The organism is Streptomyces sp. NPDC059009 (assembly GCF_042740175.1).
Taxonomy (GTDB): Bacteria; Actinomycetota; Actinomycetes; order Streptomycetales; family Streptomycetaceae; genus Streptomyces.
This window is the reverse complement of the sequence record NZ_JBHYJB010000012.1, coordinates 1-113,554: the sequence shown is the minus strand read 5'-3', so window position 1 is coordinate 113,554 and position 113,554 is coordinate 1. Positions and strand designations below refer to the sequence as shown.

94 protein-coding genes, 2 tRNA genes and 1 pseudogene (1 of these 97 cut by a window edge) are annotated in these 113,554 nt (G+C 72.6%); 53 read left to right on the top strand and 44 right to left on the bottom strand.

Annotated elements, in window-relative coordinates; translation table 11 throughout:
* The 4 genes from ACFWYM_RS14760 to ACFWYM_RS14745 all read right to left on the bottom strand — a co-directional run.
* Positions 1-1,221 carry the 5' portion of a molybdopterin cofactor-binding domain-containing protein gene (locus ACFWYM_RS14760; protein ID WP_384835495.1) on the bottom strand. 1,068 nt of this gene lie to the left of the window's left edge, so the window shows 1,221 of its 2,289 coding nt (coding positions 1-1,221); it begins with the start codon at positions 1,219-1,221; its stop codon lies beyond the left edge, outside the window.
* Positions 1,222-1,294: 73 nt separating this feature from the next.
* Positions 1,295-2,518, bottom strand: coding sequence for an oxygenase MpaB family protein (locus ACFWYM_RS14755; RefSeq protein ID WP_384835492.1), 1,224 nt, complete (start codon positions 2,516-2,518; stop codon positions 1,295-1,297).
* A gap of 39 nt (positions 2,519-2,557) precedes the next feature.
* Positions 2,558-3,784 carry an oxygenase MpaB family protein gene (locus ACFWYM_RS14750; protein ID WP_384835489.1) on the bottom strand — a complete coding sequence of 409 codons (1,227 nt, stop codon included), beginning with the start codon at positions 3,782-3,784 and terminating at the stop codon, positions 2,558-2,560.
* 138 nt (positions 3,785-3,922) lie between these two features.
* Positions 3,923-4,048, bottom strand: a complete 126-nt coding sequence (locus tag ACFWYM_RS14745) for a hypothetical protein (protein WP_384835485.1) — start codon at positions 4,046-4,048, stop codon at positions 3,923-3,925.
* Positions 4,049-4,092: 44 nt separating this feature from the next.
* Between ACFWYM_RS14745 and ACFWYM_RS14740 the strand changes: the two genes are divergently transcribed.
* Complete coding sequence (locus ACFWYM_RS14740) at positions 4,093-5,538, top strand: glyceraldehyde-3-phosphate dehydrogenase (RefSeq protein ID WP_384835482.1); 1,446 nt, start codon at positions 4,093-4,095, stop codon at positions 5,536-5,538.
* A 67-nt stretch (positions 5,539-5,605) separates the two neighbouring features.
* Here the strand turns inward: ACFWYM_RS14740 and ACFWYM_RS14735 are convergent, their stop codons facing one another.
* A complete protein-coding gene (locus tag ACFWYM_RS14735) occupies positions 5,606-7,270 on the bottom strand; it encodes a GMC oxidoreductase (RefSeq protein WP_384835479.1) in 1,665 nt (554 codons plus the stop codon).
* Between the two features lie 297 nt (positions 7,271-7,567).
* On the opposite strand from ACFWYM_RS14735, the gene ACFWYM_RS14730 reads away from it, so the two are divergent.
* Entirely contained in the window at positions 7,568-9,790 is a 2,223-nt protein-coding gene (locus ACFWYM_RS14730) for an NADP-dependent isocitrate dehydrogenase (RefSeq protein WP_384835476.1), read from the top strand.
* Between the two features lie 84 nt (positions 9,791-9,874).
* Here ACFWYM_RS14730 and ACFWYM_RS14725 read toward each other — a convergent pair whose 3' ends face one another.
* From ACFWYM_RS14725 to ACFWYM_RS14710, 4 genes and pseudogenes are all read right to left on the bottom strand, one after another.
* Entirely contained in the window at positions 9,875-10,831 is a 957-nt protein-coding gene (locus ACFWYM_RS14725) for a diacylglycerol/lipid kinase family protein (RefSeq protein WP_384835473.1), read from the bottom strand.
* Between the two features lie 377 nt (positions 10,832-11,208).
* Entirely contained in the window at positions 11,209-12,888 is a 1,680-nt protein-coding gene (locus ACFWYM_RS14720; protein ID WP_384835470.1) for an aldehyde dehydrogenase family protein, read from the bottom strand.
* A gap of 92 nt (positions 12,889-12,980) precedes the next feature.
* Positions 12,981-13,463: an AfsR/SARP family transcriptional regulator gene (locus tag ACFWYM_RS14715; RefSeq protein ID WP_384835720.1), complete on the bottom strand. Its 483-nt coding sequence runs from the start codon at positions 13,461-13,463 to the stop codon at positions 12,981-12,983.
* 6 nt (positions 13,464-13,469) lie between these two features.
* Positions 13,470-13,712: pseudogene (locus ACFWYM_RS14710) on the bottom strand (winged helix-turn-helix domain-containing protein); the annotation flags it as partial.
* 206 nt (positions 13,713-13,918) lie between these two features.
* Between ACFWYM_RS14710 and ACFWYM_RS14705 the strand changes: the two are divergent.
* Positions 13,919-13,992: transfer RNA gene (locus tag ACFWYM_RS14705), tRNA-Pro, on the top strand.
* A gap of 58 nt (positions 13,993-14,050) precedes the next feature.
* On the opposite strand, the gene ACFWYM_RS14700 is transcribed toward ACFWYM_RS14705, so the two are convergent.
* From ACFWYM_RS14700 to ACFWYM_RS14690, 3 genes are all read right to left on the bottom strand, one after another.
* Positions 14,051-15,994 (bottom strand): protein kinase, encoded by a 1,944-nt coding sequence (locus ACFWYM_RS14700; RefSeq protein WP_384835467.1) that lies wholly within the window; start codon positions 15,992-15,994, stop codon positions 14,051-14,053.
* Between the two features lie 184 nt (positions 15,995-16,178).
* Positions 16,179-18,413, bottom strand: coding sequence for an OmpL47-type beta-barrel domain-containing protein (locus ACFWYM_RS14695; protein ID WP_384835717.1), 2,235 nt, complete (start codon positions 18,411-18,413; stop codon positions 16,179-16,181).
* Positions 18,413-20,938, bottom strand: coding sequence for a ThuA domain-containing protein (locus ACFWYM_RS14690; protein ID WP_384835464.1), 2,526 nt, complete (start codon positions 20,936-20,938; stop codon positions 18,413-18,415). The genes ACFWYM_RS14695 and ACFWYM_RS14690 overlap by 1 nt, the downstream gene beginning before the upstream one ends.
* A 229-nt stretch (positions 20,939-21,167) precedes the next feature.
* On the opposite strand from ACFWYM_RS14690, the gene ACFWYM_RS14685 reads away from it, so the two are divergent.
* From ACFWYM_RS14685 to ACFWYM_RS14670, 4 genes are all read left to right on the top strand, one after another.
* Positions 21,168-22,214, top strand: coding sequence for a multicopper oxidase domain-containing protein (locus ACFWYM_RS14685; protein ID WP_384835462.1), 1,047 nt, complete (start codon positions 21,168-21,170; stop codon positions 22,212-22,214).
* Positions 22,215-22,291: 77 nt separating this feature from the next.
* A complete protein-coding gene (locus ACFWYM_RS14680) occupies positions 22,292-23,284 on the top strand; it encodes an ArsR/SmtB family transcription factor (protein ID WP_384835458.1) in 993 nt (330 codons plus the stop codon).
* A gap of 201 nt (positions 23,285-23,485) precedes the next feature.
* A complete protein-coding gene (locus tag ACFWYM_RS14675) occupies positions 23,486-24,139 on the top strand; it encodes a peptidoglycan-binding domain-containing protein (protein WP_384835455.1) in 654 nt (217 codons plus the stop codon).
* Positions 24,140-24,185: 46 nt separating this feature from the next.
* Positions 24,186-24,905, top strand: coding sequence for a C39 family peptidase (locus tag ACFWYM_RS14670; RefSeq protein WP_384835452.1), 720 nt, complete (start codon positions 24,186-24,188; stop codon positions 24,903-24,905).
* A gap of 13 nt (positions 24,906-24,918) precedes the next feature.
* Here ACFWYM_RS14670 and ACFWYM_RS14665 read toward each other — a convergent pair whose 3' ends face one another.
* Genes ACFWYM_RS14665 through ACFWYM_RS14640 form a run of 6 tightly spaced genes read right to left on the bottom strand, consistent with a single transcriptional unit; the run spans position 24,919 to position 30,220 of the window.
* The gene (locus tag ACFWYM_RS14665; protein WP_384835449.1) at positions 24,919-26,319 is read right to left on the bottom strand and encodes a thiolase family protein; all 1,401 of its coding nucleotides are present in this window, start codon (positions 26,317-26,319) and stop codon (positions 24,919-24,921) included.
* Positions 26,273-27,847, bottom strand: a complete 1,575-nt coding sequence (locus ACFWYM_RS14660; RefSeq protein ID WP_384835446.1) for an AMP-binding protein — start codon at positions 27,845-27,847, stop codon at positions 26,273-26,275. The genes ACFWYM_RS14665 and ACFWYM_RS14660 overlap by 47 nt, the downstream gene beginning before the upstream one ends.
* Positions 27,848-27,853: 6 nt before the next feature.
* Positions 27,854-28,435 (bottom strand): biotin transporter BioY, encoded by a 582-nt coding sequence (locus ACFWYM_RS14655; protein ID WP_384835443.1) that lies wholly within the window; start codon positions 28,433-28,435, stop codon positions 27,854-27,856.
* The gene (locus tag ACFWYM_RS14650; protein WP_384835440.1) at positions 28,432-29,094 is read right to left on the bottom strand and encodes an energy-coupling factor transporter transmembrane component T family protein; all 663 of its coding nucleotides are present in this window, start codon (positions 29,092-29,094) and stop codon (positions 28,432-28,434) included. Before ACFWYM_RS14650 ends, ACFWYM_RS14655 begins: the two co-directional genes overlap by 4 nt.
* Positions 29,091-29,774 (bottom strand): energy-coupling factor ABC transporter ATP-binding protein, encoded by a 684-nt coding sequence (locus ACFWYM_RS14645; protein WP_384835437.1) that lies wholly within the window; start codon positions 29,772-29,774, stop codon positions 29,091-29,093. Before ACFWYM_RS14645 ends, ACFWYM_RS14650 begins: the two co-directional genes overlap by 4 nt.
* Positions 29,771-30,220, bottom strand: a complete 450-nt coding sequence (locus ACFWYM_RS14640; RefSeq protein ID WP_384835434.1) for an acyl-CoA thioesterase — start codon at positions 30,218-30,220, stop codon at positions 29,771-29,773. Before ACFWYM_RS14640 ends, ACFWYM_RS14645 begins: the two co-directional genes overlap by 4 nt.
* A gap of 127 nt (positions 30,221-30,347) precedes the next feature.
* Between ACFWYM_RS14640 and ACFWYM_RS14635 the strand changes: the two genes are divergently transcribed.
* From ACFWYM_RS14635 to ACFWYM_RS14605, 7 genes are all read left to right on the top strand, one after another.
* On the top strand, positions 30,348-31,349 hold the full coding sequence (locus ACFWYM_RS14635) for a zinc-dependent alcohol dehydrogenase family protein (protein ID WP_384835431.1): 1,002 nt from the start codon (positions 30,348-30,350) through the stop codon (positions 31,347-31,349).
* Positions 31,350-31,605: 256 nt separating this feature from the next.
* On the top strand, positions 31,606-32,898 hold the full coding sequence (locus tag ACFWYM_RS14630; RefSeq protein WP_384835428.1) for an adenosylmethionine--8-amino-7-oxononanoate transaminase: 1,293 nt from the start codon (positions 31,606-31,608) through the stop codon (positions 32,896-32,898).
* Between the two features lie 122 nt (positions 32,899-33,020).
* The gene (gene bioD, locus ACFWYM_RS14625; RefSeq protein WP_384835425.1) at positions 33,021-33,740 is read left to right on the top strand and encodes a dethiobiotin synthase; all 720 of its coding nucleotides are present in this window, start codon (positions 33,021-33,023) and stop codon (positions 33,738-33,740) included.
* 233 nt (positions 33,741-33,973) lie between these two features.
* Positions 33,974-35,035, top strand: a complete 1,062-nt coding sequence (gene bioB, locus ACFWYM_RS14620) for a biotin synthase BioB (RefSeq protein WP_384835422.1) — start codon at positions 33,974-33,976, stop codon at positions 35,033-35,035.
* A 36-nt stretch (positions 35,036-35,071) separates the two neighbouring features.
* Positions 35,072-36,391 (top strand): cytochrome P450, encoded by a 1,320-nt coding sequence (locus ACFWYM_RS14615; RefSeq protein ID WP_384835419.1) that lies wholly within the window; start codon positions 35,072-35,074, stop codon positions 36,389-36,391.
* Positions 36,392-36,453: 62 nt separating this feature from the next.
* Positions 36,454-37,110, top strand: coding sequence for a 4'-phosphopantetheinyl transferase family protein (locus ACFWYM_RS14610; protein ID WP_384835416.1), 657 nt, complete (start codon positions 36,454-36,456; stop codon positions 37,108-37,110).
* Positions 37,107-37,415, top strand: coding sequence for a hypothetical protein (locus tag ACFWYM_RS14605; protein WP_384835413.1), 309 nt, complete (start codon positions 37,107-37,109; stop codon positions 37,413-37,415). The genes ACFWYM_RS14610 and ACFWYM_RS14605 overlap by 4 nt, the downstream gene beginning before the upstream one ends.
* 305 nt (positions 37,416-37,720) lie before the next feature.
* Here the strand turns inward: ACFWYM_RS14605 and ACFWYM_RS14600 are convergent, their stop codons facing one another.
* From ACFWYM_RS14600 to acpP, 3 genes are read right to left on the bottom strand one after another with little or no spacing between them, the layout of a single operon-like run.
* On the bottom strand, positions 37,721-38,938 hold the full coding sequence (locus ACFWYM_RS14600) for an 8-amino-7-oxononanoate synthase (protein WP_384835410.1): 1,218 nt from the start codon (positions 38,936-38,938) through the stop codon (positions 37,721-37,723).
* Complete coding sequence (locus ACFWYM_RS14595; protein ID WP_384835407.1) at positions 38,935-40,113, bottom strand: beta-ketoacyl-[acyl-carrier-protein] synthase family protein; 1,179 nt, start codon at positions 40,111-40,113, stop codon at positions 38,935-38,937. Before ACFWYM_RS14595 ends, ACFWYM_RS14600 begins: the two co-directional genes overlap by 4 nt.
* A complete protein-coding gene (gene acpP / locus ACFWYM_RS14590) occupies positions 40,110-40,346 on the bottom strand; it encodes an acyl carrier protein (RefSeq protein ID WP_384835404.1) in 237 nt (78 codons plus the stop codon). The genes ACFWYM_RS14595 and acpP overlap by 4 nt, the downstream gene beginning before the upstream one ends.
* Before the next feature lie 174 nt (positions 40,347-40,520).
* Here acpP and ACFWYM_RS14585 point away from each other — a divergent pair, with 174 nt between their 5' ends.
* Both ACFWYM_RS14585 and ACFWYM_RS14580 read left to right on the top strand, forming a co-directional pair.
* Positions 40,521-41,423 (top strand): RNA polymerase sigma-70 factor, encoded by a 903-nt coding sequence (locus ACFWYM_RS14585; RefSeq protein WP_384835401.1) that lies wholly within the window; start codon positions 40,521-40,523, stop codon positions 41,421-41,423.
* A 99-nt stretch (positions 41,424-41,522) separates the two neighbouring features.
* On the top strand, positions 41,523-42,122 hold the full coding sequence (locus tag ACFWYM_RS14580) for a TetR/AcrR family transcriptional regulator (RefSeq protein ID WP_384835714.1): 600 nt from the start codon (positions 41,523-41,525) through the stop codon (positions 42,120-42,122).
* Here the strand turns inward: ACFWYM_RS14580 and ACFWYM_RS14575 are convergent.
* Positions 42,075-43,229 (bottom strand): mechanosensitive ion channel family protein, encoded by a 1,155-nt coding sequence (locus ACFWYM_RS14575; protein ID WP_384835398.1) that lies wholly within the window; start codon positions 43,227-43,229, stop codon positions 42,075-42,077. The genes ACFWYM_RS14580 and ACFWYM_RS14575 overlap by 48 nt on opposite strands.
* Before the next feature lie 165 nt (positions 43,230-43,394).
* Here ACFWYM_RS14575 and ACFWYM_RS14570 point away from each other — a divergent pair, with 165 nt between their 5' ends.
* Both ACFWYM_RS14570 and ACFWYM_RS14565 read left to right on the top strand, forming a co-directional pair.
* The gene (locus ACFWYM_RS14570) at positions 43,395-45,656 is read left to right on the top strand and encodes an AAA family ATPase (RefSeq protein ID WP_384835395.1); all 2,262 of its coding nucleotides are present in this window, start codon (positions 43,395-43,397) and stop codon (positions 45,654-45,656) included.
* Positions 45,657-45,666: 10 nt separating this feature from the next.
* Positions 45,667-46,224: a S1 RNA-binding domain-containing protein gene (locus ACFWYM_RS14565; protein ID WP_384835392.1), complete on the top strand. Its 558-nt coding sequence runs from the start codon at positions 45,667-45,669 to the stop codon at positions 46,222-46,224.
* On the opposite strand, the gene ACFWYM_RS14560 is transcribed toward ACFWYM_RS14565, so the two are convergent.
* Together ACFWYM_RS14560 and ACFWYM_RS14555 are read right to left on the bottom strand one after the other, a co-directional pair.
* Entirely contained in the window at positions 46,172-46,729 is a 558-nt protein-coding gene (locus ACFWYM_RS14560; RefSeq protein ID WP_384835389.1) for a hypothetical protein, read from the bottom strand. The two genes, ACFWYM_RS14565 and ACFWYM_RS14560, sit on opposite strands and share 53 nt — an antisense overlap.
* Positions 46,730-46,806: 77 nt before the next feature.
* Entirely contained in the window at positions 46,807-48,555 is a 1,749-nt protein-coding gene (locus ACFWYM_RS14555) for a translation initiation factor 2 (protein ID WP_384835387.1), read from the bottom strand.
* A gap of 426 nt (positions 48,556-48,981) precedes the next feature.
* On the opposite strand from ACFWYM_RS14555, the gene ACFWYM_RS14550 reads away from it, so the two are divergent.
* The 3 genes from ACFWYM_RS14550 to ACFWYM_RS14540 all read left to right on the top strand — a co-directional run bounded on the left by ACFWYM_RS14550 (position 48,982) and on the right by ACFWYM_RS14540 (position 51,785).
* A complete protein-coding gene (locus tag ACFWYM_RS14550; RefSeq protein WP_384835384.1) occupies positions 48,982-50,322 on the top strand; it encodes a radical SAM protein in 1,341 nt (446 codons plus the stop codon).
* A gap of 75 nt (positions 50,323-50,397) precedes the next feature.
* The gene (locus ACFWYM_RS14545; protein ID WP_384835381.1) at positions 50,398-51,138 is read left to right on the top strand and encodes an SDR family NAD(P)-dependent oxidoreductase; all 741 of its coding nucleotides are present in this window, start codon (positions 50,398-50,400) and stop codon (positions 51,136-51,138) included.
* A gap of 86 nt (positions 51,139-51,224) precedes the next feature.
* Positions 51,225-51,785: a GNAT family N-acetyltransferase gene (locus ACFWYM_RS14540; protein ID WP_384835711.1), complete on the top strand. Its 561-nt coding sequence runs from the start codon at positions 51,225-51,227 to the stop codon at positions 51,783-51,785.
* A 47-nt stretch (positions 51,786-51,832) separates the two neighbouring features.
* Here ACFWYM_RS14540 and ACFWYM_RS14535 read toward each other — a convergent pair whose 3' ends face one another.
* From ACFWYM_RS14535 to ACFWYM_RS14520, 4 genes are all read right to left on the bottom strand, one after another.
* Positions 51,833-53,356: an amino acid permease gene (locus ACFWYM_RS14535; RefSeq protein ID WP_384835378.1), complete on the bottom strand. Its 1,524-nt coding sequence runs from the start codon at positions 53,354-53,356 to the stop codon at positions 51,833-51,835.
* 91 nt (positions 53,357-53,447) lie between these two features.
* The gene (locus ACFWYM_RS14530; RefSeq protein WP_384835376.1) at positions 53,448-54,440 is read right to left on the bottom strand and encodes a hypothetical protein; all 993 of its coding nucleotides are present in this window, start codon (positions 54,438-54,440) and stop codon (positions 53,448-53,450) included.
* Between the two features lie 250 nt (positions 54,441-54,690).
* Entirely contained in the window at positions 54,691-56,103 is a 1,413-nt protein-coding gene (locus ACFWYM_RS14525) for a SufS family cysteine desulfurase (RefSeq protein ID WP_384835373.1), read from the bottom strand.
* Positions 56,090-57,490, bottom strand: a complete 1,401-nt coding sequence (locus tag ACFWYM_RS14520) for a family 2B encapsulin nanocompartment shell protein (RefSeq protein WP_384835370.1) — start codon at positions 57,488-57,490, stop codon at positions 56,090-56,092. Before ACFWYM_RS14520 ends, ACFWYM_RS14525 begins: the two co-directional genes overlap by 14 nt.
* 313 nt (positions 57,491-57,803) lie before the next feature.
* Here ACFWYM_RS14520 and ACFWYM_RS14515 point away from each other — a divergent pair, with 313 nt between their 5' ends.
* The 5 genes from ACFWYM_RS14515 to ACFWYM_RS14495 all read left to right on the top strand — a co-directional run bounded on the left by ACFWYM_RS14515 (position 57,804) and on the right by ACFWYM_RS14495 (position 64,028).
* On the top strand, positions 57,804-59,267 hold the full coding sequence (locus ACFWYM_RS14515; RefSeq protein ID WP_384835367.1) for an FGGY family carbohydrate kinase: 1,464 nt from the start codon (positions 57,804-57,806) through the stop codon (positions 59,265-59,267).
* Positions 59,264-60,793, top strand: coding sequence for an FAD-dependent oxidoreductase (locus tag ACFWYM_RS14510; RefSeq protein ID WP_384835364.1), 1,530 nt, complete (start codon positions 59,264-59,266; stop codon positions 60,791-60,793). The genes ACFWYM_RS14515 and ACFWYM_RS14510 overlap by 4 nt, the downstream gene beginning before the upstream one ends.
* Positions 60,790-61,752 carry an NAD(P)/FAD-dependent oxidoreductase gene (locus ACFWYM_RS14505; protein WP_384835361.1) on the top strand — a complete coding sequence of 321 codons (963 nt, stop codon included), beginning with the start codon at positions 60,790-60,792 and terminating at the stop codon, positions 61,750-61,752. Before ACFWYM_RS14510 ends, ACFWYM_RS14505 begins: the two co-directional genes overlap by 4 nt.
* 152 nt (positions 61,753-61,904) lie before the next feature.
* A complete protein-coding gene (locus ACFWYM_RS14500; RefSeq protein WP_384835358.1) occupies positions 61,905-63,107 on the top strand; it encodes a thiolase family protein in 1,203 nt (400 codons plus the stop codon).
* Positions 63,108-63,224: 117 nt separating this feature from the next.
* On the top strand, positions 63,225-64,028 hold the full coding sequence (locus ACFWYM_RS14495) for a sulfite exporter TauE/SafE family protein (RefSeq protein WP_384835356.1): 804 nt from the start codon (positions 63,225-63,227) through the stop codon (positions 64,026-64,028).
* Here the strand turns inward: ACFWYM_RS14495 and ACFWYM_RS14490 are convergent.
* Both ACFWYM_RS14490 and ACFWYM_RS14485 read right to left on the bottom strand, forming a co-directional pair.
* Positions 64,025-66,115 (bottom strand): MDR family MFS transporter, encoded by a 2,091-nt coding sequence (locus ACFWYM_RS14490; RefSeq protein WP_384835353.1) that lies wholly within the window; start codon positions 66,113-66,115, stop codon positions 64,025-64,027. The two genes, ACFWYM_RS14495 and ACFWYM_RS14490, sit on opposite strands and share 4 nt — an antisense overlap.
* 105 nt (positions 66,116-66,220) lie before the next feature.
* The gene (locus tag ACFWYM_RS14485) at positions 66,221-66,742 is read right to left on the bottom strand and encodes a DUF309 domain-containing protein (RefSeq protein ID WP_384835350.1); all 522 of its coding nucleotides are present in this window, start codon (positions 66,740-66,742) and stop codon (positions 66,221-66,223) included.
* Between the two features lie 115 nt (positions 66,743-66,857).
* Here ACFWYM_RS14485 and ACFWYM_RS14480 point away from each other — a divergent pair.
* Positions 66,858-66,931: transfer RNA gene (locus tag ACFWYM_RS14480), tRNA-Pro, on the top strand.
* A gap of 101 nt (positions 66,932-67,032) precedes the next feature.
* On the opposite strand, the gene ACFWYM_RS14475 is transcribed toward ACFWYM_RS14480, so the two are convergent.
* Positions 67,033-67,467: a DUF2000 family protein gene (locus ACFWYM_RS14475; protein ID WP_384835348.1), complete on the bottom strand. Its 435-nt coding sequence runs from the start codon at positions 67,465-67,467 to the stop codon at positions 67,033-67,035.
* A gap of 49 nt (positions 67,468-67,516) precedes the next feature.
* On the opposite strand from ACFWYM_RS14475, the gene ACFWYM_RS14470 reads away from it, so the two are divergent.
* Positions 67,517-68,302, top strand: coding sequence for an AraC family transcriptional regulator (locus tag ACFWYM_RS14470; protein WP_384835345.1), 786 nt, complete (start codon positions 67,517-67,519; stop codon positions 68,300-68,302).
* Positions 68,303-68,445: 143 nt separating this feature from the next.
* Positions 68,446-69,576 (top strand): LuxR C-terminal-related transcriptional regulator, encoded by a 1,131-nt coding sequence (locus ACFWYM_RS14465; RefSeq protein WP_384835342.1) that lies wholly within the window; start codon positions 68,446-68,448, stop codon positions 69,574-69,576.
* A 20-nt stretch (positions 69,577-69,596) separates the two neighbouring features.
* Here ACFWYM_RS14465 and ACFWYM_RS14460 read toward each other — a convergent pair whose 3' ends face one another.
* Positions 69,597-69,866 carry a hypothetical protein gene (locus tag ACFWYM_RS14460; protein WP_384835339.1) on the bottom strand — a complete coding sequence of 90 codons (270 nt, stop codon included), beginning with the start codon at positions 69,864-69,866 and terminating at the stop codon, positions 69,597-69,599.
* Between the two features lie 224 nt (positions 69,867-70,090).
* Between ACFWYM_RS14460 and ACFWYM_RS14455 the strand changes: the two genes are divergently transcribed.
* The 4 genes from ACFWYM_RS14455 to ACFWYM_RS14440 all read left to right on the top strand — a co-directional run bounded on the left by ACFWYM_RS14455 (position 70,091) and on the right by ACFWYM_RS14440 (position 74,542).
* On the top strand, positions 70,091-70,951 hold the full coding sequence (locus tag ACFWYM_RS14455) for a MerR family transcriptional regulator (RefSeq protein WP_384835336.1): 861 nt from the start codon (positions 70,091-70,093) through the stop codon (positions 70,949-70,951).
* Positions 70,948-71,934: a hypothetical protein gene (locus tag ACFWYM_RS14450; protein ID WP_384835333.1), complete on the top strand. Its 987-nt coding sequence runs from the start codon at positions 70,948-70,950 to the stop codon at positions 71,932-71,934. Before ACFWYM_RS14455 ends, ACFWYM_RS14450 begins: the two co-directional genes overlap by 4 nt.
* Before the next feature lie 485 nt (positions 71,935-72,419).
* Entirely contained in the window at positions 72,420-73,496 is a 1,077-nt protein-coding gene (locus tag ACFWYM_RS14445; RefSeq protein WP_384835330.1) for a S1 family peptidase, read from the top strand.
* A gap of 170 nt (positions 73,497-73,666) precedes the next feature.
* Positions 73,667-74,542 (top strand): GNAT family N-acetyltransferase, encoded by an 876-nt coding sequence (locus ACFWYM_RS14440; RefSeq protein ID WP_384835708.1) that lies wholly within the window; start codon positions 73,667-73,669, stop codon positions 74,540-74,542.
* 48 nt (positions 74,543-74,590) lie between these two features.
* On the opposite strand, the gene bglX is transcribed toward ACFWYM_RS14440, so the two are convergent.
* Positions 74,591-76,903, bottom strand: a complete 2,313-nt coding sequence (gene bglX / locus ACFWYM_RS14435) for a beta-glucosidase BglX (protein WP_384835327.1) — start codon at positions 76,901-76,903, stop codon at positions 74,591-74,593.
* Positions 76,904-77,099: 196 nt separating this feature from the next.
* Between bglX and ACFWYM_RS14430 the strand changes: the two genes are divergently transcribed.
* Together ACFWYM_RS14430 and ACFWYM_RS14425 are read left to right on the top strand one after the other, a co-directional pair.
* Positions 77,100-79,001 (top strand): ABC transporter ATP-binding protein, encoded by a 1,902-nt coding sequence (locus ACFWYM_RS14430; RefSeq protein ID WP_384835705.1) that lies wholly within the window; start codon positions 77,100-77,102, stop codon positions 78,999-79,001.
* A 171-nt stretch (positions 79,002-79,172) separates the two neighbouring features.
* On the top strand, positions 79,173-79,688 hold the full coding sequence (locus ACFWYM_RS14425; RefSeq protein WP_384835324.1) for a lytic polysaccharide monooxygenase auxiliary activity family 9 protein: 516 nt from the start codon (positions 79,173-79,175) through the stop codon (positions 79,686-79,688).
* Positions 79,689-79,815: 127 nt separating this feature from the next.
* On the opposite strand, the gene ACFWYM_RS14420 is transcribed toward ACFWYM_RS14425, so the two are convergent.
* Positions 79,816-80,208 carry an STAS domain-containing protein gene (locus tag ACFWYM_RS14420; RefSeq protein ID WP_384835321.1) on the bottom strand — a complete coding sequence of 131 codons (393 nt, stop codon included), beginning with the start codon at positions 80,206-80,208 and terminating at the stop codon, positions 79,816-79,818.
* A gap of 231 nt (positions 80,209-80,439) precedes the next feature.
* On the opposite strand from ACFWYM_RS14420, the gene ACFWYM_RS14415 reads away from it, so the two are divergent.
* Entirely contained in the window at positions 80,440-81,036 is a 597-nt protein-coding gene (locus tag ACFWYM_RS14415; RefSeq protein WP_384835319.1) for a hypothetical protein, read from the top strand.
* Positions 81,033-81,698, top strand: coding sequence for an RDD family protein (locus ACFWYM_RS14410; protein WP_384835316.1), 666 nt, complete (start codon positions 81,033-81,035; stop codon positions 81,696-81,698). The genes ACFWYM_RS14415 and ACFWYM_RS14410 overlap by 4 nt, the downstream gene beginning before the upstream one ends.
* Here ACFWYM_RS14410 and ACFWYM_RS14405 read toward each other — a convergent pair.
* Positions 81,683-83,152 (bottom strand): MFS transporter, encoded by a 1,470-nt coding sequence (locus ACFWYM_RS14405; RefSeq protein ID WP_384835313.1) that lies wholly within the window; start codon positions 83,150-83,152, stop codon positions 81,683-81,685. The genes ACFWYM_RS14410 and ACFWYM_RS14405 overlap by 16 nt on opposite strands.
* 181 nt (positions 83,153-83,333) lie before the next feature.
* Here ACFWYM_RS14405 and ACFWYM_RS14400 point away from each other — a divergent pair, with 181 nt between their 5' ends.
* From ACFWYM_RS14400 to ACFWYM_RS14385, 4 genes are read left to right on the top strand one after another with little or no spacing between them, the layout of a single operon-like run.
* Positions 83,334-83,762, top strand: coding sequence for a hypothetical protein (locus tag ACFWYM_RS14400; protein ID WP_384835310.1), 429 nt, complete (start codon positions 83,334-83,336; stop codon positions 83,760-83,762).
* Positions 83,763-83,774: 12 nt separating this feature from the next.
* Positions 83,775-84,815, top strand: coding sequence for a PPK2 family polyphosphate kinase (locus ACFWYM_RS14395; RefSeq protein WP_384835307.1), 1,041 nt, complete (start codon positions 83,775-83,777; stop codon positions 84,813-84,815).
* Complete coding sequence (locus tag ACFWYM_RS14390) at positions 84,812-87,547, top strand: cation-translocating P-type ATPase (protein ID WP_384835304.1); 2,736 nt, start codon at positions 84,812-84,814, stop codon at positions 87,545-87,547. The genes ACFWYM_RS14395 and ACFWYM_RS14390 overlap by 4 nt, the downstream gene beginning before the upstream one ends.
* 7 nt (positions 87,548-87,554) lie before the next feature.
* On the top strand, positions 87,555-89,273 hold the full coding sequence (locus ACFWYM_RS14385) for a SulP family inorganic anion transporter (RefSeq protein ID WP_384835301.1): 1,719 nt from the start codon (positions 87,555-87,557) through the stop codon (positions 89,271-89,273).
* 39 nt (positions 89,274-89,312) lie between these two features.
* On the opposite strand, the gene ACFWYM_RS14380 is transcribed toward ACFWYM_RS14385, so the two are convergent.
* The 3 genes from ACFWYM_RS14380 to ACFWYM_RS14370 are packed head-to-tail and all read right to left on the bottom strand — an operon-like array spanning position 89,313 to position 95,025.
* Positions 89,313-90,803: an alpha-amylase gene (locus tag ACFWYM_RS14380; protein ID WP_384835299.1), complete on the bottom strand. Its 1,491-nt coding sequence runs from the start codon at positions 90,801-90,803 to the stop codon at positions 89,313-89,315.
* Complete coding sequence (locus ACFWYM_RS14375) at positions 90,800-93,526, bottom strand: glucosidase (protein WP_384835296.1); 2,727 nt, start codon at positions 93,524-93,526, stop codon at positions 90,800-90,802. Before ACFWYM_RS14375 ends, ACFWYM_RS14380 begins: the two co-directional genes overlap by 4 nt.
* Before the next feature lie 53 nt (positions 93,527-93,579).
* On the bottom strand, positions 93,580-95,025 hold the full coding sequence (locus ACFWYM_RS14370) for a hypothetical protein (protein ID WP_384835293.1): 1,446 nt from the start codon (positions 95,023-95,025) through the stop codon (positions 93,580-93,582).
* A gap of 125 nt (positions 95,026-95,150) precedes the next feature.
* Between ACFWYM_RS14370 and ACFWYM_RS14365 the strand changes: the two genes are divergently transcribed.
* From ACFWYM_RS14365 to ACFWYM_RS14355, 3 genes are all read left to right on the top strand, one after another.
* Entirely contained in the window at positions 95,151-95,717 is a 567-nt protein-coding gene (locus ACFWYM_RS14365) for a DUF1269 domain-containing protein (protein ID WP_384835290.1), read from the top strand.
* Entirely contained in the window at positions 95,717-96,202 is a 486-nt protein-coding gene (locus tag ACFWYM_RS14360; protein ID WP_384835287.1) for a DUF1269 domain-containing protein, read from the top strand. Before ACFWYM_RS14365 ends, ACFWYM_RS14360 begins: the two co-directional genes overlap by 1 nt.
* A gap of 183 nt (positions 96,203-96,385) precedes the next feature.
* Positions 96,386-98,707 (top strand): LuxR C-terminal-related transcriptional regulator, encoded by a 2,322-nt coding sequence (locus ACFWYM_RS14355; RefSeq protein ID WP_384835284.1) that lies wholly within the window; start codon positions 96,386-96,388, stop codon positions 98,705-98,707.
* 52 nt (positions 98,708-98,759) lie between these two features.
* Here the strand turns inward: ACFWYM_RS14355 and ACFWYM_RS14350 are convergent, their stop codons facing one another.
* A complete protein-coding gene (locus tag ACFWYM_RS14350) occupies positions 98,760-99,227 on the bottom strand; it encodes a LuxR C-terminal-related transcriptional regulator (RefSeq protein ID WP_384835282.1) in 468 nt (155 codons plus the stop codon).
* A gap of 203 nt (positions 99,228-99,430) precedes the next feature.
* Here ACFWYM_RS14350 and ACFWYM_RS14345 point away from each other — a divergent pair, with 203 nt between their 5' ends.
* Positions 99,431-99,892, top strand: a complete 462-nt coding sequence (locus tag ACFWYM_RS14345) for a hypothetical protein (protein WP_384835280.1) — start codon at positions 99,431-99,433, stop codon at positions 99,890-99,892.
* Between the two features lie 16 nt (positions 99,893-99,908).
* Here the strand turns inward: ACFWYM_RS14345 and ACFWYM_RS14340 are convergent, their stop codons facing one another.
* Positions 99,909-101,210, bottom strand: coding sequence for a diacylglycerol/lipid kinase family protein (locus ACFWYM_RS14340; RefSeq protein WP_384835278.1), 1,302 nt, complete (start codon positions 101,208-101,210; stop codon positions 99,909-99,911).
* 146 nt (positions 101,211-101,356) lie between these two features.
* On the opposite strand from ACFWYM_RS14340, the gene ACFWYM_RS14335 reads away from it, so the two are divergent.
* Positions 101,357-102,823, top strand: a complete 1,467-nt coding sequence (locus ACFWYM_RS14335; protein ID WP_384835275.1) for a DUF2252 domain-containing protein — start codon at positions 101,357-101,359, stop codon at positions 102,821-102,823.
* 8 nt (positions 102,824-102,831) lie between these two features.
* Here ACFWYM_RS14335 and ACFWYM_RS14330 read toward each other — a convergent pair whose 3' ends face one another.
* Positions 102,832-103,704 carry a YhjD/YihY/BrkB family envelope integrity protein gene (locus ACFWYM_RS14330; RefSeq protein WP_384835272.1) on the bottom strand — a complete coding sequence of 291 codons (873 nt, stop codon included), beginning with the start codon at positions 103,702-103,704 and terminating at the stop codon, positions 102,832-102,834.
* 154 nt (positions 103,705-103,858) lie between these two features.
* Between ACFWYM_RS14330 and panD the strand changes: the two genes are divergently transcribed.
* The 4 genes from panD (at position 103,859) to ACFWYM_RS14310 (ending at position 106,125) form a co-directional block, all read left to right on the top strand.
* Positions 103,859-104,284, top strand: a complete 426-nt coding sequence (gene panD / locus ACFWYM_RS14325; RefSeq protein ID WP_384835269.1) for an aspartate 1-decarboxylase — start codon at positions 103,859-103,861, stop codon at positions 104,282-104,284.
* A gap of 49 nt (positions 104,285-104,333) precedes the next feature.
* Complete coding sequence (locus ACFWYM_RS14320; RefSeq protein ID WP_384835266.1) at positions 104,334-104,744, top strand: GNAT family N-acetyltransferase; 411 nt, start codon at positions 104,334-104,336, stop codon at positions 104,742-104,744.
* Positions 104,745-104,866: 122 nt separating this feature from the next.
* Positions 104,867-105,580 carry an aspartate/glutamate racemase family protein gene (locus ACFWYM_RS14315; protein ID WP_384835263.1) on the top strand — a complete coding sequence of 238 codons (714 nt, stop codon included), beginning with the start codon at positions 104,867-104,869 and terminating at the stop codon, positions 105,578-105,580.
* A gap of 353 nt (positions 105,581-105,933) precedes the next feature.
* Complete coding sequence (locus tag ACFWYM_RS14310) at positions 105,934-106,125, top strand: hypothetical protein (protein ID WP_384835260.1); 192 nt, start codon at positions 105,934-105,936, stop codon at positions 106,123-106,125.
* Positions 106,126-106,137: 12 nt separating this feature from the next.
* On the opposite strand, the gene gndA is transcribed toward ACFWYM_RS14310, so the two are convergent.
* The gene (gndA, locus tag ACFWYM_RS14305) at positions 106,138-107,586 is read right to left on the bottom strand and encodes an NADP-dependent phosphogluconate dehydrogenase (protein WP_384835257.1); all 1,449 of its coding nucleotides are present in this window, start codon (positions 107,584-107,586) and stop codon (positions 106,138-106,140) included.
* A gap of 190 nt (positions 107,587-107,776) precedes the next feature.
* Here gndA and ACFWYM_RS14300 point away from each other — a divergent pair, with 190 nt between their 5' ends.
* Together ACFWYM_RS14300 and ACFWYM_RS14295 are read left to right on the top strand one after the other, a co-directional pair.
* A complete protein-coding gene (locus ACFWYM_RS14300) occupies positions 107,777-108,751 on the top strand; it encodes an acetylxylan esterase (RefSeq protein WP_384835254.1) in 975 nt (324 codons plus the stop codon).
* Positions 108,752-108,901: 150 nt separating this feature from the next.
* Positions 108,902-110,275, top strand: coding sequence for a transglycosylase family protein (locus ACFWYM_RS14295; RefSeq protein ID WP_384835251.1), 1,374 nt, complete (start codon positions 108,902-108,904; stop codon positions 110,273-110,275).
* Between the two features lie 69 nt (positions 110,276-110,344).
* Here the strand turns inward: ACFWYM_RS14295 and ACFWYM_RS14290 are convergent, their stop codons facing one another.
* Positions 110,345-110,653 carry a DUF1905 domain-containing protein gene (locus ACFWYM_RS14290; RefSeq protein ID WP_384835248.1) on the bottom strand — a complete coding sequence of 103 codons (309 nt, stop codon included), beginning with the start codon at positions 110,651-110,653 and terminating at the stop codon, positions 110,345-110,347.
* A 58-nt stretch (positions 110,654-110,711) separates the two neighbouring features.
* On the bottom strand, positions 110,712-111,758 hold the full coding sequence (locus ACFWYM_RS14285; protein ID WP_384835245.1) for a DMT family transporter: 1,047 nt from the start codon (positions 111,756-111,758) through the stop codon (positions 110,712-110,714).
* Positions 111,759-111,972: 214 nt separating this feature from the next.
* Here ACFWYM_RS14285 and ACFWYM_RS14280 point away from each other — a divergent pair, with 214 nt between their 5' ends.
* Complete coding sequence (locus ACFWYM_RS14280; RefSeq protein ID WP_384835242.1) at positions 111,973-112,752, top strand: IucA/IucC family C-terminal-domain containing protein; 780 nt, start codon at positions 111,973-111,975, stop codon at positions 112,750-112,752.
* The last annotated feature ends 802 nt before the right edge of the window (positions 112,753-113,554 follow it).

Here is a 113,554-nt window from a genome sequence, read left to right as displayed (position 1 = left end):
GGCGTCGAAGAAGAGCCTGCGGCCGAAGGAGCCGCCGCCCTCGGTGACGTGCACGGTGACCTTGTGCGGGGGCAGGCCGAGCTTCGCGGCGATGGCGTTCTTGGCGACGATCGGCGCCTTCAGGGACGACCAGATCTCGGCGCGGTCCGGACGTACGTCGGCGATCGCGGAGTTGGGCTCCAGGGCGCTGTTGCTGCGGAAGTGGAAGGTGAACGTGGCGTCCACGGTCGGCGTCAGGGGCTTCGGCCCGAGCGGCAGTTCGGCGGCGCGCAGCTCTTCCAGCACGGTCTCGTCGGACTTGCCCGCCGCGGTGCCGGGCTTCCACTCCACCCGCAGGGCGCGCACCGCGTCGATGCACTGCCCGAAGGTCGCCGCGCGCACCGCCACTCCGGTGGAGACGGTCGCGACGTCGGTGACGCCGGGCATGGCACGGACCTCGTCGAGGTTGGCGACGGAGCGGACCGTGCCGTTGAGGGTCGGCGGGCGGCACACCATCGTCGGCCGGGCGTCCGGGACGTCGAGGTCCATCGCGAACTTCTTGGCGCCGGTGACGGCGGCGAGCGCGTCGACGCGGGAGTGCGGCCGCCCGATGACGGTGAACTCCTCGCGCTCCTTCAGCTCGACGGACTCCCGGCTGGTGTGTGCGGCGGCGGCCTTGGCGGAGAGTTCGCCGATGCCGACGCTCCGGCCCGCCCGGTCGCTGACGAGGCCGCGCGTCAGGGTGAGTTCGGAGACCGGGGCGCCGAGCCGGGCGGCCCCGGCGGCGAGGAGGCGCTTGCGGGCGAGGGCGGCGGCGACCCGGACCGGGAGGTACGTCGCGTGTGTCGTGTTGGACGCGCCGGTGAGCTGGTTGAACAGCAGCTCCGGGCGGGCATCGGCGAGCGTGACCCGCACCCGGTCCACGGGCACGTCCAGTTCCTCGGCGATGAGCATGGCCGTCGACGTGGTGATGCCCTGCCCGACCTCGGCCCGGGGCAGCGCGAACGACACGGTGCCGTCGGCGCCCACCTCGACCGTGATCAGGTTCGCGGTGGGCAGCGCGGCCAAGGTCATCACGTCGTTGAGGTCGAGCAGATCCGTCACCTCGGGGGTCGGCAGCCCCGCCTCGGCACCCGACGGCGCGGCGTCGGCGTCCGGCGCCCCGGTGAGTTCGGCGGCGGTCACCAGGGTCGGCGCCGCGAGGATGTAGCCGAGGAAGCGGCGCCGCCCCATGTCCTGCATGTCGAACTCGCCTTTCGTCGCGGGTGCTTGATGTTACCGCCCGGTTCTCCCGGGCTCTTCCCGACCTCCCGGGTCAGGAGGGGCGGTTCATGTCGGGGATCTCGATGGCGATGGGCTTGGCCTCGCCGAGGAAGAGCAGCACGAACTTACGGATCGCCTCCTCCACCGTCCAGGCGGCCTCCGGCACCAGGGGCAGCGGGATCAGGCCCTCGCGGAAGGCCACGAGCAGCGGCCACGTCCTGCTGATCAGGGGCTCCCAGAACGGCTCCTCGCTCAGCCCGATCCAGTCGCCGACCTTGTCCCCGAGCGTGTACCGGGAGAAGGCGCTGACCAGCGGCCGCGTCAGCCCGCCGTCGAGCTCGGCCACGATGTCCAGGAGCACCTCGGTGAGCTCCTTGCCCTCGGGCGTGGGGCCCATGGCGGGGTCGAGGAGCTGCTTGGACTGGGCTTCGGCGGCCTCCCAACTGCCCGCGATGTACTCGTCCTTGACCCCCAGCATGTGTGCCGTCACCTGCCACACGTGCAGATAGGCGGCGGAGTCGGCGGGGGAGACCCGGACCCGCCACTCGAGCAGCTTGCGCATCACGAAGGTGGGGAGGCTGTGCCAGGTCACCAGGATGTCGGCCTGGCTGATGGGGATCTTCTGGCCGCCGTTGTGCTCGTTCCAGCCGGGCGACTTGGGCAGCAGATGCCGTACGGCCGCGTGCACGAGGCGGGTCTTCACCGCCGTCACGACCATCGAGCCCTCGGGCCGGTAGGCGTCCAGGTCCCCGACGTCGTAGCCGAGCTTCGCCGTCTTGGCGATGCGGTCCTTCATGTCCGCGCCGCCCTTGGAGTAGTAGACGGCGCGTGCCTCCCTCGGGATGGCGGTGCTCATCAGGCCGCTGCCGAGGCCGTAGAGGGTGCCGGTGTAGATGCCCTTGGTCTTGCTGAACTTCGCCCCGGTGTCGAGCTTCTCCCGGTCGGCCCAGGAGGGGAGGCGGCGGGCGTGCTCGATGAACTCCCGTAAGTCCCGGGGGAGTCCGTCGGGCAGCGGCTGGTCGTTGCGCGTCCAGGCCCGCAGCAGCTCATTGACCTTGGACACTTCGCCCCGGTCGAGGACGGCCGCGAGGACCGGGTCGGCCTCCTCGTCCCACACCCACTGCGGGTCGGTGCCCGCTCCCCGGCCCGCCACCGAGCCGCTGGGCGACCACGACCACAAGGACTTCGCGTGCGCGGGCGCCGCCATGCTCAGCGCGCCGAGCGCCCCCATCGTGCCGCCCGCGAGCAGCACCTTGCGTCTGCTGAGTGGGTCCATCGTGGTGAACTCCCTTCTCCGGTACGGATGGTGGGACTCTCAGGGCCGGTTGGTCTCGGGGATCTCGATGTGCGTGCCCCGTCCCTTCGTCAGGTAGAACAAGATGTACTGGCGGGCCGCCTCGTCGAGCGTCCAGGCGAGCGGCGGCACCAGGGGCAGCGGCAGCAGCTTCTCGCGGAAGGCGACCAGCTTCGGCCAGACCGTCTCGATCGTCTTCTCCCAGAAGGGCTCGCGCGGGATGCCGTCCCAGTCGGCGACCCGGTCGCCGACCAGATAGCGGGCGAGCGCGTCGACGAGCGGGCGGTCGACGCTGCCGGGGCTGGTCTGCTCGGCGAGCTGGCCCAGCAGGATGTCGGTGAGCTCGACCCCTTCGCGGGTGGGCCCGAGGACCGGGTCGAGGAGCTGGTGGGACTGGGCCTCGGCGGCCTCCCAGGTGGCGGGGACGTACTCGTCCCGGATGCCGAGCAGGTGGGCGGTGACCTGCCACAGGTGCAGATAGGCGGCGGAGTCGGCGGCGTCGACCGGGACCTTCCACTCCAGCAGCCTGCGCATCGCGAAGGTCGGCAGGGTGTGCCAGGTGACGAGCATGTCGGCCTGGCTGATGGGGATCTTCTGCCCGCCGTTGTGCTCGTTCCAGCCCGGGGACCTGGGCAGCAGATGGCGTACGGCGGCGTGCACGAGCCGCGTCTTCACCGCCTCGACCACGATGCTCCCGCCGGGCCGGTAGGCGTCCAACGCCCCTACGGCGAAGCCGAGTTTGCTGGTCTTGGCGACGCGGTCCTCCATGTCGGCGCCGCCCTTGGAGTAGTAGACGGCCCGCGCCTCCTTGGGGATGGCGGTGCTGAGCATCCCGCCGCCCACCCCGTTGAGCAGATTGAGGTAGAAGCCCCGCGTCTTGTTGAACTCGGCCGCGGTCTCCAGCTTGCTCCGGTCGGCCCAGGAGGGCAGCCGGCGCGCCCGCTCCATGAACTCCCGTAAGTCGCGCGGCAGTCCGTCGGGCAGCGGCTGGTCGTTGCGGTTCCACGTGCGCAGCAGCTGATTGACCTGCGGTACGTCGCCCCGGTCGAGCACCGAGGCGAGCAGCTGGTCCGCCTCCTCGTCCCACACCCACTGGGGGTCGGCCCCCTTCCCGGATCCGGCCACCGACCGGGTGGGCGACCACGTCCACAGGGGCCGTGCCTGGGCGGGCGCCGCCACGGTCAGCGCACCGAGCGCTCCCATGGCGCCGCCCGCGAGCAGTACCTTGCGCCTGCTGACTGGGTCCATCGCGGTGAACTCCCTGTCTGACACTGTGAAACAGATTGAGTATCTGTGTTTCACCAGGGGAGCACAGGCGTTCCATGAACGCCAGGGGCCGCACAAGGGAACCAGGGCCCGCACCGGGCCAGGACCGCCGTCAGCACTTCACTCGCACTCGGGCACCGCGACGGCCGCGGCCTTGGCTTTGTCCTCGGCGACCTTGAGTGAACGAGTGTGCTCGCTCAGTGACTGCTCCCGCTTCAAGGGAGCCCGGTGCTTGATCGAAAACAAGCCGGGTTAGCATATGAGCGCCGCCTAGCTCGAAAGATAAACCTGTGACTGTCAATGATGACTCGTTCACCAACTGGAAGAACCGCGAGGAGATCGCGGAGTCGATGATCCCGGTCATCGGGAAGCTGCACAGGGAGCGGGACGTCACGGTCCTCCTGTACAGCCGCTCCTTGGTGAACAAGTCGGTGGTCAGCATTCTGAAGACCCACCGATTCGCCCGGCAGATCGCCGGTGAGGAACTCTCGGTCACCGAGACGATGCCCTTCCTGCGGGCCCTCGCCGAGCTCGACCTCGGGCCGTCCCAGATCGACATCGGCATGCTCGCCGCCACGTACAAGACGGACGGGCGCGGGCTCTCCGTGGCCGAGTTCACCGCCGAGGCCGTCGCCGGGGCCACCGGCGCCAACAAGATCGAGTGCCGCGAACCGCGCGACGTCGTCCTGTACGGCTTCGGCCGCATCGGCCGCCTCGTCGCCCGCCTCCTCATCGAGAAGGCCGGGTCCGGCAACGGGCTGCGGCTGCGCGCCGTCGTCGTGCGCGGGGGCGGTGAGCAGGACCTCGTGAAGCGGGCCTCGCTGCTGCGCCGCGACTCCATCCACGGCCAGTTCCAGGGCACGATCACCGTCGACGAGGCGAACAGCACCATCGTCGCCAACGGCAACGAGATCAAGGTGATCTACGCGAACGACCCCTCGGAGGTCGACTACACCGCGTACGGCATCAAGGACGCCATCCTCATCGACAACACCGGCAAGTGGCGCGACCGCGAGGGACTGTCCAAGCACCTGCGCCCCGGTGTCGAGAAGGTCGTCCTGACCGCCCCGGGCAAGGGTGACGTCCCGAACGTCGTGCACGGCGTCAACCACGACATGATCAAGCCGGACGAGCAGATCCTGTCCTGCGCGTCCTGCACCACCAACGCGATCGTCCCGCCGCTGAAGGCGATGGCCGACGAGTACGGGGTGCTGCGCGGTCACGTGGAGACGGTCCACTCGTTCACGAACGACCAGAACCTGCTGGACAACTACCACAAGGCCGACCGGCGCGGCCGCAGCGCGCCGCTCAACATGGTCATCACCGAGACCGGCGCCGCCTCGGCCGTCGCGAAGGCGCTGCCGGACCTGAAGGCGCCGATCACCGGCTCCTCGATCCGGGTCCCGGTGCCGGACGTCTCGATCGCGATCCTGAGCCTCAGGCTCGGCCGCGAGACCACCCGCGAGGAGGTCCTCGACCACCTGCGGGACGTGTCGCTGACCTCGCCGCTGAAGCGCCAGATCGACTTCACCACCGCCCCGGACGCGGTGTCGAACGACTTCATCGGCTCGCGCCACGCCTCGATCGTGGACGCCGGTGCGACGAAGGTCGACGGCGACAACGCGATCCTCTACCTCTGGTACGACAACGAGTTCGGCTACTCGTGCCAGGTGATCCGGGTCGTGCAGCACGTCTCCGGCGTGGAGTACCCGACGTACCCGGCCGCCGCGCTCTGACGGACGTGTCCGGGGGAGGGGCCATCGACCCGATGGCCCCTCCTTCGTGCGTGGGGGAGCGGAGAGGTCATCGGCGGAGGTCGGTGGCGATGATCTGCTCGATGTTGCGTTCGGCGAGCGCCGTGATGGTCACGAAGGGATTGACGCTCGTGTTGCCGGGGATCAGCGCCCCGTCGATCACATACAAGCCCGAATAGCCATGCAAGCGGCCGTAGTTGTCCGTCGCCTTGTTCAGGACCGCGCCGCCGAGCGGGTGGTACGTCAGGTGGTCACCCCAGATCTTGTCCGTGCCGAAGAGGTCCGTGCGGTAGATCGTGCCCTCCTTCGCGTTGATCTTGTCGAAGATCGACTTGGCCATGGTGATGGAGTCCTGCTTCCAGTCCTTCTGCCAGCTGAGGTCGACGCGGTTCGCCCCGGCGTTCCAGTTGAACTCCGCGCGGTGCGGGTTCCTGGTGATGGACAGGTAGAACGACGCGTACGTCTCGATGCCGGTCGGCAGCGGGGCCACCTCGGAGAAGGCGCCGCCCGCGGCCCAGTTGTCGATGCCGCCGCAGGGGATGGACGCCTGCACCTTTCCGGTCGGGTCCCACAGGTGGTTGGCGCGGCCGCACATGACGTTGCCGTTGTCGCCCCAGCCCTTGCCGATCTCGCTGTTGAGGGCCGGGAGCGCGCCGGTGGCCTTGAGTCTGGTGAGGAGCTTGCTGGTGCCGACGCTGCCGGCCGCGAAGAAGACCCGGGTCGCGGTGACGGTCTTGGTGGCCACGGTGTCCCCGCCGGTGCTGAGCTGGTTGAGGGTGACCGTGTAGCCGCCGCCGGACGCGGGGGAGACCGAAGTGACCTGGTGGAGCGGGGAGATGGTGACCCTGCCGGTGTTCTTGATCTGGCTGAGGTAGGTCTTCTGGAGCGACTTCTTGCCGTAGTTGTTGCCGTAGAGGATCTCCCCGGCCACGGCCGACTTGGGGACGGTGCCCGCCGCCTCCTGTTTCATGTAGTCCCAGTCGTATACGTCGGGCACGAACACGAAGGGGAAGTTGGAGCGCTGGGCGTGCTTGCGGCCGACGCGGGCGAACTGGTAGCAGTCCACCGTGTCGAACCAGGCGGGGTCGATGAGGCCGACGCCGAGCCCCGCGTTGGCGCGCGGGTAGTACGTGGAGTACATCTCGTCGGCGTTGACCGACGGGAGGACGGCGGCGAAGTTCTCCCGCTTCGGCGTGACCGCCATCCCGCCGTTGACCAGGGAGCCGCCGCCGACGCCCCGCCCTTGGTAGACGATGATCCCGGCGAACTCCTCGGCGTCCAGGATGCCCGTGTACTTGGGGATGTTCTTGTCGATCGGGAAGCCGAGGAAGTTGCTCAGCGGCTGCTTGGTCCTGGTGCGCAGCCAGTACGAGCGGTTGTCCGGACTCGTGGTGTTGCAGAAGATCTTGCCGTCCGGACCGGGGGTGTCCCAGGCCATCCCCATCTCGGCCATGTGCACGTCGACGCCCGCCTGGGCGAGCCGCAGTGCCGCGACGCAGCCGCCGTATCCGGTGCCGATGACCAGGGCGGGCACCTGCGCGCCGTCGCTGATGACGGCGGCCGCCCCCGAGGGGGCGAGGCGGGCCGTGGCCGCACGGGCCGGGGTGCCGTGACCCGCGAGGGCCACGGCACCCAGAATAGAACTCGTTCCAGCGAGGAATCTTCGACGTGACACCCCGTCAGGATTCGCGTTATGCGTGGTGGTTCCACTCATGTGATGTTCCTCACTCTCGTAGGAGTGGGAACGGGTTCTACTGCCGTGCGCGTGGAAAGTCACTAGAAACCTATAGGTAACTTTCTGTCCGATCTTGAGACGAAGATCTGTAACGCGTGCAAGATCCAGGTACACGTACATGATCCAGGTACGGGTGCAAGATCCGCTTCAGGGGAAGATCCCGCCCCTGGGCCGCGGGGCCGATCGGCCGGGAACCCCCGGGGCCCTGTCCGGCAGGGCCCCCTCACGAGATATCTTGATGTCGAGCAATGTTGCAGACGTGGAGCGGAGCACCCGGTGACTGACTCGACCATCATCTACACCCACACTGACGAGGCCCCGGCCCTCGCGACGCATTCCTTCTTGCCTGTGATCCAGGCGTACGCGTCGCAGGCCGGTGTCAACGTCGAGACGCGTGACATCTCGCTGGCCGGGCGCATCATCGCGAGCTTCCCCGAGCGCCTCGAGGAGGGCCAGCGCATCGCCGACGCCCTCGCCGAGCTGGGCGAGCTGGCCAAGACGCCCGAGGCGAACATCATCAAGCTGCCGAACATCTCGGCCTCCATCCCGCAGCTGAAGGCCGCCATCGCCGAGCTGCAGGGCCAGGGATACGCGCTTCCCGACTACCCGGACGACCCGCAGACCGACGAGGACAAGGACGTCCGCGCCCGCTACGACAAGGTCAAGGGCAGCGCCGTCAACCCGGTCCTGCGCGAGGGCAACTCCGACCGCCGCGCCCCGGCCTCGGTGAAGAACTACGCCAAGACCCACCCGCACCGCATGGGCGCCTGGACCGCCGAGTCCAAGACGAACGTCGCGACCATGGGTGAGAACGACTTCCGCTCCACCGAGAAGTCCGTGACCATCGCCGAGGACGGCGCCCTGCGCATCGAGCTGGTGGCCGCCGACGGCACCACCACCGTGCTGCGCGAGTCGGTACCGGTGCTCGCGGGCGAGGTCGTCGACGCCTCCGTGATGCACGTCGCCGCGCTGCGCGAGTTCCTGACCGCGCAGATCGCCAAGGCCAAGGCCGAGGGCGTGCTGTTCTCCGTGCACCTCAAGGCCACGATGATGAAGGTCTCCGACCCGATCGTCTTCGGCCACGTGGTGCGCGCCTTCTTCCCGAAGACCTTCGCGAAGTACGGCGAGGCGCTCGTCGCCGCCGGTCTCTCCCCGAACGACGGCCTCGGCGCCATCCTCAAGGGTCTGGACGGCGTGCCGCACCTGGGCGACGAGATCAAGGCGTCCTTCGAGGCCGAGATCGCCGAGGGCCCCGAGCTCGCGATGGTCGATTCGGACAAGGGCATCACCAACCTGCACGTCCCGAGCGACGTCATCGTCGACGCCTCCATGCCCGCGATGATCCGCACCTCCGGCCACATGTGGGGCCCGGACGGCGGCGAGGCCGACACCCTCGCGGTCCTGCCGGACTCCAGCTACGCCGGCGTGTACCAGGTCGTCGTCGACGACTGCCGCGCCAACGGCGCCTTCGACCCGTCGACGATGGGCTCCGTGCCCAACGTCGGCCTGATGGCGCAGAAGGCCGAGGAGTACGGCTCGCACGACAAGACCTTCGAGGTCGCGGCCGCGGGCACCGTCCGCCTCGTGGACACGAAGGGCGACGTCGTCCTGGAGCAGGAGGTCGGCGAGGGCGACATCTTCCGCGCCTGCCAGACCAAGGACGCCCCGGTCCGCGACTGGGTCAAGCTCGCCGTCACGCGCGCCCGCGCCACCGGCGACCCGGCCGTGTTCTGGCTGGACGAGACCCGCGCGCACGACGCCCAGCTGATCAAGAAGGTCAACGCCTACCTGCCGGAGCACGACACCGAGGGTCTCGACCTCAGGATCCTCTCCCCGGTCGAGGCCACCAAGCTGTCCCTGGAGCGCATCCGCCGCGGCGAGAACACCATCTCCGTCACCGGCAACGTGCTGCGCGACTACCTGACCGACCTCTTCCCGATCCTGGAGCTGGGCACCAGCGCCAAGATGCTGTCGGTCGTCCCGCTGATGGCGGGCGGCGGCCTCTTCGAGACGGGCGCCGGCGGCTCCGCCCCGAAGCACGTCCAGCAGCTCGTCAAGGAGAACTACCTGCGCTGGGACAGCCTGGGCGAGTTCTTCGCGCTCGCGGCCAGCTTCGAGCACCTCGCCCAGTCGCGCGGCAACGCCCGCGCCCAGGTGCTCGCCGACACCCTCGACCGCGCCACGGCGACCTTCCTCAACGAGGACAAGTCGCCGACCCGTCGCGTCGGCGGCATCGACAACCGCGGCAGCCACTTCTACCTGGCCCTGTACTGGGCCCAGGAGCTGGCCAAGCAGACCGACGACGCGCAGCTCGCGGAGGCGTTCGCGGCCCTGGCCAAGACGCTGACCGAGCAGGAGCAGACGATCGTCGGCGAGCTGAACGGCGTGCAGGGCAAGCCGGCCGACATCGGCGGCTACTACCAGCCCGACGTGCCGAAGGCCAAGGCCGTCATGCGCCCCTCGACGACCCTGAACCAGGCGCTCGAGACGCTGAGCTGACGCCTTCCCCGTAAGGCAGCGCAAGGGCCGTCCCCGTGGAGGGGGCGGCCCTTGCGGCGTTTCCGTCGAGTTCCGTACGGGGTGTCAGCGGGCCTGGTCGTCCGGTGGCGCGAGGACCGGCAGGGCCCGCGGGACGACCTCCAGGGTGTAGCTGGAGGAGTCGCAGGTGGCCAGGTCGCCGTCGTACTCGAACAGGAGCGGGCGGCCGTCGGTGCGCTCCACCGTGACGCGGCGGCCCCGCGCGTGCACGACGCCCTCGTGGCCCAACTGGTCGCCGCCCCGCATCAGTTCCAGCAGGCGCGGCACGGGGAGCGCGGTTCCGGCCACACAGACGTCGAGCAGCCCGTCGTCGACCTCGGACAGCGGCAGCGGCCGGAACAGGCCCATGCGGTGGCGGCCGCCGCCCACGTGCACGGAGACCGTGGGCCCGCGGTGCACCTCGACGCCGTCGACGAGGACCCGCCCCGGATACGGTTCGAAGCCGTCGAGCGCCTCGGCCACCGCCGACTCGTAGCGGACGCTCCCCGGCTCCGGCCCGCCCCCGCGCAGCGCGCCGAGCGTCCGCGCGGCCAGGCCCGAGGAGGCGCCCAGGAGCGCGAGGCCCCCGGTCTCCGCGACCCCGGCCAGGTCGAGGCGGCGCACCCGGGGCTTGTCGAGGGCGAGTTCGAGTGCGGCGCGCCAGGGCAGGTCCGACCAGATCTCCCGGTACATGGAGTTGGCGGTGCCGCCGGGCAGGACGAGCAGCAGGGGGCGCGGCGGCCGGTCGTCGGGCGGGCCCGACATCCGCCCGCCGTCGACGAGTCCGCGCATCAGCTCGCGCGCGGTGCCGTCGCCGCCGAGCGCGACGAGGGCGTCGGGGCCGCCCGGCGCGGCCGCCACCCGGGCGAAGGTGCGGGCGTGGCCCGGATCCCCGGTCATCAGCGGAGTGACCGCCGCGCCGGACTTGGCGATCAGCCGCAGCACGTCCTCCAGCATGTCCTGCCGGTATCCGCCCGCGGCCGGATTGGCCACCACCAGAACGGAGTTGAACGATGGGCTCATGAAGAAGGCACTCCGTCTTGGTCGGAGACGAGGTTGTGGGGGTGCGACGAGCAAGGGGTCATGTTGCTCGTGTGCACAGTGTGCGCATGGTGTGCGCGCGAGTGGCGTTAAGGATGCGTATGGAAGTGCGGATTGAGGCGTGAGTCGGTGGCGGGACTCCCGTCCTCGCCAGCCTGCCGAACCCGCCTGAGATTTCCCGGAGACGGCGCTGAGACGCCGGCACCTGAGCACCTGTCGACAAGGGACTCGGGGCCATCGCGGAGAGTCGCCGCGCGCCCGGGGGCGCGGTGGGAGGAGGACTCTCCCGCGATGGCCGGTCCTTGGTTGGGCCCCCGCACGCGCCGAGCCCCCGGCGTCGGCGGGTGCGGGGAGTTCTGTCAGCCCGCCGCCGCGCTGTCCGCGCTGTCCGCGCCGCCCGGGCCGTCCGCGACGTCCGTGCCGAAGACGGCCTCGCGCGGGCGGATGCCGCCCGCCGCGACGCTCACGCCCTGCACATGAGTGGTGCGCAGCATCGGGTAGTTGGCCTCGCCGAAGACCCCGCCGGTCAGGCCCGTACCGCCGTGCGAGGGCAGCCCCGGCAGGAAGCCGATGTGCGAGTCGTTGACCTTCAGGAGGCCGCCCGCGGTGACCCGGTCCACGAAGTGGTCGACGACGGTCCGGTCCGCCGCCCACAGCGAGTTGCGCAGGCCGTGGCCGTTGCTGTTCACGAACTGGACGAAGCGGCTCAACAGCACGTCGTCGGCGGCCGGTTCGGCGACGATGACGGGCAGCAGCGGCAGGAACGTGTCCTCGCGCACCGCCGCGATGCGCCGCGCCCCGGCGAGCCCGCGCACCAGGACCACCGTGGGTTCGAGGAAGGGCCCGGCCGCGTCCCGGGCGCCGTCCACGCGCATCGCGTGGCCCCCGCAGACGAGCTCGGCGCCCCGCCCGAGGGCGTCCTCCAGGCAGCCGAAGAACCGCTGCCCGCGCGCCACCGGCGTGAGCAGCACCCCCTCGTCGCCCGCCCGCCCCGGCCGCACGAGCCGTGCCTGGCGCACGAGTTCGGTCAGCAGCCGGTCCGCGGCCGCCGGGTGCACGAGGACCTGGGCGGGCACCATGCACAGCTGGCCCGAGCCGAAGAACCCCTCGGCGAGGGCCTCGGCGGCGAGCGCGCAGTCCGCGTCCTTCCACACCGTCACCGTGTCGTTGCCCGCGAGTTCGAGCACCGGCTTCTTGCCCGCGGCCACGCACCGCTGCTGGAAGCGCAGCCCGGCCTCGCTGGCGCCGCAGTACATGACGTCGTCGACCAGCGGGCTGCGCAGCCACGCGGACAGGACGGGACCGGGGTCGCCGCAGACCGCCCCGAGGGTGCCGGGGGGAGCCCCCACTTCCTCCAGCACCGGCGCCACCAGCTCCTGCAGCGCGTACATCACTCCCAACGGGCCGCTCCGCGGGGCACGTACGACGAGGGCGTTGCCCGCGCAGAGCGCGTGCACGCCGAGCAGGGCGCCGGACATCGGGGCGTTCTGCGGCGGGTTCAGGCACACCACCCCGTCCGGCCTGCGACGCACGGAGATCTCCCGCGTGCCGTGCCGGAACTCGTGGTGCATCTGCGTGTGGTGGAAGGCGACGGACTCCGGGCCCCAGGCGGCCAGCATGCCCGAGAGCTGCCAGCGCGCCAGGGCCCGGGGATGGCCCTCCCGCACGAGGACCTCCTCGATCTCCCCGGCCCGCTCGACGACCCGCTCGCACAGCAGCGCGCACACCGCGTCGAGCCGGACCTCCAGCGGCGTCGACGCCCACGCGGGCGCGGCCTCGGCGGCGGCCTCAAGTGCCTGCTGCAGCACCTCGGTCGAGGCCCGCGCCACCCGGCCCACGATCGACGCGGGCAGCGGCTCCCTGGGGATCTGCCCCTTGTCCAGCTTCCGCTTGAGGGTGAGCGGGGTGTACGCGTCGTCGAGCAGCGCGGCGGCGTCGACGACGTACACCCACTGCTCGCCCGGCACGCTCCCGCCCCGCACGTACGAGCCGTACGTCCGAGCCCCCGGTCCCAGCTCCACGTCACGCACGTCGTGCATGTCGCTCTCCTCCAACCCCGTATGCCGACACGCTGGCACCCGGGCCTGAGATCACGCTGAGACCGCCCTGAGACGGACCCCATCGCGCCCTGTCACACGGTCAGCGGCTCGCGCCGCAGCACCCGGTGGAACTGCGCGCGCAGCGCGTCGCCCGGCTCGATGCCGAGCTGTTCCGAGAGACGGCGGCGCGTGCGGTGGTAGACCTCCAGGGCCTCGGCCTGGCGGCCCGAGTGGTACAGGGCGGTGATGAGCTGCTCGCAGAACCGCTCGCGCAGCGGGTGGTGGGCGTGCAGCGGATACAGCTCGGCGACGATCTCGCGGTGCAGACCGAGCCGGATCGCGGCGTCGAAGAAGTACTCGTACGCCGTCAGCCGTGTCTCGGTCAGCCGGGTGTACGCGGTGCGGCTGATGAGCCCCTGGCCGGTGTCGAGCAGCGCGGTCCCGCGCCACAGCGCAAGGGCGCGGGTGAGAAGCCGGAGCGCGTGTGCGGGAGCCGTCTTGTGGAGAGCGGCCGCCTGCCGGGTCAGATTGCAGAACTGTGAGGCGTCAATATCGTCTTCGGGAAGCGAGAGCATATATCCACGATGTGACGTCTGAATGAGATCCCGGAGATTGTCTTTTCCGATGCGCGTGTCAATGATGCGGCGCAGCCGGGCCACATGACCGTGCAGTGAGTTCTCCGCGTCGCGGGGCAGTCGTTCGCCCCACAACTCGTCGATGAGGTCGCTCCGAGAGACGGGACGACCAGGTGAGAGGGCGAGTGCGGCCACCGTGGCACGCAGTTTCTCGCCGGGAATCTTGAGAGTGACGGAGCCTTCCGTCATTTCTAACGGACCGAGCAGTCGAACCTTCACGTTATCCCCCGTACGTATCCCCCGTGGGGTGTGCGTCGAATGCAGACTAATTCCTCGATTCGGGGCCCGGCAATGGATGCGCGGCAGCGGTGAGTTGGCACCCGCGGCGCCCTGTGGGGTAGTGTCTGCTCCGGTGATCGCGGGAACGCGGGGCGAAGCCCCGGGGGATCGCACATCGGGACGTGGCGCAGCTTGGTAGCGCACTTGACTGGGGGTCAAGGGGTCGCAGGTTCAAATCCTGTCGTCCCGACAGAAATGTCGGAGAGCAGCACAGGTCAGAGGTCGTCCGTCAGGACGGCCTCTTTCTGTCAGCCGTCACGGACCCACCGGTAGGGAATCGCCTGGCGGACCAGGGCCTGGCCGTCCCCGGCCGGCGGCAGGAGCACCACCTCCACATCGGCCGCTGTGATCGTGTCCCCGTCCTGGCCGCCGCGCGGCAGATCCAGGCACAAGTGGTAGTCGCGCGAGGCGTTGTCCGGGAGGTCGATGGGGAACTCGTCGGCGCCGGGCGCGACCGGATGGCCGCGGTCGGTCAGGTCCTCCACCTGCGGGTCGACCTGCTTGAGGAAGCGGAGCCGGGTGCCGTCCGGCCGCGTGATCCGCATCGCGAGGTCACGGGCGACGGACCGGCGGGTCTGGTCGATGACCGGGGCCAACTCGGCGGCGAGAGCCGGGGCCTCGGCGGGCGAGCCGAGGGTGGGGACGATGTTCACCGTGCCGCTCAGCGCGCTCGCGATGGAAGTGAGCTGCCGCACCGCCCAGTTGCCGCCGATGCCGCGGGCGTGGCAGGAGAAGCGACCGGAGCAGGAGGCCAGGGTGGCCGCCAGCTCCTCCGGGCTCTCGGCCGTGGCCTCCATGTCCACCAGGAGGATCGCGGTGCGCACGGCGTCGGCGTGCCCCGCCAGGAGCCGGTCGGCCAGCCTGAGCCAGCGCCCGAAGGCGGCCGCACGGACCGGGGCGAGGCCGCCGGTCAGGGCGGCGCGTGCCTCGGCCTTGGTCACCGCGTCGGCCCGGACCAGGCGCATCGTGTCGGGGTAGAGCATCCGCGCGTACTCCGAGCCCGCGACGATGCCGAAGCTGACACCCTCGTCCAGTGCATCGACGGTCTCGGCCAGGGACTGCCGGATCGCGTCAAGATCGGCCTGGGGCAGGTCCGTTGAGAAGCCGGCCAGAAAGACCAGTGCACGCGGGGCGGTGGCCGCCAGGTCGTCGGGCGACAAGGCCGTTCCCTCGACCGTGATGATCGCGTTCGCCTCGGTCGCGCCGGGGACCAGATGATCGTTGTAGTACACGTCGAGGCCCAGGGCGGGAGTGGGGGCAGGAGGCTCGGCGTCGGGAGCCGAGGGTCCGGGTGCCGGCCGCGGAGCGTAGGCGACACGGGGATCCGGCCGCGGGGGAGCGGCTGCCGCGGAGGCGTCCTCCCGCCCCAGGGCTCTCAGCCGGTCCGCCACGACACCCGCGAACGCGGGGCGCTCCGCCGGGTCCTTGGCCAGCAACTGCCCGGCCAGCCGGTCGAGTTCGTCGGGCACTCGGGGCCGCAGTGCGGCAAGCCGCGGGGGCGGCGTGGCGATGTGGTCCATCAGTACGGCGTAGAAGTCCCTGTCGTCCGCGAACGGCGGGCCCCCGGTCAGTAGGGCGAACAGCACACAGCCGAGCGCGTACAGGTCGGCCCGCCCGTCGACGCGCCGGCCCCGGCACTGCTCGGGAGCCATGTATCCGGGTGTGCCCATGACGACGCCTTCACGCGTCAGTCCGGAGTCGGCGCGGACGAACCCGGCGATCCCGAAGTCGCAGACCTTCAGACGGCCGCCCGGCAGCAGCATGAGATTGGCCGGTTTGATGTCGCGGTGCACGATGTCCGCGCCATGCGCGTACGACAGTGCCGCGGCGGCCTGCGCGGTCAGGTCGACGGCCTGGGCCAGCGGCAGCCCGGACGGCTTCTCCGCGAGCAGGTCGCCCAGGTTGCGGCCGTCGAGCAGTTCCATGACCAGGTGCAGCTGGCCGTCCTGCGCGCCGCTGTCGAAGACCGCGGCGATGCCCGGGTGTTGCAGTCGTGCGGTGATCCGGGCCTCGCGGTGGAACCGGTCCAGGAGCTGCCCGTTGCCGGTCGCCAGGTGAGCGGGCAGGAACTTGATGGCGACCCGGCGGTCGAGACGCGGGTCGTACGCCCGCCACACCTCCCCCATGCCGCCCCGCCCCAGCAGCACCTCCAAGCGGTACCGGCCGCCGACGTGCATCCCTGCCTGGTTCAACGCCCCCGCCCCCTGCCTTCCACCCGGCCCGCATCATCCCATTGCGGCGGCTCCGTCGGCGCGAGGGGGCGAGGGGGCGAGGTCACAGCCGAGAGGCCGTACGAGGAGAGATCCCCTCGTACGGCCTCTCGGTCGTCTCAGGCGGCTGACCGTGCCGCCGTGTCGGCCCGCACCGCCGTGACGGCTACAGCTCCTTGATCCGGATGTCCCGGTACGAGACGACGTCCGTCACGCTGTGCACCTGGAGCCCGAGATAGCCCGAGGCGAAGCGCCGGCCGTCCGTGCCCGGGTCGTCCGAGCGGGGCGGGTTGAAGTCCTGGCCGCCCGTGTTGTCGAACTCGTTGAGCAGGACGCCGTTGCGGTAGACCGAGTAGTGCTGGTCCACCACGCGGATCTCGTAGTCGTTCCACGTGCCCTTCGGGGTGACGCCCGCACCGGCGAGGCCCACCCGGTCGAAGCCGTAGACCGAGCCGGTCTTGTACATGTCGCCGTCGGGGCGGTCGAGCACCTGCACCTCGTGCCCGTACTTGATGGCGACCCACTCCGGGCGCGGCTCCTCGGGGTGGTCGTGGACCTGCGGGAAGCGCACGAAGACACCGGAGTTGGCGTTCCCGTTGCCCGGCGCGTCGTCCCGCCACTGGAGCTTGAGGGAGAAGTCGCCGTACTTGCGCTTCGGGAACCAGAGCATGCCCATGCCCTCGACATTGGTGGCGCTGGTGATGGTGCCGTCGGCGTTCAGGCCGAACGTGCCGCCGCCCACCTGCTCCCACTGCTCGAAGGACTCCTTGGTGCCGTCGAAGAGCTTGCGGTAGCCCTCGGTCTGGCCCGGCTTGCCGATGCCCGACTGCTTCGCCGCCTTGTTGATCTTGTTGTACTCGCGCTGGTCGATGACGCCTTCCTTGAGGAGCCGGTCGGTGACGGTCTTCACGTGCTTGAGGAAGAGCGCCTGGGACGTCCACTCCTTCTCGTCCTCGATGAGCTCGTTGATGCGGCAGCGGTTGTTGGTGACCCGGTTCGGGATGCCCGTGTCGACCGTGCCGACCAGGACCGTCAACCGCTCGTCGTACTCGGGGCAGTTGGGGCCCGGCACGCCGCCGCCCTCGGCCACCGTGAAGGCCGCGCTCTTGGCCTCCGCCGTGTTGCCCGCCTTGTCCGAGGCGCGGTAGGCCACCGTGTGCCGGCCCACCCGGTCGACGACGACCGGCGCCTCGTACGCGAGGTAGGGGCCGCCGTCCAGCGAGTACTCGACCTTGGCGACGCCCGACTCCGCGTCGGTCGCGGTGACCGTCACCTTCGCCTTGCCGATGTAGGCGCCGTCCGAGTTCTTGTCGCCCTCGACCTTCGCCGAGGTCTCCGGCGGTGTCCTGTCCTCGACCGGCGGCGCGACCACCGTGAACTCGACGGACTTCTCCGCAGCTTGGTTGCCCGCCTTGTCGGTCGCCCGGTAGCGGACCTTGTGCGTGCCGGCCTCGTGGACCATCACCGGCGCCGTGTACGGCTGCCAGGCGCCCTCCCCGACCGCGTACTCGATCGTGTTGACGCCGGAGCCCGTGTCGGAGGCGGAGACGGTGACCGTCGCCATCCCCACGTACTGGCCCTGGTCGTTCTTCTCACCGGTCACGGTCGCCGAGGTCTCCGGCGGTGTCTTGTCGTCCGTGGGCGGCGCGACCACCGTGAAGTCGACGGACTTCTCCGCCGCGACGTTGCCCGCCTTGTCGGACGCCCGGTAGCGGATCTTGTGGGTGCCGACCTGGTCGACGACCACCGGAGCGGTGTACGGCTGCCACGCGCCGTCCGCGCCCACCGCGTACTCGACCTTGTCGACGCCCGAGCCGCCCGCGTTGTCGGTCGCCGTCACCGAGACGATCGCCGAACCGACGTACTGGCCCTGGGAGTTGGTGGTGCCGTCGACCTTCGCCGCCGTCTCCGGTGCCGTGGTGTCCGAGCCGCCGCCGTCGGTCACGACGAGGATGCCCTGCATCGACTCATGGCCGGGGATCGTGCAGTGGTAGCGGTAGCGGCCGGGGGTGAGCGTGACCGTGGCCGTGTGCTTGCCGCCCTGGTCGTCATTGGGGTTCGCCAGGATGTTCAGCTGCACGTCGTTGTTGTACTCGGGGTCGGACGTGTCGAACGTCAGCGTGTGCGGCATGCCCGTCGTGTTGCCGGTCGCCGTGCTGTTCTCGAAGACGATCGTCGTCTGGCCCGCGACCGCCGTCGTGGGCGCCGAGGCGTACTTGGTGATGTCGTCCCCGGCCGTCCACGTCAGGGTCTGCTGCGCCTCGGCGAGCCCCGAGTTGTCCGGCCGCCCGTAGGCCGCCGTCGAGGACAGGCCGAGGACCATCAGAACCGCCGCGAGCAGCGCCGTCCACAGTCTGCGTCGGGAGCGTCTCGATCGTCTGGATGCCGTAGCGGACCGCATCATCCCGCCTTCCTGGCCAGCTGACCGGCGGCCGGAGTCGCCGCGCCGCCCTGGTAAGTGACGCGCCACAGCGCCGACTTCGAGTCCGAGGTGAAGAAGCCGCGCCCGTAGTCCAGGACGTACAGCGAGCCGTCCGGGGCGAACTTCCAGTCCATGAGGTTCTTGATGTTGTCGTTGCCGATCGGCACGATCTTGCGCAGCGACTCCGCGTGCACCGGGAGCCCGCCACTGCCGACCGTCTTCGGGTCGGTGAGGACCGCGTGCCGAGGCTGGTCGCCGTCGTAGAAGTCACCGACGAACCACTTGCCGTCCCAGTACGAAGGCCACTTGTCCGTGCTGGAGTTGGCCGCGTCGTAGCGGTAGACCGGGCCGTTCATGGTGGCCTGGCCGCCTCCCTTGAGCCACGGCAGAAGCAGCTTCTGCTCCTCCGTCTTGTAGCTCGGCACGCCGTTCGCGTCGCGCGGATAGTCGACGCCGCCGCCCTGGGGTGAGTACCAGATGTTGTTGGCCTCGGCCGGCGGGATGCTCACCAGGCCGTCGTTGTTGGGCGACTCGTTCTTGAGGTGGTCGCAGTCGTACCAGCCGAGCGGCTTCGTCGGGTCCGGCAGATTGCGGTCGCGGTAGGGCTGCTTGTTGCCCATGCAGTACGGCCAGCCGCGGTTGGAGGCGTGCGTGATCGCCGCGAACGTGTCGTACTTGGCCGGGCCCCAGGTCGTCGACGGCTCACCGGCGTCCGGGCCGACCCACCCCGCGTACAGGGTGTCGGTCTTCTTGTCGATCGAGATGCGCGCCGGGTTGCGGACGCCCATCACATAGATCTCGCCGCGCGTCTTGCCGCCGCCCTCGTCCGGCTCCTTGCCGGTGAAGAGGTTCCCCTCGGGCAGCGTGTACGTGCCGTCGGGCTCCGGGTGGATGCGCAGGATCTTGCCGTTGAGGTTGTTGGTGTTGCCCGCCGTGCGGCGTGCGTCCGCGAACGAGACGCCCTTGAAGTTCGGCTGCGGGTTGTTGCCCGAGTAACCGTCGCTGAACCGCGAGGAGTTGTTGTCACCCGTCGCGATGTAGAGGTTGCCCTGGGAGTCCCAGGCCATCCCGCCGCCCGCGTGACAGCAGCTGTGGATCTGCACCGGCCACTTGAGGAGCACCTTCTCGCTGTCCAGGGCCAGCTTGTTCGTGGTCAGGCCGAGGGTGAAGCGGGAGACGCGGCGCTCGGCCATGTGCGTCTCGCGGTTGATCTGCGAGTGCGGCGTGTAGTGCAGATACACCCAGCCGTTCTGCTCGAACTTCGGGTCCAGCTCGATGCCGAGGAGTCCCTCCTCGACCTTGATGAGCTCGTCGCCGCCGCCCTTGTTCCCGAAGACGGAGAGCGCCCCGGCCAGGGTCACCTTCTTGGTCTTCGGATCGTAGACGTGGATCTCGCCCCTGCCCTTGCCGATGTCGGGGTTGTTCCAGTCGGTGACGACCGGCTGCGAGGCGTCCGCGCCGCCGCGACCGATGTACAGGACCCGGCCGTCGGGGGCCGTGACCAGGCCGTGCGGCTCGCCGATCTGGTCGTTCTGCCCCGGCTGGTTGGGCTGGGTGAGGCGCTCCGCCTTGTAGTTGGAGGTGATCGTCGCCTTGCAGTCGGCGCGTGAGAGGCGGGTCGTCCACAGCAGGGCGCCGCGCAGGTGGGAGCGGAAGTCCACCTCGTCGTACGAGGAGGTGGTGCCGCCCATGCCGGTGTAGAAGGAGCGGCCGCCGTCGTAGTCGCGGCACCACGACACCGGGTGGTCCCAGCCGTTCTTGCTCGCGCCCGGCTGGTACGTGGACTCGCGCACCCGGGCGACGGTGTGCACCTCGCCGGAGGGGTTCGCCGTCCAGTTCGGCCACTGGTCGGGGCGCTTCCACTGGAGGGGGAGGTCCTTGGTCGCGGGGTGCTCGCGGTCGCCGACCTCGACGGTGGCGCGCTGCACGTTCGTGGGGCTGGAGTCGGCGGGGCGGGCGCCGATCAGGCCGGTGAACCAGTTCGAGTACGGCTCGGCGCGGGCCGCGTCGTGGATCCCGAGGAAGCCGCCGCCCGCCTCCATGTACGCCTCCAGGCCCGCCTCCTGCTCGGGGTCGAGGACGTCGCCGCCGCCGGTCACGAACGTGACGGCGTTGAACTTGCCGAGCTTCGTCTCGTTCGTGAAGACCGAGGCGTCGTCGGTCGCCTCGACCGTGAAGCGCTGGGCGGCCGGGCCGGACTGGCCGATCTTCTCGATGGCCTCGATGGCGGCGTTCACGACGGGCGACTCGTCGCCGTCCGCCGCAGAGCCGTAGAAGATCAGCACCTTGACGTCGGCGCCGCCCGGCGGCTTCGGCAGCGACATCGTTGTCAACGGCGGCTCGGGGTAGGGGCGCGCCGAGGCCGCCTGGGCGCTGAGCGCGCCGGTGACCAGGGCCCCGGCCAGCAGCCCGGCCGCCCAGGTGCGCCGCGTGCTGCGTCGTCTCTGTCTCGATCTGCTCAACCCTCGTGGAATTAAGGGCCCTTGATGCGGTGTCAGCCGCATGGGTTCACCCACCCCTCGTCGGTCACGGCAACAGCGCCGATGAAGCTAGACGCCTTTTACGCGAACGCCAATAGGAATGACCGGGATTCGACGAACTTTGTCCAGCACGTGGATAAACGAAGATCCTCCCGCTACCGTGTGGCCGCCCCGGGGTCGTCTCGTTGCGCCCCGTCCGCCTCCGCAACCTCCGTGGTCTTCGCAACCTCCGTTCGGCAGTGGGGAGTTCGACATGAACAGACGCAGCTTCAACCGGCGCCTGGTCCTCGGCGGGGCGGCCGCCGCGACGGGGCTGACATCGTTGTCGCTGTCGGCGCCCGAGCAGGCCACGGCCGCCGCCCCGCCGAAGACCGCCCCCGCGGGCGGCGAGGTGCGCCGCATCAAGATGTACGCGGAGAAGCTGCCGGACGGGCAGATGGGCTACGGCTTCGAGAAGGGCAAGGCGTCCATACCCGGCCCGCTGATCGAGCTGAACGAGGGCGACACGCTGCACGTCGAGTTCGAGAACACGATGGACGTGAACGTCAGCCTGCACGTCCACGGCATGGACTACGAGATCAGCAGCGACGGCACGAAGATGACCAAGAGCGACGTCGAGCCGGGCGGCAAGCGCACCTACACCTGGCGCACGCACGCGCCGGGGCGGCGGTCGGACGGGACCTGGCGGCCCGGCACGGCCGGCTACTGGCACTACCACGACCACGTGGTGGGCACCGAGCACGGCACGGGCGGCCTGCGGAAGGGGCTCTACGGGCCTGTGATCGTGCGCCGCAAGGGCGACATCCTGCCCGACAAGACGTTCACGGTCGTCTTCAACGACATGACGATCAACAACAAGCCCGCGCACGAGGGCCCCGACTTCGAGGCCACGGTGGGCGATCGGGTCGAGTTCGTGTCGATCACGCACGGCGAGTACTACCACACGTTCCATCTGCACGGGCATCGCTGGGCGGACAACCGCACGGGCCTGCTGACCGGGCCCGACGACCCGAGCCAGATCCTGGACGACAAGATCACGGGACCGGGCGACTCCTTCGGGTTCCAGGTGATCGCAGGGGAGGGGGTGGGCGCCGGGGCGTGGATGTACCACTGCCATGTGCAGAGCCACTCGGACATGGGGATGGTGGGGCTGTTCCTGGTGAAGAAGGCGGACGGGACGATCCCGGGCTACGAGGGGCACGGTGGGCACGGGGCCGACGGCTCCAAGGAGGCCGACGGCTCCAAGGAGGCCGACGGCTCGAAGAAGAGCGGGAGCGCGGCACAGGAGCACCATCACTGAGGCGCCCTCGCAGGCCGCGAACATGTCCTAGCCTGGTGGCTCGTTGAGGATCACACGGCAGGCACGGAGGCGGGGCCATGCTGCGGGTGCACTTCACGTCCGAGGACCTGGCGCGGGTGCGGGTGGCGCCGGGGCCCGACTTCCTCTGGGAGATATCCAACAGCGTCCAGACGCTCCAACGCCGGGACGGGGCCCGGGTGTTCGGCGAGTGGCGAAGATGGGCGCGGCCCCGGCTCTCCGAGAGCTGCCGGCTGCTGTCACCGCTGCTGCCGCCCCGGGGCTACTCGCCGGACTTCCTCACCCCCACATGTGGTGAGTCCGGCACACTGCGGGCGGCCGTGGACACGCTGGTGCGCACGCCCCGGCGACGGCTGCGCGCCGATCTGGCCCAGCTCGCTGCGGTGCGCGAACTCCCGCGCTGGACGGGCTCGTTGGCGGGCGGCGACAGCGACGTGCTGCGGCTGCTCGGGCGCGCCGTGCACACGTACCACCGGGAGGCGCTCGAACCCTTCTGGCACCGCATCCATGCGGACGTCGACGCCGACCGCATCATCCGCCTGCACGACCTCCTCGACGGCGGGACGGACGGGCTGCTCGCCGGGCTCGGGCCCCAGTTCCGCTGGCGGCCGCCGGTCCTGGAGGCCGCCTACCCCGTCGAGCAGGAGCTGTGGCTCGGGGGCCGGGGCATCGTGCTGCAGCCGTCGTTCTTCTGCTGGCCCACGCCGATCACGCTCGCGGACGCGGAGCTCGCGCCGGTCCTCGTATATCCGATCGGCCACTCGGCGGACTGGGCGGCGAGGAGCGCCAACGACCGCTCGGGTACGGCTGGTTCGGGGTCCCTCGGCCCGCTGCTCGGGCAGACTCGTGCCGCGGTTCTACGCGCGGTGCGCACCGGTTGCTCGACGGTGGAGCTGGCCCGGCTCCTCGACGTCACGCACCCGGCCATCAGCCAGCACGTGAACGTCCTGCGGGCGGCGGGCCTGGTCACCACCGTGCGCAAGGGCGGCCGGTCCTTCCATGTGGCGACGGCACAGGGGCGGGCGCTGCTGCGGAGCGCGGAGCGGGCCTGATGCGCGGTGCGGGGTGCGCGAGCTGGCCCTGACCGCGCGGGGTGCGCGAGCGGGCCTGCTGTGCGGGCCGCGTGCGCGGGCGTAAGTCTGGGCTTTCACTGTTTGGTTCTGACGTGGTCATGGCGGGACGCTGGCGCGGCTGTCACACACGGACGTGCCCCCACCGCGACCGGAGGACCAACGTTGCGCTCCCCCCTACGTATGCGAAGTGCCGCCGTCTCGGCCGTACTTGCCGTCACCTGCGGCGTCCTCGCCGCACCCGGCGTCGCCACCGCCACCGCCACGGCCGCCGTCCCGGCCCCGCGCCACGGCCTGAAGTGGTTCCAGGAACAGCACGGGCTGCCCCGCACCGGCGAGGTCGACGCCCGGACCGCGCGGGCCCTGGCGAAGGCGCCCGACGCCGAGCTGCACCGTACCTTCCGCACCGCCGCCGACCTCGGCCCCGAGGAGCTCGCCAACGCCCGCACCGTCATCGGCGTCGGCAAGGGCGCGGGCATCCCCGAGCAGGGGCAGGTCATCGCGCTCATGACGGCCATGCAGGAGTCCAAGTTCGTCAACTACCTGACGCCCGTGGACCATGACTCGCTCGGCATCTTCCAGCAGCGGCCCAGCACCGGCTGGGGCACCCCCGAGCAGATCACCGACGTCCCCACCTCCTCCAAGTCGTTCTACGGAGTGGCCGACTTCGGGCACAACCCGGGGCTCATCCAGATCGCGGGCTGGGAGGCCATGCCGCCCGGCGACGTCTGCCAGGCCGTCCAGGTCTCGGCCTACCCGGACCGCTATGCGCAGTGGGAGGGGTTCGCGCGCGACCTGCTCGCCCAGGAAGGCCCGACGGTCCCGCCCATTCCGTGAGCCGCGGAGCCTCCGCCATCCACCTCACACCCTGTCAGGAGCCCTCATGCGCAAGAGACTTGTCGCCTCCGCGATAGCCGTCGCCGCCGTCGGCGCCCTCGTCGGCCCGGCCGCCTTCCCGGCGGCCGGGGCGGAACCTACCCCGCACCCCTCGTCCGTCTCGGTCCTCGCCCACGGCTCCGCGGCGGGCACGGCCGTCGTCAGCGGCCACAACAAGCCCGGCACCCGCTTCCACGTCGACTCCGTGCGGACCAGGAGCGCGCACACGCTCCAGGTCGACTACCAGGTCCAGGAGACCGGGTACTGGTGCGGCCCGGCCGCGACCCGCATCGCGCTCTCCGCCCGCATCGGGCCGCCCAGCCAGGGCGCTCTCGCCGCGCAGCTCGGCACGACCGAGAACGGCACCGACCACATCAGCCAGGTCACCGGCGTCCTCAACAACAATCTCGGCACCGGCTGGTACGAGACCAAGGAGATGCCGAACGACCCGCCCACCCAGGCCCAGAAGGACCTGCTGTGGCACGACATCGTGCTCGACATCGACAACAACTACCCGATCGTCGCGAACATCGTCGCCCCGCCGAACAACCACCCGCCGGGCTACCCGAACGAGACGATCTACCACTACTTCACGGTCATCGGCTACGACGACGCCAACGGCACCGTCCTCATCGCCGACCCCGCCTCGTTCGGCGGCAACCAGATCTACTGGCTCTCCTTCGACCAGCTCGCCACGCTCATCCCGCCGAAGGGGTACGCGGCCTGACGTACCGTCACACCTAGGTGGCCGTCGTCATCGAGGTGAACAGGGCGGTGATCCCGAGGCCCCCGGCGATGCCGAGCATCGCGAGGGCCCGGGATCCCACCGGGACCCCCGCGTCCGGCTCCCGGACCAGCTGGCTGAACAGGCGCGTCACGAGGATCGCCCCGGACGCCCCGAAGGGGTGCCCGAGCGCGAGCGCCCCGCCGTCCAGGTTGACCCGCTCCACGGCGATGCCCAACGCGTCCAGGCTGGCGAGGACTTGGGAGGCGAACGCCTCGTTGAACTCGATGCGCTGCACGGTGCCCTCGCGGTGCCCGTGACCGGGGGCCGCGAGGTCGAGGCGCGGGCGCCGGGCGAGCAGCCGGGAGGTGGACGCGATCGGACCGATGCCGAGGACGTTCGGGTCCACGCCCGCGCTCGCCGCGTCCTCGAAGGCGAGCACGACCGGGTGCCCGAGCTCGCGGGCGACGGCGCGGCTGGTCACCACGAGCATGGCGGCGCCGTCGTTGAGGGGACAGGAGTTCCCGGCGGTGACGGTGCCGGGCGTGCTCGCGGTGGCGGTGCCGGGTGCCCCGGGGTTGGCGGTGCCGGGTGTGACCGCCCTGGCTGTGCCGGGCTCGTCGGCACCCGTGGCGCCGCGTGGCCCCGCCGTGCCGGTGTGCCTTCCGAACAGCGGGCGCAGCGCCGACAGCGCGGACAGGGACGTGTCCGGGCGCGGGCACTCGTCCGTGTCGACCGTGCCCCGCGCCGTGCGGACCGGGGTGATCTCCGCCGTGAAGCGGCCCGCCCGTTGCGCGGCGACCGCGCGGCGGTGGCTGCGCAGGGCGAACTCGTCCTGGCGGCGCCGCGAAATCCCGTACCGCGCCGCGACGTTCTCGGCCGCGACCCCCATGTCGGGGTCGCCCACCTCCTCGGGTGCGAACCGGGCCCGGCCGTAGAACTCGGGGAGCGCGCCGGGGCGTGACGGCTGCCGCACCCGCCACGGGGCGGTGCTGACGCTCTCGCCGCCGCCCGCCAGATACACGTCGCCCGCCCCGGCGGCCACCAGCCGGCAGGCCAGCACGACCGCCTCCAGGCCCGAGCCGCACTGCCGGTCCACGGTCACCCCGGGCACCGACACCGGAAGGCCCGCCTCCAGGGCCGCGAGCCGGGCGAGGTTGCCGCCGCCCGCGACCGCGTTGCCCACGAGCACGTCGCAGACCCGGTCCGGCGGCACCCGCGAGTCGGCGAGCGCCGCGCGGATCGCCGTCGACACCAGCGTGGCCGCCTCCACACCCGCCAGCGCGCCGCCCGCCCGGCCCACCGCGGTGCGCCGGGCGGCGATCACCACCGGTATGCGGTCGTCGGGGAGGTCGCCGATGCGGCGTGTCTCAGGCCGGGGTGCCCGGGGGGAGCGGGGTGAGCCGGGCGTCGTCATGCGTGATCCACTCCTCGATGCGGCCGCGGGCGATCTTGCCGCTGCCGGTCAGCGGCCACTCGGACACGGCGTAGAAGCGGCGGGGCACCTTGTAGCGGGGCAGCGCGGGCCCGCACAGCTCGCGGATCCGGGCGGCGGTCAGACCGTCCGCGCCGGGGCCGCCGAGCGCGGCCACGAGGGCCGTGCCCAGGTAGTCGTCCGGGATGCCGGTGACGATGGCCGTGTCGACGCCGGGGAGGCGGAGCAGGGCGGCCTCCACCTCGGCCGGGTACACGTTCAGGCCGCCCGTGACCACCATGTCGCCGCGCCCGGTGAGGTGCAGATGGCCGTCCTCGGAGAGGTGGCCGAGGTCGCCGACGGTCGCCCACTCGCCGTCGGTGCGGTAGCTGCCCTCGCCCCACAGATACCCGGAGCAGCGCAGCGGGCTGCGGACGTGGACGAGGCCGGGGCTGCCCGGCGCGACGGACGCGCCGTTCTCGTCGCGGATCTGGAGCGTCACGGAGGGCCAGGGCAGGCCGACGTCGCGCGCCGCGGGCTCCGCACCCGGGGCGCCGACCGTGACGAAGCCGAGCTCGGACGCGCCGTAGTACTCCGTGACATGGGCCTCCGGCAGCACCTCGGCGACCGCGGGGACGAGCTGAGGGTCGAGCTTCGCGCCGCCGCTGATGACGGCGCGCACCCCGGGGAACTTCTGCCCGGCGGCCCGCGCGGCGGACCCGAGCGCGATGATCATCGTGGGGACGAGGACCAGGCGGCGCAGCTCGGCGGTGGCGAGGCGGCGGACCGCCGCGTCCGCGTCGAAGGAGCTCAGCCCGTGGAAGGCGGCGCCGCTCTCCAGACACTCCGCGAACGCGTACAGGCTCAGCCCGTGGGCGAGCGGCCCCGGCGCGAATGTGTGCGCGTCGGCGTCCACGCCCCACACCCCGTGCCCCTCGGTGAGGCTGACCCGCCACGAACCCCGCGACCGGTAGAAGGCGTTGGGCACCCCCGTGCTCCCGGAGGTGAAGCCGACGAGGAACGGCGTGTCCGCGTCCCCGGCCACCAGCTCGGCCGCCGGGTCGGCGTCCGTGTGCCCGGCGAGCCAGGTCTCGTACGTCGACGGGGAACTCGACGGGGAGCCGTCCTCGCCCGCTACGAGGGTGTGGATGCCGAGCCCGGCCGCGGCCTTCCGTAAGTCCGCCCGGCCGGCCGGGAGCACCAGGAGGTCGGGGCGCAGCCGGATGAGCACCGAGCGGGTCTGCTCCGCGCCCCACGACGGATCGAGGACCGCGCAGGCGCCGTCCCCCGCCGTCGCGCCCACGAACAGCTCGGCGAACGCCGGGTGGTTGCCGGTCCCGAGGGCGAGCAGCCGGTCACCGGAGCGCTGCCAGGAGCGGTGGCGCGAGGCCACCTCGCGCAGCCCGGCGGACACCGCCGCCGCCCGCGCGGCGAGCCGCCCGTACGTCTGGGCGCGGCCGTCCAGGACGAACGCCGCACGGTCCCGGCGCGGGCCCGCCGCCGTCCCGGCGACTCGGTGTGCCAACGGCATGCGCGTTCACCTCGGTTCGATCGGGTACGAGCGCCGCACGCCGTGGGCCACGAACGCGGCGACGGCCGCCTTGCACAGGTCGCCGACCGCGAAGTACCCGGCCCCCACCGCGGCCTTCCTCATGCTGAGCCCGGTCGACACGGAAGTCCAGGGCACCCCGATCGCATAGACGACGACAAGACCGCCGACGACGCAGGCCCCGAAGTACGCCGCGAGCTGCGGGAGTCGGCCGGGCACCCGCAGGGCCACCGTCTTCACCAGCACTCCGGTCACGAATGCGCCCGGCACCCAGCCGAGCAGATATCCGCCGGTCGGCCCCGGGATCACCCCGAGCCCGCCGCGGCCCCCGGCGAGCACCGGCAGGCCGATGATGGTCAGGAGCACGATCAGGGCGCACGCGAGGGCGCCGCGCACCGGTCCGAGCAGCGCACCGGCCAGCATTACGCCGAGCGTCTGCATCGTGATCGGCACCGGGACGACCCCGATGCTGACCGGCGGCACCAGGCCCAGCACGACGATGATCGCGCAGAAGAGGGCGATGAGGACGATGTCCCGGGTCTCGGTCGGGCGGCGGTCAGCCACGGTCATCGGGCGGCCTTTCCTCGGGGCCCGCCCCGCCGGTCTCGGTGGGCGGCCCGGGTCGACGGGGGCGGATAGCAGCGGGCGTCGATGGCGGCCGCGATGTCGTCGGCGGAGCGCAGCACCCGGATCACCAGCGGCACGACGACCGCCACCGGACTGCTCCGCAGCCCCCGGGCCGCCTGTGCCTCGCGGATGTCCTGAAACTGGTGGAACACCTCGGGGATGAACCGCAGCGCGAGGGAGACCGCGAGCCCCACCGCCGCCGCGTTCACCAGACCCGTGCGCTCCAGGGGCCGCAGCACCCGCTCCACCACGTCGAGCAGGTCCTCGGTCCGGGTGCTCAGCGTCACGGCCAGCGCGCACAGCAGCAGCGTGATCAGGCGCAGGCCCACCACGACCGCCGTGTGCACCGACTCCATGAGCGCGGCGGCGGCCAGGACGACCGCCAACACCACGACCGGGCCCTTGAGTTGACGCACGACCTCGCCGCGCGGAGCCCGTAACGACAGCAGCAGCGCGCACGCGACGACCGCGCACGGGGCGAGCACCGCGACCGAGCGGGTCAGGAACACCCCGACGCCGACGACCAGGAGCGCGCCCAGCTTCCAGGACGCCGGGGTCCGGTGCAGCGGGCTCGTGCCCGGGACGTAGAGGGTCGACCTCATGAGTACCGCTCCACGTACCACGGCACGGCCGTCTCCGGCTTGCCGTCGTGCACGATGCGGCCCGCGTCGATGACGAGGACCCGGTCGTAGCCGGCGAGCAGGTCCAGGTCGTGGGTGAGGACGACGGCCTGCTGGGGCAGGGCGGCGATCGCGTCCCGGATCAGATTGCGGTTGCGCAGGTCGAGCAGCGTCGTCGGCTCGTCGAGGACGACGGTGTCCGGCTCCATCACCAACACCGCGGCCAGCGCCACGAGTTGCTTCTCGCCGCCGCTCAGGGCGTGGCTCGGCCGCTGGGCGAGCGCCTCGATGCCGAACCGCTCCAGCTGCGCCATGACCCGGCCCGGGATCTCCTTGCGGGGGACGCCGGTGTTCTTGAGCCCGAAGGCCATGTCCTCCTCGACGATGGGCAGGACGATCTGGTTGTCCGGGTTCTGGAAGACGAAGCCGACGCGGCGCCGGATGGCGCGGGCGTGCCGGGCGGTGTCCTGATCCCCGACGTGGACGGTGCCGTCGCTGGGCAGCACCAGGCCGTTGAGGAGCCGGGCGAAGGTCGACTTGCCCGAGCCGTTCGCGCCGATCACGCCGATGCGCTGCTCGGTCAGCTCCACGGTCAGCGAGTCGAGGACCGTGCGCGGACCGAAGCGCACGGACACGTCGTCGAGACGGATGCGCAAGGTCACTCGGCCCGGTCCGCGCACGGTTCCGGGGTGGCGGCGTCCACGGGCCGGCCCAGGTCGGCCAGGGCCGCGCGCGTCGGCTCGGGCAGCGGCCGGGGGCGGCCGCTCTCCTTGTCCACGCAGACCCACACGACCTCGGCCGTCGCGACCGGCACCTTGCCCTCGTCCAGGGTGAGTTCGGCGCCGAAGGTGAGGCTGCTGTTGCCGATGCGGCGCACGCTCGCGTCGATGTCGAGGACGTCGTCGAACCCGGCCGCCCCGTCGTAGCGGAACTCGACCTTCCGCACGTGGTAGACCACGCCGTGGGAGTCCGCGCCCGGGTTGAAGCGCGCCATCAGGCCGCCGTCCCGCAGCAGTTCGTTGATCGCGGTCTCCACGTACGAGAAGTACACCCCGTTGTGCACATGCCCGTGCATGTCCACGTCCGAGAACGGAACCCGCCTCTGCACCGACGCCCCCACCCTGCCTGTCCCACCCGCGTACGCGACCTGCGTGTACGCTCCGGACGTCCGCGCCCGGTGATCAGCACCGTACCCAGGAAGCACCGGGCTGTCATCAGCGTGTGAGGGACGCCCCATGACCACCGACCGCCTCCGAGCCATCGTCAGGACGTTCGGTCCCGCGGCCGACGTCGTCACCACCGAGCGGTACGCGCCCGAGCGGCCGGGACCCGGCCAGGTGGCCGTCCGCATGCTGCTCGCGGGCGTCAACCCCTCTGACCTGGTGACGATTTCGGGCGCGTACGCGTCCCGGACCACGCTGCCGTTCGTGCCCGGCTTCGAGGGCGTCGGCGTCGTCGAGGCGACCGGCCCCGGCGTGGCCGAGGTCACCACGGGGCAGCGGGTGCTTCCGCTCGGCAGCGCGGGCGCCTGGCAGGAGGTGAAGGTGACCGAGAGCCGCTGGTGCTTCCCCGTGCGCGCCGAGCTCGACGACCCCCAGGCCGCCACCGCCTACATCAACCCGCTCACCGCCCACTTGATGATCCGTCAGGAGGTGCGCCCCGCACCCGGCGCCGTGGTCGCCGTGAACGCCGCCGCCTCCGCCATCGGCCGCACCCTGCTGCGGCTGCTGACCCGCGCGGGCGCCCGCCCCGTCGCCGTGGTCCGCCACCCCCGCTCGCTGCCGCAACTCGCCGGTGTCGTCGACCCGTCGGCGACCGTCTGCACCGCCGACGGACCAGTGGACGCGGCCCTGCGCGACCTCACCGCGGGCCGCGGCGCCGACGCCGTCCTCGACGCGGTGGGCGGCCCCGACGGCGCCGACCTGTGCCGCGCCCTGCGCCCCGGCGGCACCCTCGTCCACTACGGACTCCTTTCCGGGCGGCCCCTGCCGCACGACCTGTGGACGGAGCGCCCGGACGTCCGCGTCGTGCTGTTCCGGCTCCGCGACTGGGTGCACGCCACGGACCGGGGCCGCGTCGCCGCCGCCCTGGACGAGGTGTACGACCTCATTCTCGACGGGACGGCGGCGACGACGGTCGCCGGAGTGCACCCGCTGTCCGCGGTGCGCGCGGCGCTGCTCGCGGAGCGGGCGGCGGGGCGGCAGGGGAAGATCCTGCTGGACTGCGGCGCGGCGTAGCCGGACGTCGGCGCCGGGTGCGGAGTGCGGGGCCGGGTCATGATGCGGCTCCGCCCCGTGAGCGCGGCGCGACCGGCTTCGGTTCACCCGTGGGCCGGTGCACCGGCCACCCGCCGGTCGGGTCGAGCGCGGCCCGAGCGCTGGACTGCCCTGTGGAGCACGGGAGTCGGCGGAATGGCTGGTCTCCGCCCCCCGGCCCCCGGGCGGACCCACGTGCCATTCCCCGGCGCGCCGCACCCGCCTAAGCTCGGGCGCCGTGACGCCCGATGAGCTGCTCGCACTCGACCGCAGGCACGTCTGGCACCCGTACGCCCCCATGCCGGGCACGCGTCCCCCGCTGATCGTCGCCTCCGGGCACGGCGCGCGCCTGGAGCTCGCCGAGCCCTTCGAGGGGCAGTCGGAACTCGTCGACGGCATGTCCTCCTGGTGGGCCGCCATCCACGGCTACGCCCACCCCGTCCTGGACGCCGCCGTCCGCACCCAGCTCGGCCGGATCAGCCACGTCATGTTCGGGGGGCTCACCCACGAGCCCGCCGTCCGGCTCGCGCGCCGCCTGACCGAGATCGTGCCGGACGGCCTGGAACACGTCTTCCTCTGCGACTCCGGCTCGGTCTCGGTCGAGGTGGCGCTCAAGATGTGTCTGCAGTACTGGCGTTCGCGCGGGCACCCCGAGCGGCACCGGGTGCTGACCTGGCGCGGCGGCTACCACGGCGACACCCTGCACGCGATGTCCGTGTGCGACCCGCACGGCGGCATGCACGGCATGTGGCGGGGCGTGCTGCCCGAGCAGCTCTTCGCGGCCGCGCCGCCCGACGGCTTCGACGCCCCGCTCGACCCCGGCTACCGCGACCACCTCGCGGACCTCCTGGAGCGGCACGCCGGCGAGCTCGCCGCCGTCATCGTCGAGCCGGTGGTGCAGGGCGCGGGCGGGATGCGCTTCCACCACCCCGCGTACGTCCGGATGCTGCGCGAACTCACCCAGGAGTACGGGGTGTTGCTGGTCCTCGACGAGATCGCCACCGGCTTCGGCAGGACCGGCGAGCTGTTCGCCGCCGACCACGCCGGGGTGCGCCCGGACGTGCTGTGCGTCGGCAAGGCCCTCACGGGCGGCTACCTCTCCCTCGCGGCCACCCTGTGCACGGAGGAGGTGGCGCGCGGCATCTCCGAGGGTGAGCTCCCCGTCCTCGCCCACGGCCCCACGTTCATGGGCAACCCCCTCGCCTGCGCCGTCGCCGGAGCCTCGCTCGACCTGCTGGCGAGCGGGAGCTGGCGCACGGACGTGGCCCGCGTCTCGGCGGGGCTGCGGGCCGGGCTCGCCCCGGCGGCGAAGCTGCCCGGCGTCACCGACGTACGGGTGCTCGGCGCCATCGGGGTCGTCGAGCTGGACCACCCGGTGGACGTGGCAGCGGCCACGAGCGCGGCGGCGCGCCGTGGCGTGTGGCTGCGGCCGTTCCGCGAACTCGTCTACGCCATGCCGCCGTTCGTGTGCGACGAGGACGAAGTGGCGCGGATCGCGGGGGCGTTGACGGCGGCGGCGGAGGCGGGGTGAGGGGAATCCCCTGAAGCCGCCGGACACGTCATCCCCTGAAGCCACCGGACACATGGTCCCCTGACGCCGCCGGGTACGGATTGCCCTGAGTCGTCGCGAAGAGAGACGGAGACACGAGGTTCATGACAGTGCTGGGTGTGACCGGGACCGGTACGAGCGTCGGCAAGACCGTCACCACCGCGGCCATCGCCGCGCTCGCCCTCGCCGCAGGCCGCCGCGTCGCCGTGGTGAAGCCCGTCCAGACGGGGGTGCGGCCGGGCGAGGACGGTGACCTGGCCGAGGTGGCGCGGCTCGCCGGACCCGGTGCCACGCTGCGCGAACTCGCCCGCTATCCCGAGCCGTTGGCGCCGGACACGGCCGCGCGCCGGGCCCGGTTGCCGATGGTCGGCCAGGAGGCGGCCACCGCCGCCGTACGGGAACTGGAGGCCGCCCACGACCTGGTGCTCGTCGAGGGCGCCGGGGGACTGCTCGCCCGCTTCGACGACAAGGCGTGGACCCTCGCCGATCTCGCCGCCGACCTCGGCGCGCCCGTCGTGGTGGTCGCCGACGCGGGCCTCGGCACCCTCAACGCCACCGCGCTCACCACCGAGGCCCTGGACCGCAGGGGCGTCCGCTGCCTGGGCGCCGTCATCGGCAGCTGGCCCGCCGCGCCGGACCTGGCGATGCGGTGCAACCTCGCCGACCTGCCCGGGATGGCCGCGACCCCGCTCATCGGCGCGCTGCCCGAGGCGGCCGCCGCACTCGACCGCGCGGCCTTCCTCGCGGCGGCCGCGGCCGGGCTGGGCGCGGCGCTCGGCGGCCACTTCGACCCGGCGGAGTTCGCGGCACGCTGGCCCGCCTGACACCACGGCCACGCCGACACCACGGCCACTCCGACACCACAGCCCCTCCGACGCCACGGCCCCTCCGCATCCCACGGCCACGCGCCCCCTGTCCTGATGTGCCCCCTTTACGGTGTCTGAGGCCACCGGAATACTCGTCGACGGCGTACGGCATCCCGTATGCACACCCCCTCCCTCTCCGCCGTATCGCGTAAGACTCCACCCCCTGTCGCGCAAGAGAGGAACCTGCCGTCGTGCTACTCGTCGACACCCTCACCGAGAAGGCGCTGCGCCGCGAACCCCCCACCCGCGAGGAGGCGTTGGCGCTCCTGCGCACCTCCGACGACGACATCATGGACGTCGTGGCGGGCGCGTCCCGGGTGCGGCGCCGCTACTTCGGCCGCCGGGTGAAGCTGAACTTCCTCGTGAACCTGAAGAGCGGGCTCTGCCCCGAGGACTGCTCCTACTGCTCCCAGCGGCTCGGCTCCGGGGCGGACGTCCTCACGTACAAGTGGCTGCGGCCGGAGGAGGCCGCGCGGGCCGCGGCGGCGGGCGTCGCCGCGGGCGCCAAGCGGGTCTGCCTGGTGGCGAGCGGGCGCGGCCCCACCGACCGTGACATCGCCCGGGTTTCGGACACCATCGCCGCGATCCGCGCGGACAGCCCGGACGTCGAGGTCTGCGCCTGCCTCGGGCTGCTCTCCGAGGGACAGGCCGAGCTGCTCTGCGACGCGGGCGCCGACGCGTACAACCACAATCTGAATACGGCGGGCGACCGCTACGCGGACATCTGCAGCACCCACACCTACACCGACCGGGTGGAGACCGTCGAACAGGCCAAGTCGGCCGGACTCTCGCCCTGTTCGGGGCTCATCGCGGGCCTGGGCGAGTCCCCGGAGGACCTCGTCGACGTGGCCTTCTCGCTGCGCGCGCTCGACCCCGACTCGGTTCCGGTCAACTTCCTGATGCCGTTCAAGGGCACCCCGCTCGCGAACGAATGGGCCCTCACACCGCAGCACTGTCTGCGTATCCTGGCGATGGTCCGGTTCGTCTGCCCCGACGTCGAGGTGCGCCTCGCGGGCGGGCGCGAGATCCATCTGCGGGGCCTGCAGCCACTGGCCCTGCACATCGCCAACTCGATCTTCCTCGGGGACTATCTGACGAGCGAGGGCCAGCCCGGCGCCGCCGACCTGGAGATGATCAGGGACGCCGGGTTCGTGGTGGAGGGCATGGCGGAGGTGACCATGCCCGAGCACCGGGACGACGTGGTCGCGGTGCGCAGGCGCGGCGCGGGGACGGCACTGCCGCCCAACGCCTGATCACGACGCTACGGGGGGCTCGGCACCGTGGAACAGATGGACGTCATGACCAACGGCCCGGCGGGCAACGGCCCGGCGGGCGCGAGGACGGACCCCGGCACAGCGGGCGAGGGCCACCCGCGCGGCACCCAAGTCGACCTGTTCTCAACGGAGTTCTTCGCCGACCCCTACCCCCTCTACGCGCAGCTGCGTGAGAGCACCCCCGTCCACCGGGACGAGCGCACCGGTCTGTGGCTGGTGAGCCGCCACCAGGACGTGCGCCGGGTGCTGCTCGACCCCGAGACGTACCGCCCCGACAACACCCTCGACGCGCTGGTCCGGTTCTCCGTACCGGCGCTGCGCCGACTCGCCGCGGTGGGCTTCAGCCTCCCCCCGACCCTCGCCAACAACGGCTCGGCCGGGCACGCGGGCCTGCGGCGGCTCATCAGCGGGATGCTCGGCGGCGCCCAAGTGGCCGCCGCGGTCCCGCTGGTGGAGCGGCTGACCGAGGGCTACCTGGACGGGGTGGAGGCGGACCTGGCGGCCGACGGGGCCTGCGAACTGGTCGCGGCCCTCACCCGGGACCTGCCGTTCGCGGTGATGCTGAACGTCCTCGGCCTGACGGACGAGGTGGCAGTGGACGTCGACGTCCTCGCCCGCTGGAACGACGCCTCGCTGGACCTCTTCTGGGGCCTGCCGCCCCGCGCCCGCCACCCCGAACTCGCCTCCAGGGCCGCCGAGTTCTACGCCTGGCTCGGCACGCTCGCAGAGCATGCCGACCCGGGGCGGCCCGGCATGCTCGGCAGACTGGCGGCGCACCGGCACCCGGACGGGACGCCGCTGCGGCGGGAGGAGATCGTCGCCGTCTGCTACTTCATGATCATCGCCGGTCAGGCCACGACGGGCCAGATGCTGGCGACGATGCTGCTGCGCGGCCTCGCGGACCGCGAGCTGTGGCCGCGGCTCGGCGCGGAGAAGGGGCTGGCGGCGGCGTGGGCCGAGGAGATGCTCCGCCGCGAGCCCCCGCTCACGACATGGCGCCGCGTGACGGCACGCCCGGTCCGCCTGGGTGAGGTCGAACTCCCCGCCGGAGCCGGGCTGTTGCTGATGCTGGCGGCGACGGGCAGCGACCCGGACGTCTTCGACGCGCCGGAACTGCTCTGCCCGCACCGCCCCGGCGGCCGCGACCACCTCGCCTTCGGCGTCGGCCGCCACCGCTGCCCCGGTGCGCGGCTCGCCCGCATGGAGGCCGAGGTGGTGCTGCGCACGGTCTCGGCCCGCCTCCCCACGCTCCGCCTGGCCCGCCCCGCCCACGAGGTCCCCATGACGGGCCTCCTCTCGTTCCGCGCCCCCGCACGCCTCCCGGTGACGCGGTGAGGGAGCGGGGCCCCCTGGCGTGTACGGCCGGCACAGCAGAAGTCCTCACCCGCTACGGCGGCTTGAGGCGCTCTCTGTCCCGCCTGACGCCGCCCGAACGGAAGCGGGCGGAGCGGCTGCGCCCGCCGGACCGCCGGGACTTCGTGGCCGGGCACCTTCTCGTACGGGAGTGCGCGGCCGCGGTCCTCGGCGCACCGCCGCGCTCCTTGCAGCTGACGCAACAGTGCGCGCACTGCGGCGGCCCCCACGGCAGACCGCTGCTGCCCCGGGCCCCCGGACTGCACCTCTCCCTCTCCCACTGCTCCGGCCGGGTGGCCGCCGCGGCGGCGTGGGAGCCGATCGGAGTGGACGTGGAGAGACTCCCGCAGGGCACGCACTGGCACCGGGCGGCCGCCCGCGCGCTCACCCCGCAGGAGCGGGCGGCGGTCGACGCGTCCACCGACCCTGTACGGGCCTTCGTGCGCCAGTGGGTCCGCAAGGAGGCGTTCGTCAAGGCGGGCGAGGCCCGGCTCGGAGGTCTGCGGAACCTGGACCTGTCGGGGCTGCCGGTGGGGCCCGGGGCGGGGGCTCACCTGGCGCGCCGAGGGGAGTGGCACGTGCTCGACTGGGCGGAGGAGTGGGGGAGCGGGGCGGTGGTGTGCCGGTCCGAGCCTCGTCTCTTCCCGGATCTGATGCCGGTAGGGGCGCATGAGACGGTGGGCCTGTGCCAGAGGCGATGAGTGACCGGGAGACGGCCCTGACGGAGGCGGCGTCCCCTTCCTGGTCACGACGCGCCCGTGCCGGGCGCCGACTAGCCGCCCACGCGGAGGTTCCGGAGGTCGCGGAGGCGCTGCTGAGGCTGCTCCTGGACGCCGAGGACACGGCCGTGACGCGCCGGACGGCGGAGGCCCTGGCGCGGACGGGGACGGCGGCCGCCGCGCGCCTCCTCGCCCGCGCGACGGCCGAGGCGGACGAGGGCCAGGCGGACTGGCTGCAGACCGGGGTGGAGGACGCGCTCGCGGGGCCGGACGACACCCACGGCTGACGGCACGAGCCGACTGCCGCGGCCGCGAGCCCGCGATCACCCGCGCCGCCTCCGCTGCTTGCCTGTCCGTGAGGTCGGTGCCGGCTGTCAGGCGGAGGCGCGAGTGGTTGGGCCGGGGGGAGTGATGGTCGGGTGCGCCACGCGTGGGGCGTGGGCGGGGCGATGTCGGTGGCGTCTCTGCGAGAGCCCGTCTCGCCTCGGCCGCCCGGCCGTCTGTGAGGTCCGCGCGCGGGTCGGGCGGAGGCGGGAGTGGTGGTCGGGGCGGTGTGGGGGCGGGTGTGCCGAGTGGGTGGGTGTGGAGGGGGTTATGTCGGGTGGGTCTCCGCGATGATCCGTACCGCTTCCTCCACCTGACCGTCCGTGAGGTCCGCGCGCGCGGTCAGGCGGAGGCGGGAGTGGCGGTCGGGCACCGAGGGCGGGCGGAAGCAGCCGACCTCGACGCCCTGGGTGCGGCAGGCGTCCCGCCAGGCGAGCGCCGTCTTTGCCGAGCCCGCTCGGACCGAGAGGACGGCGGCCCGGGCCGGGGTGACCGGGAGGTCCGCCGCCGCGAGGCCCGCGTGGAGGTGTGCCGCGACGGCGCGCAGGCGGGTCGGGCGCCAGGGCTCCCGGGACAGGAGGCGGAGCGCGGCCAGGGCGCCGGCCGTCGCCGCCGGGGCCAGGCCCGTGTCGTAAAGGAAGCTGCGCGCGCTGTTGAGGACGTGCTCGATCACCCGGCGCGGGCCGAGCACCGCACCTCCTTGTGCGCCAAGGGACTTGGAGAGTGTCAGCGTGGCGACCGTGTCGGGGGCCGAGGCCAGTCCGGCCGCCGTGAGGGCGCCCTCGCCGCGCACGCCGATGACCCCCAGGGCGTGGGCCTCGTCCACCAGGAGCCCCGCGCCGTGGCGGCGGCACGCGGCGTGCACGGCGGGCAGGTCCGCGAGGTCGCCGTCCACCGAGAAGACGGACTCGACGACCGCTGTCGCTCGGCGTTGGCGGCGGGTCTCCAGCGTCTTGGCCAGGGCCGTCCAGTCGCCGTGCGGTACCTCGACGACCTCCGCCCCGGACAGCCGGCAGCCGTCGATCAGGGAGGCGTGGTTCGCGGCGTCCGCCACGATCAGGGTGCCCGGGCGGCACAGCGCGGTGAGCGCGCCCACGTTGGCCAGGTAGCCGGAGGAGAAGACCAGGGCAGCCTCGGTGCCGCAGAACGCGGCGAGTTCGAGCTCCAGTTGCTCGTGCAGCCGCGTCGTGCCCGTCACCAGGCGGGCCGCACCCGCTCCGGCGCCCCACTCCCGCGCCGCCTCGGCCGCCGCCGCCGTCACCTCGGGGTGGCGGCACAGGCCGAGGTAGTCGTTGCCCGCCAGATCGATGGGGCCTGCCGCGCCGGGCTCGGTCGCGTCACGCGGGGTCAACTCGCGGCGCAGTCCCGCCCGTTCGCGACGCCGCGCGCTGTCCTCCAGCCACTGGAAGGCCGCCTCGCCCGCCTCGCCCGTCCTGGCCGCCTCACCGGCCTCACCCGTCCTGCTCGCCTCACCCGGCCCGCTCATCGCCCGGGCCCCAGGACCAGGCATCCGTTGTGCCCGCCGAAGCCGAACGACGTCGACACGACGGGGCCGGGCTCCCAAGGGCGCCCCTCGTCCCGTACGAGATCCAGGCTCATCGACGGGTCGGGTGCCGACAGGCCCTGGGTGGGCGGGATCAGACCGTGCGTGAAGGACAGGACCGAGGCCGCCGCCTCCAGCGCGCCGCTCGCGCCGAACGCGTGGCCCGTCGCGCCCTTCGCCGACGTGACCGGCGGACCGGACGCGCCGAAGACCGCCTCCAGGGCGCGTGCCTCCGCCAGGTCGCCCACGCTCGTGCCGGTGCCGTGCGCGTTGATCTGGCCCACGGCGGACGGCTGGATCCCGGCGTCCCGGAGGGCGAGCCGCACACACCGGGCGGCGCTGGAGCCGTCCGGGAGCGGGGCCGTGATGTCGTGGGCGTCCGCCGTGCTCGCCGATCCGAGCACCTCCGCGAGCACCGTCGCACCGCGCGCCCGCGCAGACTCCGCCGGCTCCAGGACCAGGACCGCGGCGCCTTCCGCGACGGCGAACCCGTCCCGGCCCGCGTCGAAAGGGCGGGTGAGACCGGCGGGGGACAGGGCCCGCATGTTCCTGAAGCCCGCGAGCACCGTGCCGCACAGCGCCGCCTCCGTGCCGCCCGCGAGCGCGATGTCGCACACGCCGTGGGCGACCATGCGGGCCGCCGAGCCGATCGCGTGCGTCCCGGACGCGCAGGCCGTGGTGAGGGTCTCGCAGGGGCCCTGCCACCCGAGGCGCTGCGAGACGGCGGCCGCCGCCGCGTTCGGCATGATCATGGGGACGACGAACGGCGAGACCCGCTTGTCGCCCTTCGCCGCGCGCACCAGGACCTGCTGCTCCATCGTGCCCACGCCCGCCAGCGCCGTGCCGAGCACCACCGCCGCCCGCTCCGGCTCGGCCACCTCCTTGAGGCCGCCCGCGTCGGCGAGCGCCAACTCGGCCGCCGCCACCGCGAACTGGGCGTTGCGGTCCGTGTGCCGGGCCTCCACGCGGCTGAGCCACGGCGTTGGGTCCCAGGGGTCGACGGGGCGGTGGCCCGCGGGCGGCGGAGACAGCAGCGAGTGCCACAGGGCGTCCGCGCCGACGCCCGCCGCGCTCACGCAGCCCTGGCCGGTCACCACGACCCGGCGGCCGCCCCTCACGACAGCCTGCGCACCATGTCGCACGCGTCCCGCACCGTGCGGACCGCCTCGACGTCGTCCTCGGGCACGTCGAGGCCGAAGGTCTCCTCGATGGCCATGACCACCTCCACGACGGTCAGGCTGGTCGCCCCGAGGTCCTCGGTGAACACCGCGTCCAGGGTGACCGCGTCCGGATCGACCTGGAGCACATCCACCGTGCAGCTCCGGATCTGCTCGAAAACGTCGTCGGCCACGCGCGCCCGCCCCCAGTTCCTGCCCTGTCCCTGCCCGCCGTCGGTACGGCAACCGAGCCTACCCACGCGGGAGTTCGCCGCTCGGCGCGCAGGCGAAGACCGGCCACCCGGCACACCCGGCGCAGGAACCCCCTCGCTTGCCGGGCGCAGACGTCCCCTGGCAGCCTGACGTGCGTGATCGACGCGAAGAGCACCAGCGACACGGCCGACGACGCGTTCACCGAGCACCGGCGGCTGCTGTTCGCCACCGCCTACCGCATGCTCGGAAGCGTCGCCGACGCCGAGGACATCCTCCAGGACGCCTGGCTCAAGTGGGCCGACGCCGACCGCGCGACGGTGCGCCACCCCAAGGCGTATCTGGTGCGCACCGTCACCAACCTCAGCCTGAACCGGCTCACCTCGGCCCGCGCACAACGCGAGTCCTACGTCGGCCCGTGGCTGCCCGAGCCGCTCCTGACCAGCCCCGACATCGCGGAGGACGCGGAGCTCGCCGACTCCGTCTCGCTGGCCATGCTGGTGGTCCTGGAGTCCCTGAGCCCGCTGGAGCGCGCGGTGTTCGTGCTGCGCGAGGTCTTCGGATACGCGTACGCGGAGATCGCCGAGGCCGTCGGCCGCGGCGAGGCCACCGTGCGCCAGACCGCGCACCGGGCCCGCGACCACGTCCAGGCCAGGCGCCCCCGCTACGACACCGACGAGAGTGCCCGCAGGGAAGTCACCGAGAAGTTCCTCGCCGCCTGCACGGGCGGCGACCTGAACGCGGTGATGGAGCTGCTCGCCCCCGACGTGACCGCCTGGTCGGACGGCGGCGGCAAGGTGACGGCGGCCCGCCGCCCGGTCCGGGGCACCGAACACGTGGCGCGCTGGATCCTCGGAGTCCTCGCCAAGCCGGGCTACGAGGACGTCGTGGTCGAGTCCGCGCGGATCAACGGTCAGGCGGGCGTGGTGTTCTCGCTGGGCGGGGTGCCCGCCGGTGTGCTCGTCGTCGAACTGGCCGACGGGCGTGTCCAGGAGATGCGGATCCAGATGAACCCGGACAAGCTCGGCGGACTCGGTCGTGATACAGAGCAGTTGAGTTAGTGTCTTTGTAACTGCGGTGCGGCAGTGCGCCGTCAGGAGCGGGGACGGGGGGCGACTGTGGCCGGGTCGACGGGTGACAGCAAGGCCGGGGCGGCGCTCATCGCCCGGGCGGCGGCAGCGGCCCCGGAGCCGGATCCGCTCCGCGAGAAGGTCCTGGACGCGGCGCGCGAGCAGTTCATCACCTTCGGCGTGCGCCGCTCCACCGTCGACGACGTGGCGAAGCGGGCCCGGGTCTCCCGCGTCACCGTCTACCGCCGCGTCGGCAACAAGGACCAGCTCGTGCAGGAGTGCCTGCTGCGCGAGTACCGCCGCTTCGTCGCCGAGGTCGACGAGGCCGTCGCGGAGCTGCCGACGATGGAGGAGCGCCTGGTCGAAGGCTTCGTCGTCCTCCACCGGCATCTGCGCGACCACCCGCTGATCGGCGGACTGATGCGCCTGGAGCCGGAGTTCATGCTGCCCTTCCTCACGGTGGACAGCGGCCCGGCCTTCCTCGCTATGCGGGAGTACCTCGCCACCCGGCTGCGCCGCGCGCAGCGCACGGAGGGCAGGCCGGAGAGCGATCCGACGCCGGTGGCGGAGCTGATGATCCGGATCACGGTCTCCTTCCTGCTCAACCCCGTCAGCTGCTTCGTGCTGGAGGAGGACGACCAGTCACGGGCGTTCGTGCGGCGCTACCTCGTTCCGCTCCTTGACCGTTGACTGATGCGGGATGAGCCCCGAGAGCTCATTGACCGGCGCATCCTCGCCCGCACCCGTCCCCGCTCCCGCGCCCTCGCCGTCGGGCCGCTTGACCGTCACGGTGCGGGCCGGTGCGGGCACCCGGATGCCCTCGGCGCGGTAGCGCTGGTGCAGCCGCTTGATGAACTCGTGCTTGATCCGGTACTGGTCGCTGAACTCGCCGACCCCCAGGATCACCGTGAACCCGATGCGGGAGTCACCGAACGTATGGAAGCGGACGGCCGCCTCATGGTCCGGGACGGCGCCCGTGATGTCCGTCATCACGTCCTCGACCACCTCGATGGTCACCCGCTCGACGTGCTCCAGGTCGCTGTCGTAGCTCACTCCCACCTGCACCATGATCGACAGCTCCTGCTCGGGGCGGCTGTAGTTGGTCATGTTGGTGCCCGACAGCTGGGTGTTGGGGATGATGACGAGGTTGTTGGAGAGCTGACGCACCACGGTGTTGCGCCAGTTGATGTCGACGACGTAGCCCTCCTCGCCGCTGCTGAGGCGGATGTAGTCGCCGGGCTGCACCGTCTTGGACGCGAGGATGTGCACACCCGCGAAGAGGTTGGCGAGGGTGTCCTGGAGGGCGAGCGCGACGGCGAGACCGCCCACGCCGAGGGCGGTGAGCAGCGGCGCGATGGAGATGCCGAGGGTCTGCAGCATCACCAGGAAGCCGATCGCGAGGACCACGACCCGGGTGATGTTCACGAATATGGTGGCCGAACCGGCCACGCCCTGCCGGGACTGCGCGAGCCCGCGCACCAGGCCCGCCACGATCCGTGCCGCCGTCACCGTCGACGCCAGGATGAGCAGCGCGATCAGCGTGACGTGCACGTTGCGGCCGACCTGCGGCGTCAGCGGCAGTGCCGTGGCCGCCGCGGCCAGGCCCCCGGCGATCGCCGCGCACGGCACCAGGGCGCGCAGCGCGTCCACGATCACGTCGTCGCCGCTCCACCGCGTCCGCAGGGCGTGCCGGCCCAGCCAGCGCAGCAGCGCGCGCAGCAGCAGCCCCGCGGCGACGCCCGCGAACACCGCGATCCCGGCGACGATCAGATCGTGCACTGTGAGGGCTCGGTTCATCCGTCCTCAGTCCTCTTCCGTTGACGTTCACGCGGGCCCGGAAAGATACGGACATGGCGCCGCGCGGTCGCTCATCCTGCCCCATGGCGATGATCGCGCCGCAGGTGGGCCCGGGTATGACCGGAGCGTGGGCCCAAGTGTGCGATGTGCCCCTAGAGTTGGCGCGTGGTCGATCAGGTGAACAACAGTGTGGGGGGCGGGGCCCGGATCGGGACGGCGATCCAGGCGGGCAGCATGCACGGGGTGCATGTGCACAACTACGGGGAAAACGGACCAGTTGCCGACGGTCCCGCCCGGATGACCCTTCAGCTCCCGCCCGACGTACGCCACTTCGCGGACCGCACCGCCGAGCGCACCCGGGTGCTGCGGGCCGCCGCGGAGCGGGCACCGGGGGCCGGGCGGCCCCTCGTGGTGTCGATCCACGGGGTGCACGGCGTCGGCAAGACCGCGCTCGGCGTGCACCTGGCCCGCAGGCTCGCCGCCGACGGCACGTACTTCGTGCGCTACACCAACCTCGACGACCACCGGCGCGACGGCGGCACCGACCTCACCGAGGCCCTCGGGGAGCTCCTCGCCTCCTTCACCGCCCGCGACCTCCTGGAGAAGACCCTCGGCAAGCGGCAGCGGCAGTACTGGGAACAGACCGGCGACCGCCGTGTCCTGGTCATCCTGGACAACGCCCGCACGGGCAGCGAGGTCGACGCACTCCTTCCCGCCTCGTCCGACAGCGTCGTGCTCGCCCTCGGCCAGGAGAAGCTGCACGGCATCAAGGGCGGGGCCGACCTGGAACTCGCCGTCGGCCCGCTCGGCGAACGGGACGCCGAGGAGCTGCTGCTGCGGACTGTGACGGACGCCCGCCTGGCCGCCGACCCGTCCTCGGTGACCGCGCTCGCCCGCGTCTGCGGTGGCCTGCCCGCCGCCCTCGAGGTCGCCGCGCAGTGGCTGCGCTCCCACGAGACGCGCCGGATGTCCCGGATCATCGCCGAACTCGCCCGACGCTTCGAGGAGAAGGGGGTTCCCCTGGTGGAAGCGGTGTGGGACGCCACCTACGAAGAACTGGGCCCCTCGGCGGCCCTGCTCTACCGGCTCCTCGCCGCGAGCCCCGGCCCCGACATCTCGCCCGACGCGGCCACGGCGCTGCTCGGCCGGGGCCAGGACACCGCGGAGGACGCCCTCGACGAGCTGGTGCGGTGCAGCCTCCTGACGGCCGGCCGGGACGGGCGCCTGCGCATGCACGACCTGCTGCGCGCGCACGCCGCGCGCTGCGCCCGGCGGGCCCGCGGCGAGGGGCGGGGTGTGGAGTCCGGCGAGGCGCGGCGCGAGGGGAGGGGCACGGAGTCCGGCGAGGCGCGGCGCGACGGTCCGGGCACGGAGACCGACGAGGCGCGGCGCCGGATCGTCCGCTGGTACCTCCGCCAGGCCCAGCGCGCCGACGCGCTCGCGGCCGGGCCGCGGCTCGTCCTGGCGGAGCGGGTGGAGGAGGTGCCCGGTGCCCCGGACGTCCTCTTCACCGGCGCCGCGAGGGCGGCGGACGGGGCCGCCGAGGAAGCCGCCGCTGCGGAGGGCGGGGCCGAGGCCGCGCAGGCTGCCGCCAAGGACGCGGCCTACCGGTGGCTGGAGCGCGAACGCCGCGCGCTCTACGCCTGTGTGCGCACCGCGTACGCCCACGGCCTCGACGACGAGGCATGGGCCCTCTGCGAGCCCTTGCTGACCCACTTCGTGGACCACCCCCACTACCTCGACGTGACCGACGCGTTCCGCACCGGCCGCGACGCCGCACTGCGCGCGGGACGGGCCCGCGCCGCGATCCGGCTGCGCTGCCAACTGGCCCGCCCGCTCTGGGAACAGGGCGACCACGAGGCGGCCGCAGCGGAACTGGACGCCGCCCTGCGCGCCGCGGACGCCGTGCTCGGCGAGGACGACGGGGACCGGAAGCTGCGCGCCTCGGTCCTGGACTTCCACGGCCAGCTCCGCTTCGCGCGCGGCCAATGGGTGGACGCGGCCGCGTACTTCGAGACGTCGCGCCGCATCCACGTGGAGATCGGCAACGAGTACGGCGCGCTCCTCCAGACGTATCAGCAGGGCAAGGCGCTGGCAGGACTCGGTGAACTCGACCGCGCCGCCGAGCTGTTGAGGTGGTCCCACGCGGAGGCCCGCCGCCTGAACCGCTCCCGCATGACGAAACGCACCGGCTTCGAACTGGGCCGGGTGCTCAGCGCACTCGGCCACCACGACGAGGCCCGCCCCCTGTACGAGGCATCGCTCGCGGCGGCCCGCGCCCGCCACTCGCTCCAGGACGAACTCCGCGTCCTGGACGCGCTCACCGCTCTCGCGGAGGCGACGGGCGACACGGCGGCGGCAGGTCACCACCGAGAGGCGGCCCGGACGCTACGGGAGCGGGGCGGGGGCCTGGCGGGGACGCCGTAGGCTGTCCGCCATGGGCGCGAGCGGGGGCAGGGGCAGCGGCACCGGCGGACTGACCGAGCACGACCACCCCGAGCTCTGCGCGTTCCTCGCGTCGCTCCGCCAGGGCGAGCTCCTCTCCGGCACGGTCGCGGCGATCGAGCGGTTCGGCGTCTTCGTGGCGCTGGACGACGGCCCCGGCCACCCGGTCCACCCGGGAGTCGGATTCATCACGATCCCGGAGCTGGCCTGGCAGCGCATCGAGGCGGCGTCCGACGTCGTCCAGGTCGGACAGCACGTGACCTGCGAGTTCCTCCAGTTCGACGACTGGAACCTGGAGGCGAGGCTGTCCCTGCGGGCGATGCGGCCGGACCCGTTCCAGGCGTTCGCCGACGAGGCCGGACCAGGGCGTGAACTCCGGGGGCAGGTGACGAAGTTGGTTCCGTTCGGCGTCTTCGTCCGGGTCGCCGAGGGGATCGAGGGGCTGATCCACGGGCCGGAGCCCGGTCTCCGGGAGGGCGACGACGTCATGGTCCGCGTCACCGAAGTCGACCGGGAGCGACGCCGAGTGGCGCTCTCCCCGGCGCGCTGACCCTGCGCCGGTAGTAGGCGACCGTCACCGCCCCCAGCAGCACCGGCCACGCGATCAGCGGCACATAGCAGACCGTCAGGACCGCCGACTGGAGCGGCGTGTCCGTGACCTGGGCGCCGCCCCCGAGATCCGCGTACGAGGCATAGGAGAACCAGCCGACGAGCGCCGTCAGCGCGGTCACGCCGAACACCGCGGGCGCCACCGCCGCGAGCGGCCGCACCCGGCGCCCGCCCAGCACCGGAATCCAGCCGGGCACGACCTCGCCCCATGCCCGCACCAGGCCCAGCGTCAGAAACGCCAGGACCTCGGAGACGACGCTCAGCGAGAGGATGTAGGCCGAGAGCGGCAGGGTGTCCGGGAGTTGCTCCTCGGGCGCGACCGGAGCCCTCGCGACCAGGGCCACCCGCCACAGGCTCGACGGCAGGACGACGAGGGGCACGGCGTGGGCGGCGAGCGCGGCCCAACGGGGCACGTCCGGAAGGGCTTTGACCGTCGGTTTCAGCATGGAGATCATGCTGGCGCCCGGTAGGCACAGTCCACGTCGTCGTACGGGACGGACCTCCTCCGCCGTACGGGGGAGCGCTACTGGAACTCGAGGAGGGCCTCGTCCTCGGTGGCCACGGCGAGCCGCGCAGCGTAAGTGCGGCCCCCGAGCGCGCAGGTGAGGGCGATGGGCAGGAGGTGCACGTCCTCCCCTTCCTCCAGCTCCCTCAGCCACGCGTGTGCCGCCGACAGCACCGCCGCCGGATCCGCCCGGCGCACCCGCCCCTCGTCGGAACGGTCCGGCTCCACCGTGAGCGTGAGCAGCGCGCCTCCCGTCTCACGCAGCACGCACCGCGAGCCGTCGAGCACGACGGCGGCCGTGCGCGGGCCCGGGTAGGCGGCGAGGACCTGAGTGGTCCAGGCGCCGACGGTCCAGCTCTCGCCGCGTGCCGGGCGGGACGCCGCGCGTCGGTAGATGAGCCCGGCGCTGTGCAACTGCCGCTCCCCGGCCGCGCCGTGCTCGGCGGCGAGGTGATGCAGGGGCCCGTCGCCGCCCGGCGGACGCCTTTCCACGCGTACGCGTACGGGGACGGGGGCGCCGTCGCGACCGGGCGCGGGCGCGTCGAGGTCGACCCGTACGGCGAAGGCGGCGAAGGCGGCGAAGGCGGTGCGGGAGGTGAGGGTGCGGGCCGACGGGGCGGGGTCGGGCAGCGGGCGCGCCGTGACGGGGGAGGAGGGGTGCGGGTCGAGCCCGAGGAGGTGGTACAGCTCCTCGCGCAGCCGGGGCAGGGCGCGGCCGCGTTCGGCGAAGGCGGGCTCGGCCAGGGCGCGGGCGTGGGCGGGCCGATGAGCGGCCAGGGCCCGCTCCAGGTCGTCCGCGTGCTCCAACACCGGTGCCATGGACAGGAGTTGAGCCATCGGGGTGCCGGGAATGACCTCGCCGCCCCCGTCGCAGGCGGCGATCACCGGGACGTCACGCGCGGCCGCCGCGTACAGGGCCGCCGAACCGTGGTCGGTGACGACGGCGTCGGCGGCGACGAGGACGGCGGCCCACTCCTCGTGCGGCCGGGCCACGACCAGTCCGGCCGCGAGGGCGGGGGCCAGCTGCTCGGCCAGGTCGAACTCCCCGGTCCTGTTGTGCTCGTTCGGGTGCAGCACGAGGGCGAACTGGTAGGAGTCCAGGGGGAAGTGGGCGGTGAGCGCGGCGGGCAGGCCGGGGCGGCGGGCGAGCAGCGACTCGGGCCCCCAGGTCGAAGTGAGGACGACGAGGGTGCGGCCGTCGGTGCGCAGGGCGGCGCGGTACCGCTCGCGCAGGGGCAGCGACTCCAGGACCCGGTCGAACGTGGGGTCGCCGGTGACAGTGGCCCGCGCGGCGGCGTCCGGGCACTCGGCGGCGAGCCGGTCGAGCTGGCTGGGGTGGGCGAGGGCGTGCAGCCGGGCGAGGGGGCGACCGGAGCGCAGCAGGAGCGCGGGGTCGAGCCCCGAGGCGGAGTCGGCCGAACCGCCGTCGGCTGAACTGCCGTCAGCCGCACCGCCGTCGGCCGAACCGCCTTCCGGCACCGCCTTGTTGAACCCGGCGCCATGCGGCAACAGGACGCGCGGCCCGCTCAGCCGCTCCAACTCGCCCTTGGGGCTTGCCGCGAGGACCAGGTCGTGCGCGCGGCCACACGCCTCGGCCCACGGCAGGACATGGGCCCCGGCCCGCTCGATGGCGGCGAGGGCGTCGACGCCGAACTCGGACCCGGGGACGAGGGTGAAGCGGCGCCGGATCCGCTCGTCCCCGGCAAAGACGGGAAGGACGTCGAGGAGCCGGTGCAGGGCGGTGGCGGAGCGCACGGCGAAGAGCACGTCCTTGCGGGCGCTCGCCCGCCGTGCGAGGTGAGCGGGGGCTGGCGGGGCAGTGCTCGGTGGGGCGACGGTCGCCCCCCGGTCCGCCGAGGCGGGAACGGGGGCGGGAACAGGGGCAGGAGCACAGCTGCCCCGCTGCCCCGCTGCCCCGCTGCCCCGCTGCCCCGCTGCCCCGCTGCCCCGCTGCCCCGCTGCCCCGCTGCGGAAGGGTGAATCCTAGAGTGCGCGGTTTGCCCGGGTATGCCGTTTCCGTCAACTGGTTCGGGGGCGTGCGGGGTGGCGGGCGGCATGGCGGAGATCGTACTCGGCCCCCCGGCGGAGCCCGAGTGCTACCGGGGGCGGATCCCGGCCCCGTAGCGGCGGGGTTAGCGTGGGGGAGAAGCAGAGGGCGAAGAGCACTCCGCCTGGATCCGAGGAGCCCGGCACATGCAGAGCCGCACCGGCAGCCGTACCGAGATGATCGAGGGACTCATGGAGCGGTTCCCGCACGTCCCGCGGGAAGCCGTGATCAAGGAGGACCTGCTGCGCGGCGGCATCGCCTTCGACGAGTCGGCACTCAGTGATACCGCCAACGAGGCAGCAGGCGAGGTCAAGCCGAAGTCCTACTTCATCTTCTCCTTCGACCACGGCACCCTGCCGGAGCTCGGCGAGGCCGCCCTGCGCCGCCCGCCGGAGGAGATCATCCTCACCGGCGGCCCGTACGAGCTGCGCCGCACCATCGTCTCCGTACGCGTGAACCCGTCCTCGCCCTACCGCGTGGCCGCCGACGAGGAGGGCGTGCTGGGGCTCTACCTGGACGGCCGCCGGATCTCCGACGTCGGGGCGCCGCCCATGCCCGACTACTACCGGCACAAGCTTTCCAACGGAAAGTCGGTTATGGAGGTCGCCCCCACCATCCAGTGGGGCTACCTGATCTACCTCACGGTCTTCCGGGTGTGCCAGTACTTCGGCGCCAAGGAGGAGTGCCAGTACTGCGACATCAACCACAACTGGCGCCAGCACAAGGCCGCCGGCCGCCCCTACACGGGCGTCAAGCCGGTCGAGGAGGTCCTCGAGGCGCTGGAGATCATCGACCGGTACGACACGAACAAGTCCTCCACGGCGTACACCCTGACCGGCGGCGCCATCACTTCGCACATCGGCGGCAAGGACGAGGCCGACTTCTACGGCGAGTACGCGAAGGCCATCGAGGAGCGCTTCCCCGGCCGCTGGATCGGCAAGGTCGTCGCGCAGGCCCTCCCCAAGGAGGACGTGCAGCGCTTCCACGACTACGGAGTGCGGATCTACCACCCCAACTACGAGGTGTGGGACCCGTACCTGTTCGAGCGGTACTGCCCCGGCAAGGAGCGCTACGTCGGCCGCGACGAGTGGCACCGCCGCATCCTCGACTCGGCGGAGGTCTTCGGGCCGCGCAACGTCATCCCGAACTTCGTCGCGGGTGTCGAGATGGCCGAGCCGTTCGGCTTCAAGACGGTCGACGAGGCGATCGACTCGACGGTCGAGGGCCTCGACTTCTTCATGTCGCGCGGCATCACGCCCCGCTTCACCACGTGGTGCCCCGAACCGACCACGCCCCTCGGCAAGGCCAACCCGCAGGGCGCCCCGCTCGAGTACCACGTGCGTCTGCTCGACGCGTACCGGTCGACGATGGAGTCCCACGGCCTGACGTCCCCGCCCGGGTACGGTCCGGCGGGCGCGGGCCGGGCGGTGTTCTCGGTGAGCTCGTTCATGGACAGCCTGCCGCCGGAAGATGCCAAGACCGGCTGAGCCCCCGCGAGGGCACCCCACCCACGGGGGTGCGAAGATCCAGTCGGCGCGACACACAGCCACCTGGAGGCCCCCGTGGAACACCCGCACCCCATCACCGTCGTCACCGGCGGCAGCCGCGGCATCGGCGCCGCCATCTGCGCCCGCCTAGCGGCCGACGGCCACGACGTCGCCATCGGCTACCGCTCCGACGCGAAGGCCGCGGAAGACGTGGCCGCCACCGTCCGCGCGGCGGGCCGTCGGGCCGCGGCGATCCAGGTGGACACCGCCGACGCCGCCTCCGTGGACCGGCTCTTCGACGAGGCGGCCGCCGCGCTCGGCCCGGTCACCGGGCTCGTGAACAACGCCGGGGTCAGCGGCCCCAACGGCCGTCTCGCCGACGCCGACCCGGACGGGATGCGCCAGGCCCTGGAGGTCAACGTCCTGGGCTATCTGCTGTGCGCCCGCAGGGCCGTACAGGACATGACCGGGACCGGCCGCGGCGGCGCCATCGTCAACATCTCCTCGAACGCGGCGAAGCTCGGCAGCCCCGGCCAGTACGTCCACTACGCCGCGGCGAAGGCCGCCGTCGACACCATGACGACGGGGCTGTCGAAGGAGCTCGCGGCCGACGGGATCCGGGTCAACTGCGTGGCGCCCGGCGTCATCTGGACCGAGTTCCACGCGGACCCGGAGCGGCCCGCCTGGATGGCCGAGCGCATCCCGATGGGGCGGGCCGGGCAGCCCGAGGAGATCTCCGGGGCCGTGTCGTGGCTCCTGTCGGACGACGCCTCGTACGCCACGGGCGCGATCCTCAAGATCGCGGGCGGTATGTGACGGCGGACAAGGCGGACGAGGCAAGCAAGGCAAGCAAGGCAAGCAAGGCAAGCAAGGCGGACGAGGCGGACGAGGAGACCACCACCATGGCCATCACCACCGGGACCACGCCCCTCACCGGCGGCGTCGTGCTGCGGCCCGTCACCCTCGACGACGCGGCCGGGTTCGCCCGCGCCTACACCCGCAGCCGGGACCATCTGCGTCCGACGGAGCCGGACCGGTCCGCGGAGTTCTTCACGGAGCGGGGGCAGGCGGAGCGGATCCGCGATCTGCTCGCGCAGCGCGAGGCGGGCCGCACCGTGCTGTGGGCGCTCGCCGCGGGCGACGACATCGCCGGGGCCATCACCCTCAGCAACGTCACGCTCGGCCCGCTGTGCAGCGCCAACGTCGGCTACTGGGTGGACGCCGGCTATGTGGGCCGGGGCCTCGCGGCCCTCGCCACGGAGCGGGTCTGCGAGGCCGCCGACGCCGAGCTCGGCCTGCACCGCCTCGAGGCGGGCACCCTCCTCGACAACGTGGCCTCGCAGCGCGTGCTCGCCAAGTGCGGCTTCGAGGAGTACGGGCTGGCCCGCCAGTTCCTCTACATCAACGGTGCCTGGCGCGACCACCGGCTCTTCGAGCGGATCCTCAACGACCGGCAACCGTAGGGCGGTTGCCGGTCGCTCCTGGATGCGGGAGGCCGCGGGACGGCGGGTCAGACGATGCCCTCGGCGATCTCCGCCTGCTCGCGGTCGGTGCCGTACGCGGACGGCGTGCTGTACGAGCGGCGCGCCACGAACCACCACACCGTCGCGAGGATCAGGACCACCGCGAGCGCGATCGACGCGTAGTTCATCGTGTCGACCGTGACGGGGGACGCCTGGGGCAGGCAGAACAGGACCGTCACGAAGGCTACCCAGAGCACGGCGATCCAGCCGACCGGCTTGCTCCAGCGGCCCAGGTTCCAGGGGCCGGGCTGGAAGCGGTCGCCCGCGCGCAGCCGCAGGAAGATCGGGATGGCGTAGGCGGGCGTGATGCCGATGACGTTGATGGCCGTCACCGCGCCGTACGCGGTCTTCGAGTAGAGGGACGGCAGCGCGATGACGGCCGCGAGGCCCACCGAGAGCCAGACCGCGGGGACCGGCGTCTGGGTGCGGGTGGAGACCTTGCGCCACAGCGCGGAGCCGGGCAGCGCGTTGTCGCGGCTGAACGCGAACACCATGCGGCTGGCCGCGGCCACCTCGGCGTTGCCGCAGAACAGCTGCGCCACGATCACGATGAGCAGCAGCGCGGTCGCCCCGGACGAGCCGAGCGCGTCGAGGAAGATCTGCGCGGGCGGCACCCCGGTCGCGCTGCCCTGCGTGCCCGCGTAGTCCTGGATGGCGAACGTCAGCCCGGCGAGCAGCACGAATCCGGCGATCCAGGACGCCCAGATGGCGCGCACGATGCCGCGCGGCGCGGACGTGGAGGCGTCGGAGGTCTCCTCGGAGAGGTGCGCTGAGGCGTCGTACCCGGAGAACGTGTACTGGGCGAGGAGCAGTCCGATCATGCATACGTACAGGGGGCTCGACCAGCCGGTCTGGTTCACGAACTCGCCGAAGACGAACGACGGCGACTGGTGGTGGTCGGGCACGATCGCGAGCACGCCCACGATGATCGCGACGCCCGCGAGGTGCCACCACACGCTGATCGAGTTGAGCAGGCTGACCAGGCGGACGTTGAACAGGTTCAGGAGCGCGTGGATCAGCAGGATCGCCAGGAAGATCAGGAAGGTCGAGCCCTCGGTGGGGCGGAAGTCGGAGTGCAGGCTGACCAGCGCCCCGGTGAACTGCGCGGCGCCGTAGTCGATGCCCGCGATCGCGCCGAGCAGGCCGAGCAGGTTGAGCCAGCCCGTGTACCAGCCCCAGCGGCGTCCGCCGAGCCGGTCGGCCATGTAGTAGAGGGCGCCCGACGTCGGGTAGGCGCTGGTGACCTCCGCGAGCGCCAGGCCGACGAAGAGCACGAATATCCCGACGCCCGCCCAGCCCCAGAGCATCACCGCCGGGCCGCCCGTGCCGAGCCCGAACCCGTACAGCGTCATGCAGCCGGACAGGATCGAGATGACGGAGAAGCTGATGGCGAAGTTGCCGAACCCGCCCATGCGGCGGGCCAGTACGGGTTGGTAGCCGAGCTCTCGGAGCCGTTGCTCCTCGTCCTGGCGTGGTACTGGGACGGCGCTCGACCAGATGGTGCGGGACACGGGGGAACCTCCGGGAAGTGGCGCGGTGGGGGGCGGTCGGGGGACGGACGACAACGGCCGGTTGCGGGGCCGACAACAAGGGGGGCGCGGGTCAGCCCGGGTCGCGGGACGCGGAGAAGCAGCGGTAGCGGGCCTGCACGAATGCCTCGGCGGCGGCGTCCGGGTCACCGGGGGAGGAGGTCCGGTACGTCCACGGGGCCACCGTGTAGAAGGGGTCGAGCACCGTGAACACCCGTGCCGCGTCCTCGAATTGGTGCGCTCCCCACAGCGCGTGCGCCAGGTGGTTGAGGTCGAGCAGCGACGTCGCGGCCGGCATGGCGTGCTCGAACCAGAGGCCGAGCGCGCGCTGGGCGCTGCGGATCGCGTCCTCGGCGATCCAGTGCAGGTCGAGGGCGTGTTCGTTGCCGCCTTCCCGGCGGTAGCGCTCGACGCGCGTATAGAGCGGCAGGACGTGCAGGGCGGAGCCCGCGGGCGCCGAAGCGGCCGCCCACTGGGCGAAGTTGACGGCCTCGGTGAGCGGGCCGCCCGGCCGCCGCGTATAGGCGAACTGCAGCATCCGGTGGTACGCCTCGCGGTTGCCCGGGTCGCGCTTGTCGGCCTCGTTCAGGAGCCCCCAGGGGCCGGGGAAGAGCATCGGCTCGGGGGCGGCGACGCGGTGCTCGTCCCAGCGCTGGCCCGCGTCGAGCTGCGCGAGGGAGAGCAGGCAGATCCACGGCACCGGGTCCTCGGGGGAGCGCTCGACGGCGTCCCCGCACGCGGCGGCCGCCTCCCGCCACAGATCGGGCAGCTGCCGGTGCCCCGCCCGGTGCGCGCGCAGCGCCCGCTCGACCAGGACCCGGGTGTGCAGCACGACGGCGGCGATGCTGTCCGGCTCCTCGGCGAGCCAGGCCGAGGCCACGTCCGAGCCGGCTGCCGCGGTGGCCAGGATCTGGGTGCGCTGCGTCCACAGCGCCCAGTCGGGGGTCGTCGACAGCAGGGTGCGGGTCGACACCCAGCGGCCCGCTCTCAGGTCCTGGAGCACGGCGCGGAGCGCGGAGTCGTGGCCCGCCGGGTGGTACACCGGGCGGCCGGACGGCATGGGCATGAGTCCTCTGGGGGGAAGAGGGATCGGTCAACTGGCCGGTGGCGCGAAGGAGTTGCAGTTGCTGTTGTTCGGCGGTCAGTGTAGAGCGATCTCTTCCGGTTCCCTGCCGTTTGATGGATCTTTTGAGATCGAGCTGTGGCGGATCGGCGCGCCGGTTGGCTATTCCGTGACCGGCCGCGCACGGACCGCTGTTCCCGTCCGGCCCCCCGGCCGGACGGGAACACCCTTTACCTCACGGTCTGTTGACCTCTTACCTCATGGTTTGTTGGCCTTCGCCGCCGCTCTCCTGGAGCCGGCGGAGCGACGCCACCAACTGGTCCACCTCCTCGGAGGTGTTGTAGAGGGCGAGCGAGGCCCGCGCCGCCTCCTCCAGGCCGAAGTGGGCCAGGGCGGGCTGCGCGCAGTGGTGCCCCGCGCGGACCGCGATGCCGTCCTGGTCGAGCCAGGCCGCGACGGTCGCCGGATCCTGCCCTGCGAGCGTGAAGGTGAGCACCGCGATCCGCTCGGGCGCCGCCCCGATCAACTCGAGCCCCGGCACGGCCCCGAGGGCCTGCTGCGCGTACGCCATGAGCCCGTTCTCGTACGCGGTGACGGCCTCCCGGTCGAAGGAGGTGAGCCAGTTCAGGGCGGCGAGCAGGCCGATGACACCGGAGATGTGCCCGGTGCCCGCCTCCAGCAGATGCGGCGCGGGGGCGAACGTCGTCTCGGCGAACGAGACGGACTCGATCATGTTGCCGCCGCCCTGCCAGGGCGCCATCTCCTGGAGGACCTCGGGCCGCGCGTACAGGGCGCCGATGCCTGTAGGGGCGAACAGCTTGTGCCCCGAGAAGGCATAGAAGTCTGCCCCCAAGTCCTGTACGTCCACCGGGAAGTGGGCCACCGCCTGGGCCCCGTCGACCAGGACCTTCGCGCCGTAGCGGTGGGCGAGCGCCGTCATCTCCTTGACCGGCGGCACGGTGCCGAGCACGTTCGACGCCTGGCTGATCGCGACCAGTTGCGTGCGCGAGGAGAGCAGATCGGCGTATGCGTCCTGGTCGATCTGCCCGTCCGGGGTCAGCGGCACGGGCACGAGCCGGGCCCGCGTCTCCTTCGCGAGCATCTGCCAGGGCACGATGTCCGAGTGGTGTTCCAGGACGGGCACCAGGATGTCGTCGCCCGGCCCCAGGTTGGCCCGCCCCCAGGTCTGCGCCACGAGGTTGATCGCCTCGGTGGTGCCCCGCACGAAGACGATGCTCTCCGGCCCCTCGGCGCCCAGGAACTGCGCCACCGCCGCACGTCCCGCCTCGTACGCCTCCGTGGCCTCGCGCGCCATCGTGTGCGCGCCGCGGTGGATGTTGGAGTTCGCGGCACCGTAGAAGGCGCCGAGCGCCTCGATCACCTGGCGGGGCTTCTGCGTCGTGGCCGCGTTGTCGAGCCACACCAGCGGGTGGCCGTTCACGGTCCGGTGCAGGATCGGGATGTCGACGCGCGCCGACTCCGGGGAGAAGGCGACGGGCTGGCGGGGGAGCGCGGCGGCGGCCGGGTCGACGGGCTGGGCCGTGGCGAGGTCCGGTGACCGGGGCGCCGCATCCCCGGGAATTCCAGCAATTCCCGAAGCGTCCGGAACTGCCGTCTGCGGCACGGCAGTCGGCGCCCGCAGTGACGTGACGTCAGGAATAGTCATGGTACTTGGACACCTCGACGTTCTGGAGTACGGCGACGGCGTCCTCGACCAGGACGGCGGTGTTGAAGTAGGCCGTCATCAGATAGGACGTGATGCCCTTCTGGTCCGTGCCCATGTTCCGCTGGGACAGGCCGGGTTCGACCTCGTCCGGCACGCCCGCGGGCCGCAGCCCCACCACGCCCTGCTCGGCCTCGCCCATCCGCATCAGGAGGATCTCCGTGGTGCCCGCGCCGAGCCCCGCGCCGTTGGCGAAGCGCACCTTGTCGGACGGCAGGAGCGGCACCCCGCGCCAGGTCAGCAGCGGGCTCCCGAACCGGCTGTCCGTCACCGGGGGCACACCCCGCCGCGTACATTCGCGGCCGAACGCGGCGATGGCCCGCGGGTGCGCCACGAAGTAGCCGGGCTGCTTCCACACCCGCGCGAGCAGCTCGTCCAGGTCGTCCGGGGTGGGCGCGCCGGTCCGCGACTGCACCCGCTGCCCGGCCGAGACGCTGTTGAAGAGCCCGAATTCGGGGTGGTTGAGCATCAGGTTCTCCTGCCGCTCGCGCAGGGCCTGGACGGTCAGATTGGCCTGGGTGCGGGTCTGGTCCATCGGCCCGTTGTAGAGGTCGGCGACACGGGAGTGCACGCGCAGCGTCGTCTGGGCGAGCGTCATGTGGTACTCGCGCGGCGCGTCCTCGTAGTCGACGAACGTCGCGGGCAGCTCCGGCTCGCCGACGTGCCCGCCGGTCAGCTCGATGGCGGCCTCCGAGCCCGCCTCGGGCCCCTCACCTGCGCTGTACGCGTCCACGGCCGCGCGCAGCGCCTCGTCGCGCCCGGTCAGGGAGGCGAGGGCGTTGCGCTCGACGCACAGGGCGACGCCCGGGGTGAGCGCCTGCACGCGGTAGGGCATGGCCTCGCCGCGGGTCCATGCGCCCAGGTCGAAGAACTGGCCGTCGCCGACGACTTCGAGCAGCGCGTCCTCGCCGTACCGCCCGGTGAGCCGCTTCTCGGCGCGGCCCCGCACGATCACCCAGAGCCGGTCCATGGACTCGCCCTCGGTCGCGAGGTTCTGCCCGGCCTCGAAGGTCACCTCCGTGAAGTTCCCGGCGAGTTCGGACAGGAGCGCGTCGTCGCAGTCGCACAGGTACGGGACTTCGCGTAAGTCGCCGGGCACCACGTGGTGGCCGCTGTCGTCGCTGTAGGTGGTGATGCGGTCGTCGCCGAGCACGTAGGTGCGGCGCCGGTTCACGCGGTAGACGCCCGACTCGACGTCCACCCAGGGCATGGCCCGCAGCAGGTAGCGGGGCGTGATGCCGCGCATCTGCGGGGTGGTCTTGGTGGTGGTCGCGAGCTGCCGTGCGGCATCGGGACCGAGACTCAGCCGATTGTTCGCGGGTGTGGCCACGGGAATCTCCTCGACGGGGAAAAGGGGGGTCTGCGGAACGAGGCGATCGTGCAATTGGCATGTGCTTTCCGCAAGGGGCGCCGACCGAACTCCCTTGAAAAGGGCCCGAATTCACCTTGCGCCATGTCTTTGGCTTTCTAAAAGATTCGCTTATGTCGATGCCGTGCTTTCGGACAGTGATAGATGAGCCGGGAGTGGCGAGAGTAAGAAAATGAATGAGAAATCAATTGAATGCCGCGCCGCATGTCTGCCGGCTCACACGGACCGCGAGGAGACCTTGACGCCCTTCGGGCGCCTGTAGGAGTCTGCCGCGGTGATCACGAATGAGAGCCGCCCCGTGCTCGCCGTCGACCAGGGGACCTCCGGCACGAAGGCCCTCGTGGTCTGCCCCGAGCGCGGCGTGATCGGTACGGGCACCGCGCCGGTGCGCCCCCGTCACCTCCCCGGCGGCCTCGTCGAGGTCGACCCGGCCGCCCTGTACGACTCGGTCGTGGCGGCGGGCCGCCGCGCGCTCGCCGGGGCCGGGGAGCCCGTCGCCGCCGTGGGCCTCGCCAACCAGGGGGAGACGGTGCTCGCCTGGGACCCCGCGACGGGCGAGCCGCTCACCGACGCGCTGGTCTGGCAGGACCGCAGGGCCGAGTCGGTCTGCGCCGAACTCGCCCCGCATGCCGAGGAGTTGCGCGAGCTGACCGGGCTGCCGCTCGACCCCTACTTCGCCGCGCCCAAGATGACGTGGATACGCCGCCACCGCACCCGCGCGGGCGTGGTCACCACCAGCGACGCCTGGCTCGTCCACCGGCTCACCGGCGCCTACGCCACCGACGCCGCGACCGCGGGCCGCACCCAGCTCCTCGACCTGGACACCGTCACCTGGTCGCCGCGCGCCCTCGACCTCTTCGGCCTCACCGACGAGGAGCTCCCGCAGGTCGTCGACGCGGCGGGCCCGGTCGGCACCACCACCGCCTTCGGCCCCGAACTCCCGCTCACCGGGCTGCTCGTGGACCAGCAGGCCGCGCTCCTCGCCCAGGACGTCACCGAGGCGGGCGGCGCCAAGTGCACCTACGGCACCGGTGCGTTCCTGCTCGCCCACACCGGAACCCGCCCCCGGCGCGGCAGTTCGGGCCTCGTCAGCTGTGTCGCCTGGCGGCTCGGCGGTCGCTCCAGCTACTGCCTGGACGGCCAGGTGTACACGGCCGCGTCCGCCGTCCGCTGGCTCACCGACCTCGGTGTGATCTCCGGCGCGCAGGACATCGACCCCGTCGGCTCGTCGGTGCCGGACAGCGGCGGCGTCACATTCGTCCCGGCCCTCGCCGGACTCGCCGCCCCCTGGTGGCGCGGCGACCTGCGCGGCTCCCTGACCGGCCTCGGCCTGGACACCACCCCCGGCCACCTGGTCCGCGCCCTGTGCGACGGCATCGCCGCCCAGGTCGCCGAGCTCGCCGCCGCGGCCGCCACGGACCTCGGCACCCCGCTGACGAGCCTGCGCGTGGACGGGGGCCTCACGCGCTCGTCCCTCCTGATGCAGACACAGGCGGACCTGCTCCAACTCCCGGTGGAGGTCTCGGCGTTGCCGGACGTCACCGCACTCGGCGTGGCCACGGTCGCCCGCCTCGGCCTCGACCCGTCCCTCACGGTCGGCGAGGCCCTCCCGGAGTGGCGCCCGGCCGCGGTCTACGAACCGCGCATCACCGCGACGGAGGCGACGGAACGCCGCGCCGCGTTCCGAGCGGAGGTGGCGGCGCTCCTGGCCCGCACGCCGGACGGCGCTGTCCTGTGACCCGTGGCACCCTCACCCGCACCGGTCCCCTGCCCGGCGACTCCGGCGACTCCGGCGACTCCGACGGGTCCGACGGCTCCCCGTACGACGTCGTGGTGATCGGCGCGGGTGTGGTCGGGACCGCCATCGCCCGCGAGCTGGCCCGGCACCCCCTGCGCACCGCCCTCCTGGATGCCTCCGACGACATCGGCGCGGGTACCTCGAAGGCCAACACCGCCATCCTGCACACCGGTTTCGACGCGGTCCCCGGCTCCCTGGAGGCCCGCCTGGTCCGCGAGGGCCGGCAGCTCCTGGCGGCGTACGCGGCCGAGACCGGCATCCCCGTCGAACCGGTCGGCGCGCTCCTGGTCGCCTGGACCGACGACCAACTGGCCGCCCTGCCCGGCCTGTTGGCGAAGGCGGAGCGCAACGGCTGCACCGAGGCCCGCCTCCTGGACCCGGCCGAGGTGCACGCCCGCGAGCCGCACCTGGGCCCCGGCGCGCTCGGCGGGCTCCACGTCCCCGGCGAGAGCATCATCTGCCCCTGGACGACCCCGCTGGCGTACGCGACGCAGGCGGTGCGGGCGGGCGTGGACCTCCACCTCAACGCCCCGGTGACGGCGGTTGATCCCGGAGGTTCCGGGGGCTCCGGGAGCTTTGAGGGAGCCGGGGGTTCCGGGAGCTTTGGGGGTTCCGGGAGTTCCGCGGGTCCGCACACGCTCACCACGCCCCGGGGCGAGATCCGCGCCCGCTACCTCGTCAACGCGGCGGGCCTGCACGCCGACACCGTCGACCGCCTGCTCGGCCACGACGACTTCACCGTCCGCCCGCGCCGCGGCCAGCTGATCGTCTTCGACAAGTTCGCCCGTGACCTGGTCCGGCACATCCTGCTGCCGGTCCCCACGGCCCTGGGCAAGGGAGTCCTCGTCGCGCCCACCGTGTACGGCAACGTCCTGCTCGGCCCTACGGCGGAGGACCTCGACGACAAGACGGCCACCGAGTCCACACCGGACGGCCTCAACTCCCTTCTGGACAAGGGCCGTCACATCCTCCCCGCCCTCCTCGACGAGGAGGTGACGACGGTCTACGCGGGTCTGCGCGCCGCCACCGGGCACGAGGACTACCGGATCCGCTCCCACGAGGGCGAGCGCTACGTGACGGTCGGCGGCATCCGCTCCACCGGCCTGACCGCGTCCATGGCGATCGCCCGCCACGTGATGGAGCTCCTGGCGGAGGCGGGCCTCGAAGTGGCCGACCACCCGGCGGAGTTGCCGCGCGTTCACATGCCCAACCTGGGCGAGGCGAGCCCCCGCCCGTACCAGCGCGCCGACCTCATCGCCTCCGACCCCGCGTACGGCAGCGTGGTCTGCCACTGTGAGCGGGTGACGCGCGGCGAGATCCGCGACGCGCTGGCGAGCACGGTGCCGCCGGTATCGGTGGAGGGGCTGCGCCGCAGGACGCGGGCGAGAAGTGGCCGCTGCCAGGGCTTCTACTGTGGTGCGCGCGTGCGTGAACTGATGCAGGGTGGGGGTGAGTTGACGTCATGAGTGAGCGGATCTCCGTACGGCAGGTCGACGTCCTGGTGATCGGCGGCGGCCCGGCGGGCCTGGCGGTGGCCCGCGCCGTCGCCGCCCCCGGTCGCGTCGCCGCCCCCGGCGTCGGCGTGCGCGTCGAGGTCCTGGAGCGGGAAGAGACGGCGGGCGGCGTCCCGCGCCACTGCGCCCACCGGGGCTTCGGCCCCTGGGGCGCCCTCACGGGCCCGGCGTCGGCGGCCCGCGGTGTCGCGGCGGCGCTCGCGGCCGGGGCCACGGTACGCACCGGCGTCACGGTCACCGGCTGGGCAGGCCCCCGCACGGTGCGCACGACGAGCCCGCACGGCCTCGAAGAGATCACGGCACGGGCCGTGGTCATCGCGACGGGCGCCCGCGAACGCCCGCGCGCCGCACGCCTCGTGGCGGGCACGCGCCCCGCCGGAGTCCTCACCACGGGCGAACTCCAGCAGACCGTCCACCTCTACGGACGCAGGGCCGGCGACCGCGCGGTCGTGGTCGGAGCGGAACCCGTCGGCTATGCGGCCCTGGACACCCTGCGCCGCGCGGGCACGCGCTGCGTGGCGATCACCACGCACCTCGCGCAGGCCCCGGCCCCCTGGCACCGGACGGCCCCGAGCCGCCTGCACCACGGAGTCCCGCTCCTCACCGGGACGACGGTGACGGAGATCCTGGGCCATGGGCGCGTGACGGGGGTGCGGGTCACCCGGGCGGAATCGGGCCGTACGGCTCATCTCCCGTGCGACACGGTCGTGTTCAGCGGGGACTTCGTGCCGGAGTGGGAGCTGGGCCGCAGGGCGGGGCTGTCGCCGGCCGGAGGGTTCCGGACGACGGAGCCAGGGGTCTTCGCGGTGGGCAACGCCGTCGGGCGGGTGAGGTCGGCCAGGGCGGTCACGCGCGAAGGTGCGCTCGCGGCGCGGGCGGTGCGGGGGTGTCTCAGCCCGTCCGGCGTTTGAGGACGAGGCGCGAAGCGCCGATCCGGGGGGTCTGGGGGCGGAGCCCCAGGAGGGCGCCTCATCGCCAGGGAACCCTTCCCCGCCGGGGCACCCCCGTCTACACTCAAAACTAGCACCGCTAATTAACGTACGCATCGATCCGGAGCCGCACCGTGCGCACAGTCCACTTCGCCGCCGCCCGCCGCACCCCCATCGGCAAGCTCCGCGGCGCCCTGTCCTCCGTACGCCCCGACGACCTCGCGGCGGGCGTCGTCCGCGGTCTGCTCGCCGACCTGCCCCAGCTGGACCCGGCCAGGATCGACGACATCTACTGGGGCGCCGCCAACCAGGCGGGCGAGGACAACCGCAACGTGGCCCGCATGGCGGCCCTCCTCGCGGGGCTGCCGGAGTCCGTGCCCGGAGCGACGGTGAACCGGCTGTGCGCCTCGGGTCTCGAGGCGGTCACCACGGCGGCGCGCACGATCGCCGCCGGGGAGGCCGACATCGTGCTGGCGGGCGGCTCCGAGTCGATGAGCCGTGCTCCCTTCGTGCTGCCGCGCCCCGACGAGGCGCTCCCGCACACGATGCAGACGGCGGACACGCGGCTCGGCTGGCGCCTGGTCAACCCGGAGATGAACAAGCTGCACGGCCTGCTCGCGATGGGGGAGACCGCCGAGGAGGTCGCCGAGCGGTACGGCATCTCGCGCGCACGGCAGGACGAGTTCGCGCTGCGCAGCCACCAGCGCGCGGCCGAGGCCCGCTCGAAGGGGTACTTCGACGACGAGATCCTCCCGGTCGAGATCCCGGCCACCCGTACCCGCGAGGCGCGGGTCGTGGCGGCCGACGAGTGCGTGCGCGAGGACACCTCGTACGAGAAGCTCAGCGCTCTGAGGCCGGTGTTCCGCAAGGGCGGCACGGTGACGGCGGGCAACGCCTCACCGATGAACGACGGTGCGGCCGGGCTGCTCCTGGTGAGCGAGGAGGCGCTGAACGACCTCGGCCTGGAGTCGCTCGGCCGGTACGCGGCCGGGGCCTCTGCGGGGGTCGACCCCGACATCATGGGCATCGGCCCGGTCCCCGCCACGCGCAAGGCCCTGACCCGGCTCGGCTGGGACATCTCGGCCATCGAGGAGGCGGAGTTCAACGAGGCGTTCGCGGCCCAGGCGCTGGCCTGCGTGGACGGCCTCGGCATCGACCCCGAGCGGGTCAACACGAGCGGCGGCGCCATCGCCATCGGCCACCCCCTCGGCTGCTCCGGCGCCCGCATCCTGACCACGCTCCTCCACCGCATGCGCCGCACCGGCGCCCGGCGCGGACTGGCCACGATGTGCGTGGGTGTGGGCCAGGGCAGCGCGCTGGTGGTGGAGCGGGACTGAGCCGGGGCAGAGGGAGGGACAGGGGCAGAGGAAGGGGCAGGGGCAGGGAGAGGGGCGGGCGGGGCACCGCACGGGTGGCGCCCGCCAAGTTGCTTGGCCGTACCATCAGTTCCCGGTATGCACTCCATAGCTCTCGCCCCTGCCCTCCCTTCCGTGACGCCCTGGGAATTCGCCGCGCTGGCCGCCGCGGCCGCGGTCGTCGGCTTCTCCAAGACCGCCGTCAGCGGCGCCAACACGGTCAGCCTCGCGATCTTCGCGGCGGTGCTGCCCGCCCGGGAGTCCACCGGGGTGCTGCTCCCCGTCCTGATCGCCGGTGACCTCCTCGCCGTCCTCACCTACCGGCGGCACGCCCACTGGCCCACCCTGTGGCGGCTCTTCCCGGCCGTGGGCGCCGGGGTGGTCCTCGGCACGGTGTTCCTGATGTGGGCCGACGACGCCGCCGTACGGACGTCGATCGGCGCCATCCTGCTGCTCATGGCCGCCGTCACGGTCTGGCGGCGCCGGGCCGCAGCCCGGCAGGAGGAGCAGGAGGAGCAGGAGGAGAACGCCGAACTCGGCCTGCGCACCGGCCGGTTCAAGGCCCCGTCCTACGGCGTCCTCGGCGGCTTCACCACCATGGTCGCCAACGCGGGCGGCCCTGTGATGTCGATGTACCTGCTCTCGGCGGGCTTCCGGAAGCTCAGCTTCCTCGGCACCTCCGCGTGGTTCTTCCTCATCGTGAACACCTCGAAGCTGCCCTTCAGCGCGGGCCTCGGCCTCATCGACGGCCGCTCCCTGCTCCTGGACGCGGCCCTCGTGCTCTTCGTCGTGCCGGGCGCGTACCTCGGCCGGGCCTGTGTGCACCGCATCAACCAGCGCCTCTTCGAACAGCTGGTGATCGGCGCGACCGTGCTCGGGGGCCTGCAACTCCTGCTGCGTTAGCGGCCGGTGGCCGCCTCCACCGGCTCTCTGGGCGGTGGCGGTCCCTCCGACAGGTCCTCCGCGAGCAGCCTCTTGGCGATGGCGTCGACCGCGGCCATCAGCTCCTTGCCGGCCGGGCGCCCGATGTCCTTCTCGACCTGCTCGCCCAGCCACGCCGTCCACGCGTCGCCGATCACCTGGGCCTCCCGCTCGCCCGCCGGGGTGAGCGAGAAGTAGGTGCCGGTGCGGGTCAGATAGCCCTCGTCCGCCATGCGGTCGAAGACGGGCACCAGGACCTCGGGCGGCACCCGGCGGCGGTCCGCGATCAGGGTGAGGCTCGCGTACCCGACCATGCGCGTGAACATGAAGACCTGCATCACCGCCCAGGCACCCGCGATGTCCAGGCGCGTGTCGGAGCGGCTGACGACGGAGCGCGCCGTGCCCGTCCCGACACTGCGGACGATGTTCGCGACACCCCGCTCCAGGAGTCGCCCCGAGTCCCCGCTCGACGGCTGCGCGAAGCCCTCACCCATGTCCGTGGAGCCCATGCGCGCGCTGTCCCGCAGCTGCACCTGCTTGAGGAAGAGCGCCACCACGAAGCCGACGAGCGCCACGGGCACGGTCCACAGGAACACGGTGTGCAGCGTGTCCGCGTACGCCTTGATGATCGGCGCCGCCGCGGCCTCCGGCAGGGTGTGCAGCCCCTCCGGGCTCTGCGCCGCCTTGGCGATCGCCGCCGGGTCGCCGGTGCCGGTCGCGGCGGCCGCCCGCACCCCGTCCTGGAGGTTCGGCTTGAGGGTGTTGGCGTAGATGGTGCCGAACACGGCGGTCCCGAAGGAGCTGCCGAGCGTACGGAAGAAGGTCACGCCGGAGGTGGCGGTGCCCAGGTCCGTGTACGCGACGGTGTTCTGCACGGCGATGGTGAGTACCTGCATGCACAGGCCGATGCCGACGCCGAGCACGAACATGTAGAACGACTCCAGCCACGTGCTGGTCTCGCTCTTCATCAGCGACAGCAGATAGAGCCCGACGCCCATGACGAGCGCCCCGACGATCGGGAAGATCCGGTACTGGCCCGTCTTGCTGACCACGTTGCCGCTGAAGATCGACGCGATGAGCAGACCGATCACCATGGGCAGCGTGCGCACGCCGGAGATCGTCGCCGAGTCCCCGTCCACGTACTGCAGATAGGTTGGCAGGAACGTCATCGCGCCGAGCATCGCGAAGCCCACGATGAAGCTGAGGATGGAGCAGACGGTGAAGACCGGGTTCGCGAACAGCCGCATCGGCAGCATCGGTTCGGCCGCCCGCGTCTCGACGACGCAGAACAGCGCGAGCGCCACGGCGCCGCCCGCGAAGAGCCCGATGATGGTGCCCGAGCCCCACGCGTACTGGTTGCCGCCCCAACTCGTCGCCAGGATCAGGGCGCTGGCCCCGATCGCGACGAGTGCGATGCCCATGTAGTCGATCACGGGCCGCACCACCGACTTCACCACCGGGATGGTGCGGGCCGCGGCGGCAACCACGAGGATCGCGATGGGCACGTTGACGTAGAAGCACCAGCGCCAGCTCATGTGGTCGGTGAAGAGCCCGCCGAGCAGCGGCCCGATCACCGTCGCGACGCCGAAGACGGCACCGATCGCACCCTGGTACTTGCCGCGCTCCCGCAGCGGGATCACGTCGGCGATCAACGCCATCGCCGTCACCATCAGCCCGCCCGCGCCGATGCCCTGCAGCGCGCGCCAGGCGATGAGCAGCGTCATGTTCGTCGCGAGGCCGCACAGGAACGAGCCGGTGATGAAGATGATCGCCGAGAGCTGGAAGACCACCTTGCGCCCGAACAGGTCGCCGAACTTGCCGACCAGGACCGTGGCGACGGTCTCCGCGAGCAGATACGACGTCACGACCCACGACATGTGCGCGGCCCCGCCGAGGTCGGCCACGATCGTGGGCAGTGCGGTGCCGACGATGGTCTGGTCGAGCGCGGCCAGGAGCATCCCCAGCATGATCGTCGCGAAGACGACGTTGCGGCGCCGCTTGTCCAGGACGGGCGGCGCCGACGCCTCGGCGGCGGGCCCGGCGGGAACGGCCTCATCTGTGGTGGTCACAGGGTCACCCTCACACCGGGCCCGGGCATGTGCATGCGGGGCCCGTCCGGTCGGGCGGCCCCGGCGGAGAGCGTGACGTGTGCGGATTCGGCGCGGCCCGCGCGCTCAGCCGGCCCTGCCCGCCCCGAGGCGAGGCGCCTGCGCCGCCGCGTCCACGGGGCCCTCGTCCGTCTCCAGCCGGTCGGCGAGCGACCGCGCCCACGCGTCCAGGCCCGGCACGTCGATCCCGTAGGGGCGCTCCCGGCCGGGCGCCGCCCCGCACCAGGCCGTCACCGCGCCCGCCCCGCGCCGCAGCAGCCGCGCCCCGCCCGTCACATTGCCGCGTGCCCCGTGCGTGAGCCCCACGGCGAGCTGCGCGAGCCCCTGCCACAGGCCGCGCTCCTCCTCGGGCCCCGACTTCCAGGCGTCCTCGAAGACCTCGTGCGCGTGGAAGGGGCGCCCCGCGTCCAGCAGGGCCTGGGCCTCCGCGACCGTCTCGGCGGGCGTCCGCACGACCCCCTCCGGCTGCCGCGCCACCCCGTCCGTCCCGTACGGCAGCGGCCGCCCCAGTCCGTCGCGCGGCCGGGCATTGCGGGCCCGGCCCTCGGCGTCACGGTCGCGGGCCCGTCCTCGGGGTGCAGTACTCATGCCGTGATTGTCCCGCGGGCCCGGCCGCCGACGGCGCCGGGGGCGGCGGAGCACCCGGGAACGTGGGGTAAAGTTCTGCGTACGCGATCACGCGGAACACCACCGCCGATCGCGCCGGGACGTGGCGCAGCTTGGTAGCGCACTTGACTGGGGGTCAAGGGGTCGCAGGTTCAAATCCTGTCGTCCCGACGGAAACGTCGGTTGAGAACCGCACGGCAGAGGCCGCCCGAGAGGGCGGCCTCTTTCTGTTGCCGTCCCGATGCCGTCAGGGGTGCATCCGCCTGTTGCCGTCAGGGGTGCATCCGCGCACCCTTGAGCACCTTGTCCACCGCGTTGCGCGGCCCGTACACGGCCAGGCCCACGAGGTCCAGGTCGTCGCCCGGCACCGCCCGCACCGCGGCGCGGTTGTCGCGGTCGTTGCCCGTGGCGAACAGGTCGGAGGTGAACACCGACCGGGGCAGGGAGCGGGAGAGGGCGCGGCCGTGCGCCGCCGTCAGCGTCTCCTTCGTGCCCTCGAAGACCAGGACGGGCTGGCGGAACATCGGCAGATACGGGGTGCCATCGGCATCGGCGTACGGTTCGCCGATCACCTCGGGCAGCTCTGCGCCCAGGCCGCTGACCAGGAAGGCCGTCACGTTGAGGCGCTGCCAGGTCTCCAGGTCCGAGCGCAGCAGCACGGCGATCTTGGTGTCGAAGCGGACGGGGGCGGTGTCGTCGGTGGTCATGCCTCGAGACTGCCGACCGGGGCCTCGTACCGTCTTGTACATTCCTTGCATGGTGGCCGGCGAGCAGGTGTCCGCGTGGCGCCCGCAGGTCCCGGGTGTCGTGGAGGTCTTCCACGCCCACTTCACCGAGCACGCGTATCCGATGCACGTCCACGACGTCTGGACGCTGCTCATCGTCGACGACGGCGCCGTCCGCTACGACCTGGACCGGCACGAGCGCGGCACCCCCGGCGACACCGTCTCCCTGCTCCCGCCGCAGGTGGCGCACAACGGCTCGCCCGCCACCGCCCACGGCTTCCGCAAGCGGGTCCTCTATCTGGACCTGAGCCAGCTCGACGCGAGCCTCATCGGGCCCGCGGTGGACGACCCCGACCTCGTCGACCCGCTGCTGCGGCGCCGCGTCGGGCAGCTGCACACCGCGCTCGCGGACTGGGGCGACGAACTGGAGGCACAGAGCAGGCTCGCCCTCATCCGGGAGCGGCTCCACACCCATCTGCGGCCCCGGCTCGTCACGCCCGTGCGCGCGGCCGTCCGGGGAGTGGCCCACCGGCTGCGGGACCTCCTCGACGCACGGCTGCACGAGGGTGTCACCCTCGACGAGGCCGCGCTGCTCCTGAACGCCCATCCCACCCATCTGATCCGGGCGTTCAGCGGCGCCTTCGGCATCGCCCCGCACCAGTACCTGATGGCCCGCCGGGTCGACCGGGCCCGGCGCCTCCTGCTCGACGGGCGGCCGCCCGGGCAGGTGGCGGCGGACGCCGGGTTCTACGACCAGTCGCACCTGAACCGGCACTTCAAGCGGATCGTGGGCACGACGCCCGGACGCTTCCGCTGAGGGCGGTGCGGCCCGCCGCCGTCCGCCCGTACGCCTTGCCCAGCACGCGAGGGAAGAGGAAGTCGCCCGGAAATAGCCGGACTTGACCGGATGGTGTGTGGCAGACTCGGCGCGCGGCCACGGGGGTGGAAACAGTGCGTTCAGTGAAATCGGCGACATCGGTGGCGGCAACGGGTGCTGCGGGACTGCTGAGTTCGGCGAGTTCCGTGGACTCGGTCGCGCGCTCCGTGCCGGAGGCGGGGGCGCGGGCGGGCAAGGTGGTCGAGCTGGGCGCGGAGCTTTCCCGGCACCTCGCCAGGCTCCTGCCGCACGACGGCTATCTGCTCACGGGCTACGACCCGCTCACCGGCGCGCGCTGCTTCCTCGCCTGCGAGAACAGCTACGACACGCGTGCCCGGCGCCGCATGGACCGGGCCGATGCCCTCGGCCGCACCCGCAGCCCCGTCGCCGAGCTCGTCCACGGAGCCTGCCCGGCCGTCGTGCTCGGCGCCGGGGCGCAGGACGAGCGGCCCGGGGTGCGTCGTCTGCACGGCATCATGGCCGCCGACGGATACGGCAGCGAGCTGTGCGTCGCGCTCAGCCTGCGCGGCGTGCTCTGGGGCACGCTGGTGCTGCTGCGCGAGCGCGGCTCCCGCCCCTTCTCGCCCGCTGAGAACGCGCGCGCCGCCGAGCTCGCGGGCCCCCTCACCCGGGCCGTGCGGCGGTACGTGACCGACAAGCCGCTGCGGCCCCGGCACGGCAGGGTCCCGCCCGCGCTCGCGCCCGGTGTCGTCGTCATCGGCGCCGACGACACGATCACCGGGGTGACCGCGGGGGTCCGCGAGGCCGCGCGCGGACTCGTGCCCGGCGTCTATCCCTCCGGGCCCGCCGGGGACCAGGAACTCTTCGGCTTCGCCTGGCACATCACCTACACCGCGCGGCGCACGGCGGCCGCCGCGCTCACCCGCGCCCCCACGCCGCTGGGGTGGCTCTCCCTCACGGCCCAGCCGCTCGAGAGCGGGCCGGGCGGGGCGGGAGGGCAGAGCGGCGGCACGGTCGTGGTGACCCTCCAACCCGCCTCCACCGCCGACCTGTTGCCCGCGCTCGCCCAGTGGTACGGGATCTCCGGGCGCGAGCGCACGGTCGTCGAGCAGGCCCTCGAAGGTCTCGCGGTCAAGCAGATCGCGCGCCGCCTCGACCTGTCACCGCACACGGTCAACGACCACTTCAAGGCGGTGTACCGCAAGACCGGGGTGACCGGCAGGGAGGAACTTCTGGCTTCCCTGAGCCCTTAGGGGGCAGTGCCCCTGAGCGGTCAGTGTCCCTGGGCCGCCGGATGTCGCAGCGGCAGCTCGTGGATCGGCAGCTCCCGGAGCGGGAGTTCGTAGATGAGGTCGAGCAGGTGCCGTTCGTTGCCCGCCAGGCCCGCGCGGTGCAGGGCCTCGTCCGCCTCCGCCATCGGGGCGTTGAGGAGGGGCAGGGCCCGGGCGGCGTGCTCGGGGTCGGCGAGGGCGGCGCGGACGGACTGGAGCAGCCGCACGTATGCCTGGGCCGCGGCGTGCTGGGGAGGGGTGAGGCCGTTCATGGAGACAGCTCCCTGCTTCGGTTCGGCGATGCTTGCTCGAACCCACCAGTCTGGCGCCCGCCACTGACAATTCCCGTCGTCGGCCGCCGCCCGCGACGGCGGGCGTACCGCCGGGCGGTCCCTTCGTAGGGTTGATCCGCACACCGCGCCCGACTCGCCCCCGCGCCCGCCCCGCACACCACGCTTGACCCTCACACCGTGTCAGGCCCTGCACTGGAGGAGTCATGTTCACCATCGGAGACTTCGCCAAGCACGGCCGGGTGTCGGTCCGCATGCTGCGTCACTATGACGCCATCGGGCTGCTGCACCCCGCCCGCACCGACCCGGCCAGCGGCTACCGCTTCTACGAGGCCGCGCAGTTCGCCCGGCTCAACCGCCTCGTCGCGCTCAAGGACCTCGGCTTCACCCTGGAGCAGGTCCGGTCGATCCTCGACGACGAGGTCAGTGCCGAGGAGCTGCGCGGGATGCTGCGGCTGCGCCGTGCCGACCTGGAGACGGCCAGGGCCGCCGCGGCCGCCCGGCTCCACCAGGTCGAGGTGAGGCTCCGCACCCTGGAGAGCGAGGGAACCATGTCCACCGACGACGTCGTGGTGAAGAGCCTGCCACCCGTGCGGCTCGCCGAGTTGACCGGCACCGCCGGGAGTTACGGGCCGCAGGACATCGGGCCGGTCATCAGCCCCCTGTTCGAGGAGGTGTGCCGCCGCGTGGCGGCCGCGGGCGTCGTACCGGCCGGGCCCGGCACGGCCCGCTACGAGGACGGGCCGCGGGCCGGGCAGATCACCGTGCACGCGGGGCTGCCGGTCCCCGCGGACGTCCAGGAGATCGAGGGCGTACGGATGGTCGACGTGCCCGGCGTCGAGCGCGCCGCCACGATCGTGCACCGGGGCGCCATGGACGACGTGCTGCCCACCGCGCAGGCCCTGGCCCGCTGGATCGACGAGCACGGACACCGCTCCGCCGGGTACGCCCGCGAGCTCTCCCTGGCCTGTCCCGCGGACCGCACGCAGTGGGTGACGGAGCTCCAGGAGCCGCTTCAGCCGCAGGAACGGCAAGAGCCGCAGGGGGCCCAGGGGGCGACCGCATGACGCGCACGAGTCCCGTACGGGAGACCGGGTTCCGGCCGGCGCACGACACACGCCACCTGCCCTACGTCGGCTCCGGCCCCTACTGCTACGCCCACTCCCTCGCGATGATGCTCGGCCCGGACGCGCCCCCGCCCGCGGTCGTCGAGACCCTCACGGGCTCGGCCTTCGGCGTCGGACTCGTCGGCGGCACGCTGCCGTTCTTCGACCCCTACGGCTGGGATCCCGAGGTCGGCCTGGACGACGCCGTCGACCTGCTCGGCTGGACGTGCGCGCGGGTGTCGGGCGGCACCCACGAGGAGGCCCAGGACCGGTTGCGCGCCTCCTGCGCCGAGGGTCCCGTCCTGGTGGGCCCGGTCGACATGGGCCTGCTGCTCCACCAGCCCGGCACCCCGGCCGTCCACGGCGGCGACGGCGACCACTACGTGGTGGCGCTCGCCGTGGAGGGCGACACCGTGCTGTTCCACGATCCGCACGGCCACCCCTACGCGACCCTCCCCATCAGGGAGTTCGTCATCGCGTGGCGGGCGGAGTCGGTCCCGTACACGGACACCCCGTACATCCAGCGCACCCGCTTCGTGCGGCGGCGCGAGGTGACGGAGGAGCAGGCGCTGCGGGCGGCGCTGCCCGGCGCCGCGGCGTGGCTCGCGGGCCGCACGGACCGTCCGATGCCACCCGGCTCCCTCGGCGGTGCCGCCGCGCTGGAGGAACTGGCCGCGTGGGTGGACCGGGGCCTCGACCCGGGCGTCCGCGCCCACTTGGCCCACTTCGCGATCCGCCTGGGAGCGCGCCGGCTCGGCGACGCCGCCGACTGCCTGGACCTGCTGAGCCTCGGCGAGGCGTCGGCTGCGGCGTCCTGGCTGGCGCGGGGCGTCGGCGCGCTGCAGTACCCGGTGGTGGTGGGCGACGACCAGGTGGCGAGCGCGGCGCTGCGGGAACTCGCCCCGGGCTACGAGCGGTTGCGACGAGCGCTGACCGCGACCTGACGCCGAGCGGCGGCTTCCCGCTCCTCGGCCCGCGGGCCCGCTCCTCGTTCCCGCGTGCGGTGTGGGGACGTGCGCGTGCGGCGCGGGGACGTGGCTGACCCCCGTCCGGCCACGTCCCCCGTCCCCCGCCCGCCACCGGCCCGGCTCTCCCCGGCCCGGGCCGACATCGGCTGATACGTCAGGCGCGGCCCCCGCGTTCAACGACCTCAGCCAGGCGCGCGAAATGCGCACGCCCCCGCTCATCGACGGACGCGCCGTCCACCGCGAGGACCAGTCGGCGTCGCCTCTCGTGACCCCTCAACTCCCTCACGCCCTCAGCGTGTTGGCGTAATACCGGCTCTTGTGGGCGCACGGGGACCCGGCCATACTCAGCGCCGTCACTTGTCATGGACGCGATCGGGTCCGGCGAGTGCATTGCTCATGTCAGGTAACTCCCCGGAGGCCGCGCGGAGCCGTGCGCCTCCCACCCCCCATGGAGGTACTGAGTGAGACACCAACGAGCGGGCAAGCGGCGGCTGATCGCGGCGGCAGCGGGCGTGGTCGCTCTGACCGCGGGCACCCTCACCCTGGCGAACACGAGCCAGGCAGCTCCCCGGCCGACCCCCGACCGCCTCAGCTCCGCCCAGGCCAGTTCCCTCGCCGACACGCTCACCAAGGGCCTGAAGGGTGACGCGGGGGGCGCCTACTACGACGCGGCCGCCAAGAAGCTCGTCGTCAACGTCGTCGACCGGGCGGACATCGCCGAGGTGCGCGCCGCGGGCGCCGAGGCCAGCCTCGTCCAGCGCACCCAGGCACGGCTCGACGCGGTGCAGTCGGAGCTCGGCAGGGCCGCCGTGCCCGGCACCGCACGCGCCGTCGACCCCGTCACCAACAAGGTCGTCGTCACCGCCGACAGCACCGTCAAGGGCGCGGCACTCGCCCAGCTCAAGAAGGACGTCGCCGCGCAGAAGGGCGCGGCCGTCCTCAAGCGCACCCCGGGCACGTTCCAGCCGCTCATCTCCGGCGGCGACGCCATCTGGAGCTCCAGCGGCCGCTGTTCGCTCGGCTTCAATGTCACCAAGGGCGGCCAGCCGTACTTCCTGACGGCCGGCCACTGCGCCGCGCTCGCCGGGACCAGCTGGTCGGAGACCCAGGGCGGCCCGGTCATCGGCGAGGTCGAGGACTACGAGTTCCCCGGCACCGACTCGGCCCTGGTGAAGTACACCGCCGACGTCGCGCACCCCAGCGAGGTCGACCTCTACAACGGCAGCGCCCAGCAGATCTCGGGCGCCCGCGAGGCGGTCGTCGGCGACCAGGTCCAGCGCAGCGGCTCCACCACCCAGGTCCACGACGGCTCGGTCCAGGCGCTCGGCGTCTCGGTCACCTACCCGCAGGGCACGGTGAACGGCCTCATCCAGACCGATGTGTGCGCCGAACCGGGCGACAGCGGCGGCTCGCTGTTCTCCGGCAGCGACGCCCTGGGTCTCACGTCCGGCGGCAGCGGCGACTGCTCGGGCGGCGGCCAGACCTTCTTCCAGCCGGTCACGGACGCCCTCTCGAAGTACGGGGCGCAGCTTCCCTGATCGTCCGCACGGCCACGAGCAGCGATATCCGGCCGATCGCTGTCGGCCCATGAGGCACAGCAGTTGGTGAGGGGTGCGTACGCCAGGCGTACGCACCCCTCGTCCGTGTGGGAGCCGTCCGCGTCGGAGAGGATGGCCCTGACGTGAACCACGGACAGAAGGGCACAGGGATGCGGCCAGCGGCCTCCGGACAGCTCACCGTCTCGCGCGCGAGCCTCGACGACTGGAACACCGTGGTCAGGGGGTGGGCCGCCGGTGAGGGGTGGAACCCCGGGCTGCGGGACGCGGACGCGTTCTTCGCGCAGGACCCCGAGGGGTTCTTCCTCGGCCGGGTCGACGGCGAGCCGGTCTCCGCGATCTCCGTCGTCAACTACGGGGAGCGGTACGCCTTTCTCGGGTTCTACCTGGTCCGGCCCGATCAGCGGGGGCGCGGCCACGGCTACGCCACCTGGAGGACCGCCCTCGGACACGCGGGGGACCGGACTGTGGGGCTCGACGGCGTCGTCGCCCAGCAGGACAACTACCGGCGCTCCGGGTTCGAGTTCGTCCACCGCACCCTGCGGTTCGCCGGGCGGGTCCCGGCGGGGGAGGGGCCAGGGCGTACGGGCGGCCCGGAGCACGTGCTGCCCGCGGACTCCGTGGGGCGTGCCGCCGTCACCGCGTACGACAGCGCCTGCCACCCCGCCGACCGGCCGCACTTCGTGGCGGCGTGGCTCGGCGCGCCCGGGCACCGGGCCCTGGTCCGGGTCGTCGACGGGCGGGTCACCGGGTACGGGGTGGCCCGGCCCGCGGACGAAGGGGTGAAGATCGGGCCGCTGTTCGCGGACACCCGGGCCGACGCCGAGGCGCTCTTCGACGCGCTGACCGCCTCCGAGGACGGCGGCCTCGTCATGATCGACGTGCCCGAGCCGAACACGGAGGCGGTGGCCCTGGCCCAACAGCGCGGTCTTGAGCCGGTGTTCGAGACCGCGCGGATGTACACGGGTCCGGTGCGGGAGTTCGCGCGGGAGAAGATCTTCGGGGTCACGACCCTGGAGCTGGGCTGAGACCCCGCAGGCCCGGGAGACCCCCGGGGGCCCTGTCGGGTCCACGGCTCACGTGATCGTCAGCCGCTTCTTCGCCTTCGCCTCCGAGCTGTTGCCGACGTACACGTCCACGGCGCCCTCCTCGACGAGGAATGTGCCGTCCGTGGCGTTCGTCCAGAACCCGAGGTCCTCGGCGCCGAGGCGGAAGCGCACCGTCGTCGACCCGCCCGCTTCGAGGGAGATCCGCTCGAAGCCGCGCAGCCTGCGCACGGGCTGGGTGATGGCGGCCGCGAGGTCGTGGATGTAGAGCTGTACGACCTCGTCGCCCGCGCGGTCGCCGGAGTTGGTGACCTGGACCGACACCTCGACCGTGGTGCCCTTGCGCAGGGAGCGCGCGGACACGCTCGCGCGGCTCAGCTTGGGCTCGCCGACGGTGAAGCTCGTGTAGCTCAGGCCGAAGCCGAAGGGGAACTGCGGGTCCGGGGGCAGGTCCAGGTACTTGGACGTGTACTTGTTGTCGGGGGCGTACGGGCGGCCCGTGCTCTCGTGGTTGTAGTGGATCGGGATCTGGCCGACGGTGCGCGGGAAGGAGACCGGCAGCTTGCCGCCGGGGTTGATCGTGCCGAACAGGACGTCGGCGACGGCGTTCCCGGCCTCGACGCCGGGGTGCCAGGCGGCCAGGACCGCGGGGGCCGAGTCCAGCCAGTCGCCGGTCGTCAGCGGGCGGCCGCTGACGAGGACGACCACGAAGGGCTTGCCGGTCTCCGCGACGGCCGTGATCAGCTTCTCCTGTGCGCCGGGCAGCGAGATGTCGCTGCGCGCCGCCGCCTCGCCGCTCATCGCCGGGGGCTCGCCCACCACGACGACGGTGACGTCCGCCGCCCTGGCCGCGGCCACCGCCTCCGGGATGCCGCCGGTGTCCTTGCCCTCGGGGTCGACACCCCGCGCGTGCGTCACCTTCGCGTCCGGCGCCGCCCGCTGCACGGCGTCCAGGATCTTCCCGGAAGGGAACTTCTTCATCGCGCCCGGGAACGCCCATGTACCGAGGAGGTCGCCGGAGTCGGCGAAGGGGCCGACCACTGCGATCGAGCCCGAACCCGCCGTCAGCGGCAGCGTCTTGGCGCCGCCCTTCGACGGCTCGTTGCGGAGCAGGACCATCGAGCGGGCCGCCGTCTCGCGGGCCGCAGCCCGCGCCTTCGCGGTCGGCTCGTCGACGGCCGCGTCCTCGTCCGCGTACGGCTGCTCGAAGAGGCCGAGGCGGACCTTGAGGTCGAGGATGCGGGCCACCGCGTCGTCCAGGCGCCGCTCGCTGATCTTCCCGGAGCCCAGCAGCTTCTTGCCGTGCTCGGCCAGGTGCGTGCTGACCATCTCCATGTCGACGCCCGCGTTCAGGGTGAGGCGGGCCGCCGCCGCGCCGTCCTCGGCGAAGCCGTGCGCGATCATCTCGTCGACGCCGTTCCAGTCGCTGACGACGAAGCCCTCGAAGCCCCACTCGTCCTTGAGCACGTCGGTGAGGGTGTGCGGGTTGCCGTGCGCGGGGACGCCGCTGACCGTGTTGAACGAGGCCATGACCGTGGCGACGCCCGCGTCCAACGCGGCCTTGAACGGCGGGAGATAGAGGTTGCGCAGGCGCGACTCCGACACGTCCACCGTGTTGTAGTCGCGGCCGCCCTCGGCCCCGCCGTACGCCACGAAGTGCTTGGCGCACGCCGCGATGCGGCCCTTCGAGGCGAGTCCCGAGCCGTCCCCGGCCCCCTGGTACCCCTTCACCTTGGCCGCCGCGAACCGCGCTGTCAGATACGGGTCCTCGCCGTGGCCCTCGGCGATGCGGCCCCAGCGCGGTTCGTGCGTGACGTCCATCATCGGCGCGAACGTCCAGTGCACCCCGTTGGAGCGGGCCTCCTTCGCCGACACCCGGGCGTCTTGGACGACGACCTCCGGGTCGAAGCTCGCCGCCTGGGCGAGGGGGATCGGGAAGGTGGTCCACAGGCCATGGATGACGTCCAGGCCGAAGAGCAGCGGGATGCCGAGCCGGGACTCCTCGACGGCGATGCGCTGCAGCGCGTTGCTGCTCTTGGCGCCGAAGATGTTCAGGACCGAGCCGAGCCGCCCGGCGCGCGCCGCGTCCTCCACGTCCTTGGTCTCGCTGCCGCCGGGCCCGGTGCTCACGGCCCAGTTCAGCTGCTGGAGCTGGCCCAGCTTCTCTTCAACTGTCATACGCTCAAGCAGTTTTCGCACGTTCGGGTCCCGGGTCGCAGGGTGCTCCGCCACCGACCCGGGATCCGCCGCAGCGGTCCCTGTCAGAGCGGTGCCGGTCAAGCCCCCCGCGGCGGCCGTGCCGCCGATCGCGGACAGCAGAGTACGCCGTCGTATCTCTCGCATGCCTTCGCCTTCTCGCCTCGGAACACCGTCAACTGCCGTGCAGTGCACAAGAGTTGAAGCGAAACTATGTTCCTGTTACAGGTGGGTCAAGAGGCGTGCGCGAGGCGTGTCGGGGGCGCGTCTCACGATTCGGACCCAGGTTCCTGATTCCGTTGACCTCAATATTGCTTGAGGTTCTACGGTTCCTCTCATGAGCATGGAAACCACCGCCTGGACCCAGCTGCACAGCGTGATGACCGCCCAGGAGGACCGTCGCGTCTTCAAGCTGGGGGCCCGCGCCACCCTGCGCCGCATCGCGGCCTTCGCCCGCCCGCACCGCCGCCGCATCTGGCAGTTCGTGGTGCTCGGCGTGGCCACCGCGCTGCTCGCCGTCGCCACGCCGATCCTCGCGGGCCACGTCGTCGACGCGATCGTCTCGGGCGCCGAGCCCGCCCTCGTCGTCCGGTATGCCGTGCTCATCGCGGTGATCGCGCTCGCCGAGGCCGGGCTCGGGCTGCTCAGCCGCTGGCTCTCCGCGAACCTCGGCGAGGGACTGATCCTGGATCTCCGTACCGCCGTCTTCGACCATGTGCAGCGCATGCCCGTCGCGTTCTTCACGCGCACCCGCACCGGCGCGCTCGTCAGCCGCCTCAACAACGATGTGATCGGCGCCCAGCGCGCGTTCAGCAACACGCTCTCCGGCGTCGTCAGCAACTTCGTCACGCTGCTGCTGACCCTCGCCGTGATGCTCACCCTGTCCTGGCAGATCACCCTGCTCGCCCTGGTGCTGCTGCCCGTCTTCGTGATCCCCGCCCGCCGCATGGGCTCCCGCATGGCCCGCCTGCAGCGGGAGGCGGCCGCGCACAACGCCGCCATGGGGACCCGTATGACCGAGCGGTTCTCCGCGCCCGGCGCCACCCTCGTCAAGCTCTTCGGGCGGCCCGCCGACGAGTCCGCGGAGTTCGCCGAGCGCGCCCGCCGCGTCCGCGACATCGGGGTGCGCACGGCGATGGCGCAGTCCGCGTTCATCACCGCGCTCACCCTCGTCTCCGCCCTCGCCCTCGCCCTCGTGTACGGACTCGGCGGCTACTTCGCCCTGGACGGCACCCTGGAGGCGGGCGCCGTCGTCTCGCTGGCCCTCCTCCTCACCCGCCTCTACGCGCCGCTGACCGCCCTGGCCGGTGCGCGCGTCGAGGTCATGAGCGCCCTCGTCAGCTTCGAGCGGGTCTTCGAGGTCCTGGACCTGAAGCCGCTGATCGAGGAGCAGCCCGAGCCGCGCGCGATCCCCGACGGCCCGGTCGCCGTCGAGTTCGACGACGTGCGCTTCGGCTACCCGTCCGCCGACAAGGTCTCCCTCGCCTCCCTCGAAGAGGTCGCGTCCCTCGACACCCGGGGCGGCACGGAGGTCCTGCACGGCCTGTCCTTCCGCGCCGAACCCGGCCAGACCGTCGCCCTCGTCGGCTCGTCCGGCGCCGGGAAGTCGACCATCGCGCAGCTGCTGCCCCGGCTGTACGACGCCGACGAGGGCGCCGTCCGCATCGGCGGCGTCGATGTGCGCGACACCTCGGCCGACTCGCTGCGGGCCACCCTCGGCATGGTCACCCAGGACGGCCACCTCTTCCACGAGTCGGTCCGCGCCAATCTGCTCCTGGCCCGGCCGGGGGCGAGTGAGGACGAGCTGTGGGACGTCCTGCGCAGGGCCCGCCTCGAAGAGCTGGTCACCTCCCTGCCGGACGGACTGGACACGGTGGTGGGGGAGCGCGGCTACCGGCTCTCCGGCGGTGAGCGCCAGCGCATGACGATCGCCCGACTGCTCCTGGCCCGCCAGCGCGTGGTGATCCTCGACGAGGCGACGGCCCACCTCGACAACACCTCGGAGGCCGCGGTCCAGGAGGCCCTCGCGGAGGCCCTGGCGGACCGCACCGCCGTGGTCATCGCGCACCGCCTGTCCACGGTCCGCTCCGCCGACCAGATCCTCGTCGTGGAGGACGGCCGCATCGTGGAGCGGGGCACGCACGAGGAGCTCCTCGGGGTCGAGGGGCGGTACGCGGAGCTGTACCGGACGCAGTTCGCGAAGAGTGCGGAGGGCGAGCCGGAGGGCGTGGAGGCGGTCGCGTAGCCGTGGGGGCGTGCGGTCATGGCCGGAAAGGGACCTTGACGGGGCCCCGCCAATCTCTATGGTCTGGACTAACTGTCCGTCAGGGACCGTTCACCCGGGGTGCGTCGACCCCTCTCGCGCCCCGGTACTTCACGCACGCCCCCACGATGCACTGCCGTGAAGGAGTCAGCCATGGACAAGAAACGGAAGATAGCCGCCGCGATCGGTGCCGGCCTGGCACCGGTCCTCGCCCTCACCCTGCCGACCGGCGCGGCCAGCGCGCACGGATACGTCAACGCCCCCGCCAGCCGCCAGGCCCAGTGCGCGGCCGGCACGGTGTCCTGCGGCGACATCAAGTACGAGCCGCAGAGCGTCGAGGGCCCCAAGGGGCTGCGCAGCTGCAACGGCGGCGTCGGCCGGTTCGCCGAGCTCAACGACGACAGCAAGGGCTGGAAGGTCAGCGACGTCAGCAGGACCCAGGCGTTCACCTGGACCTTCACCGCCCGCCACCGCACCCTGAACTACGAGTACTTCGTCGACGGCACCAAGGTCGCCACCATCGACGGCGGCAACCAGCAGCCGCCGCAGACGGTCACCCACCAGGTCAACCTGGGCAGCTTCAGCGGCCGCCACAAGGTGCTCGCCGTCTGGAACATCGGCGACACGTCGAACGCGTTCTACGCCTGCATCGACGTGAACATCCGCTAGGCGTAAGCGTGTTGGGTCCGGGGGCGGGCGGGCCGCAGGCCGACCCACCCCGGGCTTGCTCTCCGGGCTCCCTCTCCGCGCCTCCTCTCCGGGCTCCCTCTCCCGGCCTCCTCTCCGGGCTTCCGGGTCACCCGGCCGCCTCCTCGCAACCGGCGGCGGCCAGCGCCTCGTCCAGGGTCTGCAGCGGCACGAACCGGCCGAGCAGACCGCCCACTCTGAGCAGCTTCAGGACGGTGGGGTGCGGGCAGGCGAGCAGCACCCGCCCGCCCCGCTCGGTCACGCGCCGTTCGGCCCGGCACAGCAGCCGCAGCGCGTAGCAGTCGAAGAACTCCACGGGGGTCAGGTCGAGCACCACGGTCCGCCCGCCGGGGGCGGTCGCGGCATCGAGCTCCGGCAGGATCCAGACAGCGGCGGCGATGTCGATGTCGCCGTGGAACGCGATCACGAAGAGTCCGTCGATCTCATGGATCCGGACTTGCCCAATGGGCCATGCGCTCCCCTGCATGGCAACTTCTCTCATGACGGTCGGACTCCTCGGACCCGCGCCGGGGAGTGCGGTGACGACGGCGGCCCGGGCCGCCGGGGGCAGGGGCGGCAGGGATGTCAAGCGTACGGTCACGCACGGGAGTTGAGGAGGGGGCGGGAACCCTGTGCATCGGTGTTCCCTGACGGGGTCCTGCGCTCGCGTCGCCCCCGCGCCTCACCCGCGGCGGAGGATGCCCGGTCGCCGTAGTGCTGCTGCGATCTGCGGATGGCTCTGGGATGCGTCGGCGAGGTGGCGGCTGGTACGGCTCGGCGGGCTCGCCGCGCCCTGGGCGGTGTGGCGGGGGCGGCGGACGCGGTCGTCCGCACCCTGATCGAGGCGGTGCTCGACCGCGTCGACCTGGACGCCCTCGTCTCCCGCGTCGACGTGAACCTGATCGTGGAACGGGTGGACGTGAACCAGGTCGCGGAGCGCCTCGACGTCGACCAGGTCGCCGACCGGGTCGACATCGACGCGGTGATCGCCCGGATCGACCTGGTGGGGCTCACCCGTGACGTGCTCAACGAGATCGACATCGGCCGGATCGTCCGGGACACGGGCGGCGGGATGGCGGCGGAGACGGGCGAGGCGATCCGCCTGCTGGGCCGGCGCGGCGACCGGACCGTGAACCAGCTCGCCGACCGGTTGCTGGGGCGGGCGGTGCGGGATGCCCGGGCGGGCGGGGAACGGGGCACGGGGGGCGGGAAGGCGGCGGCCCAGCAGGCGGCGGCCGGGCAGGCGGCGGCGACCCAGCAGGCGGCGGCCGAGCAGGCGGCGGCAGCCGAACAGGCCACGGCCGACACGCAGTCCGGGCGGACGCCATGAGGCCGCGGTCGCCGGACGCGAGAGCGGGGTCGGGGGCTGGCCCTGGTTCTGGCCCTGGTCCTGGTCCTGGGCCTTCGCCTGCCTCCGGGTCTGCGTCCGCCGGAGGGCCTGCGCCCGCCCTCGGGCCCGCGTCCGCCTCGGGGTCTGCGCCCGCCTCCGGGGCTGAGTTCGCCGGAGGGCCTGCGTCCGCCCTCGGGCCCGCGTCCGCCCCCGGGCCCGCGTCCGCCCCCGGACCTTCGCCCACCCCCATCCCCGCCGGACTCGTCACCCGCGGCGCCGCCGCGCTCCTCGACGCTCTCGTCCTCATCGCCGTCGGCTTCGTGCTCGAAGTCGGGTTCGGGTGGGTGCGGTTGATCGTTGCCGGGCCCCCGTTCAGGTTTCCCGAAGTGTCCGCCTGGCTGTCCGGGGTGCTCGGGTGGAGCCTCGCCGTGCTGTATCTCGCGGGGGCGTGGGTGCTCGTCGGGCGTACCGTCGGGGGGCTGTTGATGGGGGTGCGGGTCGGTGACCGGCGGGGGCGGGCTCTTGGTGTGGTGCGGGCCCTCGTGCGGGCCGTGCTGGGGGTGAGCTGTCCGGTCGGGCTGCTGTGGGTGCCGTTCAGCCGGCGGCGGGCGTCGCTGCAGGACCTCGTCGTCGGGAGCGCGGTGCACTACGAGGGGGGTTGAGGAGGCTTCTGGGGGCGGGCGTCGCCGGAGGCGTGGGCCGGGGCGGGGGTCTTCGGGAGCCGCGTCGCCGCCGCGAATCCGCCGAGGCCGATCACGGCCAGGACCACCAGCGCCACGGCGTACGGCCCCACCGCCGGATCTGCGACGAGGATCGTGCCCGCCAGCGCCGTGCCCACGGAGGAGCCCAGGTTCGAGACGGAGCGGGACAGCCCGGAGATCTCGCCCTGGAGGTCGTCGTCGAAGCTCGACTGGACGACGTTGACGGACGGCGTCAGCATCAGGCCGAGTCCGAGGCCGATCAGGAGCAGCCCCGGGACGAAGGTCCAGGCGCTGGGGGAGCCGTGGGCCATGGCGATCAGCAGGCCGATGCCGACGACCGTCACGGCGAACCCGGCCATGATGAGCGAGCGCTGCTCCCGGCGGCGTGCGAAGCGCTCCGCGCCCAGCGAGGACACCAGCAGACCCAGCGTGGACGCCGAGAAGATCACGCCGGTGCCGAGCGCCTCGTACCCGCGGACCACCTGGAGGTACGTGGCGACGACGAACGACACCCCCATCAGCATCAGCCACTGGATGTGCTGGGTGACAAGCCCGAGGTTGGACGTGCGGTTGCGGAACAGACCGGTGGGGAGGAGGGGTTGGGCTCCGGTGCGCTCCTTCGCCCGTACCCAGCGGAAGAAGGCCGCCAGGAACGCCGCACCCGCCAGGATCAGGCCCAGCGCGAGCCAGCCGTTATCGTCGGTCGCGAGGATGCCCGTCACCAGGACCACCAGGCCGGTGGCGGACAGCACGGCGCCGCCCGTGTCGAAGACGCAGTCGGGGTCGGCGGGGAGCGGATCCCTGATGTGCCGGGCGAGGAAGATGATCAGCGCCACCACGAGGGCCTGGAAGACGAACGCCGCCCGCCAGCTGATCGCCGACGTGATGAGCCCGCCGATCAGCGGACCGGCGGCCGCGCCGATGCCGCCCATCCCCATGATGGCCCCGAACGCCCGCGCGCGGTCGGTCACTTCGGTGAACAGGAGCGTGGTGAGGATGTACACGGGCGGAATGAGCAGGGCCGTGCCGATGCCCTCCAGGATCGAGTTGCCGAGGATCAGCACACCCAGGCCAGGGGCGAACGCGCTGAGCAGTGCGCCGACCCCGTACACGGACAGGCCGATCACCAGGCACCGCTTGCGGCCGTAGCGCTCGGTCAGGATGCCGCCCGGGATCATCAGCGCCGCCATCACCAGCAGGAAGAGCGTGATCGCGGTCTGCACGCCCTGCACCGAGGTGTCCAGGTCCTTGCTGATGTCCTTGATCATCACGTTCATGTTCGACCCGGCGAAGCTGCAGATGAACTGGGCCAGGGCGAGCGGCGCGAGGATCCGGCGCGGCCAGGGGCGGCGCTCGCTCCGAGCGCCGACGCCGACGCCGTCGCCGGAGCCGTCGGGCGTGGAGGGCACGGTCATCGTCTCGCCTCCGATCCAGGGCCGGCCCCCGCATCGGAGCGCGGGCCGGACGACCGCCAGGGTCCAGGGCCCCGGGACCGCGAGCGTCACCCTCGGAGGGTGACGACCGGGGGCGGGGGCCGGGCGCGACACTCGGAGCACAGCGGTGCAATCGGCACCGTCCTCAAGCGCGGAGGTCGGCATGACCACCTCGAGCACTCCCACTACCTCGCACTACCGTCCGGGCACGAAGCAGGCGGCGGCGGGCGGGCTGACCCTCTTCGCCGCGGTGATGCTGTTCATCTCCGGGACCATGGACTTCTGCCGTGGGCTCATGGCCGTCCTCGAGGACAAGGTCTTCTTCACCACACCGCAGTACGTCTTCGAGTTCGACCTGACGAGCTGGGGCTGGATCCACCTGATCATCGGCGTCGTCGCGGTCATCGTCAGCGTCGGGCTGTTCATGACCCAGACGTGGGCCCGCGTCCTCGGCATCGTCCTCGCCGGGCTGCTGGTCATCGTGAACTTCCTGTCCATCCCGTACTACCCCCTGTGGTCCCTCACGCTCATCGCCCTGGACGGCTTCATCATCTGGGCGCTGTGCGTGGTCCGGCAGGACACCCTCGGGTGACCGAGACGGCCCATGAGCGACCCACGGACCCGTACGCAGGACGAAAGGGCCGAGTGGCTCGCCGAGTTCATCGCGCCGCTCCGCGTCGAGCCTGACTCGAAGGTCGACCTGGCCGCCGCCTTCGACCCGGCCTACCGGGCGGGCGTCAAGAAGAAGGACGCGCAGGAGCTGCTCGGCCGGGGCGTCGCACTGCTCGCCGACTACCAGCGACGGCTCGCCGCCGAGGGCACGACGGGGGTCCTGCTCTGCCTTCAGGCGCTGGACGCCGGGGGCAAGGACGGCACGATCCGGCACGTGATGAGCGGGGTGAACCCGCAGGGCGTGCACGTCGCCAACTTCCGGGTGCCCTCGGCCGAGGAGCTCGGCCACGACTATCTCTGGCGCTACGCCTGCCGGTTGCCGCGCCGCGGCGAGATCGGCATCTTCAACCGCTCCCACTACGAGGAGGTCCTGGTGGTCCGGGTGCACCCCGAACACCTCGCCCGGCAGCGGCTGCCCGACCCGGACCGGGGCAAGTCGCTGTGGCGCCGGCGCTACCGGGAGATCAACGACTGGGAGCGGTATCTGACCGAGAACGGCTTCCGGGTCGTGAAGCTGTTCCTGAACCTGTCCAAGGAGGAACAGCGCGTCCGCTTCCTGCGCCGGATCGACGTGCCCGAGCGGAACTGGAAGTTCTCGGCGGCGGACGCCCGTGAACGCACCTGGTGGGACTCCTATCAGACGGCGTTCTCACAGATGCTGTCCGCCACCAGCACCCCCTGGGCGCCCTGGTACGTGGTGCCCGCGGACCGCAAGTGGTTCGCCCGCATCTGCTCGGCCGCCGTGCTCGCGCACACCCTGATCGACATCGACCCGCGCTATCCCGACGTCGACGACAAGAGCCGGCACGCGCTGCAGCAGGAGAAGCGGAAGCTGGAGGACGAGGCCCCGGCGGGCGCGGCCCGGGACCCGTACGAGCGCAGCAGCAAGAAGAACAAGAGCAGCAACAAGCACTGGAACGGCAAGCACAGGAACGGCAAGAAGAACTCGGCGGATCGGAGGCGGGCACCATGACCGCGTCGGCACCACGGGGCGGCGGCCGCCTCGCCTCCGCCCCCGCCTGGTACGCCCGCTCGGCCGAGGCGGTGGCCGGGGAGCTCGGCGTCGATCCGGCGGTGGGCCTCAGCGCCGCCCAGGCGGCCGCGCGGCTCGCCGAGGACGGGCCCAACGCCCTTGCGGAGGAGCGTCCGCAGCCCGCGCTGCGGCGCTTCCTCGCCCAGTACACCTCGTACATGCAGCTGATCCTCGTCGCCTCCGCCGCCGTCTCGTTCGCCATCCAGGAGTGGGGCACCGCGGTGGTCCTGCTGTGCCTGACCGTCCTGAACGCGGTCATCGGGCTCCGGCAGGAGGGCAAGGCCGAGAGCGCCATGAACGCCCTCAAGGCGATGACCAAGGCCACCGCGCGCGTGCGCCGCGGCGGGCGGGAGGCGGAGATTCCCGCGGAGGGCGTCGTCGTCGGCGACGTGGTGCTGCTCACCGCGGGCGACCAAGTGCCCGCCGACGGGCGGCTCGTGGCGGCCAGCGCCCTGCAGATCGACGAGTCCGCGCTGACCGGCGAGAGCGTCCCCGTCGCCAAGGACACCGCCCTGGTGCACAACGGCGCGGCCGGACCCGCCGAGCAGACCGACATGGTGTTCATGAACACCCCGGTCACGCACGGCAGCGCCGTCATGATGGTCACGGCCACCGGCGCGGCCACCGAACTCGGCAAGATCTCCGGGATGTTGGGCACCACCAAGCGCGAGGAGTCGCCGCTCACCCGGGAGTTGAACCGGCTCACCCTGTGGATCGTGGGCGCCGCCGGGCTCACCATGGCCGTGATGTTCGTCCTCGGGCGCGGGCGGGACGAGTCGTGGGACGCGCTCTTCGTCGCCGCCGTGTCCCTGGCGATCGCCGCCGTCCCCGAGGCGCTGCCCACCGTGACCCAGACGATCCTCTCGCTCGGCGGGCTCGACCTGGCCCGGCGCAACGCGATCGTCAAGGACCTGCCCTCGGTGGAGACCCTGGGGTTCACCTCGGCGATCAACTCCGACAAGACCGGCACGCTGACGATGAATCAGATGACCGTGGTCGAGGTGGTGGACCCCTACGACCGGTACACGGTCTCCGGGTCCGGCTACGGCCTGGAAGGCCGGATCCACCACGCCGCGGGCAGCACCCCGGGCATAGAGGACGCGATCCTGCCGTACCTCGTGGCCAGCGACGCCACCCTCGTGGACGGCCACGTCGTGGGCGACCCCACCGAGGGTGCCCTGCTCGTGCTCGGCCACAAGGCGGGCCTCGACATCGACGCCACCCGTGAGCGGCTGCCCCGGCTCGCCACCCTGCCGTTCGACCCCGCGTACAAGCTGATGGCCACGTTCCATGCCACACGGGACGGGCAGGGCCGGCCCGTCGTGCGCTGCTTCGTCAAGGGCGCGGCGCCCGCCGTGCTCGCCCGGACCAGCACGGCCCTGTCGGAGGGCGCGAGCATCCCCTTCGACGCGGGCCTGCGCGCCCGGTCCCAGGACGAGCTGGAGCGGATGGAGCGGGCGGGGCGGCGCGTGATGGCCGCCGCCACCCGGGACCTGGACCCCGCGTCGTTCGCGCCGGACGGCGATCTCCTCGCCCAGGTCACGCAGTTGCGGGTGACCAGCCTCGTCGGCATGGCCGACCCGCCGCGCGACGAGTCCAGGGAGGCGGTGGCCGCCGCCCGCGCCGCGCACATCCGGGTGCGGATGGTGACGGGCGACGACGTCGTCACCGGTGCCGCCATCGCCCGCCAGGTCGGCATCGAGGGCGAGGCGATCCTCGGCGCCGAGTTCGCGGCGCTCTCGGAGGACCAGCGCCTGGCCCGCATCGGGACCATCGGCGTGGTCGGCCGGGTGGCCCCGGAGCACAAGGTGCTCCTCGCCGAGACGTTGAAGAAGAAGGGCGACGTCGTCGCGATGACGGGCGACGGCGTCAACGACGCCCCCGCCATCAAGGCCGCCGACATCGGCATCGCCATGGGCTCCGGCACCGAAGTGGCCAAGAACGCGGGCCGGATGATCCTGTCCGACGACAACTTCGCGACGATCGTCCACGCCGTCGAGCAGGGCCGCAAGATCTACGACAACCTCACCAAGTACATCCGCTTCGTGCTGGTGCTGCTCATCGTGTTCGTCCTGACGTTCCTCGGCGCGACGCTGTTCAACATCGCCGAGGGGGAGCCGTTCACGCCCGCCCAGGTGCTGTGGATCCACTTCTTCGTCAATGCCGCCTTCGGCTTCTCGCTCGGCTTCGACCGGGTCAGCCCCGACCTCATGGCCCGCCGTCCGCGGCCCCGCGGCCAGCCCCTCATGACCGGCGGCGTCATGCTCACGGTCGGGCTCGCCGGGACCGTGATCGCCATCGGCCTGCTCTCGATGATCAAGCTGGGCACCGCGCGCTTCGACAGCGCCCACATCGGCAACTCCATCGCGTTCACGGCCTTTTCGCTGTGCCTGATCGTGGCCGCCCTCGAATGCCGCAGCCAGACCGGCACGGTGCTGACCGCCGGCACCTTCGACAGCAAGCAGCTCAACTGGACGATCCTGGGCGAGTTCTTCCTCGCCGTCCTGGTGACCCAGATGGACGTCTTCAACCGGCTGCTCGACACCACACCGCTCACCATCGGCCAGTTCGGCTGGGCCCTGCTGCCGGCCCTCGCGCTCCTCGCGCTGTGGGAGCTGGGCAAGCTCGCCGCCCGCAGGCGGCACCGCCACTCCGGCGCCGGGCAGAGGTGAGCCGCCCGTGCGCGGCACGCCGCCGGGGGTGCGGACGCTGCGGTCCTACCGCAGACAGTGGCTGGTCAAGGACCTTGTCGCGGGCGTCGTCCTGACGACGCTCCTGGTCCCGCAGGGCATGGCGTACGCGGAGCTGGCCGGGCTCCCCGCCATCACCGGCCTCTATACGTCGGTGCTGTGCCTGCTCGCGTACGCCGTGGCCGGACCGTCCCGCATCCTGGTGCTCGGCCCCGACTCCTCGCTCGGCCCGATGATCGCCGCGACGGTGCTGCCCCTGCTCGCCTCCGGCGGCGACAGCGCCCGGGCGGTCGCGCTCGCCTCCGCCCTGGCCCTGATGGTCGGCCTGATCACCATCCTGGCGGGGGTGGCCCGGCTCGGCTTCGTCGCCGACCTGATCTCCAAGCCCACCATGATCGGCTACATGAACGGCCTGGCCCTGGTCATCCTCGTCGGCCAGCTGCCGAAGCTGTTCGGCTTCTCCACCGACGCCGACGGCCTGATCGACGAACTCGACGCCTTCGTACGGGCGTTGGGAGACGGGCAGACGGTCCCGGCCGCCCTCGCCGTCGGCTGCGGCTGCATCGCCCTGATCCTGGTCCTGCAGCGGTGGCTGCCGAAGGTCCCGGCCGTCCTCGTCATGGTGGTGCTCGCCATCTCCGCGACCGTCGCCCTCGACCTCGGCGAGCACGGCGTGAAGACCGTCGGCCGACTGCCCGAGGGACTGCCGCCCTTCACGGTCCCCGACATCGGCTGGCACGACCTGGGACCGCTGGTCGCGGGCGCGCTCGGCATCGCGCTCGTGTCGCTCGCCGACACCATCTCCAACGCCTCCGCGTTCGCGGCCCGCACCGGCCAAGAGGTGCGCGGCAACGACGAGATGATCGCGATCGGCACGGCCAACGTGGCCGCGGGGCTGTTCCAGGGATTCCCCGTGAGCACCAGCGGCTCGCGCACGGCGGTGGCCGAGCGGGCGGGCGCCCGCACCCAGCTCACCGGCGTCGTGGGCGCCGTCCTGATCGTCCTCATGCTCGTCCTGCTGCCCGGCCTCTTCCGCGACCTGCCGCAGCCCGCCCTCGCCGCCGTGGTCATCACCGCGTCCCTGTCGCTGACCGACCTGGCGGGCACGGTGCGGCTGTGGCGCCAGCGCGCCACGGAGTTCTGGCTGTCCATCGCGGCGCTGCTCGGCGTGGCCCTGCTCGGGGTGCTGCCGGGGGTCGCCGTCGCGGTGGGCCTGTCCATCCTGAACGTCTTCCGGCGTGCGTGGTGGCCCTACAGCACCGTGCTCGGCCGGGTCCCCGGCCTGGAGGGCTACCACGACGTGCGCTCGCACCCGTCCGCCCAGCACCTGCCGGGCCTGGTGATCCTCCGCTTCGACGCCCCGCTGTTCTTCGCCAACGCCAAGTCGTTCCGCGACGAGGTCCTGCGCGCCGTGCGCGGCATGCCGGGGACGCGGTGGGTGCTGCTCGCGGCCGAGCCGGTGACCGACGTCGACACCACGGCCGCCGACGTCCTCGAGGCCCTGGACGCGACCCTCCGCGAGCGCGGAGTCCTCCTGTCCGTCGCCGAGTTGAAGGACCCGGTGCGGGCCAAGATCGAGCGCTACGGGATGTCCCGCGCCTTCGACGCGGGCCGCTTCTTCCCCACGGTGGAGGCGGGCGTGGCGGCGTACCGCGAGCAGAGCGGCGCCGAGTGGGCCGCTCTGCAGGTTCCCGAGGTCACGTCCTAGGCGTGCCGCGGATTCCGTACGCCCTGGGCGTGTCGCGGATCACGTGTGCGGATCGTTTCCGGAGACCGAGAAGAGGTGCGTGCCCCACGGCGGCAGATCCACATAGAGCCCGCTGCCCCTCAGCTCCACACCCGAGCGGCCGTACCGGTGGGCGTCCACCAGATCCGTCAACTCCCAGGTGTCCGGGCCGAGTTCGCCCCACGGCAGCGGGACGCGGGCCTGCGCCGGGTGCCCGGAGAGGTTCACCACGGTGAGGAACCGGCCTGCGGGCCCCGTCCAGCAGGAGGCGATCAGCTCGCGCGCGGAGCCGTTGTCGGGCCAGCCCACACAGTCGAGCAGCCGCCACTGGCCCGACCGCATGCCGCTGCGGTGCACGGTCGCCAGCAACTGCCCGTAGAACGAGCGCAGCGCGGGGTCCGACGGCTCGTCGGGGCGCCGGTCGAGGAAGACCGGCAGCTGCACGCGGCGCCCGGTGAACTGGCCCTCGTGCCACAGCGTCGCGCCCGGCAGGGTGGCGATCAGCACGGCCGCCGCCCGCTCCTTCGCGGAGTGCAGGGTGCGCGCGGCCCGCGGCTCGTCGTGGTTCTCCAGGAACCGTACGAGCCCCCGCTGATACGCCTCGTCGGCCCGCAGATGCGCCCGCACCGACTCGGCGCTCTCGTGCAGCAGCCGGTCGTAGAGGCGCTTGTCGTAGCAGAAGTCGAACCCCTGGCGCTGCAGGGCCCATTCGAGATCCCAGTACGCCTCCGCGACGAAGACCATGTCCGGGTGGCGGCCGCGCACGGCGGTCAGCACCTCGGGCCAGAACTCCTCCTGCGGCACCGGCCCCGGCCGCTCGCCCCAGGTGCGCGCGAAGACGTCGTTCATCAGCAGCATCGCCATGTCGCAGCGGACGCCGTCGCAGACCTGGCCGATGGCGCCGAGCACCTCGGCGGTCGCCTGCCGCAGGGCCGGGGCGAAGGCGTTCAGCTGCACCACGTCCGGCCAGGGCGGGAAGAACGGGTCCCGGCCCCGGGCGAGCACGGCCCGGCCGGTGTCGAGGAACGCGGCCGGGTCGCGCAGGGCGTCCTCGGGGACGCCGCGCACGAAGTACTCGGGGTGGTCCGTCACCCAGGGGCTGTCCGGAGCCACGTGGTTGGGCACGTAGTCGAGCAGCAACGCCACGCCCCTGCGGTCGAGTTCGGCCCGCGCGGCGGCGAGCCCGGCGGGGCCGCCGAGCGCCTCGTCGACCGTGTAGCTGCGGATGCAGTACGGGGATCCGGCGATGTCCGCCTCGCCGATGTCGTGGACGGCCGCCGTGAAGGCGCTGCGCAGCGACGGGTCGTCCAGGGCGATGGCGCGCCCGCGCGGGCTGCGCTCCCACACGCCCATCAGCCAGACGGCGTCGACCCCGGAGGGCGTGATCTCGTCCCAGGCGTCCTTGGGCACGTCGGCGAGGCCGGTCGGCCGCCCGGTTCCCTGAGCTGTCTCGCGCAGCCACACACGGGTGTTGACCTCATGGATGACGGGCTGTGCCGGCAATGTGGTCATGGGCTCTGCTTCCTCGTGGTCCCCGTGGTCCCCGTGGTCCTCGCGGTCCCGGACCGGAAGTCGTCGGGGCCGAGTGTGCCGAAGAGCTTCATCAGGGGAGCGATCAGTCCGGTCCAGCCGGTCTGGTGGGAGGCGCCGATGCCGGCACCGTTGTCGCCGTGGAAGTACTCGTAGAACGAGATCAGGTCGCGCCAGTGCGGATCGTCGCGGAACAGCGGCTGGCCGCCGTACACGGGCCGGTGCCCCTCCTCGTCGCGCAGGAAGATCCGGGTGAGCCGGGCGGCGATGTCCTCGGCCACCTCGTACAGGTTCTTGTGCACGCCCGAGCTGGTGGGGCACTCGACGGTGAGGTCGTCGCCGTAGAAGCCGTACAGGTTGAGCAGGCCGCGCACGATGAGGGCGTTCATGGGCAGCCAGACGGGCCCGCGCCAGTTGGAGTTGCCGCCGAACATGCCGGTGTCCGACTCGGCGGGCAGATAGCCGACCCGGAACTCCTCGCCGTGCACCCAGAACGTGTACGGGTGCTCGGCGTGGAAGCGGGAGAGCGCCCGGATCCCGTACGGGCTGAGGAACTCGTCCTCCGACAGGAGGTGGCCGAGCACCCGCACCAGCTTCTTCTCGTCCACGACGGACAGCAGCCGCGGCCCGCCCGCCGACCCGGCCTGCGCCGAGGCCAGCGTCACGGACAGCGAGGGGTGGCGGGTGGCGAAGCGCTGCAGCCGCTCCGTGAGGCCGGAGAGCCGGGACAGCTGCTGGGGGTGGAAGACGGTCGAGGCGCACAGCGGCAGGAGACCCACCATGGAGCGGACCTTCAGCCGCACCGCCTGCCCGCCGGGCAGCCGCAGCACGTCGTAGTAGAACCCGTCCTCCTCGTCCCACAGTTCGTCCCCGAGGTCGCCGAGCCGGTCCATCGACGCGGCGATCCACAGATAGTGCTCGACGAACTTCAGGACCAGCTCCTCGTACGCCGGGTTGTGCTCGACGAGCTCCACCGCGATCTGCAGCATCGACTGGCAGTACAGCGCCATCCACGCGGTGCCGTCGGCCTGTTCGAGGCTGCCGCCGGTGGGCAGGGGGGCGCTGCGGTCGAAGACGCCGATGTTGTCGAGGCCGAGGAAGCCGCCCTGGAAGACGTTGCGGCCGCTGGGGTCCTTGCGGTTGACCCACCACGTGAAGTTCGTCAGGAGCTTCTGGAAGGTGCGCTCCAGGAAGGCGTGGTCGGCGTGGCCCGTCGTGCCCTTCTCCAGCATGTAGACGAAGTACGCGGCCCACGCGTGCACCGGCGGATTGACGTCGCCGAAGTTCCACTCGTACGCGGGGATCTGGCCGTTGGGGTGCAAGTAGCTGTCCCGCAGCAGCAGTTCGAGCTGGTCCTTGGCGAAGCCGACGTCGACGACCGAGAGGGCCACCGTGTGGAACGCCAGGTCCCAGGCGGCGAACCAGGGGTACTCCCACTTGTCCGGCATCGAGATGATGTCGTCGCTGACCATGTGGAACCACTCGCGGTTGCGTACCCCCGGGCGCGGCAGGCTCCACGGGGTCAGGTCGTGCTCGGCGAGCCATGTCTCCAGGTCGAAGGCGTAGTACTGCTTGGACCAGAGCATCCCGGCGAGCGCCTGGCGCATGACGCGCGCCTCGTCCTCGCTCGCCCGGTCCGGGGTCAGCTCCCGGTAGAACGCGTCCGCTTCGGCGATGCGCTCCTTGAACACCCCGTCGAAGCCCCGGGCCACGGACAGCTGGGCACCGGCGGGCCCGAGACGCAGCCGCAACGTCTCGGACCCGCCGGCGGGCACGGTGAGCGTGTGGTGGACGGCCGCCTTGGTGCCCTCCCGCTCCGGGTTGACGGCGCCGCTCTCGCCGTCGACCACGTACCGGCTGATGCCGTCCTTCACGTACGGGGAGGCGTTGGGCGCGTTGAACAGCCGCTCCTGGTTCGTCTCGTTCTCGGTGAACAGCAGCTCCGGCGAGCCGCCGCAGCGCAGGTCGTAGCTGCCGAGCCGGGGGTGGTCGGCCCGGACGGTCACGGCTGCGCGGGGCCCCTCCACCGCGCGCAGCCGGGGCCGCGTCTCCCGGTCGGGGTGCTCGCCCCACGACCACGTGTTGCGGAACCACAGCGTCGGCAGCACGTGCAGGGTGGCCTCCTCAGGCCCCCGGTTGTCGACGGTGATCCGCATGAGGACGTCGTCGTGGTCCGCCTTGGCGTACTCCACGGTGACGTCGAAGTACCGGTGCTCGGCGAACACCCCGGTGTCGAGCAGCTCGTACTCGAACTCCTGCCGGGTGCGCGCCCCGTTGACCGCCGTGAGGTCGCCGTACGGGAACGCGGCCTGCGGGTACTTGTACAGGTAGCGCAGGTAGGAGTGGCTGGGCGTGCTGTCGAGGTAGAAGTAGTACTCCTTGACGTCCTCGCCGTGGTTGCCCTCCCCGTTGGTGAGACCGAAGGCGCGCTCCTTGAGGATCGCGTCGCGGCCGTTCCACAGGGTCAGCGCCAGACACAGCCGCTGCTTGTCGTCGCAGATGCCGCCCAGGCCGTCCTCGCCCCACCGGTAGGCGCGCGAACGCGCGTGGTCGTGCGGGAAGTAGGACCAGGCGTCGCCGCCGGGGCTGTAGTCCTCGCGGACCGTGCCCCACTGGCGCTCGCTCAGGTACGGGCCCCACAGCCGGGAGCGTCCGCTCCCGTCGCCGGCCGGGCTGATCCGTCCGGCTTGCGTCTGCCTCTTCATGCCGGTCTCCCTGCCCTGGGTCAGGCATCGGTCAGACCTCGGTGGGGCCTGCCTCAGCCGGGGGCGCCAGTCTTCGCGAGGGTGTCCGCACCGGCCTCACCCTCGGGGGGTGAGGATCCCTGCCGCGCGAGGAGCGTGATCGCGATCTCGTACGCGGCCAGCAGGCCGCCGACCACGAACAGGCCGGTCCAGGTGGACAGGAGCAGCGCCACCAGGGCCGCGACGACGGCGCCTGACACCCGCAGCACATCCGCGTGCCGGGCCAGCCACGGCCGCACGGCCTCACCCTTGCCGATCCGTTCCCCGGCCCGCCCCGCGTACCGGCCCGCGGCCTTCGCGCCCCGCACGGTCTGCTTCCGCAGCGCGACCGGCAGCCGTCCGGGCCCCACCAGATACGCGAGGACCGCGATGCCGACGCCCAGCCACAGCAACTGGTCGCCGCGGTCGCGCAGGGTCGTGAAGACGGTCCACATCGCGGCGCGCGCCCCGTCGCGGTAGACGCCCGGCGGGACATGGCCGAGCACCTCCTCGCGCACCGAGCGCAGCACCGTCGACAGGACCGTCACCGTCACCACCAGCCAGATGCCGAGCTGGAGGAGGGTGCGGCGGCGGTTCGGCGAGGCCCACAGCGCGAGCCCGAGCAGCACCGGCACGGCGATCACCAGGCCGACCACCGCGCGCTTGAACACGACGACGGACTCCTGGAGTTGGCCGAGCACATGCCGGTCGTACAGCCGGATCTGGGCGAAGTCCTGGGGCAGCGTCACCCCGAGGGCCTTCTCGATGCGGTCGTGCAGACCGGGCGGGAGCTCGCCGGCGGACAGGGTGGGCAGGTCCAGCTTCTTGCCGAACAGGGAAGGGAGTCGGCCCTCCAGGGAGACGAGCACGTTGTTGACCATCGGCAGCAGGTTGAGCGAGACCGTGTCGCCGCGCACCTGGACGTTCTCGTTGCGCTTCTCCAGGAGGTCGACGATCCGGGAGTGGGCGGCGCGGTTCGTCGCCCGCCACACGGCCTCGAACTGGTCGGTCGCGAGGAGCCGGGAGACCGACTTCCGCAGATAGTCGTGGACGGCCCCGGTGACCGGCGCGGCGAGGAAGGAGGCGCGCGGCGGCAGCGCGTCGGACAGCCGCTGCTCCACGTTCAGTTGGCCGTAGATCTCGTCGGCGAGATACGTGGAGACGGCCGCGTTGACGTCCGGCTCCCCGGGCAGCGGCCCCACCGTGGCGACCCAGCGGTCCGTGTCGAGCGTGGTGCGCGAGCCCCACACGCCCACCACCGAGGTCACCGACAGAACGGCGACCAGCGCGATCAGCACCGCCGCGACCATGCGCCGCAGCGCCAGCAGGCGGGCCCGGCGCTGCCGCTGTGTCCCCGCGCGGTCGCGCAGCTCGGCGACCTCCGCGCGCAGCCGCTCCACCTCGGCGTCGCGGGCACCGCTGTCGACGGCCGTGCTGTCGGCCGTGGCGTCGGTCCGGTCCGGCGTCCCCTCATGAGGCATGTGCGTCACCTCCGCCGCCCACTGTCGCCGCGCCCACGCCCGCCCCCCTCACCTGCGACGGGTGACGCGCCGCAGCGGCACCGGCGTTGTGATGGCGCCCCGCACACGAGGCAAAGGAGGGGACGATGGCCGGGGTTGGACCGGTACAGCTCCTGACGATCGGGTTCGGACCCGACGCCAAGTTCGAAGGGCGCTTCGTCGAGGAGCTGCGGATCCTGGAGGCGAACGGGCAGATCCGCGTCCTCGACATGCTCTTCGTGAGCAAGGAGCCGAGCGGCGATCTGCTCACCATGGACTTCCAGGCGGAGAGCATGGGCGACACGGTCGCCGCGCTGCTCGGCATCTCCCGGGAACGGATCGCGGCGGCCAAGGACGTGTACCCGAGCGTCGAGGAGGGCTACGCCTTCGGCCTGACGCTCGACGAGATCAGGGAGGCGGCCGAGTCCCTGGACCCGGGCACCGGGGCGGTCTTCGTCCTGCTGGAACACGTATGGGCGGCGTATCTGCGCAAGGCCGTCCGCGACGCGGGCGGGGTGCCCATCGCGGAGGGCTTCCTCACCGAAGAGGCGCTCGAACCCATCGCCGCTGAACTCATGGCCGCGGCACAGCGGTTGGGCGAGCCCGTCACCAACGGCAACGGCAAGGCATCGCGACCGGGTCAGCCGACCCGCAACCACCACAGGAGGGCCTGATGGCCGATCTCGTCGTGCTCGGATTCTCGGACAGGGAGAAGGCGGAGGCGGTCCTGCGGCTCGCCAAGGACCTGTCCCGCCAGGAACTGCTCGACCTCGAAGACGCCGCCGTCACCTGGCGGACCATGGACGGCAAGATCCATGTGCGCCAGACGTACAACACCACGGCGACCGGTGCCGCCGGCGGAGCCCTGTGGGGCTCCCTGTTCGGGCTGCTCTTCCTGATGCCGGTGTTCGGCGCCGCCGTCGGAGCGGCCACCGGTGCGCTCGCCGGAAAGCTCACCGACGTCGGCATCAACGACCACTTCGTCAAGGAGATCGCGAGCACCCTCGAACCCGGCCGCGCCGCCGTCTTCGCGCTGGTGCGGCGCACCACTCCGGACCGGGTGCGCGAGGCGCTGCGCCCCTTCGACCCGGTCGTGATCCGCACCTCGCTCACCAAGGACCGGGAGGAGGAGCTGATCGCGGCCCTGCAGGGCGTGTGAGCGCGAGCGTGTGAGAGCGAGAACGTGCGCGTGCGAGAACGTGCGAGCGCGACAGTGCGGGGCGCCGTCCCACGCCGGAACTTCACCCGGGTGAGATGGCGCCCCCGGCTCGTTCCAACTTCCGTGGGTGGCACCAGACTTGGGTGAGCCGCACCATTGTTGCTTCGAGAACGAGGTGCCGCTATGGCCGATCGGTCAGACCCTCGCATCCCCGGCCCGGACCGGCTCGCCGGTACGGTCCCCGCGCTGCCCACCTGGATCGTGCCGCGGCCCCGGCTCACGGAGCGCCTGGCCAGGGGAGTCCTCGGCCCGCTCACGGTGGTCGTGGGCCCCGTCGGCGCGGGCAAGACGGCGCTCGCCCTGGAGTGGGCGCACACCCGTCCGCCCGCCGCCCGGCTCGCCTGGGTGGACTGCGACGGCCGGGCCGAACGCTCCTTCGTGTTCTGGCCCCGGGTGATCGGCGCGCTGCGCGCGGCGGGCCTCGACGTGCCGGTGCCCGACGAGACCTGGGAGGGGCCCCGGCTCGCCGCGGCCCTCTCCGCCGCGCTCGGCCGCCAGGGCGGCCCGGTGGCCCTCGTCCTCGACGACTTCCAGCCCGCGCCCAACTCCCCGGTCGCGGAAGGCGTCAGCAGCCTGCTGCGGCACGCGTGGGGCACCCTGCACCTGGTGGTGCTCTCCCGCAGCGATCCGCCGCTGCACCTCGGCCGCGGCCGGCTCACCAGCGGCCTCGCCGAACTGCGCACCGCCGACCTCGCCTTCGACGACCGGGAGACGGCCGAACTCCTCGGCCAGCACGGCCTCGACGTGCCCCGGCAGGCCGTGAGCGAGCTGCGGCGGCGCACCGACGGCTGGGCGGCCGGGCTGCGGCTCGCCGCGATGCACATGGAGCGGCACGGCGAACCCGAGCGCTACGCCGGTCAGTTCAGCGGCGACGACGAGGCCGTCGCCGACTACCTCGCCGAGGAGGTCCTCGACCTGCAGCCGCCCGCCATGCGCAAGCTGCTGCTCACCACCAGCCTGCTGGACGGCGTGAACGCCGAGCTGGCCGCGGAGGTCGCGGGCGCGGAGGCGGGCCGCCGCTTCGCGGCCCTCGTCCGTGAGAACTCCTTCCTGCACCCCCTCGGCCAGGGCTGGTACCGCTGCCACCCGATGTTCGCCGAGGCGCTGCGCCGCTGCCTGCGCCACGAGTCGCCCGGCCGCGTCGCCGCGCTGCACGGCCGGGCCGGGGTCTGGCTCGGCGAGCGCGGTCTGCTCGCCGACGCCGTACGGCACTTCCTCGCGGCGGACGACTGGGAGCGGGCCGGGCGCCTGATCGTGGAGCGCCTCGCGATCGGCGAGGTCCTCGGCCTGACCCGGACCCGGCTGACCGCGGAGCTGCCCCGGCAGCTGCCCGAGGACGTGCCCGCGGGCCTGGAGTCCGCGCTGATCGCCGCGGCCGTCGCCTGGGCCCGCGGCGACGACCCGGAGTGCCGCCGGTACACGGAGCGGGCCGACGGGCTGCTGGCGGAGCTGCCGGAGGAGGAGGGCGACCGGGCCGCCCGCGGCCGCCTCGCCCTAGCCATGATCCGCATGGAGCGGCTGCGCTCCCGGGACCCGCAGGAGGCCCGCGCCGCCGCGGCCGACGCCGAGTCGATCTGCCCGCGGCTGCCGCAGACGTCGCTTTCGCAGCGCCCCGAGATCCCGGCGCTCACCCTGTCCATCCGCGGCAGTTGCGAGCTGCGGGCCGGCAGCCTCAAGGCCGCCGAGGTCTATCTCACCGGCGGGCTCAAGGCGGCGGGCGCCGCCGGGATCGGCTCGGTGCGCCGGGAGTGCCTGGTCGAGCTCGCGCTCCTGGAGGCGCTGCGCGGCCGCTTCCGCGCCGCCGACGAGCTCGCCTCCCACGCCACCCAGCCGCCCCTGCTCGCCTGGCCCCTGGCCGAGCCCACCCAGGCGGCCCTCCACCTCGTCCGCGCCTGGGTCGACCTGGCCGCGGGTGAGCTCGGCCGCGTACGGCAGGAACTCGCGCGCTCCGAGGCCGTGTTGAGCGGTCGGCCGGACACGTTCCTCGCCGAGGTGGGCGGCCTGGTGGCGCGGGTGACCGGAGCGGTGGAGCGGGGCGGACCGGCGACGGCGCCGCTCGGCGACGTGCTGGCCGCCTCGCGGCTGCCCCGCACGGTGCTGCGGACGCTGACGCCCGCGTGCGCCTCGCTGCTCGGCGCCGCCCGGCACGCGCACGGCAGCAGAGGCGCCGTCGCGGCCGCATCGGAGCCGCCACCCGAACGTCCGGCCCCCACCGAGCAGTTGAGCGCCCGGGAGCGCGACGTCCTGGACCGGCTCGCACAGATGATGACCACCGAGGAGATCGCCGACGAGCTGTATCTCTCCGTGAACACGGTGAAGACGCACCTCAAGAGCGTCTACCGGAAGCTCGCGGTGACCCGCCGCTCGGCCGCCGTGCGGCGGGCGCGCGAACTGCAGTTGCTGCGGCCCGAGTTGACCGGCGCGGGGCAGGGCGCAGGTCGTTAGGGCTGCTGGGGCCTCACCGGGGGCATGGGGCCTCGCAGCGGGACTGAGGCCGCTAGAGCAGGTCCAGCTCGCGGGCGTGGCGCACGGCCTCGTCCCGGGAGGACGCGCCGAGCTTGCGGTACACGGCCCGCACATGGCTCTTGACGGTGTTGTGCGAGATGTACAGCTCGCTCGCGATCTGCCGCAGCGGTACGGACGCCTGGAGCCGTCGCAGCACGACGAGTTGACGATTCGTCAGCGTGGGGGCCGGGTGTGCCGGGCGCGGCGCACGGTCGCCGTTGGCCGGCACCGAGGCCAGCACCGCCGCGGCCTCGTCGACCAGCGCGCCCGCGCACCGGGGATCCGCCACGTCCCCCGCGATCCGCACCAGGGCCCCGGCGACCCACATGAGGCAGGTCGTCATGGTCGCGTCCGCGGCATCGGCCCCGGAGTTCAGGGAGCGCAGCCGCTCGTGCAGGACCGACAGGTGCCCGTCCGCCCCCGAGCGGTGGATCGTTCGCGTGCACACCACCGCGGGCATGCCCCTCACCTCCCCTTGTGCAGGGCATCACCTCTCCACGGTGGAAGGGCGGCCTCGTCCAGGGGTAGACGCTTGTCGGCCGAGTTTTTATACGGCCTTTACCTGGGGGCGGCTCATCCCTTGTGGGTGACCCGGTGGGGCCGGGCCGGGCGCGATGCTCGGGGTTCACCGATGCTCGGGGTTCACCGAGGAGGAGGTTCGTCATGGCTGAGCAGACCTCGCCGGACCGGACCCGGTCCAACACGCCCGAACCGCAGCCGCACATCAGCCCCGTCTCCCTCGGCGGAGTCGTCTTCGCCGCGTGCGTCATGGGCATCGTCGGCGGCTACAACGCGATCGCCGGACTCGCCGGGATCCTCAACGAAAACTTCTACCAAGCACAGGACGACTACGCCTTCGACTTCGATGTGAACGGCCGCGGCTGGGTGCAGATGATCACCGGCGTCGTGATGGTCGCGGCGGCGATGAACCTCTTCTCCGGCCGCACCTGGGCCCGCGCCGTCGGCATCCTCGTCGCGGGCTTCAGCGCCCTGGAGAACTTCTTCTTCACGCCCTACTACCCGGTGTGGTCGGCGATCATCATCATCCTCGACATCGTGGTGATCTGGTCCCTGACCACATACGGCCACCGCGAGGCGCACAAGGCGTACGGGGCGCCGATGTAGCAGGCGCAGGCGCCGACTACGCCTTCCGCCGCCCCGAGGACAGCCCGAGCCTGCCGAGCCGGCGCCAGTCGAGCGTCGGGCGCTCCCGGTACGTGCCCGGCCGGTTCCGGGGCACGATCACCCGCAGGACCCGCGGCCGCACCTCGCAGTGCACCGGCACGCGCATGCGGACGGCCTCCCCGTCGAGGCCGACCGGGATCCACTCCTGGTCGGCGTCGACGAGCACGGAGGCCGCCGTCGCCCGGACCAGCCCCGCGGACCGCTTGCCGCGCAGCAGTCCCGTGGCGTGCGCCGCGTTCGTCACCCGCACCCCGACGCAGCCGAGGGTGCCGGTGTCCAGGCGGGTGCGGCGGCCGAGCCCGGCGATGTCCCTGGTCCCGTAAGGGTTGTTGCTCACCAGCAGCGCCTGCGGATCGGTGAAGGCGTACTCCCCGGCGCGCGCCGTGAGCCGCGCGCCGCGGTGGCCCGCGAGCAGTTCGGGCAGGAGCTCCAGCGTGGTGCGGGTCTTGTCGTTCCGGTACGAGGGGCTCTGCACGACCTCCGCGTACGCGCCGAACGACACGTTGTTGACGAAGGGCCGCCCGCCCGCGCGCCCGAGGTCCACCCGCAGCTCCACCCCGTCGTGCAGGGCGTCCAGGGCCCGCGCCGGGTCGTCCCGGTCCAGGCCCAGGTCGAGCGCGAAGTGGTTGCGGGTGCCCGCCGGTATCACCAGGAACGGCAGGTCGAGGGCGGCGGCGACCTCGGCGACCAGGGCCTGGGTGCCGTCGCCGCCCGCGACCCCGAGCAGATCGGCGCCCTCGGCCGCACACTTGCGGGCGAGGGACGCGACATCGGTCTCCTCCCGCCACTCCAGGCACACCACCTCGGCCCCCAACGCACTGGCCCGCTCCCGCAGTTCGAACCGTCGCACCTTGCCGCCGCCCGACCGCGGATTCATGATCAGCACCGGGTGGCGGAACGCCGGGGCCGGGTGCTCCGGCATCGGGGAGGCGGGCGCACGGGTGGCCAGGGCGGCCCGACCGGTGCCCGCCGCCAGCAGCCACAGCGCGGCGGAGACCAGGACCACCCACAGGAGCCGGGCCCGGGTGAACTCCACGACCACCCACACCGGCGCGGCCAGCGCGAGCACCACCGCGAGCAGCCGCAGCACCCCCCGCCTGCTGAGCACCCACCACACCGCGGCGGCCGTGACCGCCACCCCCACGAGCCCCACCCCGAGCAGCCCGAACGTCCGTACGCCCGCGAACACGCCGAGGACCAGCACCGCGGCGGCGGCAGCGGCCAGGGACGCACGGGCCAGCCAACGCTGTCCACGCATCGTCGATTCCATGCCCCGGAGTCTCGGGCCCGGGGCCGGGCCGGACCTCACCCCTGGAAGGCGACCTCACACCGGCGGGGTGACGCCGAGCGGCCGGGCGGTGACCAGAGTCCCTGCCGCAGCGAGGGACAGCGAGGGAGCGTGCCATGACAGGGCCAGAGACCGAGACGCAGACCGAGACGCAGGCCGAGACACAGACCGAGGCCGAAGCCGGGACGGCGAGCCGGCACCTCGGCGCACGGGAGAGGGCCGCCCTGGGCCGCGCCGCCCGGTCCCGGGCCCCGCGCTCGGCCCACGCCGAGTTCGCGCCGGGCCCGGACCGCCCGGACCCGGTCGACGTGCTCGAGCGCCAGTCGGCGAGCAGGGTCGCGGACCTCGTGCCGATCCGGTACGGGCGCATGCTGGAGTCGCCGTTCCGCTTCTACCGGGGAGCCGCCGCACTCATGGCGACCGACCTCGCCACCACACCCGCCAGCGGCCTGAGGGCCCAACTCTGCGGCGATGCCCACATGTTGAACTTCCGGCTGCTCGCGTCACCGGAGCGGCACCTGATGTTCGACGTCAACGACTTCGACGAGACGCTCCCCGGCCCCTGGGAGTGGGACGTCAAGCGGCTCGCGGCCAGCCTCGTCATCGCCGCGCGCGCCAACGGCTTCAGCCGCGGCGAGCGCGCCCGCGTGGTGCGCGCGGCGGTCCGCTCGTACCGGACGTCGATGGCGGAGTTCGCCGCGATGCGCACGCTCGACGTCTGGTACGCGCGCATCAACGCGGACGACCTCTACGCGAGCCTGTCCGCCCGCCTGGACGCGCGGTCGCGCCGCCGTCTGTCCCGCGCCCTCGTCAAGGCCCGCACCCGCGACCACCTGCAGGCCCTGGAGAAGCTGGCCCGGACCGTCGACGGGGAGCTGCGCCTCACCCCCGACCCGCCCCTGGTGACCCCCCTCGACGACTTCCTCCCCGGGGTCGAACGCAAGCAGCTGGAACAGCAGTTGAGGGAGCTCATCGACCGGTACGCGCGCACGCTCCCCGCCGACCGGCGGGCCCTGCTCGCCCAGTACCGGGTGGTCGACATGGCGCGGAAGGTCGTCGGCGTGGGCAGCGTGGGCACCCGCTGCTGGATCATCCTGCTGCTCGGCCGCGACGACCGGGACCCGCTGCTGCTCCAGGCCAAGGAGGCGCAGACATCGGTGCTCGCGGAGTTCGCGGGGCAGAGCGGCCACCTCAACCAGGGGGAGCGGGTCGTCGCCGGGCAGCGGCTGATGCAGGCGGCCGGCGACATGTTCCTCGGCTGGGAGCGGGTCGAGGGCCTCGACGGCCGCGAACGCGACTTCTACATACGGCAGTTGCGGGACTGGAAGGCCATCCCGCAGGCCGAGACGATGAACCCTGACGTCATGCGGCTCTTCGCCCGCACCTGCGGGCTGACACTGGCCCGCGCCCACGCCCGCTCCGGCGACCGCATCGCCATCGCCGCCTACCTGGGCCGCTCCGACGTCTTCGACCAGGCCGTGGCGCGCTTCGCGGAGTCCTACGCCGACCAGAACGAGAGGGACCACCGGGCGCTGGCGGCGGCGGTGCGGACGGGCCGGGTGACGGCGGCCTCCTCGGAGTGATCAGGCGATCAAGGTGACTTGGGGACGTCGGGGGAGCCCGGGAGGCGGGAGAGCGCCCCGGGAGCCGCAGTGCGCTCGGGGGAGGGCGGGGCCGCCGGGCCGAGCCGCCGCCGCAGGAACTCCTCCTGCGCGAGCATCCGCCCGACGGCCACACCGAACACGACGACGGTGAAGAACACGATCAGCCAGGACAGCACCGTGAACACGGAGCCGAGCGCCCCGTACCGCTCCACGCTCAGCCGCAGCGCGCGCGGCAGCCACAGCCCCGAGACGCCGCAGAACAGCACCACGCCCGCACCGGTCAGCACGGCCCCCGGCAGCAGCGGCAGCCACCGCACCCGCCCGGCGAGGAGCAGATGCTGGGTCCACCACCACATCAGGACCGCGGCCACCAACTGCAGGGGAACGCCCAGGATCGCGCCGGCCCCGAAGGCCCGCCGCAGCATGCCCTGCACCACCAGCATCACGATCCACACGAGCAGCCACACCGCCCAGCGCCAGGCGGTGAGCCGGACCCCGGAGCGGGGCAGGTGCCAGGAGCGCTCGCACAGGCGCTGCAGGGCGCGGGTGAAGGCCGTCGCGGACAGCAGCGCGACCAGGACCCCCGCCGCCCCCCAGCTGTGCGCGGCGACGTCCTCGCCCCGGTTCACCGCCTCGACCTGCGCCACCACGGGCCCGCCCGACCCCATCAACGTCCGCACCGACCGCAGCAGTTCACGCTCCACGGCCGCGGGGGCGAACGAGGCCACGGCGATGAGCATGGGCAGGGCCGCCAGAAACGCCTGCGCCGCGAGCCGTGTCGCCATGTCGAGGATGTTGACGTGCACGAGCTGCTGGACGAGCCGGCCCACGAGCGGCTGCGCGGCACTGGTGATCGTCATGCCCGTCTCCTCCCGGGACCCGGAACGCTCCTGGAGGCAACCCTCGGACTGGGCGGCCCACGGCACGTCGCCCGATCCGGGTGACGCTGTACCCTGACCGACAGCCCTTGACCTGCACTGACGCGGGCAGGGAGCCTACTTTCAGGAGTGCCTCATGCTGCGCACCATGTTCAAGTCCAAGATCCACCGCGCCACGGTCACCCAGGCCGACCTGCACTATGTCGGCTCCGTGACCATCGACGCGGACCTCCTCGACGCCGCCGATCTGCTGCCCGGCGAGCTCGTCCACATCGTCGACATCACCAACGGCGCGCGCCTGGAGACGTACACCATCGAGGGCGAGCGGGGCAGCGGCGTCATCGGCATCAACGGAGCGGCCGCGCACCTCGTCCACCCCGGGGATAGGGTCATCATCATCAGCTACGCCCAGGTCGACGACGCCGAAGCCCGCGCGCTGCGGCCCCGGGTCGTGCACGTCGACGAGGGCAACCGCGTCGTCGCGCTCGGCGCCGACGCCTCCGCCCCGGTACCGGGCGCCGACGACATGGCGCGCAGCCCGCAGGCGGTGCCCGCCTCCTAGCCGTACGACGGAGGGCGGTGCCGCCCCGAGCAGCCGATGGGTGAGACCCATGAGTGAGACCGACGGCGGCATCGTCATCCGGGACGACCGGGCCCGAGGCGTCCTGGAGGCGCTGGCACCGGCGCAGACACAGACACAGACCCGGGCGCACGGGGACGGACCGGCCGGCAATGAGCCCCAAGTGGTGGGCCAGATCGTGTACTTCACGCTGGACACCCCCGCGGCCGCCCTCGTCCCCGTCCACACGGAGGTCCTGCCCGCGCACGAGGGCCAGGGCATCGCCGGGCGCCTCGCCCGCGAGCTGTACGCGACGGCCGCCCGCGAGGGCCTCGACGTCGTGCCCCTGTGCCCGTACGTCGTGAAGTGGGCCGAGAAGCACCCCGACGAGGCACCCGCCGCCCCGCCCGAGCTGCTGCGCGCCGCCCTCGACAAGGTGAAGTCGGACCCGACCGCGTGGTGAGCGCGTCGGCGGCCCGCTGAGCTCACTGAGCGCGCCCCGCCCGCCCGCATGCTGGGCACGCCGGAGCGCGTCTCCGCGACCGTGATAGAGCTCGTCCCGCCGTGCCCTGAAGGGGACGCCGCATGGCGATCACGGAATCACGCAATCGCGGAATCACGGAAGAGGAACTCATCGTGCACACGGACCCGGCGACCGCCCCTGCCCCCGTCCTCGCGCTGCTGCACACCTCACCCGTGCACATCCCCGTCTTCGAGGCGCTGCGCGAGCGCGACCACCCCGCCCTCACGCTGCGCCACCACGTCGACGAGACGCTCCTGGCCCGGGCCCGCGTCGAGGGCCCCGAGGCCGTCGGCGACGCCGTCGAGGCGGCGCTCGCCGAGGCCGCCGCGGGGGCGGCCGCCGTGCTGTGCACCTGCTCCACGATCGGCGGCGTCGCGGAGGCGCGGGCCGCCGCCGTCGGAGTGCCCGTCCTGCGCGTCGACCGGCCCATGGCGGCCGCCGCGGTCGCCGAGGGCCCCGCCGTCGCCGTGGTCGCCACGGTGGAGAGCACGCTCGCGCCGACGGTCGCGCTCGTCGAGGAGGAGGCGGCGCGGGCGGGCCGGGCCGCGGATGTCCGTACCGTCGTGGTCCCGGGGGCCTGGGAGTGCTTCGAGGCGGGGGACCAGGAGGGCTATCTGGGGCTTGTCGCGGGGGCGGTGGATGCGGTGGCCGGGGGCGTCGATGCGGTGCTGCTGGCGCAGGCGTCGATGGCGGAGGCGGTGGGCCGGGTCACGACCCGGGTGCCGGTTCTCGCCAGCCCGCGGCTGGGGCTGAGCGGGGTGGCCCGCTTGGTGTGAGGGGGCCTCCGGCGGTTCTTTCCCCGATCCCGCCCCTTCCCGAATCCGCCGACTCCGTCGGCCCTGGGGCACCCGTATCGCCGCTGACGCGGCTCGTCCTCAAGCGCCGGACGGGCTATCCCTATGGGCGGGTGGGCCGCGGCGCTTGAGGACGAGGCCGTTCAGGCCGATCGGGGGTCTAGGGGCGCAGCCCCAGGACGGGCGCCCCAGGGCGACGGAGTCGCGGATTCGGGAAGGGGCGGGATCGGGGAGAAGAACAACGCGTGGACTCGGCGGGCGCGGGCACGCGAGGCGGGAGAGAGTGGAACGACCGGCCGGTGACCCGGCCCTCCGACCCGCGGGAGGCACCCGCCATGACGAGCCCCTTCCCCGACCCCGTCCCGCCCGGGCCCACACCGGGCCCCGGCCCCGACCCCGGCGGCCCGCCCGTCCCGGACCCGCTGCCCCCGGACCCGGTCCCGCAGCCCTCACCGTCACCCATCCCGAAGCCGCCGGGCCCCGATCCCGTACCGGAACCGGAGCCGCAGCCGTCACCGCTGGGCTGAGCCCGTCGGGGCTCAGTCCGTGGAGACCTCGGAGCGGTCCCCGCCCCACAGCGTGTGGAACGAGCCCTCGCGGTCCGTGCGCCGGTAGGTGTGCGCACCGAAGAAGTCCCGCTGGCCCTGCGTGAGGGCGGCGGGCAGCCGCCCGGCGCGCAGCGCGTCGTAGTACGCGAGCGCCGCCGAGAAGCCCGGCGTGGGCACGCCCTGCTGGGTCGCGGCGGCCAGGACCGCGCGCCAGTCGTCCTGCGCGGCCGCGATCTCCTGGGCGAAGTCCGCGTCCGAGAGCAGGCTCGGCAGGTCGGCACGGGCGTCGTACGCGGCGCGGATGCGGTCCAGGAAGGCCGCCCGGATGATGCAGCCGCCGCGCCAGATAGAGGCGACCTGGCCCAGGTCGATGTCCCAGCCGTACTCCTCGCTGCCCGCCGCGATCTCGTGGAAGCCCTGCGTGTACGAGACGATCTTCGAGGCGTACAGGGCCTGTTCGACCTGGTCGGCGAAGCGCGCGGCCGCCTCCTGGGAGAGGGGCTGTGCGGTCGGGCCCGTCAGGTGGCGGGACGCGGCGCGCAGCGCGGTGTGGCCGGAGAGGGAGCGGGCGAACACCGCTTCCGCGATGCCGGACACCGGCACGCCCAGGTCGAGCGCGATCTGCACGGTCCAGCGGCCGGTGCCCTTCTGTTCGGCCTGGTCCTGGACGACGTCCACGAACGGCTTGCCGGTGGCCGCGTCCACGTGGGAGAGGACCTCCGCCGTGATCTCGATCAGATACGAGTCGAGACGGCCGGTGTTCCAGGTGCGGAAGATGTCCGCGATCTGCGCGGGGGAGTACCCGGCGACATCGCGCAGCAACTGGTACGCCTCCGCGATCAGTTGCATGTCCGCGTACTCGATGCCGTTGTGCACCATCTTCACGAAGTGCCCCGCACCGTCCGGGCCGACGTGCGTCACACAGGGCGCGCCGTCCTTCGCCTTCGCGGAGATCTTCTCCAGCATCGGGCCGAGCGCGGCATACGACTCCTCGGAGCCGCCCGGCATGATGCTCGGGCCGAGCAGCGCGCCCTCCTCGCCGCCCGACACGCCCGTGCCGACGAAGTGGATGCCCTGCTCGCGCAGTTCGCGCTCGCGCCGCCGGGTATCCGCGAAGTGCGCGTTGCCGCCGTCCACGATCATGTCGCCGGGCTCGAGCAGCGGCGCGAACTCCTGGATCACCGCGTCCGTCGGCTCGCCCGCCTTGACCATGATCACCAGTCGGCGCGGTCGTTCCAGGGCCGCGACGAACTCCTTCGCCGTCTCGGCCGCGATGAACGCGCCCTCGCTCCCGAACTCCTCGACCAGGGCGTGGGTCCTGGCCGCGGTGCGGTTGTGCAGGGCGACGGTGTAGCCGTTGCGGGCGAAGTTACGGGCGAGGTTGCGGCCCATGACCGCGAGTCCCGTGACACCGATCTGGGCTGAGGTGCTGCTGCTCATGCCTGTGGCTCCTGGGTCGTTACTGCCGTCGGTTGTCGGCTATCGGTTATGGCGTTCTAGTGCACGTCGTTCCGGAATGGGCGGGAAGAGAAATCGTTCCGAAGTGGTGGACCTTGCCAGGTCCGGTCGTCAGTATCGCCCCGCTGGCCACCATGACTTCCCGACACTGTGTCCGAAGGAGTAGCCGCCCGTGCCCCATTTCGACCTTCCGCTCGACGAACTGCGCCGGTACCGGCCGAAGTTGACCGAACCGGATGATTTCGACGCCTTCTGGGAGACGACCCTTTCGGAGGCGCGCGCACACGACCTCGACCCGTGCTTCGACCCCGTAGAGACACCGCTGACCGGCGTCGACGTCTTCGACGTCACCTACGCGGGCTTCGGCGGCCACCCCGTCAAGGGCTGGCTGATCCTGCCCGCGGGGACGCATGCGCCGCTGCCCGCCGTCGTCGAGTACATCGGGTACGGGGGCGGCCGCGGGCTCGCGCACACGCATCTGCTGTGGGCGGCGGCCGGGTTCGCGCACTTCGTGATGGACACCCGCGGGCAGGGCAGCTCGGGGGACCGGCCCGGCGACACCCCGGACCCGGCCGGCAGCGGGCCCGCGTACCCGGGCTTCATGACGCGCGGCATCGAGGACCCGCACGCGTACTACTACCGGCGCGTCTACACCGACGCCGTGCGGGCCGTCGAGGCGGCCCGGTCCCATCCGCTGGTCGACGCGGGCCGGGTCGCGGCGCTCGGCGGCAGCCAGGGCGGCGGCCTGACCATCGCCGTCGGCGGCCTGGTGCCGGACCTCGCCGCGATCGCCCCCGACGTGCCGTTCCTGTGCGACTTCCCGCGCGCCGCGACGCTCACCGAGCGGCACCCGTACAAGGAGATCGCCCTGTATCTGCGCGGCCACCGGGGCGCCGACGAGCAGGTGTTCAGGACCCTCTCGTACTTCGACGGCGTGCACTTCGCCGCCCGCGGCCGCGCCCCCGCCCTGTTCTCCGCGGCGCTGCAGGACGAGACCTGCCCGCCCTCCACCGTCTTCGCCGCCTTCAACGCGTACGCGGGCGCCGAGCGGTCCATGGAGGTCTACTCCTTCAACGACCACGAGGGCGGCGGCCCCTTCCAGCGGGAGGTCCAACTCCGCTGGCTGCCGGGCTACTTGAGGGAGTGAGTCCGGGACGCCCGGCCGGCCATCCCTGACGGTCGGGTTCCGGCCACTGCTGAACACCCCCTCGGCGCACGGCTCTTGTCATGGCTGGGGCACACCGGCTAGCTTGCCGCCCGTCGTGTGTCTGACGTGTGTGTGTCTGAGGGGGCTCCCATGGCCGTACGTGGTCGGCACCGCCGATACCAGCAGAGTCGCATCAACCGCGCCTCCCTGACCGTCACGGCGGGCGGCGCCGGAATGGCGCTCCCCCTCATCGGCGCGGGCTCCGCACACGCCGCGGACGTCGACACCTGGAACAAGGTGGCGGCCTGCGAGTCGACCAACAACTGGAGCATCAACACCGGCAACGGCTACTACGGCGGCCTCCAGTTCACCCAGTCCACCTGGGAGGCGTACGGCGGCCGCGCCTATGCGCACCGTGCCGACCTGGCCACCAAGGACCAGCAGATAGCCGTCGCCGAGAAGGTCCTCAAGTCTCAGGGCCCCGGTGCCTGGCCGGTCTGCTCCGGCAAGGCGGGCCTGACCCGCGGCGGCGACGCCCCCGGCATCAACCCCATGGGCGGCGAGCGCACGACGCAGACCCGCACGGCGAAGGCCGTGCCGAAGACCCCCGCGCCCCCGAAGCGCGCCGTCAAGGACGTCAAGCCCGAGGTCACACCGCAGTCCACGGCGGGCACCGCCCAGATGTACACGGTCGTGCACGGCGACACCCTCTCCGGCATCGCCGAGGAGCGCCGCGTCCCGGGCGGCTGGCAGCGCCTCTACGAGACCAACCGCCGCACCGTGGGCGCCGACCCGGACCTGATCACCCCCGGCCAGCGCCTCACCGTGCGCGCACCGGCCCCGCAGCGCGACAAGAGCGGGCACACGTCGGACGCGCGCGACTCCCGTGACTCCCGTGACGCGCGCGGCAAGAAGCTCCCGACGCACGAGGAGCGGACGAAGCAGGCCCAACGCGCCAAGCAGGCCAAGGAGTCGAAGGAGCGCGAGGCGCGGGAGAAGGCCGCCAAGGAGGCCAAGGAAGCCAGGGCGGCGAAGGAGCGGGCCGCGAAGGAGAAGGCGGCCAAGGAACGCGCCGCCAAGGAGCGGGCCCAGAAGTCGAAGGCCAGGCCCGCCTCCAGCCACGCCTACACGGCCCCCGTCTCCGCCTCGCCCAGCACCCCGTACCGCGCGGCGGGCGGCTCCTGGTCGAAGGGCTACCACACGGGCGTCGACTTCCCGGTCGCCACCGGCACCTCCGTCAAGGCCGTCACCTCGGGCCAGGTCGTCTCGGCGGGCTGGGCCGGGAGCTACGGCTACGAGGTGATCATCCGGCACGGCGACGGCCGGTACAGCCAGTACGGCCATCTCTCGGCGCTCAGCGTGAAGGCCGGGCAGAAGGTGGTCGCGGGCCAGCGCATCGCCCGCTCCGGCTCCACGGGCAACAGCACGGGGCCGCACCTCCACTTCGAGATACGGACGGGCCCCGCGTTCGGCGCGGACGTGGACCCGCTGGCGTATCTGCGGGCGCACGGGGTGTCCTTCTAGACCGCGGCGCGGGAGCCGGGAGGGAGGGCGAGGGCTCGACCCTGCTCCAGGCGAGACGGAAGGGAGGGCTCAACCCCGCCCCAGGCGCTCCTCCAGCCGTACGGTCACGGTGTCGCCCGGCCCCTTGCCGATGGCCTTGCGCAGCTCGGCCTTGACGGGGAGCTTGTGCGTGCCGTCGCCCAGAGCCATGAAGGAGCTGCGGAACGGCTGCCCGTCGATGGTGCCCCGGACCTTCACCAGGCCCCGGGTGCCGAAGAAGGCGACTGATTCCGGCCAGACCAGATACGTCCAGCCGCCCTGCGCGGGGCTCTTGCGCAGGACGGCGGTGAACTCCTTGTCGAGTGCGGCGCCCGCGCCCGTTTCCCGTGTGCGTGTCATGGCTGTCCCTCCGTCTTCCATGGTCGTCACCACGTAAGACGGCCGCACCCCGGGAAACTCATCGCATGCCGCCGCCGATCCGCTCACGGTGGTGGCCGATCCCGGGCCGGCGGGGCGGGCGCGCGGCGGGTCCGCCGGGGCTCAGGGGGCGCGTGGAACGACTCGGCTGGGCGGGCATGCCGGGAAGCTCGCCCGTGCCGCGCGAGGCGGCGTCGGGGCGCCCGGCGGCGAGCTGCTCGGCCGTGCGGCGCTCGGAGGTGAGCCGCTCCGTCGTGAGGAGGATCAGACCGCCCGCGGCGACCACACCGCAGCCCAGGGCGAGGACGGTGCCCGCCGTGCCGTAGCGGAAGGTTTCGCCGAACAGTGTGAGACCGACGACCGCGGCGACCACCGGGTTCACGACGGTCACCGTCGACAGCGGGGCGGCAAGACCCGCGCCCCGGTACGAAGCCTGCGAAAGGAGCACGCCCGCCGCGGCGAGCACGGCGATGACGGCGAGACTGGGCGCCTGCCGGGCGAGCGGCGCGTGCGCGTCCCAGTCGACCGCCACCGTCTTCGTGAACACCGAGGCGATGCCGAACGCGACGCCCGCCGCCCCGGCGAGCAGCATGCTGCGCACCGCGGGGTGCCGGTGCACGGCGCGGGCCGCCACCATCAGGGCCACCACGCCGCCCGCCGTCACGAGGGCGACCACGACGCGCTCAGCGCTGTCCAGGGACTGCGTGAACGACGGCGCGTCCGGATCGGCGGCCGACGTCAGCGACAGCAGGCCCGCCAGGCCCACGGTCGCCATGATCGCGCCGCGCCAGGCGGCGGCACCGGCCCGGCGCCGTACGAAGAACGCGGCCATCGGCAGCGCGAAGACGATCGTGAGCGCGCCGAGCGGCTGCACCAGGCTGAGCGGACCGTAGGCGAGGGCCACCACGTGCAGGACGGCGCCCACGCCGTTCAGCGAGACGCCCGACCACCAGGCGGCGCGGCGCAGCGGTGCGTAGCGCGAGCTCTCCGGTGTCGTCACCGCGACCCGTTCCTGCAGGATCGCCCCGCCCGCGTACGCCACCGCGGAGATCAGGGAGACCAGCACGGACAGCGCGAGGGCACTCATGACGTGCTCCTCGACGGGCGGGGCGCCGGCTGGGCCCGCTGCGGCGAACGGTCGGATTCCATGTTCACCACGATGTCGCGTGAAAGGCTTCACGTCGTCGTCCCTGAGCACTCATTGACTCCTACTACCGATGGAGTACGACCGGCCCCGGCTCCTCCCCTGGGCGGTGGACCCCAAGTACGACCCGGGTCCGGCCACTTGCTGTACTTCTCCCGTGACGACCCGCGATCCCCTTCCCGGCCTGACGGCGTCCGACCTGGCGGAGCTGGCGTCGGTGGGCGGCTTCTTCGCGCTGCGCACGGCTCCGCTCACGGAGGGTGCGGGGCCGGTGTCCCTGGCGGCCGCGTACGCGACGGCTCCGAACCCCCGCTCAGGCGCCGACCAGGACCCCCTCACCTTCCGCGTGACCAAGGTCGCCGAGCGCCTGGGGGCTCCCGAGGCGCGGATCGCGGTCTCGGTGGCCCAGCTCGGCCTCGCGGCGCGCCTCTGGTCGGTGGCGCTCGGCTGCGCGGCTCTTTACGGCCGCGTGCCCGACCTCTCCCCGGAACTCCTGCGCTGGGACCCGGACGCCATGTCACCCGACGACCTCTGGCTGCCACCGGACACCCCCACGCACACGGCCGACGCGGCGCACATCCAACAGGCCATCCAGCACTCCCACTTGGAGCCGCTCTCCACCGCACTCCGCGCCCGCCACCACATCTCGCCCCGACTCCTCTGGGGCAACGCGGGGTCTGCGCTCGCGGGTGCGGTTCGCGAACTCGACGCCTGGGCCAGGCGGATGGGTCGTCCGGAGGTGTCCGTGCGCGCCGAAGAGCTCACCACCGAGCTCTTCGCCCACCCCGACCTCCGCCCGACCGGCACCCGCTCGGCAACGGCCTTCCGCCGCCGCAGCTGCTGCCTCTACTACCGCTGTCCGGCCGGCGGCCTGTGCGGCGACTGCTGCTTCGCGCGCCCACCACGACGGCCCACCCCGTCAGCCCCTCCGGCTTGACGTTCACCCCTGCCGGGGGCTTCTTCCCCAACCCCGCCCCTTCCCGATCCGGCAACTCCGTCGCCCCTGGCGCACCCTCCTGGGGGCTGCGCCCCCAGACCCCCCATCGGCCTGAACGGCCTCGTCCTCAACCGCCGGACGGGCTGAAAGGCACCCCCCCCCGAGGCTGAAGGGGCCCGTCCCCGCGCCGGAGGGGCGGCCAGGCCGGGCGGGCGGGCGGCGGGGAAGGGTGGGCCGAGAAGACGGCCTGAGGCGGACGAGCGACCGGCCGGGGGCGGCCCACAGCCCGGCGACCGGCTGAGGACGGCCCGCAGGCGGGCGGCTGGCCGAGGGCGGCCTGTAGAGGGGGACCAGCTGAACATGGCCTGCAGCCGCACGATCGGCTGAAGGCTGCCCGCAGACAAGGCGATTGGATGAAGACGGCTTGCAGCCGGTCGGCCAGCTGAAGGTGGCAGGCAGGCGGTCGAAGGCAGGCGGTCGAAGGCGGTTCGCGGCCGGGTGACGGGCTGAAGTTGGCCTGCAGTTGGACGGTCGGTCGAAGGTGGCTCGCCAGGGGGACGATTGGCTGAGGGTGGCTTGCAGGCAGGCGACCAGCTGAAGGCGGTTCGCGGCCGGGTGATGGGCTGAAGACGGCCTGCGGCTGGACGGTTGGTCGACGACGGCCCGCAGCCGAACGATCGGGCGACGACGGCCCGCAGCCGGACAATCGGTCGAAGGCGGTTCGCGGCCGGGTGATGGGCTGAAGACGGCCTGCGGCTGGACGGTTGGTCGACGACGGCCCGCAGCCGAACGATCGGTCGAA

What these genes read in the sequence shown, in the direction of transcription:
- ACFWYM_RS14565 (WP_384835392.1), top strand. Translation starts at nt 45,667, where the DNA reads ATGGGCGCGAGCGGGGGCAGGGGCAGCGGCACCGGCGGACTGACCGAG.
- ACFWYM_RS14615 (WP_384835419.1), top strand. Translation starts at nt 35,072, where the DNA reads ATGGACGTCATGACCAACGGCCCGGCGGGCAACGGCCCGGCGGGCGCG.
- ACFWYM_RS14375 (WP_384835296.1), bottom strand. Translation starts at nt 93,526, where the DNA reads ATGAAGAGGCAGACGCAAGCCGGACGGATCAGCCCGGCCGGCGACGGG.
- ACFWYM_RS14320 (WP_384835266.1), top strand. Translation starts at nt 104,334, where the DNA reads ATGAGTGAGACCGACGGCGGCATCGTCATCCGGGACGACCGGGCCCGA.
- ACFWYM_RS14695 (WP_384835717.1), bottom strand. Translation starts at nt 18,413, where the DNA reads ATGCGGTCCGCTACGGCATCCAGACGATCGAGACGCTCCCGACGCAGA.
- ACFWYM_RS14605 (WP_384835413.1), top strand. Translation starts at nt 37,107, where the DNA reads ATGAGTGACCGGGAGACGGCCCTGACGGAGGCGGCGTCCCCTTCCTGG.
- ACFWYM_RS14495 (WP_384835356.1), top strand. Translation starts at nt 63,225, where the DNA reads ATGCACTCCATAGCTCTCGCCCCTGCCCTCCCTTCCGTGACGCCCTGG.
- ACFWYM_RS14715 (WP_384835720.1), bottom strand. Translation starts at nt 13,463, where the DNA reads ATGCTCTCGCTTCCCGAAGACGATATTGACGCCTCACAGTTCTGCAAT.
- ACFWYM_RS14360 (WP_384835287.1), top strand. Translation starts at nt 95,717, where the DNA reads ATGGCCGATCTCGTCGTGCTCGGATTCTCGGACAGGGAGAAGGCGGAG.
- ACFWYM_RS14345 (WP_384835280.1), top strand. Translation starts at nt 99,431, where the DNA reads ATGGCTGAGCAGACCTCGCCGGACCGGACCCGGTCCAACACGCCCGAA.
- ACFWYM_RS14405 (WP_384835313.1), bottom strand. Translation starts at nt 83,152, where the DNA reads ATGACCGTGCCCTCCACGCCCGACGGCTCCGGCGACGGCGTCGGCGTC.
- ACFWYM_RS14390 (WP_384835304.1), top strand. Translation starts at nt 84,812, where the DNA reads ATGACCGCGTCGGCACCACGGGGCGGCGGCCGCCTCGCCTCCGCCCCC.
- ACFWYM_RS14450 (WP_384835333.1), top strand. Translation starts at nt 70,948, where the DNA reads ATGACGCGCACGAGTCCCGTACGGGAGACCGGGTTCCGGCCGGCGCAC.
- ACFWYM_RS14530 (WP_384835376.1), bottom strand. Translation starts at nt 54,440, where the DNA reads ATGCCCATGCCGTCCGGCCGCCCGGTGTACCACCCGGCGGGCCACGAC.
- gndA (WP_384835257.1), bottom strand. Translation starts at nt 107,586, where the DNA reads ATGAGCAGCAGCACCTCAGCCCAGATCGGTGTCACGGGACTCGCGGTC.
- ACFWYM_RS14650 (WP_384835440.1), bottom strand. Translation starts at nt 29,094, where the DNA reads ATGAGGTCGACCCTCTACGTCCCGGGCACGAGCCCGCTGCACCGGACC.
- ACFWYM_RS14410 (WP_384835316.1), top strand. Translation starts at nt 81,033, where the DNA reads ATGAGGCCGCGGTCGCCGGACGCGAGAGCGGGGTCGGGGGCTGGCCCT.
- ACFWYM_RS14415 (WP_384835319.1), top strand. Translation starts at nt 80,440, where the DNA reads ATGGCTCTGGGATGCGTCGGCGAGGTGGCGGCTGGTACGGCTCGGCGG.
- ACFWYM_RS14455 (WP_384835336.1), top strand. Translation starts at nt 70,091, where the DNA reads ATGTTCACCATCGGAGACTTCGCCAAGCACGGCCGGGTGTCGGTCCGC.
- ACFWYM_RS14310 (WP_384835260.1), top strand. Translation starts at nt 105,934, where the DNA reads ATGACGAGCCCCTTCCCCGACCCCGTCCCGCCCGGGCCCACACCGGGC.
- ACFWYM_RS14330 (WP_384835272.1), bottom strand. Translation starts at nt 103,704, where the DNA reads ATGACGATCACCAGTGCCGCGCAGCCGCTCGTGGGCCGGCTCGTCCAG.
- ACFWYM_RS14315 (WP_384835263.1), top strand. Translation starts at nt 104,867, where the DNA reads ATGGCGATCACGGAATCACGCAATCGCGGAATCACGGAAGAGGAACTC.
- ACFWYM_RS14440 (WP_384835708.1), top strand. Translation starts at nt 73,667, where the DNA reads ATGCGGCCAGCGGCCTCCGGACAGCTCACCGTCTCGCGCGCGAGCCTC.
- ACFWYM_RS14505 (WP_384835361.1), top strand. Translation starts at nt 60,790, where the DNA reads ATGAGTGAGCGGATCTCCGTACGGCAGGTCGACGTCCTGGTGATCGGC.
- ACFWYM_RS14600 (WP_384835410.1), bottom strand. Translation starts at nt 38,938, where the DNA reads ATGAGCGGGCCGGGTGAGGCGAGCAGGACGGGTGAGGCCGGTGAGGCG.
- ACFWYM_RS14355 (WP_384835284.1), top strand. Translation starts at nt 96,386, where the DNA reads ATGGCCGATCGGTCAGACCCTCGCATCCCCGGCCCGGACCGGCTCGCC.
- ACFWYM_RS14430 (WP_384835705.1), top strand. Translation starts at nt 77,100, where the DNA reads ATGGAAACCACCGCCTGGACCCAGCTGCACAGCGTGATGACCGCCCAG.
- ACFWYM_RS14750 (WP_384835489.1), bottom strand. Translation starts at nt 3,784, where the DNA reads ATGGACCCAGTCAGCAGGCGCAAGGTACTGCTCGCGGGCGGCGCCATG.
- bioD (WP_384835425.1), top strand. Translation starts at nt 33,021, where the DNA reads ATGACAGTGCTGGGTGTGACCGGGACCGGTACGAGCGTCGGCAAGACC.
- ACFWYM_RS14400 (WP_384835310.1), top strand. Translation starts at nt 83,334, where the DNA reads ATGACCACCTCGAGCACTCCCACTACCTCGCACTACCGTCCGGGCACG.
- panD (WP_384835269.1), top strand. Translation starts at nt 103,859, where the DNA reads ATGCTGCGCACCATGTTCAAGTCCAAGATCCACCGCGCCACGGTCACC.
- ACFWYM_RS14420 (WP_384835321.1), bottom strand. Translation starts at nt 80,208, where the DNA reads ATGAGAGAAGTTGCCATGCAGGGGAGCGCATGGCCCATTGGGCAAGTC.
- ACFWYM_RS14560 (WP_384835389.1), bottom strand. Translation starts at nt 46,729, where the DNA reads ATGCTGAAACCGACGGTCAAAGCCCTTCCGGACGTGCCCCGTTGGGCC.
- ACFWYM_RS14755 (WP_384835492.1), bottom strand. Translation starts at nt 2,518, where the DNA reads ATGGACCCACTCAGCAGACGCAAGGTGCTGCTCGCGGGCGGCACGATG.
- ACFWYM_RS14680 (WP_384835458.1), top strand. Translation starts at nt 22,292, where the DNA reads ATGCTGCGGGTGCACTTCACGTCCGAGGACCTGGCGCGGGTGCGGGTG.
- ACFWYM_RS14425 (WP_384835324.1), top strand. Translation starts at nt 79,173, where the DNA reads ATGGACAAGAAACGGAAGATAGCCGCCGCGATCGGTGCCGGCCTGGCA.
- ACFWYM_RS14550 (WP_384835384.1), top strand. Translation starts at nt 48,982, where the DNA reads ATGCAGAGCCGCACCGGCAGCCGTACCGAGATGATCGAGGGACTCATG.
- ACFWYM_RS14685 (WP_384835462.1), top strand. Translation starts at nt 21,168, where the DNA reads ATGAACAGACGCAGCTTCAACCGGCGCCTGGTCCTCGGCGGGGCGGCC.
- ACFWYM_RS14395 (WP_384835307.1), top strand. Translation starts at nt 83,775, where the DNA reads ATGAGCGACCCACGGACCCGTACGCAGGACGAAAGGGCCGAGTGGCTC.
- ACFWYM_RS14290 (WP_384835248.1), bottom strand. Translation starts at nt 110,653, where the DNA reads ATGACACGCACACGGGAAACGGGCGCGGGCGCCGCACTCGACAAGGAG.
- ACFWYM_RS14525 (WP_384835373.1), bottom strand. Translation starts at nt 56,103, where the DNA reads ATGACTATTCCTGACGTCACGTCACTGCGGGCGCCGACTGCCGTGCCG.
- ACFWYM_RS14575 (WP_384835398.1), bottom strand. Translation starts at nt 43,229, where the DNA reads ATGAACCGAGCCCTCACAGTGCACGATCTGATCGTCGCCGGGATCGCG.
- ACFWYM_RS14370 (WP_384835293.1), bottom strand. Translation starts at nt 95,025, where the DNA reads ATGCCTCATGAGGGGACGCCGGACCGGACCGACGCCACGGCCGACAGC.
- ACFWYM_RS14675 (WP_384835455.1), top strand. Translation starts at nt 23,486, where the DNA reads ATGCGAAGTGCCGCCGTCTCGGCCGTACTTGCCGTCACCTGCGGCGTC.
- ACFWYM_RS14660 (WP_384835446.1), bottom strand. Translation starts at nt 27,847, where the DNA reads ATGCCGTTGGCACACCGAGTCGCCGGGACGGCGGCGGGCCCGCGCCGG.
- ACFWYM_RS14665 (WP_384835449.1), bottom strand. Translation starts at nt 26,319, where the DNA reads ATGACGACGCCCGGCTCACCCCGCTCCCCCCGGGCACCCCGGCCTGAG.
- ACFWYM_RS14670 (WP_384835452.1), top strand. Translation starts at nt 24,186, where the DNA reads ATGCGCAAGAGACTTGTCGCCTCCGCGATAGCCGTCGCCGCCGTCGGC.
- ACFWYM_RS14365 (WP_384835290.1), top strand. Translation starts at nt 95,151, where the DNA reads ATGGCCGGGGTTGGACCGGTACAGCTCCTGACGATCGGGTTCGGACCC.
- ACFWYM_RS14285 (WP_384835245.1), bottom strand. Translation starts at nt 111,758, where the DNA reads ATGAGTGCCCTCGCGCTGTCCGTGCTGGTCTCCCTGATCTCCGCGGTG.
- bglX (WP_384835327.1), bottom strand. Translation starts at nt 76,903, where the DNA reads ATGCGAGAGATACGACGGCGTACTCTGCTGTCCGCGATCGGCGGCACG.
- ACFWYM_RS14635 (WP_384835431.1), top strand. Translation starts at nt 30,348, where the DNA reads ATGACCACCGACCGCCTCCGAGCCATCGTCAGGACGTTCGGTCCCGCG.
- ACFWYM_RS14350 (WP_384835282.1), bottom strand. Translation starts at nt 99,227, where the DNA reads ATGCCCGCGGTGGTGTGCACGCGAACGATCCACCGCTCGGGGGCGGAC.
- ACFWYM_RS14735 (WP_384835479.1), bottom strand. Translation starts at nt 7,270, where the DNA reads ATGAGTGGAACCACCACGCATAACGCGAATCCTGACGGGGTGTCACGT.
- ACFWYM_RS14725 (WP_384835473.1), bottom strand. Translation starts at nt 10,831, where the DNA reads ATGAGCCCATCGTTCAACTCCGTTCTGGTGGTGGCCAATCCGGCCGCG.
- ACFWYM_RS14470 (WP_384835345.1), top strand. Translation starts at nt 67,517, where the DNA reads ATGGTGGCCGGCGAGCAGGTGTCCGCGTGGCGCCCGCAGGTCCCGGGT.
- ACFWYM_RS14295 (WP_384835251.1), top strand. Translation starts at nt 108,902, where the DNA reads ATGGCCGTACGTGGTCGGCACCGCCGATACCAGCAGAGTCGCATCAAC.
- ACFWYM_RS14690 (WP_384835464.1), bottom strand. Translation starts at nt 20,938, where the DNA reads ATGCGGCTGACACCGCATCAAGGGCCCTTAATTCCACGAGGGTTGAGC.
- ACFWYM_RS14720 (WP_384835470.1), bottom strand. Translation starts at nt 12,888, where the DNA reads ATGCACGACGTGCGTGACGTGGAGCTGGGACCGGGGGCTCGGACGTAC.
- ACFWYM_RS14380 (WP_384835299.1), bottom strand. Translation starts at nt 90,803, where the DNA reads ATGACCACATTGCCGGCACAGCCCGTCATCCATGAGGTCAACACCCGT.
- ACFWYM_RS14340 (WP_384835278.1), bottom strand. Translation starts at nt 101,210, where the DNA reads ATGCGTGGACAGCGTTGGCTGGCCCGTGCGTCCCTGGCCGCTGCCGCC.
- ACFWYM_RS14460 (WP_384835339.1), bottom strand. Translation starts at nt 69,866, where the DNA reads ATGAACGGCCTCACCCCTCCCCAGCACGCCGCGGCCCAGGCATACGTG.
- ACFWYM_RS14655 (WP_384835443.1), bottom strand. Translation starts at nt 28,435, where the DNA reads ATGACCGTGGCTGACCGCCGCCCGACCGAGACCCGGGACATCGTCCTC.
- ACFWYM_RS14540 (WP_384835711.1), top strand. Translation starts at nt 51,225, where the DNA reads ATGGCCATCACCACCGGGACCACGCCCCTCACCGGCGGCGTCGTGCTG.
- ACFWYM_RS14485 (WP_384835350.1), bottom strand. Translation starts at nt 66,742, where the DNA reads ATGAGTACTGCACCCCGAGGACGGGCCCGCGACCGTGACGCCGAGGGC.
- ACFWYM_RS14475 (WP_384835348.1), bottom strand. Translation starts at nt 67,467, where the DNA reads ATGACCACCGACGACACCGCCCCCGTCCGCTTCGACACCAAGATCGCC.
- ACFWYM_RS14335 (WP_384835275.1), top strand. Translation starts at nt 101,357, where the DNA reads ATGACAGGGCCAGAGACCGAGACGCAGACCGAGACGCAGGCCGAGACA.